Source organism: Paraburkholderia sp. SOS3, assembly GCF_001922345.1.
Classification (GTDB): Bacteria; Pseudomonadota; Gammaproteobacteria; order Burkholderiales; family Burkholderiaceae; genus Paraburkholderia.
On record NZ_CP018811.1, the window covers coordinates 916895 to 1032237 of the forward strand.

At 63.5% G+C, this 115343-nt stretch carries 103 protein-coding genes, 2 tRNA genes and 1 pseudogene (1 of these 106 cut by a window edge); 45 read left to right on the top strand and 61 right to left on the bottom strand.

The genetic code is table 11. The features are described 5' to 3' along the window. The 6 genes from ispH to BTO02_RS04185 all read left to right on the top strand — a co-directional run. Positions 1-781, top strand: the 3' portion of a protein-coding gene (ispH, locus tag BTO02_RS04160) for a 4-hydroxy-3-methylbut-2-enyl diphosphate reductase (RefSeq protein ID WP_075155962.1). Its footprint begins 179 nt before the window's first position; 781 of the gene's 960 nt are visible here — the last part of the coding sequence; its start codon lies off the left edge, out of view; the stop codon is at positions 779-781. Positions 782-1347: 566 nt separating this feature from the next. Then, entirely contained in the window at positions 1348-2586 is a 1239-nt protein-coding gene (locus BTO02_RS04165) for a branched-chain amino acid ABC transporter substrate-binding protein (protein WP_075158579.1), read from the top strand. 224 nt (positions 2587-2810) lie between these two features. Further along, a complete protein-coding gene (locus BTO02_RS04170) occupies positions 2811-3761 on the top strand; it encodes a branched-chain amino acid ABC transporter permease (RefSeq protein WP_075155963.1) in 951 nt (316 codons plus the stop codon). Between the two features lie 36 nt (positions 3762-3797). Beyond that, positions 3798-4967: an ABC transporter permease subunit gene (locus BTO02_RS04175; RefSeq protein WP_075155964.1), complete on the top strand. Its 1170-nt coding sequence runs from the start codon at positions 3798-3800 to the stop codon at positions 4965-4967. A gap of 16 nt (positions 4968-4983) precedes the next feature. Further along, the gene (locus BTO02_RS04180; RefSeq protein ID WP_075155965.1) at positions 4984-5760 is read left to right on the top strand and encodes an ABC transporter ATP-binding protein; all 777 of its coding nucleotides are present in this window, start codon (positions 4984-4986) and stop codon (positions 5758-5760) included. Further along, on the top strand, positions 5760-6476 hold the full coding sequence (locus BTO02_RS04185; RefSeq protein WP_075155966.1) for an ABC transporter ATP-binding protein: 717 nt from the start codon (positions 5760-5762) through the stop codon (positions 6474-6476). The genes BTO02_RS04180 and BTO02_RS04185 overlap by 1 nt, the downstream gene beginning before the upstream one ends. A 157-nt stretch (positions 6477-6633) precedes the next feature. On the opposite strand, the gene BTO02_RS04190 is transcribed toward BTO02_RS04185, so the two are convergent. The 3 genes from BTO02_RS04190 to BTO02_RS04200 all read right to left on the bottom strand — a co-directional run bounded on the left by BTO02_RS04190 (position 6634) and on the right by BTO02_RS04200 (position 9681). Continuing rightward, entirely contained in the window at positions 6634-7143 is a 510-nt protein-coding gene (locus BTO02_RS04190) for a GNAT family acetyltransferase (RefSeq protein ID WP_075155967.1), read from the bottom strand. A 19-nt stretch (positions 7144-7162) separates the two neighbouring features. Then, complete coding sequence (locus BTO02_RS04195; RefSeq protein WP_075155968.1) at positions 7163-8347, bottom strand: acetylornithine transaminase; 1185 nt, start codon at positions 8345-8347, stop codon at positions 7163-7165. 302 nt (positions 8348-8649) lie between these two features. Next, positions 8650-9681, bottom strand: a complete 1032-nt coding sequence (locus tag BTO02_RS04200; RefSeq protein ID WP_075155969.1) for a CDP-6-deoxy-delta-3,4-glucoseen reductase — start codon at positions 9679-9681, stop codon at positions 8650-8652. Between the two features lie 195 nt (positions 9682-9876). On the opposite strand from BTO02_RS04200, the gene BTO02_RS04205 reads away from it, so the two are divergent. Further along, on the top strand, positions 9877-10923 hold the full coding sequence (locus tag BTO02_RS04205) for an NAD-dependent epimerase/dehydratase family protein (RefSeq protein WP_075158580.1): 1047 nt from the start codon (positions 9877-9879) through the stop codon (positions 10921-10923). On the opposite strand, the gene BTO02_RS04210 is transcribed toward BTO02_RS04205, so the two are convergent. From BTO02_RS04210 to BTO02_RS04220, 3 genes are all read right to left on the bottom strand, one after another. Then, a complete protein-coding gene (locus BTO02_RS04210) occupies positions 10915-11103 on the bottom strand; it encodes a hypothetical protein (RefSeq protein WP_075155970.1) in 189 nt (62 codons plus the stop codon). The two genes, BTO02_RS04205 and BTO02_RS04210, sit on opposite strands and share 9 nt — an antisense overlap. A gap of 177 nt (positions 11104-11280) precedes the next feature. Continuing rightward, complete coding sequence (locus BTO02_RS04215; protein ID WP_075158581.1) at positions 11281-12003, bottom strand: pseudouridine synthase; 723 nt, start codon at positions 12001-12003, stop codon at positions 11281-11283. 159 nt (positions 12004-12162) lie between these two features. After that, on the bottom strand, positions 12163-12957 hold the full coding sequence (locus tag BTO02_RS04220; protein WP_075155971.1) for an alpha/beta fold hydrolase: 795 nt from the start codon (positions 12955-12957) through the stop codon (positions 12163-12165). Positions 12958-13208: 251 nt separating this feature from the next. Here BTO02_RS04220 and BTO02_RS04225 point away from each other — a divergent pair, with 251 nt between their 5' ends. Then, positions 13209-14573, top strand: coding sequence for an amino acid permease (locus tag BTO02_RS04225; protein WP_232243435.1), 1365 nt, complete (start codon positions 13209-13211; stop codon positions 14571-14573). A 75-nt stretch (positions 14574-14648) separates the two neighbouring features. On the opposite strand, the gene BTO02_RS04230 is transcribed toward BTO02_RS04225, so the two are convergent. Both BTO02_RS04230 and hemN read right to left on the bottom strand, forming a co-directional pair. Continuing rightward, positions 14649-14733 (bottom strand) — tRNA-Leu (locus BTO02_RS04230). 124 nt (positions 14734-14857) lie between these two features. Continuing rightward, positions 14858-16270, bottom strand: coding sequence for an oxygen-independent coproporphyrinogen III oxidase (hemN, locus tag BTO02_RS04235; RefSeq protein WP_075158582.1), 1413 nt, complete (start codon positions 16268-16270; stop codon positions 14858-14860). 165 nt (positions 16271-16435) lie between these two features. Between hemN and BTO02_RS33780 the strand changes: the two genes are divergently transcribed. The 3 genes from BTO02_RS33780 (at position 16436) to BTO02_RS04250 (ending at position 18314) form a co-directional block, all read left to right on the top strand. Continuing rightward, positions 16436-16801: a YkgJ family cysteine cluster protein gene (locus BTO02_RS33780; RefSeq protein WP_442953434.1), complete on the top strand. Its 366-nt coding sequence runs from the start codon at positions 16436-16438 to the stop codon at positions 16799-16801. Beyond that, positions 16798-17382, top strand: a complete 585-nt coding sequence (locus BTO02_RS04245; protein WP_075155974.1) for a DUF1439 domain-containing protein — start codon at positions 16798-16800, stop codon at positions 17380-17382. The genes BTO02_RS33780 and BTO02_RS04245 overlap by 4 nt, the downstream gene beginning before the upstream one ends. Positions 17383-17477: 95 nt before the next feature. Further along, complete coding sequence (locus BTO02_RS04250) at positions 17478-18314, top strand: undecaprenyl-diphosphate phosphatase (protein WP_075155975.1); 837 nt, start codon at positions 17478-17480, stop codon at positions 18312-18314. Between the two features lies 1 nt (position 18315). On the opposite strand, the gene trmB is transcribed toward BTO02_RS04250, so the two are convergent. From trmB to BTO02_RS04270, 4 genes are all read right to left on the bottom strand, one after another. Next, positions 18316-19173 (bottom strand): tRNA (guanosine(46)-N7)-methyltransferase TrmB, encoded by an 858-nt coding sequence (trmB, locus tag BTO02_RS04255; RefSeq protein WP_075155976.1) that lies wholly within the window; start codon positions 19171-19173, stop codon positions 18316-18318. Between the two features lie 259 nt (positions 19174-19432). Continuing rightward, positions 19433-19507: transfer RNA gene (locus BTO02_RS04260), tRNA-Gly, on the bottom strand. 130 nt (positions 19508-19637) lie between these two features. Continuing rightward, positions 19638-20201, bottom strand: coding sequence for a YggT family protein (locus BTO02_RS04265; RefSeq protein WP_075155977.1), 564 nt, complete (start codon positions 20199-20201; stop codon positions 19638-19640). Between the two features lie 236 nt (positions 20202-20437). Next, entirely contained in the window at positions 20438-20758 is a 321-nt protein-coding gene (locus BTO02_RS04270; protein WP_075155978.1) for an EthD family reductase, read from the bottom strand. A 1263-nt stretch (positions 20759-22021) separates the two neighbouring features. Here BTO02_RS04270 and BTO02_RS04280 point away from each other — a divergent pair. Both BTO02_RS04280 and BTO02_RS04285 read left to right on the top strand, forming a co-directional pair. After that, positions 22022-22321, top strand: coding sequence for a hypothetical protein (locus tag BTO02_RS04280; protein ID WP_075155980.1), 300 nt, complete (start codon positions 22022-22024; stop codon positions 22319-22321). Between the two features lie 231 nt (positions 22322-22552). Beyond that, a complete protein-coding gene (locus tag BTO02_RS04285) occupies positions 22553-23518 on the top strand; it encodes a threo-3-hydroxy-L-aspartate ammonia-lyase (protein ID WP_075158583.1) in 966 nt (321 codons plus the stop codon). Between the two features lie 24 nt (positions 23519-23542). Here the strand turns inward: BTO02_RS04285 and BTO02_RS04290 are convergent, their stop codons facing one another. Both BTO02_RS04290 and BTO02_RS04295 read right to left on the bottom strand, forming a co-directional pair. After that, positions 23543-24253, bottom strand: a complete 711-nt coding sequence (locus BTO02_RS04290) for a LysE family translocator (protein WP_075155981.1) — start codon at positions 24251-24253, stop codon at positions 23543-23545. Between the two features lie 79 nt (positions 24254-24332). Further along, the gene (locus tag BTO02_RS04295) at positions 24333-25910 is read right to left on the bottom strand and encodes a UbiD family decarboxylase (protein ID WP_075155982.1); all 1578 of its coding nucleotides are present in this window, start codon (positions 25908-25910) and stop codon (positions 24333-24335) included. A 674-nt stretch (positions 25911-26584) separates the two neighbouring features. Here BTO02_RS04295 and BTO02_RS04300 point away from each other — a divergent pair. Further along, entirely contained in the window at positions 26585-27793 is a 1209-nt protein-coding gene (locus BTO02_RS04300; protein ID WP_075155983.1) for a transglycosylase SLT domain-containing protein, read from the top strand. Between the two features lie 190 nt (positions 27794-27983). Here the strand turns inward: BTO02_RS04300 and BTO02_RS04305 are convergent, their stop codons facing one another. The 10 genes from BTO02_RS04305 to leuC form a co-directional block, all read right to left on the bottom strand. After that, on the bottom strand, positions 27984-29177 hold the full coding sequence (locus tag BTO02_RS04305) for a pyridoxal phosphate-dependent aminotransferase (protein ID WP_075155984.1): 1194 nt from the start codon (positions 29175-29177) through the stop codon (positions 27984-27986). Between the two features lie 96 nt (positions 29178-29273). Beyond that, positions 29274-29711, bottom strand: coding sequence for a transcription antitermination factor NusB (gene nusB, locus BTO02_RS04310; protein ID WP_075155985.1), 438 nt, complete (start codon positions 29709-29711; stop codon positions 29274-29276). Then, a complete protein-coding gene (gene ribH, locus BTO02_RS04315; RefSeq protein WP_075155986.1) occupies positions 29708-30232 on the bottom strand; it encodes a 6,7-dimethyl-8-ribityllumazine synthase in 525 nt (174 codons plus the stop codon). Before ribH ends, nusB begins: the two co-directional genes overlap by 4 nt. A gap of 85 nt (positions 30233-30317) precedes the next feature. Next, complete coding sequence (gene ribBA / locus BTO02_RS04320) at positions 30318-31451, bottom strand: bifunctional 3,4-dihydroxy-2-butanone-4-phosphate synthase/GTP cyclohydrolase II (RefSeq protein ID WP_075155987.1); 1134 nt, start codon at positions 31449-31451, stop codon at positions 30318-30320. Between the two features lie 136 nt (positions 31452-31587). Next, complete coding sequence (locus tag BTO02_RS04325; RefSeq protein WP_083614971.1) at positions 31588-32676, bottom strand: porin; 1089 nt, start codon at positions 32674-32676, stop codon at positions 31588-31590. Positions 32677-32930: 254 nt separating this feature from the next. Beyond that, positions 32931-34259, bottom strand: a complete 1329-nt coding sequence (locus BTO02_RS04330; RefSeq protein ID WP_083615205.1) for an MFS transporter — start codon at positions 34257-34259, stop codon at positions 32931-32933. 152 nt (positions 34260-34411) lie between these two features. Next, positions 34412-35299, bottom strand: a complete 888-nt coding sequence (locus tag BTO02_RS04335; protein ID WP_198039184.1) for an alpha/beta fold hydrolase — start codon at positions 35297-35299, stop codon at positions 34412-34414. A gap of 97 nt (positions 35300-35396) precedes the next feature. Then, on the bottom strand, positions 35397-36416 hold the full coding sequence (locus BTO02_RS04340) for a 4-hydroxythreonine-4-phosphate dehydrogenase PdxA (RefSeq protein ID WP_075155990.1): 1020 nt from the start codon (positions 36414-36416) through the stop codon (positions 35397-35399). A gap of 123 nt (positions 36417-36539) precedes the next feature. Further along, positions 36540-37199: a 3-isopropylmalate dehydratase small subunit gene (gene leuD, locus BTO02_RS04345; protein ID WP_075155991.1), complete on the bottom strand. Its 660-nt coding sequence runs from the start codon at positions 37197-37199 to the stop codon at positions 36540-36542. Then, positions 37192-38628 (bottom strand): 3-isopropylmalate dehydratase large subunit, encoded by a 1437-nt coding sequence (gene leuC, locus BTO02_RS04350; protein WP_075155992.1) that lies wholly within the window; start codon positions 38626-38628, stop codon positions 37192-37194. Before leuC ends, leuD begins: the two co-directional genes overlap by 8 nt. A gap of 156 nt (positions 38629-38784) precedes the next feature. On the opposite strand from leuC, the gene BTO02_RS04355 reads away from it, so the two are divergent. From BTO02_RS04355 to BTO02_RS04375, 5 genes are all read left to right on the top strand, one after another. After that, positions 38785-39720, top strand: coding sequence for a LysR family transcriptional regulator (locus BTO02_RS04355; protein WP_075155993.1), 936 nt, complete (start codon positions 38785-38787; stop codon positions 39718-39720). A gap of 235 nt (positions 39721-39955) precedes the next feature. Next, on the top strand, positions 39956-42340 hold the full coding sequence (locus BTO02_RS04360) for a tetratricopeptide repeat protein (RefSeq protein WP_075155994.1): 2385 nt from the start codon (positions 39956-39958) through the stop codon (positions 42338-42340). Positions 42341-42582: 242 nt separating this feature from the next. Beyond that, complete coding sequence (locus BTO02_RS04365) at positions 42583-44532, top strand: methyl-accepting chemotaxis protein (RefSeq protein ID WP_232243436.1); 1950 nt, start codon at positions 42583-42585, stop codon at positions 44530-44532. Between the two features lie 92 nt (positions 44533-44624). Beyond that, positions 44625-45125 (top strand): methylated-DNA--[protein]-cysteine S-methyltransferase, encoded by a 501-nt coding sequence (locus tag BTO02_RS04370; protein ID WP_075155996.1) that lies wholly within the window; start codon positions 44625-44627, stop codon positions 45123-45125. A gap of 40 nt (positions 45126-45165) precedes the next feature. Then, complete coding sequence (locus tag BTO02_RS04375) at positions 45166-45990, top strand: isocitrate lyase/PEP mutase family protein (protein WP_075155997.1); 825 nt, start codon at positions 45166-45168, stop codon at positions 45988-45990. A gap of 158 nt (positions 45991-46148) precedes the next feature. Here BTO02_RS04375 and BTO02_RS04380 read toward each other — a convergent pair whose 3' ends face one another. The 4 genes from BTO02_RS04380 to BTO02_RS04395 form a co-directional block, all read right to left on the bottom strand. After that, on the bottom strand, positions 46149-46937 hold the full coding sequence (locus tag BTO02_RS04380) for a class II aldolase/adducin family protein (RefSeq protein WP_075155998.1): 789 nt from the start codon (positions 46935-46937) through the stop codon (positions 46149-46151). An 85-nt stretch (positions 46938-47022) separates the two neighbouring features. Next, complete coding sequence (locus tag BTO02_RS04385; protein WP_083614972.1) at positions 47023-48360, bottom strand: MFS transporter; 1338 nt, start codon at positions 48358-48360, stop codon at positions 47023-47025. 96 nt (positions 48361-48456) lie between these two features. Continuing rightward, on the bottom strand, positions 48457-49827 hold the full coding sequence (locus BTO02_RS04390) for an MFS transporter (protein WP_075155999.1): 1371 nt from the start codon (positions 49825-49827) through the stop codon (positions 48457-48459). A gap of 100 nt (positions 49828-49927) precedes the next feature. Further along, the gene (locus tag BTO02_RS04395) at positions 49928-51040 is read right to left on the bottom strand and encodes a D-2-hydroxyacid dehydrogenase (protein WP_232243437.1); all 1113 of its coding nucleotides are present in this window, start codon (positions 51038-51040) and stop codon (positions 49928-49930) included. A gap of 327 nt (positions 51041-51367) precedes the next feature. Here BTO02_RS04395 and BTO02_RS04400 point away from each other — a divergent pair, with 327 nt between their 5' ends. Further along, positions 51368-52219, top strand: a complete 852-nt coding sequence (locus BTO02_RS04400) for an amidohydrolase family protein (protein WP_232243438.1) — start codon at positions 51368-51370, stop codon at positions 52217-52219. Positions 52220-52432: 213 nt separating this feature from the next. Beyond that, positions 52433-53323, top strand: a complete 891-nt coding sequence (locus tag BTO02_RS04405; RefSeq protein ID WP_075156002.1) for a LysR family transcriptional regulator — start codon at positions 52433-52435, stop codon at positions 53321-53323. 26 nt (positions 53324-53349) lie between these two features. Here the strand turns inward: BTO02_RS04405 and BTO02_RS04410 are convergent, their stop codons facing one another. The 3 genes from BTO02_RS04410 to BTO02_RS04420 are packed head-to-tail and all read right to left on the bottom strand — an operon-like array spanning position 53350 to position 54465. Continuing rightward, complete coding sequence (locus tag BTO02_RS04410; protein WP_075156003.1) at positions 53350-53550, bottom strand: hypothetical protein; 201 nt, start codon at positions 53548-53550, stop codon at positions 53350-53352. Then, complete coding sequence (locus BTO02_RS04415; RefSeq protein WP_156883742.1) at positions 53550-54119, bottom strand: hypothetical protein; 570 nt, start codon at positions 54117-54119, stop codon at positions 53550-53552. Before BTO02_RS04415 ends, BTO02_RS04410 begins: the two co-directional genes overlap by 1 nt. A 31-nt stretch (positions 54120-54150) precedes the next feature. Further along, complete coding sequence (locus BTO02_RS04420; RefSeq protein WP_075156005.1) at positions 54151-54465, bottom strand: hypothetical protein; 315 nt, start codon at positions 54463-54465, stop codon at positions 54151-54153. A gap of 592 nt (positions 54466-55057) precedes the next feature. On the opposite strand from BTO02_RS04420, the gene BTO02_RS04425 reads away from it, so the two are divergent. Then, complete coding sequence (locus tag BTO02_RS04425; protein WP_198039185.1) at positions 55058-56461, top strand: tetratricopeptide repeat protein; 1404 nt, start codon at positions 55058-55060, stop codon at positions 56459-56461. Positions 56462-56907: 446 nt separating this feature from the next. Here the strand turns inward: BTO02_RS04425 and BTO02_RS04430 are convergent, their stop codons facing one another. From BTO02_RS04430 to BTO02_RS04465, 9 genes are all read right to left on the bottom strand, one after another. Then, the gene (locus BTO02_RS04430; protein WP_075158586.1) at positions 56908-57429 is read right to left on the bottom strand and encodes a hypothetical protein; all 522 of its coding nucleotides are present in this window, start codon (positions 57427-57429) and stop codon (positions 56908-56910) included. A 168-nt stretch (positions 57430-57597) separates the two neighbouring features. Next, complete coding sequence (locus BTO02_RS04435; RefSeq protein WP_075156007.1) at positions 57598-59889, bottom strand: heavy metal translocating P-type ATPase; 2292 nt, start codon at positions 59887-59889, stop codon at positions 57598-57600. An 85-nt stretch (positions 59890-59974) separates the two neighbouring features. Then, positions 59975-61030: an AI-2E family transporter gene (locus tag BTO02_RS04440; RefSeq protein ID WP_075156008.1), complete on the bottom strand. Its 1056-nt coding sequence runs from the start codon at positions 61028-61030 to the stop codon at positions 59975-59977. Next, positions 61027-63720 (bottom strand): cation-translocating P-type ATPase, encoded by a 2694-nt coding sequence (locus BTO02_RS04445; RefSeq protein ID WP_075156009.1) that lies wholly within the window; start codon positions 63718-63720, stop codon positions 61027-61029. Before BTO02_RS04445 ends, BTO02_RS04440 begins: the two co-directional genes overlap by 4 nt. Before the next feature lie 23 nt (positions 63721-63743). Further along, positions 63744-64211, bottom strand: a complete 468-nt coding sequence (locus BTO02_RS04450; protein WP_075156010.1) for a hypothetical protein — start codon at positions 64209-64211, stop codon at positions 63744-63746. Between the two features lie 270 nt (positions 64212-64481). Further along, positions 64482-64979: a DUF805 domain-containing protein gene (locus BTO02_RS04455; RefSeq protein WP_075156011.1), complete on the bottom strand. Its 498-nt coding sequence runs from the start codon at positions 64977-64979 to the stop codon at positions 64482-64484. Positions 64980-65135: 156 nt separating this feature from the next. Beyond that, a complete protein-coding gene (locus BTO02_RS34105) occupies positions 65136-65258 on the bottom strand; it encodes a DUF3563 family protein (protein ID WP_156883743.1) in 123 nt (40 codons plus the stop codon). Positions 65259-65334: 76 nt separating this feature from the next. Further along, positions 65335-66258, bottom strand: a complete 924-nt coding sequence (locus tag BTO02_RS04460; RefSeq protein ID WP_075156012.1) for a hypothetical protein — start codon at positions 66256-66258, stop codon at positions 65335-65337. Further along, positions 66255-67643, bottom strand: a complete 1389-nt coding sequence (locus BTO02_RS04465) for an ATP-grasp domain-containing protein (protein WP_075156013.1) — start codon at positions 67641-67643, stop codon at positions 66255-66257. The genes BTO02_RS04460 and BTO02_RS04465 overlap by 4 nt, the downstream gene beginning before the upstream one ends. Before the next feature lie 214 nt (positions 67644-67857). Here BTO02_RS04465 and nhaR point away from each other — a divergent pair, with 214 nt between their 5' ends. Together nhaR and BTO02_RS04475 are read left to right on the top strand one after the other, a co-directional pair. Beyond that, positions 67858-68874, top strand: coding sequence for a transcriptional activator NhaR (gene nhaR / locus BTO02_RS04470; RefSeq protein WP_232243439.1), 1017 nt, complete (start codon positions 67858-67860; stop codon positions 68872-68874). Between the two features lie 56 nt (positions 68875-68930). After that, on the top strand, positions 68931-69575 hold the full coding sequence (locus BTO02_RS04475) for a glutathione S-transferase family protein (protein ID WP_075156014.1): 645 nt from the start codon (positions 68931-68933) through the stop codon (positions 69573-69575). A gap of 22 nt (positions 69576-69597) precedes the next feature. Here BTO02_RS04475 and BTO02_RS04480 read toward each other — a convergent pair whose 3' ends face one another. From BTO02_RS04480 to BTO02_RS04505, 6 genes are all read right to left on the bottom strand, one after another. After that, positions 69598-70290, bottom strand: coding sequence for a PepSY-associated TM helix domain-containing protein (locus tag BTO02_RS04480; protein WP_156883744.1), 693 nt, complete (start codon positions 70288-70290; stop codon positions 69598-69600). Positions 70291-70306: 16 nt separating this feature from the next. Then, positions 70307-72418, bottom strand: a complete 2112-nt coding sequence (locus tag BTO02_RS04485) for a TonB-dependent siderophore receptor (protein ID WP_232243440.1) — start codon at positions 72416-72418, stop codon at positions 70307-70309. A gap of 372 nt (positions 72419-72790) precedes the next feature. Continuing rightward, a complete protein-coding gene (locus BTO02_RS04490) occupies positions 72791-74350 on the bottom strand; it encodes a UbiD family decarboxylase (RefSeq protein ID WP_075156017.1) in 1560 nt (519 codons plus the stop codon). Beyond that, complete coding sequence (locus tag BTO02_RS04495) at positions 74347-75105, bottom strand: enoyl-CoA hydratase/isomerase family protein (RefSeq protein WP_075156018.1); 759 nt, start codon at positions 75103-75105, stop codon at positions 74347-74349. The genes BTO02_RS04490 and BTO02_RS04495 overlap by 4 nt, the downstream gene beginning before the upstream one ends. 13 nt (positions 75106-75118) lie before the next feature. After that, positions 75119-77512: a xanthine dehydrogenase family protein molybdopterin-binding subunit gene (locus BTO02_RS04500; RefSeq protein ID WP_083614976.1), complete on the bottom strand. Its 2394-nt coding sequence runs from the start codon at positions 77510-77512 to the stop codon at positions 75119-75121. Further along, complete coding sequence (locus tag BTO02_RS04505; protein WP_075156019.1) at positions 77509-78885, bottom strand: MFS transporter; 1377 nt, start codon at positions 78883-78885, stop codon at positions 77509-77511. The genes BTO02_RS04500 and BTO02_RS04505 overlap by 4 nt, the downstream gene beginning before the upstream one ends. Positions 78886-79288: 403 nt before the next feature. On the opposite strand from BTO02_RS04505, the gene BTO02_RS04515 reads away from it, so the two are divergent. Next, entirely contained in the window at positions 79289-80071 is a 783-nt protein-coding gene (locus BTO02_RS04515; RefSeq protein ID WP_075156021.1) for a class II aldolase/adducin family protein, read from the top strand. Between the two features lie 3 nt (positions 80072-80074). Next, complete coding sequence (locus BTO02_RS04520; protein WP_075156022.1) at positions 80075-80809, top strand: dienelactone hydrolase family protein; 735 nt, start codon at positions 80075-80077, stop codon at positions 80807-80809. A 53-nt stretch (positions 80810-80862) separates the two neighbouring features. On the opposite strand, the gene BTO02_RS04525 is transcribed toward BTO02_RS04520, so the two are convergent. Together BTO02_RS04525 and BTO02_RS04530 are read right to left on the bottom strand one after the other, a co-directional pair. Further along, positions 80863-81660: an FAD binding domain-containing protein gene (locus BTO02_RS04525; RefSeq protein ID WP_075156023.1), complete on the bottom strand. Its 798-nt coding sequence runs from the start codon at positions 81658-81660 to the stop codon at positions 80863-80865. Positions 81661-81672: 12 nt separating this feature from the next. Continuing rightward, the gene (locus BTO02_RS04530) at positions 81673-82167 is read right to left on the bottom strand and encodes a (2Fe-2S)-binding protein (protein WP_075156024.1); all 495 of its coding nucleotides are present in this window, start codon (positions 82165-82167) and stop codon (positions 81673-81675) included. A 449-nt stretch (positions 82168-82616) separates the two neighbouring features. Here BTO02_RS04530 and BTO02_RS04535 point away from each other — a divergent pair, with 449 nt between their 5' ends. Genes BTO02_RS04535 through BTO02_RS04545 form a run of 3 tightly spaced genes read left to right on the top strand, consistent with a single transcriptional unit; the run spans position 82617 to position 85531 of the window. After that, positions 82617-84248, top strand: coding sequence for an FAD-dependent oxidoreductase (locus BTO02_RS04535; protein WP_198039186.1), 1632 nt, complete (start codon positions 82617-82619; stop codon positions 84246-84248). Further along, positions 84245-85066, top strand: a complete 822-nt coding sequence (locus BTO02_RS04540) for a fumarylacetoacetate hydrolase family protein (protein ID WP_075156026.1) — start codon at positions 84245-84247, stop codon at positions 85064-85066. The genes BTO02_RS04535 and BTO02_RS04540 overlap by 4 nt, the downstream gene beginning before the upstream one ends. Positions 85067-85075: 9 nt before the next feature. Continuing rightward, on the top strand, positions 85076-85531 hold the full coding sequence (locus BTO02_RS04545; protein ID WP_075156027.1) for a CoxG family protein: 456 nt from the start codon (positions 85076-85078) through the stop codon (positions 85529-85531). Between the two features lie 75 nt (positions 85532-85606). On the opposite strand, the gene BTO02_RS04550 is transcribed toward BTO02_RS04545, so the two are convergent. Then, the gene (locus BTO02_RS04550; RefSeq protein WP_198039187.1) at positions 85607-86353 is read right to left on the bottom strand and encodes an IclR family transcriptional regulator; all 747 of its coding nucleotides are present in this window, start codon (positions 86351-86353) and stop codon (positions 85607-85609) included. Positions 86354-86378: 25 nt separating this feature from the next. Between BTO02_RS04550 and BTO02_RS34705 the strand changes: the two genes are divergently transcribed. The 4 genes from BTO02_RS34705 (at position 86379) to BTO02_RS04565 (ending at position 89827) form a co-directional block, all read left to right on the top strand. Then, positions 86379-86702: a hypothetical protein gene (locus BTO02_RS34705; protein ID WP_198039188.1), complete on the top strand. Its 324-nt coding sequence runs from the start codon at positions 86379-86381 to the stop codon at positions 86700-86702. A 321-nt stretch (positions 86703-87023) separates the two neighbouring features. After that, positions 87024-87998 carry a cupin domain-containing protein gene (locus BTO02_RS04555; RefSeq protein ID WP_075158590.1) on the top strand — a complete coding sequence of 325 codons (975 nt, stop codon included), beginning with the start codon at positions 87024-87026 and terminating at the stop codon, positions 87996-87998. Between the two features lie 155 nt (positions 87999-88153). Next, entirely contained in the window at positions 88154-89239 is a 1086-nt protein-coding gene (locus BTO02_RS04560; RefSeq protein ID WP_075156028.1) for a porin, read from the top strand. Positions 89240-89251: 12 nt separating this feature from the next. Beyond that, complete coding sequence (locus BTO02_RS04565) at positions 89252-89827, top strand: UbiX family flavin prenyltransferase (protein WP_075156029.1); 576 nt, start codon at positions 89252-89254, stop codon at positions 89825-89827. Positions 89828-89864: 37 nt separating this feature from the next. Here BTO02_RS04565 and BTO02_RS04570 read toward each other — a convergent pair whose 3' ends face one another. Further along, entirely contained in the window at positions 89865-90980 is a 1116-nt protein-coding gene (locus BTO02_RS04570; protein WP_075156030.1) for an NADH:flavin oxidoreductase, read from the bottom strand. A gap of 105 nt (positions 90981-91085) precedes the next feature. Between BTO02_RS04570 and BTO02_RS04575 the strand changes: the two genes are divergently transcribed. Both BTO02_RS04575 and BTO02_RS04580 read left to right on the top strand, forming a co-directional pair. Further along, complete coding sequence (locus BTO02_RS04575; RefSeq protein WP_075156031.1) at positions 91086-91982, top strand: LysR family transcriptional regulator; 897 nt, start codon at positions 91086-91088, stop codon at positions 91980-91982. A gap of 483 nt (positions 91983-92465) precedes the next feature. Then, a complete protein-coding gene (locus tag BTO02_RS04580) occupies positions 92466-93221 on the top strand; it encodes a FadR/GntR family transcriptional regulator (protein ID WP_075156032.1) in 756 nt (251 codons plus the stop codon). A 33-nt stretch (positions 93222-93254) separates the two neighbouring features. Here the strand turns inward: BTO02_RS04580 and BTO02_RS35600 are convergent, their stop codons facing one another. Next, entirely contained in the window at positions 93255-93755 is a 501-nt protein-coding gene (locus BTO02_RS35600; protein ID WP_442953453.1) for a FadR/GntR family transcriptional regulator, read from the bottom strand. Positions 93756-93824: 69 nt separating this feature from the next. Next, positions 93825-94121, bottom strand: a pseudogene (locus BTO02_RS35605) (FadR/GntR family transcriptional regulator); the annotation flags it as partial. 143 nt (positions 94122-94264) lie between these two features. On the opposite strand from BTO02_RS35605, the gene BTO02_RS04590 reads away from it, so the two are divergent. The 8 genes from BTO02_RS04590 (at position 94265) to pqqA (ending at position 99938) form a co-directional block, all read left to right on the top strand. Further along, on the top strand, positions 94265-95293 hold the full coding sequence (locus BTO02_RS04590; RefSeq protein WP_075156034.1) for a 2-keto-3-deoxygluconate permease: 1029 nt from the start codon (positions 94265-94267) through the stop codon (positions 95291-95293). Positions 95294-95306: 13 nt separating this feature from the next. Further along, the gene (locus tag BTO02_RS04595) at positions 95307-95735 is read left to right on the top strand and encodes a GlcG/HbpS family heme-binding protein (RefSeq protein ID WP_075156035.1); all 429 of its coding nucleotides are present in this window, start codon (positions 95307-95309) and stop codon (positions 95733-95735) included. A 23-nt stretch (positions 95736-95758) separates the two neighbouring features. Then, on the top strand, positions 95759-96736 hold the full coding sequence (locus BTO02_RS04600; protein ID WP_075156036.1) for a 2-hydroxyacid dehydrogenase: 978 nt from the start codon (positions 95759-95761) through the stop codon (positions 96734-96736). 9 nt (positions 96737-96745) lie between these two features. Then, positions 96746-97633 (top strand): 2-hydroxy-3-oxopropionate reductase, encoded by an 888-nt coding sequence (gene glxR / locus BTO02_RS04605; RefSeq protein ID WP_075156037.1) that lies wholly within the window; start codon positions 96746-96748, stop codon positions 97631-97633. A 255-nt stretch (positions 97634-97888) separates the two neighbouring features. Then, positions 97889-99091, top strand: a complete 1203-nt coding sequence (locus BTO02_RS04610) for a PQQ-dependent sugar dehydrogenase (RefSeq protein ID WP_075156038.1) — start codon at positions 97889-97891, stop codon at positions 99089-99091. Positions 99092-99100: 9 nt separating this feature from the next. Continuing rightward, the gene (locus tag BTO02_RS04615) at positions 99101-99409 is read left to right on the top strand and encodes a c-type cytochrome (RefSeq protein WP_232243441.1); all 309 of its coding nucleotides are present in this window, start codon (positions 99101-99103) and stop codon (positions 99407-99409) included. 19 nt (positions 99410-99428) lie between these two features. Continuing rightward, positions 99429-99824: a hypothetical protein gene (locus BTO02_RS04620; RefSeq protein ID WP_075156040.1), complete on the top strand. Its 396-nt coding sequence runs from the start codon at positions 99429-99431 to the stop codon at positions 99822-99824. Between the two features lie 39 nt (positions 99825-99863). After that, positions 99864-99938, top strand: coding sequence for a pyrroloquinoline quinone precursor peptide PqqA (gene pqqA, locus BTO02_RS04625; RefSeq protein ID WP_075158591.1), 75 nt, complete (start codon positions 99864-99866; stop codon positions 99936-99938). Positions 99939-100027: 89 nt separating this feature from the next. On the opposite strand, the gene BTO02_RS04630 is transcribed toward pqqA, so the two are convergent. From BTO02_RS04630 to BTO02_RS04660, 7 genes are all read right to left on the bottom strand, one after another. After that, positions 100028-100951, bottom strand: a complete 924-nt coding sequence (locus BTO02_RS04630; protein WP_156883745.1) for a hypothetical protein — start codon at positions 100949-100951, stop codon at positions 100028-100030. 233 nt (positions 100952-101184) lie between these two features. Continuing rightward, on the bottom strand, positions 101185-102606 hold the full coding sequence (locus tag BTO02_RS04635; RefSeq protein WP_075158592.1) for a UbiA family prenyltransferase: 1422 nt from the start codon (positions 102604-102606) through the stop codon (positions 101185-101187). A 197-nt stretch (positions 102607-102803) separates the two neighbouring features. Beyond that, positions 102804-103217, bottom strand: coding sequence for a GtrA family protein (locus tag BTO02_RS04640; protein WP_075156042.1), 414 nt, complete (start codon positions 103215-103217; stop codon positions 102804-102806). Continuing rightward, positions 103214-103954 carry an SDR family oxidoreductase gene (locus BTO02_RS04645; protein WP_075156043.1) on the bottom strand — a complete coding sequence of 247 codons (741 nt, stop codon included), beginning with the start codon at positions 103952-103954 and terminating at the stop codon, positions 103214-103216. Before BTO02_RS04645 ends, BTO02_RS04640 begins: the two co-directional genes overlap by 4 nt. Continuing rightward, positions 103951-105273, bottom strand: coding sequence for an FAD-binding oxidoreductase (locus BTO02_RS04650; RefSeq protein ID WP_075156044.1), 1323 nt, complete (start codon positions 105271-105273; stop codon positions 103951-103953). The genes BTO02_RS04645 and BTO02_RS04650 overlap by 4 nt, the downstream gene beginning before the upstream one ends. 220 nt (positions 105274-105493) lie before the next feature. Then, positions 105494-107182: a carboxylesterase/lipase family protein gene (locus tag BTO02_RS04655; RefSeq protein ID WP_075156045.1), complete on the bottom strand. Its 1689-nt coding sequence runs from the start codon at positions 107180-107182 to the stop codon at positions 105494-105496. Positions 107183-107240: 58 nt separating this feature from the next. Then, positions 107241-107963 (bottom strand): extensin-like domain-containing protein, encoded by a 723-nt coding sequence (locus BTO02_RS04660; protein WP_075156046.1) that lies wholly within the window; start codon positions 107961-107963, stop codon positions 107241-107243. Positions 107964-108182: 219 nt separating this feature from the next. Here BTO02_RS04660 and BTO02_RS04665 point away from each other — a divergent pair, with 219 nt between their 5' ends. Together BTO02_RS04665 and BTO02_RS04670 are read left to right on the top strand one after the other, a co-directional pair. Continuing rightward, complete coding sequence (locus BTO02_RS04665; RefSeq protein ID WP_075156047.1) at positions 108183-108566, top strand: hypothetical protein; 384 nt, start codon at positions 108183-108185, stop codon at positions 108564-108566. A gap of 665 nt (positions 108567-109231) precedes the next feature. Beyond that, the gene (locus BTO02_RS04670) at positions 109232-112894 is read left to right on the top strand and encodes a CheR family methyltransferase (RefSeq protein ID WP_075156048.1); all 3663 of its coding nucleotides are present in this window, start codon (positions 109232-109234) and stop codon (positions 112892-112894) included. Positions 112895-112935: 41 nt separating this feature from the next. Here the strand turns inward: BTO02_RS04670 and BTO02_RS04675 are convergent, their stop codons facing one another. Both BTO02_RS04675 and hpnI read right to left on the bottom strand, forming a co-directional pair. Beyond that, on the bottom strand, positions 112936-113958 hold the full coding sequence (locus tag BTO02_RS04675) for a lysylphosphatidylglycerol synthase domain-containing protein (RefSeq protein WP_075158594.1): 1023 nt from the start codon (positions 113956-113958) through the stop codon (positions 112936-112938). A 5-nt stretch (positions 113959-113963) separates the two neighbouring features. Beyond that, the gene (gene hpnI, locus BTO02_RS04680; protein WP_083614982.1) at positions 113964-115205 is read right to left on the bottom strand and encodes a bacteriohopanetetrol glucosamine biosynthesis glycosyltransferase HpnI; all 1242 of its coding nucleotides are present in this window, start codon (positions 115203-115205) and stop codon (positions 113964-113966) included. Positions 115206-115343: the final 138 nt, after the last annotated feature.

The window sequence follows — 115343 nt, forward strand, 5'->3', positions numbered from 1 at the left end:
CAAAAAGGGGGCGATCTTCATCGAACAGCTCGACGAAGTGCCGTCGGGCAGCACGGTCATCTTCAGCGCGCACGGCGTGTCGAAGGCGGTGCGCACCGAAGCGGAGTCGCGCGGGTTGCGCGTCTACGACGCTACCTGTCCGCTTGTCACGAAGGTGCATATCGAAGTGGCGAAGATGCGCGCGGAAGGGTTCGACATCGTGATGATCGGCCATAAAGGGCACCCCGAAGTCGAGGGCACGATGGGTCAGACCGAGCAGGGCATGTACCTCGTCGAAGATATCGAGGATGTGCAGGCGCTCGAACTCGCCGACCCCGACCGTATCGCGTATGTCACGCAGACCACGCTGTCGGTCGACGATGCCGCGGAAATCATCGCGGCATTGAAGGCCAAATATCCGCAGATCCGCGAGCCGAAGAAGCAGGACATCTGTTACGCGACGCAGAACCGTCAGGACGCCGTGAAATTCATGGCGCCGCAGTGCGACGTCGTCATCGTGGTCGGCAGCCCGAACAGTTCGAATTCGAACCGCTTGCGCGAACTCGCGGAGAAGCTCGGCGTGCCCGCGTATATGGTCGATTCGCCGGACCAGATCGACCCGAACTGGGTCGTGGAGAAGAAACGCATCGGCGTCACGGCGGGCGCCTCGGCGCCCGAAGCGCTGGCGCAGGCCGTGATCAGCCGCCTGCGCGAGATGGGCGTGCGCAACGTACGCGCGCTCGACGGTATCGAGGAGAACATCGCGTTCCCGTTACCGCGCGGACTCGGTCTACCAGCCTGAGGTCAAGGCGATCGGAGCGACCGGGTCCGGTCGCGTCGAAAAAGCGCGTCTCGACGGCGTCGACGACGCGCTTTTTTTAACCCCCACATTCGATAAATAAGTTCCACATCACACCCGAAAGCTATTTCAGGTGTGTCTGTGCGCACAGTTTTTGCCAAGTTTGCGGCGTAATTTGATCACAAACCACCAATCGTTCCCCTATTTAATCGATCGAAGAGGGGTCAATGCTGTCCGATTTCGCACCGAATTGGTGCTTGTGGCATGGCCCGATTTCTGTGCGCGGAGCGCGAGCAGCGTCATTCGAAAAATCGGTTCTGTCCTTTCGCCACAAGGCTCGCAAGCAACACACCGTGTTGTCTCAAATGGTGCAACTGCGGAGTGAAAATGCATTGCAACCCGGTTGCGCCAAATGCGCGCTACGGATCTCAAAATCCGGTTGCAATGCAGGAAAACCCTGCGCATTCAAGAATATTGCCCATCCCATAATTGGAGTTACAATGCGCGCGTTCTTAAGGCTTCAGGCGCTTCGGAACATTGGATTTAGCAAGGCGCAGGAGACCTATTTGATGCATTTCAAGTTTGCTTTCGCCGTGTCTATCGCGGCCGCGGTCGTGATGTCGGCCGGGTGCAGCAAGAAGAACGACGGTGAAGCGAGCACGGCGGCATCGGCAGCAGCGACGGCCGCGGCTGCGTCGGCAGTGCCGGCGGGCGCGAGCGGAGCAAACGGCGACTCGAATTCGGCGACTATCGTGAAAATCGGCCACGCGGCGCCGCTGACCGGCCCTATTGCGCATCTGGGCAAGGACAACGAAAACGGAGCGCGGCTCGCGGTTGAGGAAATCAATGCGCAGGGTCTCACGATCGACGGCCGCAAGATCCAGCTCGAACTCGATGCGCAAGACGATGCAGGCGATCCTAAAACCGGCACCCAGGTCGCGCAGCGGCTCGTCGACGATCACGTGGTCGCCGTGATCGGGCATCTGAATTCGGGCGTGTCGATTCCGGCGTCGAAAATCTATAGCGATGCGGGCATCGTGCAGATTTCGCCGTCGTCGACGAATCCCGCCTATACGCAGCAGGGGTTCAAGACCACCTACCGCGTGGTTGCCACCGACGCACAGCAGGGTCCCGCGCTCGCGAACTATGCAACGAAGGCGCTCAACGCGAAGCGGATCGCGGTGGTCGACGATGCGACCGCGTATGGCAAGGGTCTCGCCGACGAATTCGCGAAGACCGTGCAGGCGAGCGGCGCGACGATCGTTGCGCGCGAGGCGACGAATGACCGGGCAACCGACTTCCGGGCCATTCTCACGAGAATCAAAAGCGTTCAGCCGGACGTGATCATGTACGGCGGCATGGACGCAACGGGCGGACCGTTCACCAAACAGGCGGCGGCGCTCGGCATCAGGGCAAAAATCCTTGGCGGCGACGGCGTGTGCACCGACAAGGTAGAGGAACTGGCGGGTCAAGCCGTGCAGAACCTCGTATGTTCGGAAGCAGGACTGGCGCTTTCGAAAATGGAGCGTGGCGCGGACTTCGAGAAGAAGTACGACGCGCGCTTTCACACGCCGGTGCAGATTTACGCACCGTTCACGTACGACGCCGTATACGTGATCGTCGACGCAATGAAGCGCGCCAATTCGATCGACGCGCCCAAGGTGCTGGCTGCGATGCCGTCCACCGATTACAACGGGGTAATCGGTCACATCGCATTCGACGACAAGGGTGATCTGAAAGAAGGCGCCATTACGCTTTACGACTTCAAGGACGGCAAGAAAACCGTTCTCGACGTCGTGAAGATGTAATGACGGAATAAAGCGTGGCGGCACCGAACCATCCATCGGTGCCGTTTTTGCATCCGCATCGAACGCGGGCGTGGTTGCGACCCAGCCGCGCGCATGTTCGATACGAATAACCCTTACCGGTCTTTTATATCAGTACCGCAGTGCCGTTGCGATTCCGTAATGCACGACCGCCAACCCGGCCGGTCGTGAACGTGAATCCAGTCGCACGGGCCAAGGAGCATTAAATGGATATTTTCATCCAGCAGATCATCAACGGACTGGTGCTTGGTAGCGTCTACGCCATCATCGCACTGGGCTATACGATGGTGTACGGCATTCTGGGCATCATCAACTTCGCGCACGGCGATGTGTTGATGATCGGCGCGATGGTCGCCTTGTCGGCGATCGGCGTGTTGCAGAATCACTTCCCGGGCCTCGGCAACGTGCCGACGCTTTGTATTGCGCTGATCATCGCCGCCTGCGTGTGCGCGGTGGTCGGCTACACGATCGAGCGCGTCGCCTACCGGCCGTTGCGCCGCGCGCCGCGTCTCGCGCCGCTGATCACCGCCATCGGCGTGTCGATCCTGCTGCAGACGATCGCCATGATCATCTGGGGCCGCAATCCGCTCGCTTTCCCGCAGTTGCTGCCGACCGACCCGATCAACGTGATCAAGGCGACCGACACGAATCCCGGCGCCGTGATCTCGATGACCGAAATCGTCATCATCGTCGTGGCGTTCGTTGTGATGGCCGGCCTGCTGCTGCTCGTGCACAAGACGAAGCTCGGCCGCGCGATGCGCGCGATCGCCGAGAACCCGGCCAATGCATCGCTGATGGGCGTGAATCCGAACTTCGTCATTTCCGCGACCTTCATGATCGGTTCCGCGCTTGCCGCGCTGGCCGGCGTGATGATCGCGTCCGAGTACGGCAACGCGCACTTCTATATGGGCTTCATTCCGGGCCTGAAAGCGTTCACGGCGGCGGTGCTCGGCGGTATCGGCAACCTCGGCGGCGCGATGGTCGGCGGTGTGCTGCTCGGCCTGATCGAACAGCTCGGCGCCGGCTATATCGGCAACCTGACCGGCGGCGTCTTCGGCAGTAACTACCAGGACGTGTTTGCGTTCGTCGTGCTGATCGTCGTGCTGGTGTTCCGTCCGTCGGGCCTGCTCGGCGAACGTGTTGCGGATCGTGCCTGACCTCGGGCGATATCGGGCCAACAGGAGTAGATAACCATGACCTCAATTCAACCGATCGAGCCGTCCACGACGCTCATCCCCGAGAAGAACATTACGAAGACGCTGGTGGTGGGCATCATCACGGCGGTGTTCGTGATCGCCGCGCCGATGATCATCGGCGCCGCCGGCGGCAACTACTGGGTGCGCGTGCTCGACTTCGCGATGCTGTACGTGATGCTCGCGCTCGGCCTCAATGTGGTGGTCGGCTTCGCCGGCCTGCTCGATCTGGGCTACATCGCGTTCTACGCGATCGGCGCGTACACCGCGGCGCTGCTCACGTCGCCGCACCTCACGTCCCAGTTCGCGTGGATCGCCGCGCTGTTCCCGAACGGCCTGCACGCGCCGATCTGGATCGTCGTGCCGCTCGCGATGGCGCTCGCGGCGCTGTTCGGCGTGCTGCTCGGTTCGCCGACGCTGCGGCTGCGCGGCGACTACCTCGCGATCGTCACGTTGGGCTTCGGTGAAATCGTGCGGATCTTCATGAACAACCTCGACCGTCCCGTGAACATCACGAACGGGCCGAAGGGCATCACCGGCATCGACCCGGTGCACGTCGCCGGCTTCAACCTGTCGCAAACGCATACGCTGTTCGGGTTCACGTTCCCGTCGGTGTACATGTATTACTACCTGTTCGTGCTGTGCTCGCTGCTCGTGATCTGGACCTGTACGCGTCTGCAGCACTCGCGTATCGGCCGCGCGTGGGCCGCGATCCGCGAAGACGAGATCGCCGCGAAGGCGATGGGCATCAACACGCGCAACGTGAAGCTGCTCGCGTTCGCGATGGGCGCGTCGTTCGGCGGCCTGTCGGGCGCGATGTTCGCGGGCTTCCAGGGCTTCGTGTCGCCGGAGTCGTTCACGTTCTGGGAATCGGTCGTGGTGCTCGCCTGTGTGGTGCTGGGCGGCATGGGCCACATTCCGGGCGTCATTCTCGGTGCAGTGCTGCTCGCGGTGTTCCCCGAATTCCTGCGCTCGACGATGGGCCCGCTGCAGCATTTTCTGTTCGGCCATGAAATCGTCGATACCGAAGTGATCCGTCAGCTGCTGTACGGTCTCGCGATGGTGCTCATCATGCTGTACCGCTCGGAAGGCCTGTGGCCGTCGCCGAAGCACGAGGACAAGATTGCGAAGCTGGCCAAACGCAACGGCAAGAAGCCGGTGCGCGCATAAGGCCGGGGAGAAACACATGAGCGATAAAAACATTCGACTGTCCGTGAAGGGCGTGAACAAACGCTTCGGCGGCCTGCAGGCGCTGTCCGACGTCGGCCTGCAGATCGAGGAAGGTTCGATCTACGGACTGATCGGCCCGAACGGCGCCGGCAAGACCACGTTCTTCAACGTGATTACGGGCCTCTACACGCCGGATTCCGGCGAATTCAAGCTCGACGGCGAAAACTACACGCCGACGGCGGTGTATCAGGTGGCGAAAGCGGGCATCGCGCGTACGTTCCAGAACATCCGCCTGTTCGGCGGCATGACCGCGCTCGAGAACGTGATGGTCGGCCGTCACGTGCGCACGAAGCACGGCCTGTTCGGCGCGGTGTTCCAGACGCCGTCCGAGCGCCAGGAAGAGCGCGAGATCAAGGAGCGCGCGCTCGAACTGCTCGAATATGTCGGCGTGCTGCAATACGCGGACTACACGTCGCGCAATCTGTCGTATGGCCACCAGCGGCGCCTCGAAATCGCGCGCGCGCTCGCGACCGATCCGAAGCTGCTCGCGCTCGACGAGCCGGCGGCCGGCATGAACGCGACCGAAAAGGTCGAACTGACGAAGCTGCTCGACAAGATCCGCAGCGACGGCAAGACGATCCTGCTGATCGAACACGACGTGAAACTGGTGATGGGCCTGTGCAACCGCATGACAGTGCTCGATTACGGCAAGGTGATCGCCGAGGGTCTGCCGCAAGACGTGCAGAAGGACCCGAAGGTGATCGAGGCATATCTCGGCGCGGGGGTCCACTGATGGCTACGGCGATGTTGAAAATCAAGGGCCTGCAGGTCAACTACGGCGGCATCCAGGCGGTCAAGGGTGTCGACATGGAAGTCGCGCAGGGCGAGCTCGTCACGCTGATCGGCGCGAACGGCGCGGGCAAGACGACGACGATGAAGGCGATCACGGGTCTCAAGCCGTACTCGGCCGGCGATATCGAGTATATGGGCCAGTCGATCAAGGGCCTGCCCGCGCACGAGCTGTTGAAGCGCGGCCTCGCGATGGTGCCGGAAGGCCGCGGCATCTTCGCGCGCATGTCGATCCTCGAGAACATGCAGATGGGCGCCTATCTGCGCAAGGATAACGACGGCATCAAGAAGGACGTCGACCGCATGTTCGGCTTCTTTCCGCGCCTGAAGGAACGCGCGACGCAGCTGGCCGGCACGCTGTCGGGCGGCGAGCAGCAGATGCTCGCGATGGCGCGTGCGATCATCAGCAAGCCGAAGCTGCTGTTGCTCGACGAGCCGTCGATGGGGCTCTCGCCGATCATGGTCGAGAAGATCTTCGAAGTGGTGCGCGAGATTTCGAAGGAAGGCTTGACGGTGCTGCTCGTCGAACAGAATGCACGTCTCGCGTTGCAGGCTGCGAATCGCGGCTATGTGATGGACTCGGGCACGGTCACGATGTCGGGCGACGCGAAGCAGATGCTCGACGATCCCAAGGTGCGTGCGGCGTATTTGGGCGAGTGATCGGGTAAGCCGATGGCACTGCTTTGCCCGGCTTCAGGTAGCCGGGCGCCAGTGCGAATAGAAAGAGGGCTGTGTGCAGGCGATGCACGCAGCCCTTTGTTTTGTTTTTGGCTATTCGATCCGTTCTATTTGCGCTTTGTCACGCGCGCATGGCGAGTCATGCAGGTTGCGGCGACCCGGCGCGGTCGCTCGAAGCGAGATCGGACAGTTCGCCAAGCCGCTTGCCGAGACTGACTACGTCATCCATCCGGTAACCGAGCCGCTCGTAGAACGCGCGGATCTCGCCCTTCGCGCTCAACACCTGCAGATTCACTTTCGGGCAGCCGCGCGCCGCGAGCGCCGCTTCGGCGTACCGCACGAGCTGTGTGCCGATGCCGCGCCGGCGCCGCGCGCTGTCCACCGCGAGCGAATACATCCATCCACGGTGCCCGTCATAGCCAGCCATCACGGTGCCGACCACACGTTCATCGTCTATCGCGACGAAGAACAGTTCGGGCTGCGTTGTGAGCTTGTTCGCGATCGACAGCTGTGGATTGCGCTGCGGGCGCGTCGGATCGCGGTATTCGGGGAACGCGTCGCGCCACAATGCGATCACCTGTTCGGTGTCGCTCTCGGCGAAACAGCGGATCGAGATTCCGTTCGGGTTCGACGTCGCAGGCGTAGTCATAGGCACACTCTGTTATTGGTCAAAGCGAATCGAGCACGGTACGCAGCATCTTCATCATCTGGTCGATTTCGTCGTTCGTGACGTTGAGCGCCGGCATGAAGCGCAGCAGGTTCGGCCGCGCGGCGTTCAGCAGCAGTCCATCCGGCTGCATGAGGCGCGCTTTTTCGACGATCTGGGTGCCGATGTCCTTGCCGAGCAGCAGCGCCCGCAGCAGGCCTTCGCCGCGTTCGCCTTCGAAGCCGCGTTCTTTCGAAAGATCGAGTAGTTGCGCGCGCAGATAGTTGCCGCGTTCGCGAACGCCTTCGAGGAAGCCCGGCGCGCACAGTTGCGAGATGACCGAATAGCCGACCGCCGTCATCAGCGGATTGCCGTTGTACGTGCCGCCCTGATCGCCGGCCTCGAACACTTCGAATTCGTTTTTCGTGAGCAGCGCGGCGAGCGGCACGCCGCCGCCGATGCCCTTGCCGAGCGTCATCACATCGGGCTCGATGCCCGACAGCTCATAGGCGAAGAGCGTGCCTGCACGGCCGCAGCCGCTTTGCACTTCGTCGACGATCAGCAGCACGTCGTGCTTTTTCGTCAGCGCGCGCAGTTGCTGCATGAACTCGCGCGTTGCCGGAATCACGCCGCCTTCGCCCTGAATCGGCTCGAGCATCACGCCGACCGTCTTCTCGTTGATCAGCTTTTCGACCGAGGCGATATCGTTCAGATCGGCCTTCGGGAAGCCCGGCACTTGCGGCGCGTAGATCGTGTCCCAGCCGGCCTTGCCGCTTGCCGACATCGTCGCGAGCGTGCGGCCATGAAAGCTGTGATCGAACGTGATGATCTCGTACGCGCCGTTCTTGTGTTTCTTGCCCCACTTGCGCGCGAGCTTGATCGCGCCTTCGTTCGCTTCGGCGCCGCTATTGGCGAAGAACACCTTGTCGAAGCAGCTGTGCTGCGTGAGCAGCCCCGCGAGCTGCGCCATCGGTTCGTTGTAGAACGCGGGCGACGGGTTGATCAGCAGACGCGCCTGCTTGTCGAGCGCTTCGATCATGCCTTCGTTGCAGTGCCCGAGGCTGTTGACGGCCCAACCCTGAATGAAATCGAGGTAGCGCTTGCCGGTATTGTCGTAGAGCCATGAACCCTTGCCGTGCGTAAAGACGACTTCGGGCCGGTTCGTGATGTACATCAGCGACTCGATCGGGTACTCATTGAAATTCATGGCGACACTCCGGGCAGCAGGGAAAGAAGAACGCAAGAGAGCGGTAAGGGAATGCAATATGCAAACAAAAAAAGCCACACGCCAAACAAAAAAGCCACGGCATGCCGTGGCTTTCATGATCCGAATCGCGAGTGACGTGTGATGCACCGACGCGAATTCATAACGAAGCCACGCGCCCCTAAGGGAGCGGCGAGCGGCGACGTCGGAGTTCGGACTGGATGCGGTTCATGCGCGCAAGAATACGACAAGGCCGGCGGCGCTGTAAACCATAAATTTGCGGAAGTTGGCTGTGAGACAGCCGATCAGACCGGGTGCGCGAGATCGGCCGCGCTCGTGAACGAATCCGCGTAGAACTCCTCTTCGGGCAGGCGATGATGCTGCGTGAAATCGCGCTGCGCCGATTCGACCATCACCGGTGCGCCGCAGGCGTACACCTGATAGCCGGACAAGTCTGGCAGATCTTCGATGACCGCACGATGAACGAAGCCGGTGCGGCCCGTCCACGCGTCGGTCGCGTCCGGCTCGGACAGTACCGGCACGAACCTGAAGTTCGGAATCTCCTTCGCCCATTGCTCGGCGAGCTCGAGCATGTAGATGTCTTTCTTGCGGCGCGCGCCCCAGTAGAGCGTCATTGGCCGCTGCAGATTCTTGAACACCGCATGCTCGATGATCGCCTTGATCGGCGCAAAGCCCGTTCCCGACGCGAGCAGAACGATCGGCTTCGCCGAATCCTCGCGCAGGAAGAATGTGCCGAGCGGCGCTTCGAAGCGCAGGATGTCGCGTTCCTTCATCGCGCCGAAGACGTGATCGGTGAACGTGCCGCCGGGCATATGGCGGATATGCAGCTCGATCGGTCCTTCGTTGTGCGGCGGCGTGGCCATCGAATAGCTGCGGCGCTTGCCGTCCTTCAGGATGAATTCGAGGTACTGCCCGGCCAGATATTGCAGACGCTCGTTGGCCGGCAACTGCAGTTTCAGCACGACGACGTCGTCGGCTTTGCGCTCGATCGAGTTGATGCGGCACGGCAGCTTCTTCACCTGCATGTCGCCGACACCGCTGATCTCGCGCACGTCGACCTCGAGGTCCGAGGTCGCCGTCGCGCAGCAGAACAGCGCCATGCCACGGGTTTTTTCATCGTTGGACAGCGCTGACGAAGAATGCGGGCGCTGTTCGACCTGACCGGAGAGGACCGTGCCTTTGCACGAGCCGCACGCACCGTTCTTGCAACCGTACGGCAGGCCGATGCCCTGGCGCAGCGCGGCGGTCAGCACCGGTTCATCCGGTTCCACCTGAAACTGCCGGCCGCTTTGCCGGATCGTTACGTTAAAAGCCATAGATCAATCGAACTCGAAAAGTCAGTAATTCGTGAGAGCTTTCATCGCGCGGGCCGCGAACGGCGAGATCGCCAACCAGCCGGATCGCCGCGAGCCGCGACGCCCCTCACACGGCCGCGTATCGCTCGCGCCGCCGCGCCGGGCCTGCGTCGTGCGCCGATGCAAGCAGCCATTGACCGCTACAATGCGTGCACGATGAATGCGACACGAACCTTGCGCAGACCGCGCGTGCTGATCGTCGGATGCGGCGATGTCGGAACGCGCTGCGTACAGCAATTGCGGCAACTGCGGCACTCCACGCGCGTCTTCGCGCTGACGAGCCATGCCAGTCGTTGTGCCGAGCTGCGTGCGGCCGGCGCGATTCCGCTCGTTGGCGATCTCGACCTGCGCCGCAGCCTCGCACGCATTGCCGGTCTTGCGCCGACCGTGTTGCATCTCGCGCCGCCGCCGAAAACCGGCGACGACGACGCGCGCACGCGCGCGCTGCTCGCCACGCTTGCCGCGCGACGCATACGGACCACGCGCGCGACGCATGTGTCGCCTACGCCTGTCGGCAGACAACGGCGCTTGCGCGCCGCGTGGACGCCATACGCAACAGCCCAAACGCATATTGTACCCGACGGACCGCGGCGAGCCCGCCGCCCGCGCGTGCTGCCGCGCATCGTCTACGCGAGCACGAGCGGGGTGTATGGCGATTGCGGCGGCGCGCTGATCGACGAGACGCGCGCGGTGGCGCCGGAGAACGCACGCGCGAAGCGGCGCGTCTCGGCGGAGCGGCAGTTGCGTCGCGCGGCGGCACGCGGCGCCGTCAGCGCATGCATCGCCCGAATCCCGGGCATCTACGCGGCGAACCGTTTGCCGCTCGCGCGGCTCGAACGGCACACGCCTGCGCTTGCCGATGCCGACGACGTCTACACGAATCACATCCACGCGGACGATCTTGCCGCGATCCTGCTGCGGATGGCGACGCACGGCCGGCCCTCGCGCGTCGTTCACGCGTCTGACGACAGCACGCTAAAGATGGGCGAATACTTCGACCGCGTCGCGGACGCGTACCGACTGCCTCGCGCGCCGCGCGTGTCGCGTGCCGAAGCGGAGCAGCAGCTCGAGCCGATGATGTTGTCGTTCATGCGTGAGTCGCGACGTCTTGCGAACGAGCGGCTCAAGCGCGAGTTGAAGGTGCGCCTGCGCTATCCCGATGTCGACGGTTTTCTGCGCTCGATGCACGAGCAATCAGATTAGTCCCGGCAACGCCTCGAGCAGCAGAAAACACAAGAGGCCGCCGATCAGCGCACCGACGAGATTCGGGTCGTATTTGTGCCTGACATGCATCGCGACGACAACGCCGATCAACGTCAGTGCGGCGAGACAAACGAAACCCATCATCACGTAGGAAATCGCGAAATTGCCGTAGTGGATCATGGCGCCTCCCTCGTCTTTCTACTCTTTGTGAAATCAAGTATAGAAGGCGAGGCAGGCAACGGCATGCTGCGTCGCAGCGCTGCCGCGGTGTTTCGCGGCGGTTTCGTACGGAGTCCAACGTAGACGCGCGCGTGCGGTTCGCGCGGCGGTCGCTTCGGTTCCGCCTCAGTTGCCGCTTCAGTTGCCGCTGCCGCTTCGGTTACTGCGCAGCGCGGCGAGTTCGGTGTCGTCGAGCCATTGCCACGCACCCTCAGGCAAATCCGCAGGCAATGCAAAGCCACCGACGCGTTCGCGATGCAACGCTTCGACACGATTGCCCGCCGCCGCCACCATGCGCTTGACCTGATGGTATTTGCCCTCGAGCACGGTCAGTTCGAGCGTGTACGTGTCGCGCGCATGTGCCGCCACCGCGGCGACCGGTTGTGTCTCGCCATGCAGCAACACACCGCTGCGCAATGCGTCGAGTTGCGGGTCGTCGAGCGGATGGCGCGTCGTGGCGATGTAGACCTTCGGCACCTTTCGCTTCGGCGAGGTGAACGCGTGGACGAACTTGCCGTCGTCCGAGAGCAGCAGCAAACCGGTGGTGTCCTGATCGAGGCGGCCGACGCTTTGCACGCCGCGCACCGCGAACTGCGGCGGCAACAGACTGAACACACTCAGATGATGTTGCGGCTCGCGCGAACACTCATAGCCGGCCGGCTTGTTGAGAACCAGGTAGGCGAACTCGCGATAAGGCCACGCGATGTCGTCGACGGTGAACGTGAGACCGGCGACATCGAGGTCCGCGTCGGGATCGGTCAGCACGGCCTCTGCGATCGAGACGCGGCCGTCCGCGATCAGCGCGCGACATTGCCGGCGCGAGCCGAAGCCCTGCGAGAAAAGAATGCTTTCGAGATTCATGACGCGGTGATGGACGGTGTGCGGGACCGCACCGGCGCGCACGTTGCGCGACGAAAGCGTGCATTTTACCCATGCACGGCGCAGAGGCCCGCTTGCTGAATCTGCGATTGCAGGTTGTCTCGCGTTCGGCCGCGTAGTCAGACCGCGACCGCGCCGCTGCTACTGCTTGCTGAATTCGCGCGCAGCTTTGTCGATTGCATCCGCGGTCGCGCCGGCGTGCGCGACCGTGACGAGATGGCTTGATGGAATCTCGACGATCTTCGCACCGATGCGTTTCGCCATCGAGCGCTGAATATCGGACGACACCGCGCGGTCCTTTGTCGTGACGATGTACCACGATGGCCGCGTTTTCCAGGCGGCCTTGTCGACTTTCTCTTCGAACGCAGCGGACGCGATCGGCTGCTGCGCCGTGGCGAGGACACGCGTGAGATTGGGCGGCACGTCCGCTGCGATGCTCGCGCGATACTCGTCCCGATCGAGCCACAGAAAGCCGTTCGCGTCGCGAATGATGTTGTCGCTGGCCGGCATTTTCGGCCCGCGTTTCAGGATGTCCATCGGCGATTCGCCGATGTCGGGCGCAATCGCCGAGACGTAGACGAGGCCGACCACTTTCGGGTCGTCCGCGCCTGCTTCCGTGATGACCTCGCCGCCCCACGAATGGCCGACCAGCACGGTCGGGCCGTCCTGTTGCGCGAGCACGCGCTCGGTGGCGGCGACATCGTCGGCGAGCGACGTTAGCGGATTCTGCACGGCGCTGACGTGGTAGCCCTTCTTCTGCAGGCGCGCGATCACGCCGTTCCAGCTCGAGCCGTCGACGAACGCCCCGTGCACGAGCACGATATTACGCACCGGCCCGTCAGCCGACGACGCGGTTTGTGCATGGACGTTCTGCACGATCGCGGCGGCCGTCGACAGGCACAGAAAAACGGCACAAAGCAGACGTTTTGTCGACATGTTGCATCCTTTTCCGAGCCGGGATTACGGCAACATACCTAACCCGAGAATGCGTAGCAACCGCTAATGCGTCGCAGACGGTGCGGTTGGTCACGCGGCAGGCGACGAAGCGCATTGCCGTCCATGCACCGACCGCGCACGACGCGCGACCTAACATGTAGGAAACCGCACGAACGATACAATGGCGCCTTTTTTTCGGGCGAATCACAAGTTCGGCCGGAATCCGATTCCACACCATGGAGCGAGGCATCTTGCATAGTTCACCTCATCACGACGGTCTGAAACGCGGTCTGAAAAACCGCCATATCCAGCTGATCGCGCTGGGCGGCGCAATCGGCACGGGGCTTTTTCTCGGCTCGTCGAGCGTGTTGCAGGCAGCCGGGCCGTCGATGATTCTCGGCTATGCGATCGGCGGATTCATCGCGTTTCTGATCATGCGGCAGCTCGGCGAGATGGTCGCGCAGGAACCGGTGGCTGGCTCGTTCAGCCATTTTGCATACAAGTATTGGGGCGATTTTCCGGGCTTTCTGTCGGGCTGGAATTACTGGGTGCTGTATGTGCTCGTGAGCATGGCGGAACTGACCGCAGTCGGCCATTACGTGCATTTCTGGTGGCCCGACGTGCCCGCGTGGCTGTCCGCGCTCGTGTGCTTCGTCGTAGTCAATGCGATCAATCTCGCCAATGTGAAGGCCTATGGCGAAACCGAGTTCTGGTTCGCGATCGTTAAAGTGGCCGCGGTGATCGGCATGATCGTGTTCGGCGGCTATCTGCTGATCAGCGGCGAAGGCGGTCCGCAGGCATCGGTGACGAATCTGTGGCGCGACGGCGGCTTCTTCCCGCACGGTTTTCACGGACTCTTCATGACGCTTGCCGTCATCATGTTTTCGTTCGGCGGACTCGAACTGATCGGTATCACGGCAGCGGAAGCGGCGGAACCGCAAAAGAGCATCCCGAAGGCCGTCAACCAGGTGATCCATCGCATTCTGATTTTTTATATCTGCTCGCTTGCCGTGCTGCTTTCGCTGTATCCGTGGAGCCAGGTCGCCGCCGGCGGCAGTCCGTTCGTGATGATCTTTTCGCAGATTGGCTCGAGCGTGACCGCAAATGCGCTTAACGTCGTTGTGTTGACCGCGGCGCTTTCGGTTTACAACAGTTGTGTGTACGCGAACAGTCGCATGCTCTATGGGCTGGCGGAGCAGGGCAATGCGCCGCAGGCGCTGCTCAAGGTCAATGCACGCGGCGTGCCGTACAGGGCGATCGGCGTCTCGGCTGCTGCCGCGTTCTCGTGCGTGATCGTCAACTATCTGATTCCGGCGAAGGCGCTCGATGTGTTGATGGCGCTCGTGGTCGCCGCACTCGTGCTCAACTGGGCGTTGATCAGTCTCACGCATCTGAAAACGCGGAAGGCGATGCTCGAAGAAGGGCAGACGCTTGTGTTCAGGTCGTTGTGGTTTCCGTTCAGCAACTGGATTTGCCTCGCGTTCATGGCGATGGTGATCGTCATTCTTGCGATGACGCCTGGTTTGAACGTGTCGGTAGTGCTTGTGCCGATCTGGCTTCTTGTGATGTGGGTGGGTTATCGGATCAAGGAGCGGCGTGCGCCGGTAGCGGTTTGATTGTTGAGGCGCGAAGCCGGTGCAGCGGGGGCGTGACGGGGAGCGGCGGGGAGCGGAGAAGAGAAGTCGGATGACTGGTGCCCAGGGCCGGACTCGAACCGGCACGCCTTGCGGCGGGGGATTTTGAGTCCCCTGCGTCTACCTGTTTCACCACCTGGGCAGGCCGTGCGGCGCAAAGCATGTTTCGAATAGACGAAGCAGACGAAACCGCGCGCAGTGAAGTCGGTGATTATCGCTGAAAACACGACGGCCGGCAAGTTGGGCCTCCGCCAGGCGAGGCTGCGTCAAACGGTCCGCGAAAACTGCCGCAACGCGCTCCCGGCATGCTTGGCGTCGTGCTCGAGATACCGGTCGAACACCATCGCGATGTTGCGCACGAGCATCCGTCCGGCCACGTTCACTTCGAGCTTGCCGCCGCCTGCCGATACCACGGACACGAGCCCGTCGTCCTCGAATGCACGCAGCCGCTCGAGCTCCGGCGCAAACGCATCGGCAAAGCGGATGCCATACGCCGCTTCGAATTCGTCGAAGCGCAGTTCGAGGTTGCACATCAGTTCGACGATGATGTCGCGGCGCAGCCGGTCGTCGGCGGTGAGGCGCACGCCGCGCCGGATCGCAAGGCGGCCCGCGTCGATTGCCGCCGCGTAGGCGGGCAGGTCGGTCGCGTTCTGTGCGTACACGTCGCCGACCTTGCCGATCGACGATGCGCCAAAGCCGATCAGATCGCACGCGGCCCGCGTGCTGTAGCCCTGGAAATTGCGATGCAGCGTACGCTGCGCTTGCGCGCGCGCGAGTTCGTCGGTGGGCAGCGCGAAGTGGTCCATGCCGATATACACATAACCGGCCTCGGTCAGGCGCTGCACGACGCGCTGCAACAGCGCGACACGTTGCTCGGGCGAGGGCAGCGTCGCCGGGTCCATCTGCCGCTGCATCTTGAAGCGCTGCGGCATGTGTGCGTAACCGAACACCGATAGCCGGTCCGGCGCGAGCGCGATGATCGTGTCGAGCGTGCGCTCGAAGCTCGCGACGCTCTGATGCGGCAAGCCGTAAATCAGGTCGACGCTGATCGAGTGAAAGCCGCTGGCGCGCGCCGCGTCCATCACGGACTGCGTCAGTTCGAGCGGCTGGATGCGATTGATCGCGCGCTGCACGACCGGGTCGAAATCCTGCACGCCAAGGCTCAGCCGGTTGAAGCCGAGCGAGCGCAAGTGTGCGATCGTTTGCGGCGATGCTTCGCGCGGGTCGACTTCGATCGAGATTTCCGTGTCCGGCTCGGGACGCAGGCGGAAGTGCTCGCGCGTCGCAGCCATCAGTTCGGCCATTTCGTCGTCGGACAGAAAGGTCGGCGTGCCGCCGCCCCAGTGCAGTTGCGACACCGCGCGCGACGTGTCGAAGCACGCGGCCTGCAGCGCGAGTTCGCGCTTCAACCGGTCGAGATACGGTCGCGCACGCGCGCGATTTTTCGTCACGACCTTGTTGCAGCCGCAGTAGAAGCAGACGGTGTCGCAAAACGGAATATGGAAGTACAGCGACAGATCCGTGTGCCCGGCACCGGGATCGGCGGCCGCGCGCAGATAGTCCGCCGGGTCGAAGTCTTCGCGGAACTGCAGCGCGGTGGGGTAGGACGTATACCGTGGGCCGTTCGTGCTGTAGCGAGCCAGCAGATCCGGGCGGAACAGAGTGTCGGCAGTGTGCATCGTCGAGGTCCGGGGCGCCATGTGAACGGGGCGCATCGTTCTTGATCGACCCAGTGTAAGGTTGCGGCGCGCTTCGACATTGCGTGAAAAGGTCGCATGCGGCGCAATGGCACAATGCGGGGTCGGGCGTGTGCCGCGGTTGACCGCGAGCGCCCGCATCAGGTCATGACGTTTCAGGAAAATGCAGTGATGCTCGACGTTTCGCTGGAAGCAGCCGATGTTGCCGATCACGCGTGCCGCCCCGGCTGCGGCGCGTGCTGTATCGCGCCATCCATTTCGAGCCCGATACCGGGCATGCCCGACGGCAAGCCGGCCGGTGTGCGCTGCGCGCAACTCGGCGACGATCTGCGTTGCGCGATTTTCGGCAAGCCCGAGCGGCCGGCCTGTTGTTCGGGTTTGCAGCCGCAGGCGGAGATGTGCGGTGCGTCGCGTGCCGAGGCGCTCGTCTGGCTCGCGCGGCTCGAGCACGATACGCGGCCATTCATCGCGACCGCGACATCGGCCGCGACCACACGAGGAGAACAACAATGACTCGACCCGCTGCGCCGGCCAGGCGCCGCTTCCTGCTCGCGTCGGCTGCGACCGGAGCCGCCGTGCTGTCGCTGTCCGCGTGCGCGGCATCGATTTTTCCGTTCATTCCGGACCACTACACGTTCTCGCAACAGCAGGTGCAGGACGCGGTGCAGCGCAAATTTCCGTATCAACGGACTGTTTCGCAGGTGTTCGACGTCGCGCTGAGCAATCCCGTGGTGGGCCTTCTGCCGGACACCAATCGCGTCTCGGTGCGGCTCGATGCGCGATTCGCGAGCCCGTTTCTCGCGCAACCGGTGGACGGCGTGTTCACGCTGTCGAGCGCGCTCGAATACGACGCTGCCAGCCGTTCGGTCGTGCTGAGGCAGCCGAGCGTCGACAACGTCGCGGTGAGCGGCGACGCGCAGGCCTACGCGCAGCAGATCAGCGCGGCAGCCGGGTTGCTCGCGACACAGCTGCTCGCCAACTATCCGGTCTACACCTTCAAGCCCGAGCAGTTGCAATTCGCCGGTGTTTCGTACGAACCCGGTACAATCACGGTCCTTACAAACGGCATACGCGTGCAGATCATCGAAAGGTGACGCACTCGCGGCCGGACGGGCCGCATCTGCCGCATGTGCCAGTGCTCAGGCGACCCGTTGCGCTCAACGGAAATTAACCGCAATAAAGGTCGCCGATGGACTGGATACTCACCTGCAAGGCGCTGATTCTCGGCGTCGTCGAAGGCTTGACGGAGTTTTTGCCGGTGTCGAGCACCGGGCACCTCATCATCGCGGGGCATCTGCTCAAATTCAACGCGCCGCAGGCGAAAACCTTCGATGTCGTGATTCAGCTAGGCGCGATTCTCGCCGTGTGCTGGGAATTCCGGCAGCGCATCTTCAATGTCGTGGTGGGCCTGCCGGTGCGCGCCGACGCACGGCGCTTCGTATTGAACGTGATCATCGCGACGATTCCCGCCATCGTGCTCGGGCTGCTGTTCGAAAAGACGATCAAGGCGGTGCTGTTCGCGCCGGTGCCCGTTGCGCTCGCGCTGGCGATCGGCGGCGTCATTATTCTTTGGGTCGAATCGCGCCAGCGCAACGGCAATGGCGTGCAGACGTTCATTCATTCGATCGACGACCTGCGCCCGCTCGATGCGCTGAAGGTCGGCCTCGCGCAATGCTTCGCGCTGATTCCGGGCATGTCGCGCTCGGGTTCGACGATTATCGGCGGCATGCTGTTCGGGCTCGACCGGCGCGTCGCGACCGAATTCTCGTTCTTCCTCGCGATTCCGATCATGTTCGGCGCGACCTTCTACGAGGTCTACAAGGATTGGCACGCACTGTCGGCCGATGCGCTGGGGATGTTCGCGGTCGGCTTCGTCGCCGCGTTCATCAGTGCGTTTGGTTGCGTGCGCTGGCTGTTGCGCTATGTCGCGTCGCACGATTTCACCGCGTTCGCGTGGTACCGGATCGGCTTCGGGCTGCTGGTGCTCGTGGTCGGCTACAGCGGCGGGTTGAGCTGGGCCGACTGATTCAGCCTGCCGTCGCGCGGCGCCTGAAGATCAGATCCCACACGCCGTGGCCGAGCCGCAGGCCGCGGCGTTCGAATTTCGTGACCGGGCGATAGTCGGGACGCGGCGCGTAGGCCTCCGCCGTGTTTTCGAGCGCGGCCTCCGCGCCGAGTACTTCGAGCATCTGCTCGGCGTAGTTCTGCCAGTCGGTCGCGCAGTGCAGATAGGCGCCCGGTTTCAGACGCGACACGAGCAGCGCGACGAACTTTGGCTGGATCAGCCGGCGCTTGTGGTGACGCGCCTTGTGCCACGGGTCCGGAAAGAAGATGTGCACGCCATCGAGGCTCGCGGGCGCGATCATCTGTTCGAGCACTTCGACCGCGTCGTGCTGAACGATGCGAATGTTCGACAAGTTCTGTTCGTCGATCAGCTTCAGCAGCGCGCCGACGCCGGGCTCATGCACTTCGACGCCAAGAAAATCGTCTTGCGGACGGCGCGCCGCGATGTCGGCCGTTGTCGCACCCATGCCGAAGCCGATCTCGAGCACGCGCGGCGCGCGACGCGCGAATACGGCGTCCCAGTCGGGCTGCTGTTCCGCGTAGGGCAGCACGAAGCGCGGGCCGAGTTCGTCGAGCGCGCGGCGCTGGCCCGTGGATACGCGGCCCGCGCGTGTGACGAAGCTGCGGATGCGGCGCATATGCAGGGCTTCGGATGATGCCGCGTGCTGTTCGTCGGCCGTGGCGTGCGCACCTGCGGGCGTGCCAGCTGTGCCTCGCCCGGCTTCGTTGGCGTGGCTGTCGTTCGCGTCACTCCCGGATGGACGCGTGGAAGGGGCAGAAGGATCGTGCGGCAAGCCGGCTTCGTTCGGGTCGTGGATCATTTGTCGGTGGGTGCGAGGCGATCAGCGCGCAGCTTTAATCTTGAATTGGTATTGGGATCGGCACCGGTCGCGCCGTGGGTTTGCCGGTTTGCCGCTGCGGATTGAAGCACTGGATCGCCGCTCTGGGCCAAAATGGGCCGATTGGCTAGCTGCGAGGACTGCACGGCTGATTGAGCGGAAGCAAGCAGCGGAAGCAAGCAGCGAAACCAGTACGCGAAACCAGGCGACGGCGCTTTGTGCCACGCCACGAACGCGGCAGTGGAGCGGGCGATGGGAATCGAACCCACGTCTCTAGCTTGGGAAGCTAGGGTAATAGCCATTATACGACGCCCGCGGAGCGCGCCATTTTACGCGGATTCGAGTGATTTACGCAAACCGCGGGCGAACGGCAAGCAAACGGCGCCGCGCGCCGCGCGTTGCGTGTAAAACCCGCGGTGGCCGACAAAACCGAAGCCGACCGCCGATCAGATCCCGAACAATGTCAGCGACACCGCGGCGCGAGTCACCACCATCAGCAACACCTGCACAATCACGAACAGCAGGATCGGCGACAGATCGATGCCGCCGAGACGCGGGATGATCTTGCGCAGCGGGTCGAGAAATGGCGCGGTCAGCTGATAGAGAATCGGCATCGCCGGCGAGCGCGGGTTCAGCCACGACAGCAGCGCCATCAGGATGGTCAGCCAGATCAGCAGGTTGAGCGCCCATTTGACGACGGTGAGCACCGCGACGATCAGCAGCGACGGCATCAACGCGATCGGATCCACCCCGACGATCACCACCATCAGCACGACATAGACAATCGCCGTGATCAGCGTGGCAACAATGCTCGCCCAGTCGATCAGGCGCGCATTCGGCAAGATTTTGCGCAGCGGCAGCACAAGCCAGTTCGTGACCTGGAACACCGCGCTCGACACCGGGTTATACGGCTGCATCCGGACGAATAGCAGCCATGCGCGCAGCAGCAATGCCGCGCCGAAAAGCGTGAAGATCGTATTGAGCAGAAAACGGGCGATATCGCCGAACATCTTGTTGTCCTTTCCTTCAGTATGCGTCCGGCACAGCGCGGACTCGGCGCCAGTCCCGAATACGGGTTCCGGCGTGTGGTTGCGTCATATGATCCCATGAACCGCCGTTCGCGCCCCCGATGCGCCTGAACAGCAGCCGCGAAGTACAACGAAAAACGGCAGTAGAAAACGGCCGACAGCAAGCAGCGCGCGGTGTGCCGCGCCGTGCGCCCCGTACTGCCGCCGTCACTGCACGGTCACTTCGAAACCTTGACCTCGCTGATCATGACCTGCGGAGGGCCGCCATCGTAGTAATTCGGCACGTCGCCCAGCAGTTGATCGGCAACGGGCGTGAACGCCTGATAGAACGCTTCGGCCGTGTCGAACAGGAAATGGCCGACCGCGAAATACGGCGGCGCCGATCCGGGCTGCCCGCCGGTGACGCCGGCGTCGACCGACCAGCCCTTGAGTGCCGCGCCGAACAGCTTCGCGGCGAGCGGCATGTGCGAGCCGCAGTAGTAATCCATATCGAAACGGCCGTCTGGCCGATACGCGTAGAACAGATAGACGTTGATCATTGTGTGTTCTCTCGTCGGTTGGTTCCGGCCTCGCGTGCGGCGGATCGCACCGCACGCCGGTCGTCACATTATCACGGCTTACTGAACGCCTGCACTGTGCGGCGCCCCGCCCGGCACGTCTCCAGACACGATCTGCCGCATCGCGTGCTGTGCGTGCCACGTGGTGTGGCGATCTCTCATTTTCCGGCCGGCCAATGTCGTCGCAGAGCGCATTCAACATCCTAGTTGCTTTTCCGCCACGAGCGGCCGACGTGCCGAACAAACGTCGATGCCGCCACGGGCGCGGGCGACGCGCAGCGCCCGTCGATCTGCTCATTGCCTATCTATCAGGCATTTCCGGTGGTATCTGCCGATTTGCCGCCAAACAGGTAAAGTGATTCAAATGCCCCGTTAAATGCGCCGATTCCGACGGAAAGTGCGCATTAAAGCTGATGAATTGCAACAGTAGAGCAGTGCGGCGATGCTCGCAACGTCAGATAGCGAGCGCGGGATGAGCGGCGTGCGACGCGCTGTGTTCGCTGACGTACCGAAGCCTCGCATCGGCCCGGTTAAAAAGACGATTGCAGGAGGAATGGTGGCGCGAAAGATGCAGGCGCGAAATCTGCTTCACGTGCACCGGCAATGAACGGCAGTCCGTTGGCTTTTCCCTGGTTTGCAGTCAGATTCCGGAGGTCGCGATGAGCATCTTTTCTTACCGAAAGCACTTGCGGTTCTTGACCCATTCCCAGCGCCGTCGCTGGTGGGATCAGAGAAAGCGGCTAACGCCTCGTGTGAAGATCAGTGGCGCGTATGTGCCGCCGAGCGTCACGCGCGAATTCACCTATGTGAAAGTCGGCTGATCGCGAAGCGCGGCGACTCGCGCCGCGCTTCGCGGCACCGCAGTATCTGGACCATACCTATGCCCGGCTCGCGCCGGGCATTTTCGTTTCTGGCATCGACTGTGTGTCCGCCCATGCATGACTCGAGCCGACTGTGAGGCCTGCAGCGAATTTGTAATCAAAGATTACCGGCGCGCCGCGCCGCTTTGTTTGCAGACCGGTAAAGACGGCCAGGTTCGCCGTGCGACGCACGCAACCCCTTGATTTTCGAAGACCGGCGCCAACTTCGAATTTGTGTAGGGCGCGCTACATGAAACACTGCGCCGGCATCAATTGCAATTTGCAACAAATGCATACGACCGCTTGAGGCCTTTTTCGTTAGATTAGGTATCAAGGATGTCGTTATGCGGCACACGGGCATGATGTGCCGCTCTGGAGAAAACAAATGAAGAAGATCGCCCCGTTCGTTGTCGCCGCTGCGCTTGGAGTCGGCCTGACCACCGCAGCGCAGGCGCACGTTTCCGTCGGTATCGGCATCGGCGTGCCGGTGGCGCCTGCTTACCCCGTCTACGCTGCACCGGCGCCGGCCTACTATCCACCGCCGCCCGTTGTGTATGCGCCGCCGCCAGTCGTCTATGCGCCGCCCGTCGTAGTCGGCGGCTACTACGGCGGCTATCGCGGTTACTACCGCGGCGGCCCGTACTGGCGGCACGGCTACTATGGCCACGGTTACTATCGCCATTGATCGGGCATTGATTGAGGCCCGGTAATGAAATTGAAGCGCGAGCGGCCTCGGTGCTTCCCTGTGAAAACTGCGGGCGTCTTCTCCAATAGCAGGCCTTAACGCAGCGCAGCAAGCGCAGAGCAGCAAGCGAAAACGGCGCAACGCGGGTCGACCACCCGGTTGCGCCGTTTGTTTTTTGTGCGCGGAAGCTGGGAAAATAGGCGCTTTCCCATGCTCCGGAGTTTTTTGTCGATGTCATCGCTGCCTGCTCCCACCTACGAAGACGTCGTCGATGCCGCCCAGCGCATCGACGGCTTCGCCCACCGTACACCCGTCCTCACGTCGACGACCGCCAACGAGCGCAGCGGCGCATCGATCTTCTTCAAGTGCGAGAACTTTCAGCGCATGGGCGCATTCAAGTTTCGCGGCGCCTTCAACGCGATCTCGCATTTCGGCAGCGAGCAGCGTAAAGCGGGCGTGCTGACGTTTTCGTCAGGCAATCATGCGCAGGCGATTGCGCTGTCCGCACGGCTAGCCGGCATTCGCGCCACGATCATCATGCCGCACGACGCGCCGGCCGCGAAGGTCGCCGCGACCAAAGGCTACGGCGGCGAAGTCATCACCTATGACCGCTACAAGGAAAATCGCGAAGAGATCGGCGCGCGGCTCGCAAAGGAGCGCGGCATGACGTTGATCCCGCCTTACGATCATCCGCATGTGATCGCGGGGCAGGGCACGGCGGTCAAGGAACTGATCGAGGAGACCGGCCCGCTCGATCTGCTGTTCGTGTGCGTGGGCGGCGGCGGGCTGATCGGCGGCAGCGCATTGTCTGCAGCGGCATTGAGCCCCGAGTGCCGCGTGATCGGCGTCGAGCCGGAGGCCGGCAACGACGCGCAGCAGTCGCTCGCGCGCGGCGAGATCGTCACGATCGACGTGCCGCATACGATCGCGGACGGCGCGGCGCCGACGCACGTCGGCCACTACAACTTCCCGATCATCCAGCGCCACGTCGCGCAGATCGTGACGGTCAGCGACCCGCAACTGATCGACGCGATGCGGTTTTTCGCGCAGCGTATGAAGATGGTCGTCGAGCCGACCGGTTGCCTCGGCGCGGCGGCTGTGCTGAACGGCATCGTGCCGGTAGAGGGCAAGCGCGTCGGCGTCGTGATTAGCGGCGGTAACGTCGACCTCGCGCGGCTCGCGGAATTTCTCGCGTAACGCGCCTCGTTCGTCGTCGTTCGCTTAACCGGTTCGACCGGCCGCGTGCGCCGTCGGCACGATCAGGTCGTGATAGCCGTTCACGATCACGCTGTACGAAAAGTACGCGAAGAGCAGTGCCGACAGCACATGGCACGCGCGCAGCAGTCCGGTGCCCGCGCGCTTGCGCCCGTGGCTTGCGAGCGAACAGATAAATAGCGTCCATACGAGGCCGCCCGCGAAGAAGCCGCCGAGAAACACGGGTGCGGTGCGCGCGGAAGTCGCGCCGGCTTTGGCGATCAGCGCGCCGCCGACCGCCGCGAACCACAAAATCGCGCTCGGCGACGACACCGCGAGCAGCACGCCGCGCGCAAAACTGCGCCACGGACTCGAATGCGGCGCGGCCACGTTGGCTTCGCTACTGTCTATGCCCTCGGGTTTGCCTGCCACCGGCGGCGCCGACGCCGGAAACCACGCCTCGCGTGCCATCTTCCACGTCAGATAGAGCAGGATCGTTGCGCCGCCGATCCATACGACCCAGCGCACCGCATCGAATCGAAGCAGTGCGGCCATGCCTGCAAGCGCGAGCGCCGCATAGATGAGATCGCCGAAACACGAACCGAGGCCGAGCCAGAACCCGGGCCTGAAGCCATGCGACAGCGTCAGCGAAATGATCGCGACATTGACGAGGCCGATATCGAGGCACAACGACAGCGACAGAAAAAAACCGTCCGACAACAACGACAACGGATGCATCCGCGCAACTTCCCTGAATTCTTATAGTTGAAACACCGTGCGTACGCGTGGCGCGCATTCGATCAGGCGACGCTTGCGCTTAAAGACCGAGCGTTGTCCAGAGCTGATCGATGCGCGCTCTGACAGCGCTGTCCATCGCAATCGGCCTGCCCCATTCGCGGTCGGTCTCGCCGGGCCACTTATTGGTGGCGTCGAGCCCCATCTTCGAACCGAGCCCGGCGACCGGCGACGCGAAATCGAGGTAATCGATCGGCGTCCGGTCCACGAGCACCGTGTCGCGCGACGGATCGATGCGTGTCGTGATCGCCCAGATCACTTCCTTCCAGTCGCGGATGTTCACATCCTCGTCGACGACCACGATGAACTTCGTATACATGAATTGCCGCAAAAAGCTCCAGACGCCGAACATCACCCGCTTCGCGTGCCCCGGATAGCTCTTCTTCATCTGCACGATCGCCATCCGGTAGCTGCATCCTTCGGGCGGCAGATAGAAATCGGTGATCTCGGTGAATTGCTTCTGCAGGAGCGGCACGAATACTTCGTTGAGCGCGACGCCGAGCACGGCCGGCTCGTCAGGCGGCTTGCCTGTATACGTCGAGTGGTAGATCGCATCGCGGCGCATCGTGATGCGCTCGATCGTGAAGACCGGAAACCACTCCTGTTCGTTGTAGTAGCCGGTGTGGTCGCCGTACGGACCTTCGAGCGCGTGCTCGTACGCGGCGGACGGACCTTTCGACGGACGCGGCGGCGAGCCGGCCGGCGCCGCGTCCGGCTCGCCCTGCTGCGGGTAGATGAAACCCTCGAGCACGATCTCGGCGCGCGCGGGTACCTGCAGCGTGTCGAGGCCGGGCGTCAGGCATTTCGCCAGCTCGGTGCGGCTGCCGCGCAGAAGCCCCGCAAACTGATATTCGGACAGCGTGTCGGGCACCGGCGTCACGGCGCCGAGCGTCGTTGCAGGGTCCGCGCCGAGCACGACCGCGACCGGGTACGGCTGCCCCGGATTGCGCAGCGCGAACTCGCGGAAATCGAGCGCGCCTCCGCGATGCGCGAGCCAGCGCATGATCACCTTGTTGCGGCCGATGACCTGCTGCCGGTAAATGCCGAGGTTCTGGCGCGTCTTGTTCGGCCCGCGCGTGACGGTGAGCCCCCATGTGATCAGCGGCCCCGCGTCGCCGGGCCAGCAGGTCTGGACCGGCAGCTTTGTCAGGTCGACGTCGCTACCCTCCCAGACGATTTCCTGGCACGGCGGCGCGCCGACCGTCTTCGGCGCCATGTCCCAGACCGCCTTCGCGAGCGACAGCAGCTTGCCGGCGTCCTTGAGGCCCTTCGGCGGCTCCGGCTCCTTCAATGCGGACAGAAGCCGCCCGACGTCGCGCAGCGACTCCAGCGCCGCGCGTTCGCCGTCGGCTCCGTGCTGTTCCGCCGTGTCGATGCCCATGCCGAGCGCGACGCGGCGCGGCGTGCCGAACAGATTGCCGAGCACGGGAAACGCATGCGTCGCCTTCGATTCGAACAGCAAGGCCGGGCCGCCGGCGCGCAGTACGCGGTCGCATAGCTCGGTCATTTCAAGAACAGGGGAGACGGTTTGCGAAATGCGGCGCAGTTCGCCTAACGATTCGAGACGTCCGGCGAAGTCGCGCAGGTCTTTATATTTCATGGTCCGGTTGCGAAGGCCGTGGCAAGGCGACACGGCCGCGATCAGAGAGACATCGATCAGGAGACTTCCGTCGCCGGATGCACAAGGCTGACGGCGATGAAAGCAAACGGCAACAAAATGCAACAAATATGCTGGAACGCAGCGTCCTTTCGATTGTCGATTTTACATGCGTTACTTGGCGCACGCTGAGGTGTAGAAAGTCATATGGCCCGAAAGGCGCATCCTGCGCGGTTCTTGACCGACTGAACGCCGTTCATCATTACAATTGGTTATAACTTCGGAGTTTTATAGTGTTGACGATCTATAAAACGGTGCTCTAGAATCCGCTGCATTGGTTGCAGGGCTTGATAGTTTTTACCACCGTCCCCCGGTCCTTCAGACGCAACGCGTCGCTTTTGCCGCCCCTTGCACGGCATTGACGGTTTAGTTGTCTTCGCCAGCGCAATTCGCCGCTGGTTTTTTCGTGTGGGAGCCGCCGTGTGCATGCCTTACAGCATGCTGCCGGACTGTTTTCGAAATTTGGGCTCCCCGAACGGTATTTTTTGCCGTTCTGTGCTGTTTCCCGGCGTCGCGGCCGCCTTAACCAGAGCGCGCGGCGTCTTGATTCTGCGGACAGGTGTCCGAAGCCGGTTCATCGGCGGGGTGCGCGGAGTCATGCAACATGGGAGATCTGAATGAACGCCTGGTTAACGTGGCGTCCCGACGAACGAGCCGCACAAGCTGTACGCGCTGTTTTACGTCGCGGGACGCGTCTGAGTCATCATCTGTTTAGCGTCGTGGGCGGTATCGCCGTGGTGCTCGCGCTTGCGCTGTGGCTGATGCCGACGTGGCGCGGCACCCTTGCGGCGAAGCTGATGCCGGTGCTGTCGAAGGCCGTCGAGGCGGGCCCCGTGCGTCTGCTGCAGGGCAATCCGCTGCCGTCGTTCGCACCGCCCGGCGCGCGCAAGGCCTCGTCCGACAACACGCTGTCGAGCAACAACGGCGGCAGCGAGTCGCAAGCCGTCGCGCTGACGGGCGTCAACGGCTTCGACAACCCGCTCGATCTGGGCACCGGTCTGAACAACAGCGCGAACAGCGGTAGCGCCGCGTCTTCGTCGGCGCTCAATGGCCTCGATCCGCGCACGCTGCCGAGCGTCGCGTCGATCGCCAACATGATCCCGGCGCAACGCGTGAGCGCCGATGCGCGCGACGACCGCGTGCTGGTGTCATCGCGCGAGCAGGACCTCGTCGCGACGTTCCTCGCGCGCCGCTACCGCGTCGCGCAGGAGCCGGTCAGCGAACTCGTCAAGGCGGCGTTCGATACAGGCCACGAGGTCGGTCTCGATCCGTTGCTGCTGCTCGCCGTGATGGCGATCGAATCGGGCTTCAATCCGTATGCCGAAAGCGGTGTCGGGGCGAAGGGCCTGATGCAGGTGATGTCGACGGTCCACTCGGACAAATTCCGCTACTTCGGCGGTCAGAGCGCCGCGCTCGAGCCGCTCGCGAACATCAAGGTCGGCGCCCTCGTGCTGAAGGACTGCATCGCGCGTGGCGGTTCGCTGCCCGGCGGCCTGCGGCTGTACGTCGGTTCGTCGACGCAGGACGACGGCGGTTACGGTGCGAAGGTGATGGCGGAGCGCTCGCGTCTGCGCGACGTCGCGCGCGGCCGCAAGGTGCCGATCAACGCCCCGCAGGCGCCTGCGACGGTGACGGCGTCCACGTCTTCCTCGCAGCAGGCTGCGAACAGCAGCACCGGCAAGCGCGTGCAGGTGACGCTCGACGGCGGCCATGCGATCGCCGCGGCGAAATCGGCGACCAGTACGACGAGCGCCGTGCCCGCCCAGGATGACGCGAGTACCTCGCAAAAGCAGCACGTCGCAACGTCGGAGCAGTTGGGCGCCTGATCTTGCTGCCGGAAACGCGCTGGATACGCTGGATATAAGCAAAGCCCCTGTGGTCACCGACCAGCAGGGGCTTTTTCATGACATGTCAGATCAGGTCCGTATCAGCAGCGGTTGCGTGGCCACCATTCAAACCCGAGTCGCGAGTCGACGCAGCCTGACGCTGCGTCATGGCCCGCGCGAGGCCGGGCGGCTAGTGGCCGAACACGCCACGCAGCCGGTCTACCGCCTCTTCGAGCCTCGCATAGGCGGTCGCATACGACACGCGCACGTAGTGCTGCGCCGCGGCTGACCCGAAATCCATGCCGGGCACCATCACGACGCCCGCGTCGTGCAGCATCGCATTGGCCAGCGCGTTGCTGTCGCCGGCCGCGGCGTGCGGCACATTGCGGCAATCGGCGTAGACGTAGAACGCGCCGTCCGGCATCACCGGCACCGCGAAGCCGAGCGACTCGAGCGCCGGTACGAGATAGTCGCGGCGGCGCTTGAACTCGAGCCGCCGCATTTCGTAGATTGCGAGCGTTTCCGCTTCGAAACACGCCAGCGCCGCATGCTGTGCAAGCGCCGACGCGCAGATAAAGAGGTTCTGCGACAGCTTCTCGAACGCGCCGACGAGCGACGGCGGCACGACGAGCCAGCCGAGCCGCCAGCCCGTCATGTTGAAGTACTTCGAGAAGCTGTTGACGGTGATCACGTCCTCGCCGTACGACACCGCGGACACCGGCGGCGCGTCGTAGCTGAGCCCCTGGTAGATTTCGTCGACGACCGTGAAGCCGCCGCGCGCCCGCACGGCGGCGACGATGCGCTTCAACTCGTCCGGCGCGATCGACGTGCCGGTCGGATTCGACGGCGACGCGAGCAGCACGCCGCGCGTGCGCGCGGTCCACAGGCGTTCGACGTCGTCGGCGGTCAGCTGGAAACGTTCGGCCGGTCCGCTCGGCACGAGCACCGGCTTGCCCTCGGCCGCGGTCACGAAGTGGCGGTTACACGGATAGCAGGGGTCGGGCATCAGCACTTCGTCGTCGCGATCGATGAGCGCCGTGCACGCGAGCAGCAGCGCTGCCGATGCACCGGCCGTCACGACGATCCGTGCCGGATCGACATCGAGACCATACGCATGCCGATAATGGCCGGCGATCGCTTCACGCAGCGGCCGGATGCCGAGCGCGCTCGTGTAGTGCATGTCGCCGCGCTTGAGCGCATTCGCCGCCGCATCGAGCACGGACTGCGGCGCCGTGAAATCGGGTTGCCCGATGCTCATATGAATGATGTCGCGGCCGGCGTGCTCGAGCAGCGCGGCCTCCTTCATCATTTCCATTACATGAAACGGCTGGATCGCATCGACGCGCGCGGCCAGATGGATCAGCGGTTCGCTCACGCTGTTCATTCGACGAGTTCCGTTCAAGTCCTGCCTGAATCCGACTTCAAATCCTGCCTGGGTCGCGCCTGTCTGGCGCCTGGTTAGCGCCTGGTTAGCGCCTGGTTAGCGCCTGCGCCCCGCAGACTGCGTCTCGGCCTCGCGCAACTGCACGGCGAGCTTGTCGAGCACGCCGTTCACATACTTGTAGCCATCGGACCCGCCGAATGTCTTGGCGAGCTCGACCGCTTCGTTGATGACGACACGATACGGGATGTCGATGTGATGCTTGAACTCATACGCGGCGACGAGCAGCACCGATCGTTCGACCGGCGAAAGCTGATCGATCGGCCTGTCGAGACACGGCGTAATCGCGGCCGACAGATCGTCGGCTTCGCGAATCACGCCATGCAGCAGTGCATTCAGGTGGTCGTGATCGGCTTTGTCGAAACCCTGCGCGCCGCGCAGCTGCGCATCGATCTCGCCGGCGGGCGCACCCGACAGCAGCCACTGATAAAGCCCTTGCGTGGCCAGTTCGCGCGAACGTCGGCGTGCGCTCTTCATGCCCGATCCTCTTCGTCACCCTCGTCTTCTTCTTCGTCGTCTTCGTCTTCGTCGCCGTCGAGCTGTTCGAGCGCGACCGCGAGATTCGCCATTTCGACGGCCACGCGCGCCGCGTCGCGACCCTTTTCGGTCATGCGCGCGACGGCCTGTTCGTCGGTTTCGGTGGTGAGCACCGCGTTGGCAACCGGAATACCGAAATCGAGCGCGACGCGCGAGATGCCCGCGCCGTTCTCGTTCGACACGAGTTCGAAGTGGTACGTCTCGCCGCGGATCACGGCGCCGACCGCGATCAGCGCATCGAACTGGCCGCTTTCGGCGAGCTTTTGCAGCGCGAGCGGGATTTCGAGCGCGCCCGGCACCGTGACGAGCAGCACGTCTTCACCGGTGACGCCAAGGCGTTCGAGTTCCTCGATGCAGGCATCGGCGAGGCCGTTGCATACGGGTTCGTTGAAACGCGACTGCACGATGCCGATGCGCAGCCCGTCGCCGTCGAGATTCGGTTGGTATTGTCCGATTTCCATATCAGGTCCGTGAAGTGTAGGGTGGGCGCAGCATATTGACTGAACGCGGGTTATGCAGGTGCTAAAAATTCGAACACGGCGGCTGTCAGCACGGCTTTTCGGCCGCGACGCCCGGCATGGGTACGAAGCCGGTCACTTCGAGCCCATAGCCTGACATGCTGCCGAGCTTGCGCGGATTCGACAGCACCTGCATCTTGCCCACGCCCAGTTCGCGCAGAATCTGCGCGCCGATTCCGTAGGTCTTGAAGTCGACCGGGCGGCGCTTCAACGCATCCGCCTTGTCCCGCTGATCGAACGCCTTGAACAGGTCGACGAGGTGCTCCTTCGAATCGCCGCAGTTCAGCATGACGATAACGCCCAGGTCGCGCGACGCGATTTCCTGAATCGCCGCGTCGAGCGTCCACGAGTGCGTGCACGAGGAACCGACTTCGAGCAGATCGAGCACCGACAACGGCTCGTGCACGCGCACCGGCGTGTCGCGATCGGGCGTCGGCGTGCCGCGCACGAGCGCGATATGCGGCTGGCCGCTCGGCTGGTCCAGGTACATGACCGCGCGGAACGCGCCGTGCGCCGTTTGCATCGTGCGCTCCGCCACACGTTCGACGATCGATTCGGTGCGGCTGCGGTAGTGGATCAGATCGGCGATCGTGCCGATCTTGAGGCCGTGCTCGTGCGCGAACTCGATCAGGTCCGGCAGCCGCGCCATCGTGCCGTCGTCCTTGATGATTTCGCAGATCACCGCGGCGGGCGCAAGACCCGCGAGCGCGGTGAGGTCGCAGCCGGCTTCGGTGTGGCCGGCGCGCATCAGCACGCCGCCCGGCTGCGCCATGATCGGAAAGATATGGCCCGGCTGCACGATGTGCTCGGGGCGCGCGTCGCGCGCGACCGCGGCGGCGATCGTGCGCGCGCGGTCCGCGGCCGAGATGCCGGTGGTCACGCCTTCGGCCGCCTCGATGCTGACCGTAAACGCGGTGCCGTACTGCGTGCCGTTGCGATACGTCATGAGCGGCAGATTCAGCTGCTTGCAGCGTTCCTGCGTGAGCGTCAGGCAAATCAGGCCGCGGCCGTAGCGGGCCATGAAATTGATCGCTTCCGGCGTGATGAATTCCGCGGCGATCACGAGGTCGCCCTCGTTTTCGCGGTCTTCTTCGTCGACGAGGATCACCATCCGGCCGGCTTTCAGTTCGGCGATGATCTCGGGGGTGGAGGCGAGCGTCATGATGGCGAGCAGTTCGGGAAAGACGCGTATTTTACGCCACGCGGCCCGCCAAGTCGCCCGTCGGAATGGAACCATGCGGCGGCGGCGCTGCCGCAGCCCCCGGAACGAGGCCGGACGGGCAGCGCCGCGCGCTCGCCTAGAAGTAGTGGATCACGCCGAGCATCACGCCGGTCTGGTTGTGGCCGGCGACGATATCGCTGTCGTAGCCGTTCAGACCGAGATTCGAGCCGTTGCTGTTCTTTACGTAGCCGACTTCCGTATACAGCGTCGTGCTCTTCGACAACGCATATTTGGCGGTGGCGGCCAGATAGACCGGCCGCTGGCTCGCCGACGTGATGTCGGTCCAGAAAACCGCGCCGGCAATCGTGAGCGGCACGGACACGCGGTACTCGAGGCCGGTCCAGAACTCGTTCGCATGCCCCTGCGTGCTCGGATCGAGCGGCAGCGTGCTGCTGAGCCACCGGTAGCCGAGGTACGCCTTCGCCTTGCCGATTTTGTACGTCGCCGCAGCGGCCAGATGCTGCTCCTTGCCAGACTGCGTCGCGATCGACGTGCCGTTGCGCAGATCGTAGGTCACCATCGCCGAGAACGGGCCGCTCGCGTACTGAATGGCCGCACCGATTTCTCGCCCCACCCTGAAAGCGCCGGGCACCTGGCCGCCGTTCGGGATCGTCGCGTCGTAGCCGGTGCTGTAAAGCGCCTCGTAGCTGACCGGGCCGACGCTGCCGAAATACTTGACCGAGTTGTCGGCGCGGCCCGTGAACTGCCCGTCGGTTTGCTTGAGGCCATAGATGTTGTAGTCGAGCGGGTCGTAACGCACCGAGAAGTCGTACATCGGAACGCGCTGCCGGCCGAATGTGAGCGAGCCGTAGCGGCTGCTCAGGCCCACGTAGGCCTGGCGGCCGAACAGGCGTCCGTTCTGCAGCGACTTGCCGCGCGTGATGTCGACGCCGCCTTCGAGCTGGAAGATCGCCTTGAACCCGTCGCCGAGATCTTCGGCCCCCTTGAAGCCGATCCGGCTGCTCTTTACCCCGCCCGATTCCTCGCGCAGAAGATGCGACGCTTTGCCCTGCGAGTTGGGCGCGCCGGTCAGAAATTCCAGGCCGGCATCGGCGATGCCGTATAGCGTTACGCTCGACTGCGCATGAGCGCCCGCACTCAACGACGTCGCCAGCACGCCGAGCAGAAGCGGCCTGATCCGGGTTACTGTTCCTCCAATGCTCATCTCATTTCCTCATTTAGTCGACCGGAAGCATCTGACGGGATGGCCAGATCGCGCACCGATCATTAATTAGTCATGCTGAGTACGGACGTGAGAGCGCCACATCCGTTTCGATGATTTCAGTTCCGCATGCGCGGGTCGTTACGCATGCGGATACGCGCTTCAGGGTTGAATTCCCTCGAACGCGCCTGAACGTCTCCTGAACGCGTGAACGCAGTGCGAGGCAGCCGCCGCGCTCACGCTTTCCGGTTTTTGCGCTAGCGGGACGGGGCGTGCGCGACGTCGGGTCCGGCCGTCACTGCTTTCTCCCTCGATTTGCCGATCGGCGAGGGCGGGTCGTCGTCGATGCGGATCTTCAGCGTGAAGAGGGGGCCGAGCAGCAGCACGACGATCGATGCAACGAACGCGACTGCCCATCGGCCGTGCGACACATCGAGCAGCATGCCGACGACGACCGGCGACACGGCGCCCGCCAGCGCCATCCCGGTGAAGGTGCACGCGCTCGACGTAGCGGAGTGCTCGCGCGAGACTTCCGTGCCGACGACCCAGAGCGGCGAATCCGCGAGTTCCGAGCAGAAGAACGCCAGCCCGAGGCACGCCGAACTGATCGTGACGTCGCGCGTCAGCAGCAGCGGAATCAGGAAGACGATCGACGAAAGGAAGCCGACGATGATCACTTCGCGGCGCGCGCGCAGCCGGTTGCCGGTGCGTTTGAAGCGCCAGTCGGTCAGCATGCCGCCCGCGAACGTGCCGAGCGAGCCGCCGAGCAGCACGAGCGCGGAGAAGATCGCGTTGTGCGACAGCTTCATGCCATAGCGCTGCGAGAAAAACGACGGAATCCAGTTCAGGAAGAACCACAGTACCCAGCCGTGACAGAAGCACGCGGCAGTGGCGGGCCACACGCGGCGAATCATGTCGCGCCAGTCGAGCGGCTTGCGATGCGGCGCGGGCGCCGCCGCGGCCTGTGCCTGTGCATGAGCGGCATGGCTTTGCGCATCGTCGCTATGCTTTTTCGCCTCGTTCAGGCCCAGATACATCACGACCATATAAACGAGCGTGATGCCGCCCAGAATAATGAACGTGAAGCGCCACGAAAACGCGACGATCAGCCCCGTGACGATCAGCGGCGCGAGCGCATTGGCAATGCGGCCCGTTGCGTGCATCGCGCCTTGCGCGGAACCGCGGCGGTCTTCTGGAATCACACGCGCGATCATCCGCGCGGCGGTCGGATAGATCGGCGCTTCACCGACGCCGACGAAGAAGCGCGCCGCCACCAGCGCGACCAGACTGCCGACCATGCCCGTCGCGATCGTCGCGATGGCCCACAACGAGCCGTACAGCAACAGGCCCTTGCGGGAACCGATACGGTCGCTGTGCCAGCCGCCGGGAATCATGAAGCAGCTGTAGGCGATCGCGAAAGCGGAAAAGATAAAGCCGAGATGGGTGTTGTTAAACCCGAGTTCCTTGCTCATCACGGGCGCGGCGACCGAAATATTGGTACGGTCGACGTACATGATGAACGCCATGAGGCAGAGCAGGATGAACGTGATCCTTGCCCTGCTTCGCGTTGGCTGCGAAGGGGTCATGTCTTCCTCCATTTTGTTATAAGACTTAGGTGCTGCCATGCGCGGCGCTGCTTGACGAAGTGCAGCGGATGCAGCGCCGCGCGCGCTGCTGCGAGAAAGTTGCCGGGGGCTGCCGCGGGAACGGGTTCACCGGCGGCGGCGCCGGTTACGTATCAGCCGCGGAAGAAGCTCGACAGTGCTTCATAGGTTTCGTCGGGACACTCTTCCTGCAGATAGTGGCCCGATGGCACCGTGCCCGTCTTGACGATGTTCGTCGCGTAGCGGCTCCACACTTCGGCCGCGTTGTGATTGCGCCCGACACCGCCTTTCGCGCCCCACAAGATCAGCGAGGGCGTGGTGACGCGCTTGCCGGCATCGTAGTCGGCGGTGTCCATGTCGAGGTCGATGCCGAAGGTTGCGCGGTAGTCCTCGCACATTGCGTGAATCACGTCCGGATTCCTGATGCAGCGGATGTAATCCTGCAGCGCTTCAGGGCCGAAGAAGCTCGTGCCCTGATCGGTCTTCGACAGCTTGCGGCGGATAAAGAACTCCGGATCCGCGCCCATCATCGTTTCCGGCGTCGGGTAGTCCTGCACCATGAAGAACCAGTGCCACGAGAATTTGCCCCACTGACGCGTCACGTTGTTCAGCAGATGGTGCTGCGGCAGCATGTCCATGAAGCCCGCTTTCGTCACCTTGGCCGGATGATCGAGGCACATCCGGTGCAGCACGCGCGCGCCGCGATCGTGCCCGGCGGCGTAGAACTTCGTGAAGCCGAGCGTTTCCATCACTTCCACCTGGTCCTGCGCCATCGCACGGAACGAGTAGTTCGAGTGATCGCCGCCGCCGGGCGGCTTCGAGCTGTCGCCATAACCGCGCAGGTCGGTACAGACGACGGTGAATTCCTTTGCCAGCCGCGGGGCGATCTTGTGCCACGACAGATGGTTGAACGGGTTGCCGTGCATCAGCAGCAGCGGCGGGCCTTCGCCGCCTTTGACCGTCACGATGTCGGCACCGCTCGTCTTGATCGTGGTTTTTGTGAAATTCTCAAACATGGGCATGGCTGACTCCAGGCTAAAGCGTGTTTATGTTGATGCGTTTCGCCGCGCACGCCGTCTCCAGGCGGCGCAGCGGCATCGATGCGGGTGCTGATCTGCTTCAGTGCGCGAGCGCTTCGCGCGCGCGCTTGCGGGCGGCGGCGGTGCGGGTCGCGACGTCGAATGCGGCCGCGGTCGCGCCGACGTCCGCGCTGCCTTGACCGACGATGTCGTAAGCGACGCCATGCGCCGGCGTCGCATAGACGGTCTTCAGTCCGCCCGTCAGCGTCACGCCCTGCGAGAAGCCGAGCAGCTTCGTCGCGATCTGCCCCTGGTCGTGGTACATGATCACGACTGCGTCGAAGTCGCCGCGGCGCGCCTTGATAAATACGGTATCCGAAGGAAACGGGCCTTCGCTCGCCAGACCTTTCGCGCGCAGCGCTTCGAGCGTCGGGCGAATGATCTTGATCTCCTCGTCGCCGAACAGGCCGTTTTCGCCGCCGTGCGGATTGAGCGCCGCGACGCCGATGCGCGGCGCGCTCTTGCCGAATGCGCGCATCGTGTCGTGGGCGAGCGTCAGCGCGCCTTCGATGCGATCGGGCTTGACCATATCGACGGCCTGACGCAGCGCGACGTGCGAAGTCACGCGAAACGTCGAGAACTGCGGAATGATGTTGACTTCGCCGAAGTAGCCTTCGTGCTTCGTCCATGCGGCGAACATCTGGTGCTCGTCGTGGAAGTTCCAGCCGCCGCGATGCAGCGCGGCCTTGTTCAGCGGCGCGAAGCAGATGCCGTCGAGTTCGCCGGCCAGCGCGAGGTCGGTCATGAACTTCAGCGTTTCGCCGGTCAGGCGGCCCGATTCGGCGTTCAACTTGCCGCGCTCGTACAAGGCCGGGTCGACATTGTGCAGATCGATGAACGGCACCGCGGCTGCATCGTGTACCGCGTCCTTCACGTTCGCGATCTTCACGTACGCAATGCGCTGGCCTGCGTCCTTCATGCCGAGTTCGAGCACACGCTCGTCGCCGATGATTACGACGTTCGCCTTTTCGCGCGTCTCGGGCAGCGACAGCAGCTTGACGATCAGCTCGGGGCCGATCCCCGTGACGTCGCCGAGCATCAGGCCGATCAGAGGTTTCATGCGAGATTCTCCATACTGGTTCTAGTTGATTGAAACGGGCAGGCGCTCATGTTGCGGCTCGTGTCGCGATCCATAGCGCGACCCACCACAACGCGCGGCCCGCAACGCGACCGCCGAGGCGGCCTACGCGCGCGCTGCCGAAGCACTCGCGCCATCGCCGTCCGGCAGCGGCAGCACGACGGCCCACGGGTTTTCCGCGCGATGCCGCTTCTCGAATGCTTCGATTTGCGGCAGCATCTTCAGCGACGCGCCGAGCACGTCGAGCCCTTCGAGGAACATCTGGCGATGGCGCTCGTCCATTCTGAACGCGTACGTGCGGCCCGATGCGGTGCGCACGCGTTGCGCCGCGACGTCGATCTCAATCGAGCTGGTCGCCGCGTGCGACACTTCGGCCGTGATCTCGTCGATCTCTTCAGGCTTCAGCACGATGGCGAGCAGCCGGTTATTCGCCGCGTTGTAGTAGAAAATTTCACCGTAGCTCGGCGCGAGCACGGCTTCGATGCCGCTTTGCAGCAGGCCCCACACCGCATGCTCGCGGCTCGAGCCGCAACCGAAATTCGGGCCGCCGACCAGCACTTTGGCATCGGCATACGCAGGCGTATTGAGCACGAAGTCGGCGCGCTTGCGGCCATCCGGCGCGAAGCGCAGGTCATACAACAGGCCGGCGGCGAGGCCCGATTTGTCGGTGCCGAGCAGAAACTGCTTCGGCATGATCTGGTCGGTATCGAGGTTCGCGATCGGCAGCGGGGCTGCGACGCCTTCTATGCGCGAGTAATCAGGCACGGTAGTGCTCTCCCTGTTGCTCCCAATTGCGGATATCGGTAATGCGTCCCGCGATCGCCGCCGCGGCCGCCATCGCGGGGCTCATCAGATGCGTGCGGCTATCGCGGCCCTGGCGGCCTTCGAAATTGCGGTTCGTCGTCGATGCGCAGCGCTCGCCCGGACGCAACACGTCGTCGTTCATCGCGAGACACATCGAGCAGCCGGGCTGACGCCATTCGAAGCCGGCCTTGATGAAAATGTCCGACAGCCCTTCCTGTTCCGCTTGCTGACGTACCGCGCCCGAGCCCGGCACGATCATCGCGCGCACGGTAGGCGCGACGCGCATGCCGTCGCGCAGCATCGCGGCCACGGCGCGCAGATCTTCGATGCGGCCGTTCGTGCACGAGCCGATGAACACGCGGTCGATCGGTGTGCCTTCGATCTTCGAGCCGGCCGCGAGGCCGATGTAATCGAGCGCGCGCGCGGTCGCTGCGCTCGCGATGTGATCGGCGCCATCGGCCGGCGCCGGGATCACGCCGTCGACCGGAATCGCCTGGTCGGGGCTCGTGCCCCACGTCACGTACGGTGCGACCTCGGCGGCCGCGATCGTGACCGTGCTGTCGAACGTTGCGTGCGCATCGGAGCGCAGCGAGCGCCATGCGGCGATCGCGTCTTCCATCTGCGCTTCGCCGAGGTTGCCGCGATGCGCGCGCAGATAGTCGAAAGTCGTGTCGTCGGGTTCGACGAGCGAGGCGCGCGCACCGGCCTCGACGGTCATGTTGCACAACGTCATGCGCGCTTCGATCGACATCGCGCGAATCGCTTCGCCCGTATATTCGACTGCATAGCCGCGCGCGCCTTGCGCGCTGATCTTCGCGATCACCCGCAGCACGAGGTCTTTCGACGTGGTGCCGGCGGGCAAAGGACCGTCGATATGAATGCGCATCGTGCGCGCCACGCGATACGACAGCGTCTGCGTGGCGAGCACATGCTCGATCTCCGATGTGCCGATGCCGAAGCCGAGCGCGCCGAACGCGCCGTAGGTGGTGGTATGGCTATCGCCGCACAGCACGACCATGCCGGGGCGGATCAGGCCCGACTCGGGCGCGACGACGTGCTCGATGCCTTGCAGCGGATCGTTGACGTCGAACAGTTTGATGCCGTAGCGCGTGCAGTTGCGCGTGAAATTGGCAGCCTGGCGCGAGGCGGCGTCGATCGCGATCACGCGTTTGCCGACCGGATCGGGTTTCGTCGGAATCACGTGATCGACGACGCCCATCTGCTGTTGCGGCCGCAGTACGCCGATACCGCGTTCGACGAGCCCGTTGAACGCCTGCGGGCTCGTGTACTCGTTCATGATGTGCAGGTCCGCGTAAAGCAGGACGTGCTCCGCGTCGAGACGGGCCACGGTGTGCGACTCGACGAGCTTCTGATACAACGTGCGCGGCACATCTCCTCCAATGGTGTGGGGCCGGGAGTGGACAGTTTTTTTTGGCTAACGACGCTGACAGCTTCGTTACGGGGGATAGTCTATACAGATGGTCGGCGCATATAATGCATTCTTCTTTAATCTATTTTTAACTTGAATTTATAAGTGGGCCGGTAAGTGGATTCGATCTCCGATCTCGCGTTCTTTGTCCAGCTCGTCAAACACGGCAGCCTGTCGGCGCTGGCCCGCGAGCTCGGCGTGACGCCGCCTGCGGTCACCGCGCGCCTGGCACGCATGGAAACGCGCCTCGGCGTGCGGCTGCTGAATCGCACCACGCGGCGGATCAGCGTCACGCAGGAGGGCGAACTGTATCTGTCGCATGGCGCGCGGCTGCTGCTCGAGTTCGAGGAGCTCGACCGCATGGTGTCGAGTGCGCGCGCGGTGCCGAAGGGCCTGTTGCGCGTCAATGCGACGTTCGGCTTCGGGCGGCGTCATATCGCGCCCGCGGTGTCCGAGTTCGCGCGGCGTTATGCGGAAGTCGAAGTGCAACTGACGCTGACCGACCGCTCGATCCGGCTTGCCGACGAAGCGTACGACGTCGGCATCTGGTTCGGCGAAGTGCCCGACTCACGCCTCGTCGCGCGCAAGATCGCGCCGAACCGGCGCTTTCTATGTGCGTCGCCTGCTTATCTCGCACGCGCCGGCGTGCCGGCCACGCCGCGCGATCTGCACGGCCACCAATGCATCGTGCTGCGCGAAAACGACGCCGCATACGGCACCTGGCATTTGCGCCGCGGCCGCAAGCACGAAACGATCAAGGTGCGCGGCGCGCTCAGCAGCAACGACGGCGAGACCGCGCTGGTCTGGGCGCTCGACGGTCACGGCGTGCTGATGCGCTCCGAATGGGACGTGTACCCGCATCTGCGCTCTGGCGCGTTGCAGCTGGTGCTGCCCGAGTGGTCGTTGCCGGGTGCCGATGTGCATGCGGTGTATGGCGAGCGGCTCAATGTGTCGGCCAAGGTCGGTGCGTTCGTCGACTTCCTCGTGGAATGGTTCGGTCATACCGTGGACCAGATGGGCGAGACGCAAACGTGGATGGCGCACGGCGATTAGCTGCGGTGCCCGAGTCGTTGAAAACGCAGGCAGCAGCACGAGTCTTGCCATCGGCCGGTTCCGCTCGACGGCTATCCGTAAGCTGGCGTGAACGGCTGTAACCCCAGACCGCCGGCGCTGCGATATGATCCGCACGGTCGCACGGTCGCACGGCAACGCGGCGGTCGCACGGCAATAAAGTACGAACATCGTCACACACGCGCACATTTTTTCGCGCGACAGAACGGGGCGCAGCATGGAGGTCGATCGGATTCTCGCGGCGGCAAAGGAGCGGCATCTTGCGGGCGATTTCGCCGCGGCGCGCGACCTTTACCGGCGCGTGCTCGCTATCGGTCCAACCGACGCCGATGTGCTGCTGCGGCTCGGCGTGCTCGAACTGCAATGCGGCGCCTACGATGCCGCGCTTGCATGGCTCGACGAAGCGATCGTTCATGCGCCCGCCGTCGCGCGCCTTCACTTCGCGCGCGGCCAGGTGCTCGCGGCCGCGCAGCGATTCGCCGAAGCCGTGCGCGCCTACGAACGCGTCCTGTCGCTCGACGCGCCGTCTGCCGACCTGCTGTTCGCGATGGGCACGGCGCACGAAGCGCTCGCCGACTATCCGCGCGCCATCGACGCGTACGCACGCGCGGTCGAATTCGACGCGACGCATGTCGACGCGCTGAACAATCTCGGCAATGGCTATCGCCGGCAACATGCGCTCGACGATGCCGAACACGCGTATCGTCGGGCACTCGCGATTGCGCCGCATGATGCAAATGCACTGACGAACCTGGGCACGCTGCTGCAGGTGCGCGGCCGCATCGACGCCGCGATTGCCCTGCTCGAAGCGGCAGTCAAGGCCGCACCGGCTTCGCCGTACGCGTTGCTGAACCTTGGCGTCGCGCTGATGGCGCGCCGCGATCACGCGGGCGCCGCGACGCTTTTCGCGCGCGTGCTCGAGTTCGACGCGCACTTTGCCGAGGCTGCATACAACCTCGGTAACGCCCTGCACGCGCTCGGCCACTCACACGAAGCATCGTCGTTCTATCAACGCGAAATCGCACTGAACCCTGCGCATGCCGATGCATATAACAATCTCGGCAATGTCCTCAAGGAACTCGGCGACGCGACGCGCGCCGCCGAAGCATTCGATCGAGCCATCGCACTGCGTCCCAATCTGGTCGCCGCGCATAACAACGCGGGCACCCTGATGCGCACGCTCGGGCGCCTCGACGAAGCGCAAACGCGTTTGCGCCGTGCACTCGAAATCGATCCGCGGCACTCGGTCACGCACAACAATCTCGGCACGGTGTTGAAGGACGCAGGCCGTATCGAAGACGGCATCGCATGCTACCGCGAGGCATTGCGGTGCGACCCGGCCAATGTCATGGCACACAGCAATCTGGTGTATGCGTTGACGTTCAGCGCGGAAGACCCCGAAACCCCGCTCGAAGAATGCCGCCGCTGGTCCGCGCAGCATGAAGCACGCTACCGCGCGGCACGCGAGCCGCACGCGCGGCCAGACGGCGCGGACCGCACGCGACGCCTGCGCATCGGCTACGTATCGCCCGATTTCCGCAACCATTGCCAGGCGCTGTTCATGATGCCGCTGCTGTCGCATCACGATCATGCGGGCTACGAGGTTGTCTGCTATTCGAGCGTCGCGCGGCCTGACGATGTCACGGAGCAACTCAAGAGCCATGCCGACGTATGGCGCGACGTGCGCACGCTCGACGACGGGCAACTCGCGCAGCAGATTCGCGACGACCGCATCGATATCCTGCTCGATCTGACGATGCATATGTCGAACGCGCGTCCGTTGCTGTTCGCACGCAAGCCGGCGCCGGTGCAGATCGCATGGCTTGCCTACCCCGGCACGACCGGCATCGATGCGATCGATTACCGGCTGACCGATCCGTGGCTCGATCCGCCGGGCAGCGATCGCCATTACAGCGAGCAGTCGCTTCGTCTTGCAGATTCGTTCTGGTGCTACGACCCGCTGACGTCATCGACGAAGCCGGCCGACATGCCGGACGTCAACGCGCTGCCCGCATTCGACAGCGGCCTCGTGACGTTCGGATGCCTGAACAACCCGTGCAAGCTGACCGACCGCACGCTGCAGATGTGGCGCGACGTGCTGCACGAGATCGGCACCGCACGCTTGCTGCTGATGGCGCCGCAAGGCTCGGCACGCACGCGTCTGCTCGAACGGCTCGCGTCGCACGGCATCGGCAGCGAGCGAGTGCGCTTCGTGCCGTTCCAGTCGCGCGCCGACTATCTGCGCACCTATCACGAGATCGATATCGGCCTCGACACATTCCCCTACAACGGCCATACGACGAGCCTCGACGCAAGCTGGATGGGCGTGCCGGTCGTCACGCGCGTCGGCGCGACGGCGGTCGGACGCGCGGGCCTGAGCCAGTCGATGAACCTCGGCCTCGGCGAACTCGCCGCGCACAGCGATGAGCAGTTCGTCGAGATCGCCGCACGACTCGCGCGCGACTTGCCGCGTGTCGCGCAGCTGCGCGACCGCTTGCGTGCGCGCATTGCCGCTTCGCCGTTGATGGACGGCGCGCGTTTCGCGGCGCAAGTCGAAGCCGCCTATCGCGCCGCATGGGAACGCTGGTGCGACGCCGCGTGAACATGAACGTAAATTCACGCGCTGATGTCGCACCAGATCAGCGCCTTTTAACAGGTCTCTTGCGCGTGCGGCACCAACGCAATGCATAGTGCGCCCCGCGTTGGTGCCATACGAAAAAAACCGCTTCGCATCGTTTCAGTTCAGGGTTCGACCGCCGTAATAGCGATGTGACGGCGGCATGACGCATATATCGCGCGCACGCCGACGTCTGCAACCCGAACCCGAATGACAGGATGTACACGATGCGTTTGTTTGCTCCCGGAATGGCCTTGATGGGCCGCCTCAGAATGTCGCGCAAGCTCGCCGTGCTCGCGCTGCTGTTTTTGCTGCCGCTTGCGGTCTGCCTGTACGCGATCCTTCACGATGAAGTCAATTTCTATGTGTCGACGCGCGAGGAACTCGATGGCGTCCGATTGCTCGAGACGAGCCAGGCGCTGCTGAAAGCGGTGCAAAAACGCCGCGGCGCGAGCGCGTCGCTGATGGCTGGCAATCAGTCGATTCGGCCTGCGTTCGATGCGGCGAATGCCGACGCCGAGCGCCTCATGGCAACACTGCGCGCACAGGCGGCGCAAACGAAGTCGTTCGATCTCGCCACGCAAACGGACGCGTTGTCCGCGCAATATGCGCAGCTTGCGCAGATGCCGCTGACCGGCTCGGGCAAGGACGTGTTCGACGCACATACGGCGCTCGTGCGGGCCATCTTCGCGTTCACCGCCGATCTCGCCGACGCGTCGCAACTCGCGCTCGATCCCGAGGCCGCGACCTACTATCTGGCCAACCTGGTGGTGCTGTCGCTGCCCGACACGGCCGAAATGGCCGGCATTGCGCGCGGCAAGGGCGCGGCGGCGCTCGCGGCCGCCAAAAGCGAGGGTCGCCTGAGCGACGCGGACCGCGCCGCGCTCGGCGTTCACGTGGCCTTTCTGCGCGATCAGATCGACATCGTGCGGCATGACCTGAAGCGCGTGCAACGCGCGCTGGGTACGAGCGACGGCGCAACGATCGTGCAGGGACTGAGCCTCGACGACGCCGACGCCTTCGGCAAGATGATCGACGGCCTCGCATCGAACCCGAACGCGCCGATGCCCGAATCGAATGCGTATTTCGATTCCGGCACGCGCGCCGTCGATGCGGTCTATCGCGTGCATGGTCAATTGTCCGCATTGCTGAAATCGCTGCTCGACGCGCGGGCGCACGCGCAGGCCGTGCATATCGCCGTGCTCAGCGTGTTGAGCGCGGTGTCGGTGGGCGTCGCGCTGTATCTGTTCGTCGCGTTCGCGCGCCGAACCGGCGCCGATGTGAACGCGCTCGCCGGCAGCATGGAGCAGGCGGGCGCCGGCGATCTGCGCGGCCGGCTCGATGCAAGCGGCTACGACGAACTCGCGTCGATCAAGCTGCGCATGAACGAACTGCTCGCGGCGCTCAGCCGCACGATTACGACCACGAGGACAAGCGCCGAATCGGTGTTGACCGGCAGTCAGGAAATCGCGGCCGGCAACCTCGATCTATCGCGGCGCACCGAGGAACAGGCAGCGTCGCTCGAAGAGACCGCGGCCAGCATGGAGCAACTGACGGCCACCGTGCGCCATAACGCCGACAACGCAAAACAGGCCGGGCTGCTGAGCCGCGAAGCGTCGACGAAAGCCACGGCGAGCGGAGAGGTAATCACGCGTGCTGTCGACGTGATGAACGAAATCGGCCGGCGTTCGACGGAAATGGCTGCGATGATCTCGACGATCGAAGCCATTGCCTTTCAAACGAATATTCTTGCGCTCAATGCAGCCGTCGAAGCGGCGCGCGCGGGCGAGCAGGGCAAGGGCTTCGCGGTCGTGGCGGCCGAAGTGCGCACGCTTGCGCATCGCACCGCGAGCGCGGCGAAAGACGTGAAGGAGATGATCGAACGCTCGTCGGCGAGCGTCGCAGGCGGCACGCGGCTGTTCGCCGATGCGCATACGGCGATTCGCAGCGTGATCGAATCGGTGACGAACGTCGATGCGATCGTCAACGAGATTGCCGGCGCGTCGCTGCAGCAGGGCGAAGGGATCGAACAGGTCAATATCGCGATCACGCAACTCGACCGCACCACGCAGCAGAATGCGGCGCTCGTCGAACAGGCCGCTGCCGCAAGCACGTCGCTGAAAGAGCAGGCATTGATGATGGAGGAGGTCGTCGCGACATTTCAGATCGACGCGTAACGTCGCGGTGAGAATTGCGCTTATGCTACTGATTTAGGCGTTGATCGGGCCGGTGGCGCAAACGCCGCTCGGTCCGCGGCGAGGAGAGCGCAATGTCGTATGTCTACAGGTTTGTTGCGTCGCCGGTCGGTAAGCTGAAGCTCGTCGCGCGCGGCGAGCGCCTTGTGGCCATTCTGTGGGAAAACGACCGGCCGGGCCGCGTGAAGCTCGGCGAGATGCGCGAGGCGGTCGATCACCCGGTGCTGGTCGAAACCGCGCGCCAGCTCGACGAATACTTCGCCGGCACGCGCACGCGTTTCGACGTGGCCACGGAGTTCATCGGCACCGACTTCCAGAAGAAGGTGTGGAACGCGCTGCTGACCATTCCATTCGGCGAGACGCGCAGCTACCGCGAGATTGCCGTGCAGATCGGCGATGTGAACGCGACGCGCGCGGTCGGCGCGGCGAACGGCCGCAATCCGATTTCGATTATCGCGCCGTGCCATCGCGTGATCGGCGCGTCTGGCGATCTGACCGGCTTCGCCGGCGGCATACAAACCAAAGCCACATTGATTGCGCTCGAATCGGGCGCGGTGCAGCCGTCGCTGATTTGAGCGCGGTTGCGGTTGCGATTCCTTCCAAAGGAGACACTCGATGTCACGCACTACCGCAGAAAAGCGCGCTGCTTTCCGCGCATTGCACGCATCAGGCTGTTTTATCCTGCCGAACCCGTGGGATGCGGGCAGCGCCCGCTATTTGCAGTCGCTCGGCTTCAAGGCGCTTGCCACGACGAGCGCCGGCTTCGCATGGTCGAGCGGGCGCGAGGACAACAATCTGCCGCGCGAGGCGATCCTTGCGCATCTGCGCGAGATGGTCGAGGCGACCGATCTGCCGATCAACGCGGATTTCGAAAACGGCTTCGGCACCGATGCCGAAGGCGTGGCGCAAAGCGTTGCGCTTGCGGTCGAAGCGGGGGTCGCAGGGTTATCGATCGAAGATTCGACCGGGCGCGCCGATATGCCGCTTTTTCCAATCGATGTGGCAGTGGAGCGGCTGCGCGCCGCACGTCGCGCAATCGACCAGACTGGCGGCGACACGCTGCTTGTGGCGCGCGCGGAAAATTTCTTCGCCGGCGTACCCGATCTCGACGATACGCTCGCGCGCCTGAAGGCCTATGCGGCGGCCGGCGCCGATTGTCTGTACGCGCCCGGTATTCGCACGCGCGAGCAGATCGAAGCCGTGGTGGCCGCGGTCGCGCCGAAGCCGGTGAATCTGTTGATCGGCGGGAATTCGGCGTTCACGTTACGCGATATCGAGGCGCTGGGCGTGCGGCGTATCAGCACCGGCGGCGGGTTGGCGCGCGCCGCTTGGGGTGGATTGATGCGCGCGGCGCAGCCGCTTGCCGACGGGCGTTTCGAGGGCTTTCCCGATGCGCCGAGCGGTGGCGACATCAACCGGTTGTTCGACCCGGACGCTTGAACGCGGAGTTCAGACGCGGCCTGCGAAACACTACGCGTCGATCAGCTTACGACATGGGTGCAACGCGGGTAAGCGTCGGTGCGCGATCGAGCGACAAACCGGGGAGGCCGCGAGTTCGCCGCTCGGACTGCAGCGCCGCGTGCTGACTAACTCGCCTCTCAGTCGCGATACGAAGTATCGATCCGGTCGAGCTTGCGCAGCAGCGCAGGCCATTCCATGACGCCATAGGGACGGCGCGTCTGCGGCTGATAGTTCATATACGTTTCCTCGAGCACCTTCTTCGGTACCGAATTGAGCTCGACATTGCAGGCCATTGCCGCAAGCTGCGACCGGCACGACAGTTCGAGCCGGTGCATCGCGTTGAACGCTTCTGGAATCGTCTTGCCGACCGTCAGCAGCCCATGGTTGCGCAAAATCAGCGCATTGTTGTCGCCGAGGTCGTGCACAAGCGATTCGCGTTCCGATGTATCGAGGACGACACCGAAATAGTCGTGATAACCGATCTTGTAGAAGCGCATCGATGTTTGCGTCAGCGGCAGCAAGCCACACTTGAGCGACGACACCGCCATACCCGGCCAGCTATGCGTATGAATCACACAGTTGACGTCGGGCTTCGCTTCGTGAATCGCGCCGTGAATGACATAGCCCGCGCGGTTGATGCCATAGTCGGAGCCGACAAACGCGGGCTTGCTGATGATGTTGCCTTCATGATCGATCTTGATCAGGCTCGATGCAGTGATCTCTTCATAGAGCATCCCGTATGCGTTGATCAGGAACGCGTCGTTTTCGCCGGGCACGCGCGCGGAGATGTGATTGGCAATCATGTCCGACATGCCGTACAACTCGACGAGCCGGTAGCAGGCGGCCAGATCGACGCGCACTTGCCACTCGGCTTCGGAACAGTGTTCGCGCATGGACGGGATAGAAAATTCCGTTTGCTTCGTCATAAAAAGACTCCTGCTGATCGGTACAGCGAAACCGGCGGGCGAGGCGCCCGCGATGAGAAGAAAGCGTGTCGAAACGTGGCGGGGTTCATGGCTGCATCTGAACGTCGCTCTTGCGCAGGTTCAACGTGGCGATCAGCGTGCAGGCGATGCAGGCCGACGCATACAGGTAGAACCCGCTTTCGTGGCCGATGCTCTTGAACCAGAGCCCCGCGTACGAGGCCGTGCCGCCGAAGATTGCGGTCGCAACCGAATACGGCACGCCGACGCCGAGCGCACGCAGCCGCGCCGGAAAAATCTCCGCCTTCACGACCGAGCACACCGACGAGTAACCGGACACGATCATCAGCGCAAATGCGAGCAGAAAGAACGCGGTCATTTCGTCGCGCGTATGGGCGAGCGCCGTGAGCAGCGGGTAGGTGCCAAACGTGCCGGCAACGCCGAACCAGAGCAACAGTGCGCGACGGCCAATGCGATCGGACAACGCGCCGAACAGCGGCTGCACGACCATGAACAGCGCAAGCGTGGACAGCGAGACCCATGAGCTTTGCGTGGCGGTCAAGCCAACCGTGTTGACCAGGTAGTTGTGCATGTAGACCGTATAGGTGAAAAACGCGAGCGTGCCGCCCGTCGTGAGCCCGAAGACGAGCAGCACCGGCCGCCAGTGTTTGCGCAATTCGGCGAGGTGCAGCCCGCGTTTGGCTTTCTCGGACAGCGCGCGGAAGTCGGGTGTTTCATCGATATTGCGGCGCACCCACCACGCGACGAGCGCGAGCCCGGCGCCCGTCACGAACGGCACGCGCCAGCCCCACTCGACGAGTTGCGCATGCGTGAACACAAGGTCTTGCAGCACGACCTGCACCATGGTCGCGAGCAACTGGCCGAGAATCAGCGTCACGTAATGGAAACTGCTGTAGAAGCCGCGGTGCCCCGGCTTTGCGATCTCGCTCAGATACACCGAACTCGCGCCATACTCGCCGCCGAGAGAAAAGCCCTGCACGAGGCGCGCGAGCAGCAGCACCACGGGCGCGGCAAAGCCGATCTGCGGATAAGTCGGGCACAGGCCGATCGCGAGCGACCCCGCGCACATCAGCGCAACCGATAACGTGAGCCCTGCGCGGCGGCCACGACGATCGGCGTAAAGGCCGATCATCCAGCTGCCGACCGGGCGCAACAGGAAGCCGAGCGCGAAGATCGCCGCTGCGCTCAGCAACTGGATCGTGCGGTTCTCGCGCGGAAAGAACGATGCCGCGAAGTAGATGGAAAAGGTCGTGTAGACGTGAAAGTCGTACCACTCGATCAGATTGCCGATCGAGCCGCCGACAATCGACTTGACCGCAGTGCGCCGGCGTGCGGCGCGACCTTTGGCATCGTCGAGATCGTCGGCGGCAACAGCGGCCGTCGACGTACCGAAGGAATCGTGCATGTGTAGTCTCCGTTTACTCAATGTGTGTCTGCTGTCGATGCCGCCGCGATTCGCCCTGTTTCTTCATGTCGTTCCCCGGCGCTTCATGCCGTGACTTCATGCCGCACCCGATCGCAGGACGCGCGGTGGAAATGCGACGAGCAGCAGGGCCGCACCGCACGCGATGACGGCGCCGAGCACGACGAGCCCGATGCCGAAACCTTGCGGGCCCTTGCTCATCCAGCCGAGCGCCGCGGTGCTGAGCGCGCCGCCCAGCGAACCGATCACATTGACGAGCGCGATGCCCGCCGCGGCGGTTTCGCGAGGAAGATAAGTGGGCGGTATCGACCAGAACACCGCGAGGCACGAGTAATGTCCGGCCGATGCGACGGCGAGCAGCGCGAGCGCGACGGTCGTATCGCCGCGGAAATGCGGCAGCAGCGCAAGCGCGCCGGCCGCCGCGAATAGCGCGAGGGCCGCGTGCCAGCGGCGCTCGAGCGTGCGATCGGAATGGCGGCCGACGGCCAGCATCACGACGATACCGACGAGCGCCGGAATCGCCGCGAGCACACCGATGTTGGCAACCTGCGCGATGCCCGAATTGCGGATCACGACCGGCGCCCAGAACGCGAGCGTGTTGCCGAGCGAAAAGCTGCACGCGAATGTGAACCCCGCGCAGAACACGCGCGGATCGCGCGCGATCACTCGCAATGCCGAAGCTTTTGCCTGATGCGCGACGCGGCGTGTCTTCTGCGCATCGTCGGCGGCCAGTTGCGCGAGCACGAAGGCCTGTTCGCTTGCGTCGAGCCATGCCGCCTGCTGCGGCCGGTCGCTGAGCGCGAAATAGACGATCACGCCGAACAGCACCGAGGGCAGCCCTTCGAGCATGAAGAGCCACTGCCAGCCGCGCAGTCCAAGGTCGCCGCCGAACGCATGCATGATCCAGCCCGACAGTGGGGTACCCACGATCGCCGCGATCGGGATGCTCAGATAGAAAATCGACGTCATGCGCGCACGGCGCCGCGCGGGAAACCAGTAGCTCAGATACAGAAAGATGCCTGGAGTGAAGCCTGCTTCGGCGACGCCGATCAGAAAACGCACGATGTAAAACTGCATCGGTGTGCGCACGAACATCGTCATCGTCGAGAGCACCCCCCATGCGACCATGATGCGCAGAAAAGTCTTACGCACGCCGATGCGGTCGAGTAACAGATTGCTCGGGATTTCGAACAGCACGTAGCCGACGAACAGCAGCCCGGCGCCGAGCCCGTAAGCCGCATCGCTGAAGCCGAGGTCCGATTTGAACTGCAGTTGCGCGATGCCGATGTTGATGCGGTCGAGATAGTTGAGGATGTAGCAGAACACGAGCAGCGGCAGAATCCGCCATGCGATCTTGCGATAGATCGCGCGCTCGCGCCGTGCGTCGGCGGATGAGCCGGCAATGTCCGTGGAAGAAGGCACGGACGGCGATACGATGCGGGAGTTCATGTTGGCTTGTCTCCGTTGTTTGACTTTGGCGCTTACCGCGTGTGGCGTCGCGTTTGCGCGTGACCGTCTATGAGCGCGTCGGGGAGCGGGCAGTGGTCCGTCATCGGGTTGCGAGTTGCTGTGGTTCGCGCGAATGCGACCCGTGCGAATGCGCTTGCGCCTCATTGATGAGCGGCTCGCCGCGGCTGAAACGTGCAAGGTTGTCGAGCCAGATGCGGCCGACCGCCGCGTAATGGCTGTCCGCGTGTCCCGCCGTGTGCGGGGTGACCAGTACGTTCGGCAGATCCCATAGCGGCGAGGCCGCGTCGAGCGGCTCGTGCTCGAACACATCGAGATATGCGCCGGCGACAGTGCCCGCGCGCAGTGCCGCGATCAGATCGGCTTCGACGACCACTTCGCCGCGTGCGACGTTGATCAGATGCGCGCCAGGCCGTAGCAGCTGCAGGCGACGCGCGTCGATAAGCCGCGCAGTCAACGGCGAAAGCGGGCAGGCGAGGATCAGCCAGTCGGTCTCGGGCAACGCGCTGTCGATCTCGGCGAATACGATGCTGCGATAGGCCGTCGCTTCGTTTTCGGTCAGGCGGCCACTACTGCTTGCCGGGAGTTCGCGACGCACGACGCTCACGTTCATTTCGAGCGCATCGAGCAGCTTCGCGAGCCGCTGGCCGATCGCGCCATAGCCGACGATCAGTGCGTTCTGGCCCGCGAGATCGCGCGGTGTGTCGTCGTCGAGCAGCGGTTTCCATGCGTGCTCGCGTTGCGCGGCCTGCAGTCGCGGCAGACGCCGCGCGAGCGAGAGCAGGCCGGCGAGCGCCGAGTGCGCAACGGGGCGCGCATTCGCACCGGCCGACGTCGTGACGCGCACGCCGCGTCGCAGCAATTCCGGATAGATCGGCCGGTCGAGGCCGGCTGAATGCGCGTGTACCCAGCGCAAACCCGGCGAGGCAAGCAACGCGTCGTAGAAGTGCTGCGTGTCGGCGGTTACGACGGCTTTTGTCGAGCGGCCCGTCACGTCGCGGCTGATCAATGCGGCGATTGGCGCGACGGGGGCAACCGGTGTGGCTTTCGCACCATCGGGCGCGCCGTCTGCGCGCGCCGGACCCGCGCCTACGATGTCGTCGGGTGTAACGATCCGGTAGGGTGCCGCATGCAGCGTCTTTGCAATGGCATCGCCGAAATGCTGTGCGGCGTAGCGGGAAAGCAGAATGTCCAAGGGGCGCTTCGTCTCCATGATGTTCAAATGCTGTTTTGTCGTTATTGTTTTGCGTGGCCGACGCGTGCGGCTATCTCGTTAAGGAAAAGCGCAAGTGCGAACGGCTTATTCTGACGCCATCCAGCGCGCGTGCTGATCTCTTTGGTGAACGCACCGTTTCCATCTGGTTAACGCTCGCCGTGTCGTGCCGCCGTACCATGAGGTCGCGCGCCGCCCCGGTGGATACGGCTTTGAAACGTCGCGCTGCTCGCAGACACAACAGACACGACCGCCATGACGAAACCTTGCCTCGGACCCTTGCCGACGCCAGTTGCCCGGCCAATCCCGATGCCGCCGCATGCCTGCGATTGCCATGCGCACGTATTCGGCCCGTACGCGCGCTTTGCACTTGCCGACGAGCGCAGCTACACGCCGCCGGAAAACCCCGCGGACCGCTTTATCGCGCATCTCGACGGCCTCGGCTTCGAGCGCGGCGTGCTCGTGACAGCGAGCGTGTACGGGACGGACAACGCGTCGCTCGTCGATGCACTGCAGCGCTTTCCCGCGCGTTTGCGCGGCGTTGCGGTGCTTGGTGCGGATACGCCGGAAGCGGAACTCGACGTCCTGACCGAGCACGGCGTGCGCGCGGCGCGTTTCAATCTGTTTCGCCGCGACGGGCAGGCGGTTTACCGCAACGGCGCGGGACTCGACGCATTGCGCGCGTTGGCGCCAAAGCTTGCCGCGCGCGGCTGGCATGCGCAGATCTGGGTTCACGCGCCCGATCTGCCCGAGCTCGAACCGCTGTTACGCGCACTCTCGATCGGCCTTGTGATCGACCACATGGGGCGCATGAGCGTCGCGAACGGCACCGCCGACGCAGGCTTCCAGCGCCTTATCGCGATGCTCGCCGATGGCGTGGCCTGGACGAAGATGTCGGGCGCCGATCGCGTCAGCGCGCAGGGAGCGCCTTACGACGACGTCGCGCCGTTCTTCGATGCGATTCTCGCCGCGAACCCGCAGCAGGCCGTATGGGGCAGCGACTGGCCGCATGTCAACTACTTCGACGCGGCGCGGATGCCCGACGATGCCGTGCTGCTCGAGCGCTTCGCACGCGCGGTGCCGGACGAGTCGTTGCGGCGCGCGATTCTCGTCGACAACCCGGCGCGCCTGTACGGCTTTGCCAGTCGAGGCGACCGGTGAGGTCGTGCCGAGGCGGCTGCCTGGTGGCGCTGAGTGGGGCGCTGAGTGGGGCGCTGAGGTAGGCCCTCAGGCGGTCATGTCGCTTGTGGAGGCGTACCCTGAAGCGCGGCGCGTATCATCGCAAAAGCATCGCAAAAGCATCGCAAAAGCATCGCAAAAGCGACGGCGCGTCCCACGCGCGGCCACGTATTTTTACGACTGATAGCGCATCACATGAAAATGGATTTGTTGGGCTTGCAGATGCTCGTCTCGGCGATCGAATCGAAGAGCCTGTCGAAGGCGGCCGAGCGCGAGAATCTGGCGACGTCGGCGGCCAGCAAGCGCATTGCCGAACTCGAGCGGCGTCTGGGCGCCGTGCTGCTCTTGCGGCATGCACGCGGCGTCGAGCCGACCCCTGCCGGCGCTGCGCTTTATCACCGTGCGAAGGCGATTCTGCGCAGCGTCGAGCTAGCGCAGAACAACGTTGCCGAATTTGGTGCGGGCGGCATGCCGAAGATACGTCTGGCCGCGAACCGCTCGTCGATCATTCAATACCTGCCGCAAGTGCTGAGCCGCTATTTCGCGAGCGAACCGGGCGCGCAGATCGACTTGCAGGAACGGTATAGCTACGACATTCCGCGGCTCGTGACCGACGCCGAAGCGGACCTCGGCATTTACCATGCGCTGACGCCGGCGCCCGGCGTTCACTCGCTGCCATACCGGCAGGATCGCGTCGCGCTGGTCGTGCCGCTCGATCATCCGCTTGCGCGTCTCGACGAGACGACGCTTGAGTCGGCGAAGGACTACCCGTTCGTCGGTTACTTTCCGCGTCACTCGTACGAGGCGTTTTTATCGCTTGCCGAAGCGAGCTTGTCGCAGCCGTTGAATGTGCGCATCGAGGTGTCGGATTACGAAGCGCGTTGCCGGCTGATTCGCGAGCAGATCGGCATCGGTATCATGCCGGAGCTGATCGCCGCCACGTATCTTTCGCGCTATGGGTTAAAGGCGATTCGCCTGCTTGACGACTGGGCGTGCCGGCAGTTCTATATCTGCATGTCGGCGACTGAGCGCAGCGCGCTTCGGCCCGCCATTGCGGCGTTTGTCGATCAGTTGCTGGCGGCCTGAGCCGAGCGCATGGTCTGCGATTCTCGCTAGCTATGGCTATCGACCCATGCCTCGGCCCATTCGAGGCCGACGGTTTCCGCTTCTTCTTCGGTGTTGACATGCGCAAGAATGCCGGACGCTTCGACGACCTTCGCGCCGGATGTGATCGTGCCGCTTGCCGCATAACCATCCTGCTGGCGGATCGCATGACCCCAGATCGAATAGCCCTTGTAGTACCGCGCTTGCATTAGCGCGTGACCTGAGCCGTCGCGCCGCCGGTGCCGACGCGCAACACATTGCCTTCCGGCGTGACGATGCGCGGAATGTCCTCGAAGTGCGAGAGGTCGTGCTTTGGCGCCGGGACTTCGTTGTGCTTGAGACGGCTCGCATCGATGGCGGGTGTCGTTGCGTGATGCGTGCCTTCGTTTGCGGCCGGGTTTCGAGGCTGACTCGCCGCTTCGTGCGAGCCTTGCGGTGAACCCTGTTGCAAACTGCGCTGCGCAGTTTGATGTTGATGCGGCGCCGACGCACTGCGATGCGCGAGCACCTTCCGGCGATGCGGCGTCGCCGCGCTCTTGCCGATCAGATGCGCGCCTCGCCGCGCTTCCGGCGTATGTCCGGCAGGCAGCCGCGCTTCGGGCGGATTCCAGATTTCGATGATGCGTTCGCCGGCAAAAGCAGCGGGCGCGGCAGCGAGCAGCGACGCGGCGAGCAAGCCCGAAGCGAGCATGGCCGGCGAGGACGCCGGAAGGCGAACCGGAGCCAGAAGCAGAGCCCGAAGCACTCGAAGCACGGTGCTCATCGAAAGTCGCAGCATGTCAATCTCCATTCCGCCTACTCCTTTCCGCTCATCCCTTTTGCTGACGCTTCTTGTCAGACTGCTCATCGATCACTGCAACCGCGCATTGCCCATTCAAGCGGCAACTCCCGCTCCGGCCGACGCACGAGCCGTCAAAGCCTGCGCAAAAGTGTCGATCGCGCAACGTATGACCATCGACGCGCCATGAATTGTACGCGGCCGGCCCGGCGGTTCCGACCGACCGGCCGTTTTCGCGTGCATGAAACGTCGGCTCGCCGTCTTTGCCGCGCCGGATCGCACCGTCGACGACGGCGGTGCCGAACGCGGCCCTCAGGCGGGCGACGAGGGCGGCGATTTTGGGCATGGGATGCGGCGCGGGTTTCAAGGCGATGATCGAGCAGGCATCACGGTCAGGCTGCGCATAGAATACTGTATAAATATACAGGTGTCACGCGTTGTCGCGAGGTTGTCGCGAGCGCACGTTGTGCAGGGAAACGGAATTCGTGAGACTGGAGCGCAGTTCGTGAGACTGAAAAGACCGAATTGATGAGACTGCCGGGATTGTCCTCCCGGCCGATCTACGGCAGAGCAGCTGCAAATCAAGGGGCGCCGAGATGCTGTTCCACGACAGCCAGCGCAATGACGAACTCGCGAATGTATGTCGTCCGGTGCCTGAGAGACTCAAATCGACCCGAAGCGGCCTTTCGGGCTCCAGCGTCGAATGTCCGTTTGTGCGTCGAGAGAGTCTTCCGCTACGCCGACATACCAAAATCATTACTGACGTCAAATGCCATTCGTAGCAGTGTGTATGCGGACCGCACTATTCAGATTTCCTCAGCCGTGCCGATATACGCAATATCATCCACTCTTGCAAAATAATGCCATTTCAGCGCGTACGAATTCTGCTGACGTTGTTGATGCTCTTGCCGAGTGGTGTGCAAGCCAGCGCTCATCGTATGGCAGATGACCACGCTGACATCCAGTACGAGCGAAATGAGGTGGTGCCACTTCTGGGACACGATCCGCGCGACCCCTCACTTAGCCGGCAGGAGCGGGGGCGGCTATATCTTCGACTAGGCATTCTTGACTTGAGGTCCCAGCGCTACGCCGACGCTATCGACGATTTCGACCAAGTACTAAGCCGCACGCAGAGCCTCCCCGCGCTTATCGATCGGGCTATCGCGTACACGGCGTTAGGCAAGCTGGACCTGGCAATCGCGAGCTACTCGTCAGCAATTGCTCTCGATCCGCAAGCTGTCATTCCGCTCATTAATCGCGCCGATATTTATGCAAAACGAAAGCAATTCGAACTGGCTGTAGCGGACTATTCATCGGCACTGGCACTACAACCCGATAACGCGAGCGCATATTTTGAGCGCGCCACCGCGCGTCTCGAACTAAGCCTATATGCGCTCGCCGCGGACGACTACGTCGAAGCCGCCCGACAGAGGCCTACAGACGCACCACTGCGATTTCTTGCCGGAATTTCGTACCTTCGCGCCGGACTACTTGATGATGCGATTGCGTCGTTCACCGCCGCGATACAACTCGACCCGGCGTATGCGTCTAACTATACGCAGCGCGGAACAGCCTATATGCGTGCCGGACGTGACGGCGACGCGTTGGCCGACTTCTCAACGGCTATCCGACTGGATGCCAAAGAGGTCGACGCGCGCTTGCTGCGCGCGGAAGAATTCGAAAAATTTAATCAGTTAGGCCTGGCAATTGCCGATTACACGGCGACTCTTGCTCTAACATCGCATCCGGAACGCGTCTATATCTACCGTGCTGACGATTTGACCGAAATTGGTCAAGATGTCGCTGCTCAGCGTGACTATGACCGCGCGAGCCGAATTGCTCCGGATGATCTGCATCTACGCATTGGGAGAATGCGATTCTGGTTCTACCAAGGTGAGTATTGGAAGGCAATTCAGGACGCGAATCGTTGGCTGGAACTTGCGCATCTCAATAATAGCGGAGGCGATGAGCAAGAACCTTATGTGCTCGCTTGGCGGCACATGTCAACTGCGAGACTTAGGCTCAATGACAATCTTGCGGCGGCAGCGAATTACCTGGACAAGAGGGCTTGGCCCTACCCAGTCATCGCCTACTACCTAGGTGAAATCGATGCACAGCAACTACTGATCGAAGCGAACGTCGGTGATCAGGAGGGGCTTGCCGGGCGGCAGTGCGAGGCCTATTCCTATCTGGGTGAGTCATATATGGCGCGCCGTCAGAATGGTGATGCAAAACGAGCCTTCGAAGGAGCCATATCGATCTGCCCTACGACGTCTGTCGAACGTATTTTGGCTAAACGGGAATTGGCGAATTTCGCAAAATCCAAAAATATTAACCGTTAATCTTTCTGGCTTGATGCAGGCCGGAAATGTATTGTCCGCAATACGCACACAAAGAGACGCTCGCAGTTTCACGTGAACGCCTGCTTCTGGCCGCACCCGGCCTTTCAGCATCTGGCGCAACGCGGGCGCTGGGCGCTCTCACACTTCGGCACATCCAACGGATTCGCGTCACCAATCCGGTGAGTCCAGTTTATTCGCTCCCACGTCATCTGACGCGTGACCGCATTCGTTAGCAAGACCTTGATTTGTAATGAAGCCTGGTCCAACCAATACCGTTGCCCTGCAGTTGCGCGGGCGGCGGCTGTGCCGCGCGCCGTGTCAAGAGGTCATCGGCGAAAGCGGCGACGGAGAAGCCGGGCAGGCAGTCAAAGCCGGCAAGCACGGAATGCGCAGAGTGCGCGGCAAACGCGTGCGCGGATCAAATCGGCTGCTGGTTCGCACGTACCTCACTGGGCCGAAGCCGGCGGTCCCATCCGGTACTGTTGCTGCCACATCATGTTGTTCATCATTTCCTGCTGCATATGAAGATACTGGTCGGTCATGTATTGACGCTTGCGCAACTGTTCGGGCGTCATCTGCGAGTAGTAGCCGCCCATATGCCCCCAGCCGCCGCCGCAACAGCCGGGACCGGCGCCTCCCATCATGCCGGGACCCATCCGGCCGTAGCCCATCATTCCGGGGCCCCACATGCCGTGCATCGTGCGCATCGCACTCTGCATGGTTTCCCAGTGCTGCTGCAGAAGCTTCTGACGTTCCTGGGGATCCTGAGTGTTGCGGATCTTGTCCATCTGCGCCTGCATGACCTTCATCTGCTCCTGAAACTGAGCCAGATTCTTATCGAACGCGGCCGTATCCGGGCTTTGCTGGCTGGAACTGCCTTGAGAACCAGTCGCGTCCTTCGATGCAGCAAGCAGCACGGGCGAAGTCAGGGCGGTGAAAAGTGCGAGGATAAACACGAATTTTTTCATGTGGCCTCCTGATGCGTTGCGTGTGACGAGCGACGGGTTCGTCGCTGATTGCAGCTTATTCGCGGGCTCGAACTCTGGCTTGACATGCATCAAGCGGAGCAAACCGCGAATTCTGCTTCCCGGACGCCGCCGCCGATTCACGCGCACCAGGTACGAGAGTTCGGGCATTCATGTGCCCTCGCCGAGCGTGTGGAACAGTTCGTCCTCCTGCGCACAATGCAGACGGACGATGGCATCGAGTCCGTACAGCAGCCGCTGCAATTCGCGTACGGCAGCGGCATCGGGGCCTTCGGGGCGAATGTCCCCGGTCATGTGCCCAAGCAACCGCGCGATCCGGAATATCTCGCGATGCGTTGCGCTCATTGCGGCCATCGGATCGTCGCCGCCCACCAGACGCGCCAGGTCGGGATACACCTGCAGATCGTCGCGTCGTTCATGCGGCACGAGCCGAAGCTCGAGCAGTTCGTTCAAGCGCGCGAGTGCGCCCGCGACCGAGGTGGCGGGCAAGCGCGGCAACGCGTCCGCCAGTTCCCTGATTTGCTCCATCACGGGACCGAGCTCGACATGCTCGCGTTTCAAACGGTCTGCATCGCTACCGGAAAGGCGGGCCGCCTTATTGGCCGGTTGTATCCGCAAGGCGCGCAACGCATTCGCGATGACTGCCACGTCGATGACCTCCTGAATGATCGCTCCGAGGAGAGGAGGCAGAAACCCGAACGCCGCGACCCCCATCGCCGCACACGAGAGAACCATGCCTGCGATCACGCTCTGAAGCGCGATTCGTCTCGTTCGGCGGGCTACCCGCAAACCATCGACGAGCCGATCCAGCCGGTCGACGAGCAGCACCACGTCGGCTGCCTCCGACGATGCCGCCGCGCCGCGCGCGCCCATCGCGACGCCGACATCGGCAGCCGCGAGCGCGGGCGCGTCGTTCACGCCATCGCCGATCATGATGACCGTGCCGTCGCGCCGCGCCGCCCGGATCGCTTCGAGCTTGTCCGATGGCGTCTGTTCCGGCCGCACTTCGGTCAGGCCGAGCGTCGCGCCGATGGTCTCGGCCACGTCGCGTCTGTCGCCCGTCAGCATGATCAGGCGCCGGATGCCTTCGTGCCGTAACAGGCGCAGCGCGCGCGGCGTCTCGAGGCGGATCTGGTCGGCCATCTGCAGCGCACCCGCGATCGCGCCGTCCACGCCGACGAATACGGCGGAGGCACCCTCGTACGCCACGCGTTGAAGAAACGCCGCGCTCCATGAGGCAGGGGACGCGTGTGCCGATACATAGGCAAACGAACCCATTGCGACAGCATGGCCTTCGACCTCGCCGCGCACGCCTGCGCCCGGCTGCTCGTCGACGTGGGCCGGCGCCGACAGTGCGAGATTGCGCTCGCGTGCGGCCGTCACGACCGCTTCGGAAATGGCATGCGCGGACGCCTGCCCCAGAGACGCCGCGTAGCGCAACACGGTGCTTTGCGACACGTCCGGTCCGGTTTCGATCGAAACGAGCCGCGCGCGTCCGCTCGTCAGCGTTCCCGTCTTGTCGAAGAACAGCACCTCGGCGCGCGCCAGTCTTTCCAGCGCGCCGCCGCCCTTGATCAGCACCCCGCGTCGCGCGCAGCGCGACATGCCCGACACCACGGCGACAGGCACCGCAAGAATCAGCGGGCACGGCGTGGCCACCACGAGCACCGCGAGCGCGCGATTCACGTCGCCGGTGACGAGCCAGCTTCCTGCGGCCAGCACCAGCGCGGCCAGCACGAAAAACAGCGCGTAGCGGTCGGCAAGACGCACGGCGGGGCTGCGCTCCTGTTGCGCGGACCTCACCATGCGGACGATGGCGGCGAATGTGCTATCGGCGGCGCGCGCGGCGGCGATCATCTCGAACGCAGCACCGGCGTTGACGACGCCGCTCTTCACCGATTCGCCGGACGACCGGAGCTGAACGGCCGACTCGCCGGTCAGCGACGATTCGTCGAGTTGCGCGTGGCCCGCCAGCGAACCATCGACCGGCACGAACTCCCCGCTGCGCACCAGCAGACGGTCGCCGGGACGCACGACGTCCAGCGCGACCGTGCGCCACTCGCCGGCCTCGAAGCGGTTGGCATAACGCGGCGCGCGGTTCAGCAGCGCGGTCATCTCGCGACGCGCCCGCTCCTGGGCGTACCGTTCCAGCGTCCGGCCACTCGCAAGCATCAGCGAGATCACCGCCGCCGTCAGAAATTCGCCGAGGCCCAGTGCAAAACCAATGGCAAGCAGGGCGAGCACGTCGACGCCCGCTTCACGCCGGCGCAACGCTTGAACGATCGATATCGACAGCGCCAGCAGGACCGGCAATGCGCCGGCTGCCCATAGCAGATCGGCGATCGCGCGCTCGCCGAGCGTGGCCAACGCGAGTCCGATCAGCAGACTGCCTGCCGAGACGAGCAGCAACGCGAGATCGACCGAGGGTAAGCGACGTGCCATGAACCAGTTTACGAACCCGGCCCGCGCTATCGCTTGACGCGCATCAAACAGGCGGTGTTCCGGCGAAGTCGAGATGAAGCGGCGGTCACCCGTCGCCGGAAGCCGGCTGCGATTTGCCCTCGTGCGCGGCAAGCATGGCTTGCCATTCGCGCCAGACGACGATCAGCGTCGCCATCACGAGCGGGCCGACAAAAAGACCGATCAGACCGAACGCCGCGATGCCGCCGAAGATGCCGAAGATAACGAGCAGAAACGGCAGTTTCGAGGTGCTGCTGATCACGAGCGGCCGGATGATATTGTCGATCCAGCTCACCGCGAGCATGCCCCACAAAAGCAGCCCGATGCCCGCCCACAACTGCCCGTCGATGATCAGCGACACGCCGACCGGCACCCAGATGAACGGCGAGCCGAACGGCAGCAGCGCCGCCGCGGCGGTCAACATGGCGAGCAGCAGCGGCGCGCCGACGCCCGCGGCCCAGTATCCGACGCCGGCGAGCGCGCCCTGGGCACAGGCCGTCAGCACGGTCCCGAAGACAACCGAGCGGCACACCTCGCCGATCGCGGCGAGATAAGCGTCGAGCCGGGCGCCGAGATACGGTTTTAACGCGTGCCGCACCTGCCCGAGCATCGTCTCGCCATCGCGATAGGCGAAGAACAGCGTGAGCACTGCAAATCCGAGCTTCACGGCGTTTCGGCTGACACTGCCCGCGACCTGCACCGCCTCCTTGCTCCATAGCGCGAATTGCGCCTGCCAGCTGGAGGGGTCTTGCGCGAGGCTGTCCCGCAGAGCCTGCAAAGTCGGGCCGAACCACGGAATCGAAGCTAACGCGCGGTCGTTCTGCGCGAGCCATGCCGTGCACGCGCGATAAAACGCCGTGGCCTCGCGCATCAGCGGTACGGAAAGCAACAGCATGGGCACGAGCAGGCCGATCGCGAAGGTCGCCGTGACCAGCAAGGCCGCGCACGAGCGGCGGTTGCCCGCTGCGATTCTCACGCGCTCGTAGATCGGCCACGTCAGGTACGCGATGATGCAGGCCCACGCCACCGGAACCAGGAACGGACGCAGCACGATACCGCCGAGCACGACGAGGCCCCCGAAAAGCACCGCGAGCACGGCCTGCTTACCGATCGGTGTAGTCATGTGTTTTCCGTGCCGGCAGCACGCTTCGTGGTATGTCCGGCAGGGCGACGCTGCAAGCGGTAGATCAGATTGCGCCGCACGAGATACTTCTCGAATTCGACGAGCACGAATACGACCATCGACAAGGCCAGCGTGATGGCGAGTTCGGCGGGATCGAGCGCGGTCGTGTCGAGCAGCGCGCTGAGCGGCGGAACATAGATGGCTGCCATTTGCAGCGCGACCGTCAGCGCGACCGCGCCGAGCAGCGGAAGATTCGAGCGCAATCCTTGCGCGAACAACGATTCGCGCTCGGAACGGATCGCGAGCACGTGACCGAGCTGCGAGAAGGCAAGCACCGTGAACGTCATCGTCTGCCATTCGGCGAGGCCGGCGTCGAGGGCCCACGCTTGCGTTGCGAGCGTGAGCGCCGCCATCGCCAGACCGACCCACACGATGTGCTGCCACATGCCATGAGCGAATACGCCTTCGTCGGGCGGGCGCGGACGCCGCTGCATGATCGTCGGCTCGGCCGGCTCCGCGGCGAGCGTGAGGCCGGGCAAGCCATCGGTGAGCAGGTTGATCCACAGGATATGAATCGGCAGCAGCGGCACGGGCAAGCCGAACAGCGGGGACGCCGCGACCACGCAGATTTCGGCCGCGTTGCAGGTCAGCACGTAGCGCAGGAATTTCCGGATGTTGTCGAAGATTCGCCGGCCTTCCTGAACCGCGGCCACGATGGTCGTGAAGTCGTCATCGAGCAGCACGAGGCTCGCGGCCTCGCGCGCGACGTCGGTGCCGGTCTTGCCCATTGCCACGCCGATATCGGCGCGCGCGAGGGCGGGCGCATCGTTGACGCCGTCGCCGGTCATCGCAACGTAGTGGCCGCGCTTCTGGATCGCTTCGACGATGCGAATTTTCTGTGCCGGGTCGAGCCGCGCAAAAACCTTGACGTGCCCGATCCGCGCAGCGAGTTCGTCGTCCGTCAGTGCGGCGAGCTCGCGCCCCGTCATCGCCGTGTCCGCGCTGCCGAGCATGCCGAGCGAGCGTGCGATCGCTTCGGCCGTGACCGGATGATCGCCCGTGATCATGACCGGCGTGATGCCGGCCGACAGGCAGGTCGCGATCGCAGCGGCCGCGCCGGGCCGCAGTGGGTCGCGCATGCCGACGAAGCCGAGCAAGGTCAGGCCGCGTTCGACCTCGTCCGGCGCGCTGCCGGCCGCGGGCAGCGACGGCCATGCGCGCCGCGCGAGCGCGAGCACGCGCAGTCCGTTCGCGGCCATTGCGGCCGCCACGGCGAGCCACGCCGCGCGGTCGAACGGTGCGTCGGCGCCGGCGCTGGCCGCAACGTTGCCATCGTCGCTTGCGATCGACGTGCATCGCTCGACAATGGCCTCCGGCGCGCCCTTCGTATACGCGACGAAGCCGTTTTCCGCCGTGCGATGAATCGTCGTCATCCGCTTGCGCTCCGGGTCGAACGCGAACTCCATGCATCGAGGCGTCGATGCCTCGATGCTGCGCCGGTCGAAGCCCGCATCGGCGGCCGCGCGCCATAGCGCGACTTCGGTCGGATCGCCGGCAGGCGCGCCGCGCGCGTCGCCTTCGGCGTCGTTGCTGAGCGCGGCGGCTGCCAGCAGCGGCGCGGTCGTGGTGCTGCACGGGTGAAGCTCGACCACGCGCATCTCGTTGCACGTCAGCGTGCCCGTCTTGTCGGTGCAGATGTAGCTGACCGAACCCAGGGTTTCGACGGCAGGCAGTCTGCGCACGAGCGCGTTGCGCCGAGCCATGTTACGCGCCCCGAGCGCGAGCATGACCGTGACGACGGCCGGCAGCGCTTCGGGAATGGCGGCAACGGCAAGGCTCATCGCCGTCAGCAGCATCAGCAGCGTCGCTTCGCCGCGTAGCACGCCCGCGGCAAAGATTGCCGCGCACACCACGAGGATGCCGATCGCGAGCTGGCGCCCGAACCTCGCAAGACGCGTCTGCAGCGGCGTTGCGACGGCGGGCACCTGGGCGAGCAGCGCCGCGATATGCCCCAGTTGCGTATCCATGCCGGTCGCCACCACGATGGCACACGCGCGTCCATAGGTGACGATCGAGCCTTTGAAGGCCATATTCGTGTGATCGGCGAACGGCAGTCCCGCATCGTCGAGCGCCGCGACGTTCTTTTCCACCGGAATCGCTTCGCCGGTCAGCGCGGCTTCGCTGACTCTCAGTTGCGGCGCCTCGATCAGGCGCACGTCGGCCGGCACGGCGTTGCCGGCCTCGAGCAGGATCACGTCGCCCGGCACGACCGCTGCGGCGCGAACCGTCGAGCGCTTGCCGTCGCGGACGACGACCGCGTGCAGCGCGGCAAGGCGCTTGAGTTCGAGCATCGCGCGTTCGGCGCGAAAGTCCTGAACGAAGCCGATTGCCGCATTCAGCACCACGATCGCGACGATCACGATCGCGTCTTCGACGTCTCCGAGCAGGCCCGACAGAACCGCGACCGCGATGAGCACGAGAATCATGAAGTCGCGAAACTGGGCGGCGAACATGGCGACGAGGCTGCGCCGCTTCGCTTCGACGATCTGATTGGGCCCATACCGCTGCAGACGGCGCACCGCCTCCTCGTCGCTGATGCCGTTCGCTGCATCCGACTCGAAATGTCGTGCGACCGCCTCCGCGCTCTGCGTGTGCCAGGGTGTGCTGCTGAGGTTTCCGGTGGCGGACATCGCTGATACGTGTCGGCGCCCGCTTACTGCGGGCGCCGCGGGCAGTTGCTGCAAAGCCGGGTGATGCCCCGGCGAGCAGGATCGTCCCAATAGAAGCGGAGATCGACGCCGCCTGTGCGGGGCACGGCGACCTGTCTTGCTTCGGTAACCTGACGGTCGCGCGCGCTGACCCGGTAGCTGCCCGCGGGCAAGCGGACAAACAGGAACGGCCCATCGGTGCGGACCGCGAGAACCGTGCGTTCGCCGGACGAGATCCGGACATCGACGTCCGACAGATACTGCCCGGTCTTCGACGCAAAGGTGAGACGCAGGTTATACCTCGGCGCGGCCTGACGGAACGCATGCGCCTCGTCCTCGCCCACGCCGCCGGTGATGTAGGTGACGCCATTGCGTTCGACGGGCGCGAGCGGCGTCTGCGCGAACGCGGGAATCGCGGCGAGGAAGCAGCAAACAGCTAACAAGTGGAGGATGCGCATAGCAATGTTCGACATGGAACACTCCGGGCGAGCATTCACGGCCGCCACGGCTACCCGATTGACGGTTCAGCCTCGAAGCACGCGACTCGTGAGCGACACAGGCGCGAAGACCGTACTCGAAGGACGAGCCCGGAACCAGGACGTATCTCTGCTCAGGAAACGGTACATCGGTAGATGCAGGATGACCTGCCGGAGCGGTGACGACCTTGACATGCATCAAGTGCGATGCGGGTCAGCGAGCCGCATTGCGAGTCGTCGACCATGCGGGTCGGCCGCCGTCGCGGATCAGAACCCGCCGCTCACCAGCAGGTGGCGCGTATGCAGATAGGTGAGCAGCGCCCAGCGGCAAAGCGCAAGCGCCACGAGACACGAAACGAGCGCGAGCGCTGTTCTTGCGAAACCGGACGGCGCCGGCGCCGGGCCGAACTCGTTCGCCTCGCGCGGGCCGGACAGAAAGCAGAGGATCGGCAGCAAAAACACGCCGACGAGCGGGATCGACAGCGTCTTGACCGACCACGCGGGAAAACTCAGATCTCTGAGGCGGCGCGTGGACGCGCTGTAGAACAGCGCTGCGAGCGCGGCACCAAGCAGCGCCATGACGAGATTCAGGCCGGCAAGACCGATGCGGCCCGTGGCCGCGAACCGAAGGCAAACGAGGACGGTAAGCAGCGACGATGCGATCACGCCAAGCGACATCGCGATCAGGTAGCGGCCCGCGCCCAGACGGCGGTTCGCGATAACCGAGTCAGCATGGAACCTGCGCGCTGCGAGAATCTTCGACATCGCCGTTTTCCCCTGCCCGTATAGGTGAACGCTTCGCGATGATAAGCCGGATGTCGATGTTAACGGCGGGTTCTGCGACAAATTCAGGGATGCGCAGCGCATCGTTGCATCGAGGCGCTCCGCGCGTCCCATGGCGCGACGTCGAGTCGCGCCGCGTCAGCTCGTCCTTTCGAGATCGATCATGCGGCGTTCGATCTCGGCGAGATCCTTGGCCATCGCGACGTATTCTTCGCGGCGTTCCTTGTCGGCCTGTTCGATCCACTCAGTCAGTTTGGTCATAAGGTAGGCAACCATCGCAGTCTCCAACGTGTTGAGTCGGTAATGCAGATCGTACGGCGCAACAATGAGCGCAAAGTTAGGACGCGGAGACAGGCTCGGGCGTGGGCTTGCGCCGTCCCGCGAACACGTCGAAAAGCAGCGCGCCCGCGACAATCAGGGTTCCCGCCAGCGTGACCGGTTGCCACTGATACGCGGGCGACAGCATCGACAGCATGAACGACAGCACCGGCTGTAGCGCCATGCAGATCATCAGCGTCAATCCGTCGGTCTTTCGCACGGCGAACTGCAGCAGCAACAGCGGCAGCATCACGCCGATCGCGGCGACCGCGACGATCGTCAGCATGTCGGTGGGCGCGGGAAACGCAAGGCTGCCGGCACTGCCCGTGCCACCTTCGAACGACAGCCACACCAGCGCCACCGCAATCGTCAGATAGAACCGGTGCGCGAGGATCGATGCGGGCCGCCAGCCGCTCGCGGCGAGCTTGCGGAACGAGCCGATGATCAGCGTCGAAGCGGCGCCCGCAATTGCCGCGGCGACGAGCGCGAACACCGTGTGCCACGATGCGGCCGCGGCGCGCTCGAGTTCGACCGGCACGAGCAGCGCGCATCCGCCGACAATGCCCGCGCACACAACGAGCTTCGTCGCACCGGGCCGCCTGCCCGCTGGCCGCTTGCGCCTCTGCCATGCCGCGGCCGCGACCGCAACCAGCACCGCGATGCCAATCTCGATCGCACCGACCGCCGCCGGCGACAAATGCTTCAATGCATAGAAGAAGCAGATAAACGCAACGGCGGTCCACACATTGACCGACACGATCGCCGCGCGCGAGCCGGGCGGCAGCCGGCCGCGCGCGACCACGAGGAACACGCCCGCGACAACGCAAAAACTGATCAGCAGAAACTGCGCGGGCGCGATCGCCGCGAGAAAGGTGCCGTACATCACCTTGCCCGTCGATTGCAGCAACACGGCAAGGAACGACAGCGCATGGGCGGAGGTCATGGCGCACTATCCGATTCGGTTGCGAGCGCAACTTTCGGCTGCGGCTGGGGTTGCGTCTGCTTTGCGATTCGTTGCGCTGCCGGGTTGGATTCAGATGCGGGCGCGGCTTCGAGCACCGGTTCGGGCACGATCGCATACAGCGCATGAGCGGCTTCCCATGCGCGAAATTGCGCGATGTCCATGCGGATCTGCATCGGGTCGTCGTGGATCAGATAGACGACGCCGCCGCAAAACAACGAATCGGAACTGCGCCAGACACGCGCGCCGGGTTCGAGCGGCCGGTAGTGTGCATGAAACGACGGTAGTTTCGCGAGCCTGTGCAGTCCGTCCGTCGATGCGACATGGCCGCCTTCGCCGAACACGAAGAATACTTTTGCGAAGTGGCGCCGGCGCTCGTAAGTGTCGCGTGCGGCCGGCTCGTTGCGGTACCGCGCGACGAGCTGGTCCGCGAAGCAGCTGGCCTGCGTCGGCAGTTCCGCTACCGCGTACGACGGCGCATCCATCATGCCGCCCATCAGCCGCGCGCCCGTTTCGATCAGCGCAGGTCCTGCTTCGGTAAGGCGCAGTTCGCTGTGCGCGGGGCCGTTCTCGATGCCGAGCGCCGTGATCGCGCGCTTCGTATAGTCGAATAGCGCTGCGATTTTCGGCGCCCTGGGGTCGAGCAGCGTCATCGAGCACATCGCGTTCGACGCGCCGCGCACGTTGCGATAGTCGACGTGCCATGCATCGGTCACGCGATGCATGCCGTTTTCGCTGACCGTATTGACGATGTATTGCGGCCCTTCGAGATACGACTGGATCACGAGGCTATCGTTGAATCCGCCAAGCAGGTTGTCGCGGTACAGCGCCGCGTGCACCGCGCGGTCGATGTCCATATGGTCGTAGCAGATCACGACGCCGTCCGAGCCCGCGCTCAGCAGAGGCTTCACGACCACGGGCCACTTGCCGTGCTTTCTTGCCCATTCGTGCGCCTCGTGCGCCGACGTGATGCGCGCCTGCTGCGCGGCGTGCAGTCGATGCGCGCGCAACCGGTCGATCATGTCGAACTTGTTGCGCCGCGCGCTCAACGTGTCGGCGCGATTGGTCGGCAAGCCGAGCGCGAGTGCGAGCGATTCGGCGTACGTCACGCCCCATTCGGAGCCCGCGACGATCGCATCGAAGCGCACCGACGGCAGCCGCGCGAGCGCTTCGCGTACCGTGCCGAGATAGCCGAGATTGGCCGCATACGGCGTCGCATCGAAACATGGCGCCGCCAGCTTCGGGATTTGCTGCGTCGAGCGCAGATGAACGCAGATTGCGCCGCGCTGGTTCAGTTCGCGCACGAGTTCGCGCCCGGTCGAGTAACCGTCGACAATCAGGATCAGTTTGCCGCTTACGCTTGCCATGATGACGTCTCCTTGACGTTTCCTGCATGAGAACCGCGATAGGCGCGGTCATGGAGATAAGGTCGGTTCGCTCGCATCGCATTGAAGCGCTTGCCTGACTTCGGCGGGCCGGATGCGAGAGACGAAAGCCTGTGTCAACAATGTAAGAGGTGAAGCACTGGTTCGAATATTCGAAAAAACATGGCGAAGCGAAGAAAAAACGGGCGGGCGCGGCATGGGTAATCTTCCGCGGAAAGAGGCTGTAAGCGGCGTCGAACGCGCGCTCGCGATGCTCATTCGCAACTCATTCTTCGCCGATACGATGCGCAGCATCTACGCATCGGACCAAGGTCGGGTGGATCGTATGAACTACAAGCATCTTTATTACCTGTGGATGGCCGCGAAGCACGGAGGCATTGCGGGCGCTTCCGCGCGACTGCATCTGACGCCGCAGACCGTGAGCAGCCAGATCAAGCTGCTCGAAGATCGCGTCGGCTGCGCGCTGCTGCGGCGGCGCGGGCGGCTCGTCGAGCTGACCGATGCGGGGCGCGTCGCCGCCGGCTACGCGGCGAAGATCTTCGCGCTTGGCGCCGAGCTCGAACGCGAGTTGCGCACGCCCCGCCATGGCGCCGATGTGCTGCGCGTCGGTATCGCCGATTCGATTCACAAGACGATTGCATGCCGGCTGCTCGAGCCGGCCGTGTCGTCGCACGAGGGATTGCGCGTGGTGTGCCGCGAGGGTAACCAGACGGCGCTCGTCGGTGCGCTCGCCGAAGATCGGCTCGACGTCGTGCTCTGCGATGCGCCGTTGCATGACGAAGGGCCGTTGCGCGCGCGCAGCGACAGGCTCGGTTCGACCGGCATGTCGGTCTTCGCGACGTCTGCACTGGCGCAACCCCATCGTGAGTCCGCGTTTCCTGCATGCCTCGCGCATATGCCGATGCTGTTGCCCGGTGCGGACAGCGTGCTGAAGGCGCGGTTCGATGCGTGGCTCGATTCGAACGGGCTCGCGCCGCCGATCGTCGGCGAATTCGACGATGGCGCATTGATGGTGGCGTTTGCGGCAGAGGGCAAGGGTGCGATCGTTGCGCCGACGATGCTCGAAGCGTCGTTGCGCGCGCAATATTCGCTGCTGCCAGTCGGGCGCATCGATGATGTGCGCCACGATTTCTATGCGATTTCGCTGGACGGACGTGGCAAACATCCGGCTGTCGGCGAGATTACGCGTGCGGGACGGCCATTCGAGTTTTGAACCCGCACGCGTCTGCATGGATAATCGAAGGCCTCCCCTATGACGGAGCCTCAACGATGCAGGTTTACGGAAGACGCAGTTCGATCAACGTGCAGAAAGTGGTCTGGTGCCTTGCGGAACTGGGCCTTGTCGAAGGACGCGACTATCAGCGCATCGATGCAGGGCTCGAGTTCGGCGTCAACGACACGCCCGGCTATCTCGCGATGAACCCGACCGGCCTCGTGCCGACGCTCGTCGATGGCGAACGCGTGGTGTGGGAGTCCAATACGATCCTGCGCTATATCGCCGCGACGCGCGCGGGCGGCCATGCGTTGTATCCGGCCGATGCGGGCGAACGATCGGAGGTGGAGCGCTGGATGGACTGGCAACTCGGCACGTTGTGGGCGACGCTGCGTGTCGCGTTCCTCGGGCTCACGCGCACGCCCGAGCCGCAGCGCAACTATGACGCGATTCGCGGCGCGTTCGGGGACGCGGCGCGATTGCTGCGCGTGCTCGATGGTCACCTGGCGCAACGCGCGTTTATCGCGCTCGAGCGGTTCACGCTCGCGGATATCGGCGTCGCGCTGGCGGCGCATCGCTGGACGATGCTATCCGAGCGCTTCGCTGATGTGCTGGGTGCGCAGCCGGCGATGCCGTCGGTCATGCGTTGGCTCACGCAGGCAAAAGGCCGCGAAGGCTTTTCGATCGCCGTCCCCGCGTAACGACGCAGACGGCGAACGCCGGTCAAAGCGAATCGGCTGCCAGCACGATAATCGCGATCAGCGAAACGATGAGAATCGTCGCGCCGACCGTGCGCTTGCGATTCAACTCGGTCCACAGAATCACACCGGTCAGCGAAAGCAGGATCAAACTGCCCGCGATCGAATCGGCAAGCAGAATCCAGCCGACGTTCGCGCCCTGCGAGCGATGCATCGCTTCGAGCACGCCCACGAGACCCTGCTCGCGCCGTTCGACATGCACGAACGTGCCGCCTTTCCAGTAGTCGGCGTCGACCAGATAGCGCGGCGCGATGAAGCGCACGGTCCAGTGCTCGGGCTGCATGACCGACTGGTCGCCCCACGTAACGGGCTTCGCCGGTTCGCGCTGAACGCGCAACGCGGGCCGGTCGACCTTCAGCGCGTCGTGCGCCCACTTCGCAAAGTCGTGCGGCGAATGAAATGCATCGGCTGCGACCGGCAACTCGACAGACGATACCTCCGGTCCGCCGGCCTTGATCTTCATCACGGCGCGGTGATTTTGCAGAAAACCGGTGACGCCGAACAGCAGGCCGAGCGCCGCGCCCCACAGCCCGACCCATCCGTGGATCTTGCGCAGCCATTTCAGGAACTGGCTGCGTCGCGAGCGCGTCGAGTTGCCGGCACCGCGCGCAGCGTTGCGTTCGGAGTCCGTGACGACACGGGTGGTGGGCGTATTCATTGACGTTTCCATAGATTTAGAACTCGATCGTCGACTCCAGTTCGAGCGTGCGACCGAGGCCGACTCCGAGCTGGTTCGATCCCGCCGCGCTCCAGTAACGCCGGTTCGCTGCGTTTTCCAGATTCGCCTGGAACGACACGCGCTTGCCGTACACGCGGGTCGCGTAGCGCAGTCCCGCGGTGAGCAGCGTGTAGCCGCCGATGCTCGCCTGATCGGCGCTGTTCACGGGTCGCGGCCCGACGTAGTAAATGCCGCCGTTGACGGAGAACCCCGCGATCACCGGCACGCGATACTCGGCGAACAGGCTCGCCGTGACATGTGGCGTGTTTTCAGGCGTCTTGCCGATCAGCGTCGGATCGGACGAATCGATCTGCTTCGCGTCGAGATAGACGGCCGACGCGGTCAGCGATACGTCTCTCGTCACGTCGCCTTGCACCGAAAATTCGATGCCGCGATAACGTGCATTGCCGTCGAGCGCGAAGATGTTGTCCGCGTTGGTTTCGGCGGCGGGCTGGCGCAAGTTGAACAGCGCGAGCGAGACGAGCGTGCGATCGGCAAGCCGCGTGCGAATGCCGACTTCTTCCTGATGGCTGACGGCGGCCGGCAGGATCTGGTTCGCATTGGCCGCGGTGGCCGGCGCGCTGCCCGCCGATTCGAGCGCCTCGACGTAGCTCGCATAGACGCTCGTGTCGGGCAGGATCCGATAGCTGATGCTGCCCGACGGCGAGGTGCGGCTGATGTCCTGATTGGGCGTGCCCGCTTGCGACGAGATGTACTCCGAACGACGTACGCCCGCGACGATCTGCAGTCGCGAGGTCAGATCGATCTGATCGAACGCATACGCGCCGCCGTTGCGAACGTGCTGCGCGAAGAACTGTTTGGGCGTTCCGCCCGGCGTTAGCGTGGTCACCGGAACGGGGTTGTAGAGGTTCTGCGGCGCGGTGAAGAAGAACGTCGTGAAGTCGGGCTGGAACAGCCAGTTCTGCGTGAGGCCGACCGTCAGCGTATGGCCGATCGGGCCGGTATGAAACGCGCCGACTACTTCGAGCCGGACGTTCTTGTTCTCGTACATCTGGCCGTTCTGCTCGCTCGCCTGCACACTGCCGGCGCCCGTCACGACGTTGTATTTCTGGAATACCCATGCCCAGCGGTCGCGCCGCGTGATCGACTGACCGAGCGTGAAATTCGCGCTCCAGTTGTTCGAGATCGCATAGTCGGCGCGCACGAGCTGCGACGTGGCCGTTGCGTTGGTCGGATGGGCGTTGCTGACGAGCAGCTTCGACGGGTCGGGCAGGGCGGGCAGCGCAATGACGCCGTTTTTCCCCGCCGCGAGCGGTGCGATACCGGCCTGCTCGACGACGCGCGTTTCGATGTGCTCGAGGTCGTACTGCAGCTTGAGCTGCTTCGTGACCTGCCAGTCGAGCGCGGCACTGATGAACTTGCGATAGCCGCGGTCGCCGTCGATCGGCGTCTCGACGTGTTCGTCCATTGCGTTCACACGAATGCCGAACTGGTTGTCCGGTCCGAAGCGCCGCGCAATATCGACGGCCGCGCCGATCGAGCCGTTCGAATCGCCGAGCGCGGTGATGCTCGTCACGGGCTCGCTGCCCGCGCGTTTCATCACCATGTTGACGATGCCGGCCGGCACCGTGAAGCCGTAGTAAAGCGCGGATGCGCCTTTCAGCACTTCGACGCGCTCCTTGTCTTCCGTCGGCATCCAGATGTTGTTGTCGATCGGCAGCACGCCGTCGATCAGAAAGCTCGAGCGGTTGTCGAGCGCGATGCCGCGCACGGACAGGTTGTCGTACGCGAGGCCGTTCAATTGCTGGCGCACGACGCCGGGCACATTGCGCAACGCGTCGTAAAGGCCGGTGTCGCCTTGCGCGTCCAGCACGCCGCGCGTGACGACGTTGATGTTGGCCGGCACGTCGAGCGCATCCATGCCCTTATACGGTCCGGTTTCAACCGACGCGGGCGCGAAGCCGTTCGTCTTTTCGCCGACTACCTTGACGGGCGCGAGCTGTTTCGTGTCCTCCATGTCCTGCTTGCGGGTATCAGCCTCCGGTGCGGAAACTTCCGCGCCCTGCGCGATAGTGCCGATGAGGCTCGTCGCCAATACGACGCTCAACCATCGCGCTTTCGTCCGAGCCGGCATGCGCCCGCTCAGTCCGTATTCAATCATCCCTTTTCCCCGTGTTCTTCTCGTCACGCTCGCGGTGCGGCCGCGTGAGGCAACGAATGCCAACAGAAACCTTACGTTCTTATGGTCATGCAAGAGGCGTTATGGTAATGCGAATCGTTATTATTCGCATAGAAAATGGCACGGGGATGACATCGGCGGTCCGATCATGCAGTGCGAAACGTGGTCGGAGATGACGGCTCGCACCGTGTCGCGAAGGCTCGCGATCGGCAAGAACTTCACGAGCGCGCGTCAGCGCGGCTCGATTGCAACGCGAGCGCGGCGTCGCGATGCCGCCGCCCGCTCGCGTCACCGTTGCTGTTACTTCTTCTCGCTGCCTTCGAGCGCCCATTCGCCGTCGCGCAAGCGGCAAATCGCGCCTTGCTGACTCAGCGTATCGAGTTCGAGCGCGATTTCACGACCATCCGTGCTGCCGAGCGCCGTCATCAGTTCCATAAAGAACATCGGCCGCGACGCGAGCGCCTCGCGAACGCTGCCGAATGGCTTCGCCGATGCCGATGCGCCGGCAAAGCGCGGCGCGAATGCACGCCGCGTCTCGACTGTTTCGGGCTGGCCATACGGCGCGGTCAGATCGAAGCCGACCTTCGCGATGCTGCCGTGGTCGCCCGTCGTCGGGTCCATGTAGAACGGCGCGAAGCCTTCCAGCACGACGATGTCGCGATCGCTGCGAAAGCGTGTCGACATCGCCCATTCGACTTCTTCGTTCGAGAATACGTCGACGTCGTCATCGACGATATAGATGTACTTGAGCCGCGGAATCGACGCGAGCGCGGAGATCGCGAGCCGCGCCTGGCCCGGCGTGCCGCGCCTGAGCGCCACGCGCGCGCTTTGCCGCCCATTGGTGCCCGGCACCGCACACACCGCGGCGGGTTCGATGTTCGCGGCGCGCAGCAAGCGCCACATCTGCAGTTCGGAATTGAGGCCGCCGAGATTCGCCGATTCGGTCCAGCTCAGATAACGGCCGCTATGCCGCACGGTTTGATGCAGCATGTCCTTGCGCATCGTGATTGCGGTGACATGAAACACGGGGTCCATATGCACGGGGCCGTAGTAGCCGTAGAACTCGCCGTACGGGCCTTCCTTCTCGCGATAGCCGAGTTCGTCGAAGTAGCCTTCGACGATCATCTCGGCGTCGGCCGGAGCGAGCACGCCATTGGTCAAGCCGCGCACCATCGGCACCGGCTCGCCGCGCAACGTGCCGACAAGGCCGAATTCGTCGACTGGAATGCGCAACCCCGCTGCCAGATAGTCGAGCGGATGCGAGCCGATCGCGAAGCTCGCCGGCAGCTTTTCGCCGCGCTCGACGCAGGCGAGGTACACGCGCTTCAGGTCGGACGGCTGCGACAGGTTCGCGCGCATCGTGTTGCGGCTGCGAAACATCAGGCGGCGGCAGCCGACGTTGGTGCGGCCCGTCGCGGGGTCGACGCTATAGTCGATGCCCGACGAGATATAGGGCGCGCCGTCGTATTCGTGCTGCAGGTGGAACGGCAGCTTCATCAGGTCGATCTCGTCGCCGGTGATCACCACTTCGTGCACGGGCGCGCTTGCCGACGCCACTTCGACCACCTTCTGCGGATTGGCCATGCGGCGCGTGTATTCGTCGATCACCTTGCTTTCGTCGACGCCGAACGCCATCGCAAGCCGTTTGCGGCTTCCCGATACGGCGGCGATCATCTCGAACTGCTCGTCGCCGACCTGTTTGAAGAGCGACGCCTTCGGCGTTTCGTCGACGCGCGCGCTCAGGTCCGCGAGCGAAACGGGTTCTTCGTGAATCGCGACTTCGCCGGCCTCGATCAGCTTCTCGACGAAACGTCGCAGGCGGAATTTATCGAAGTCGAAGGGAGTATCGTGGTTGCTCATCGTTGGTCCTTGTTGGCTTGATCTTTCTGCTTGAGCATTTCGTTCGACGAATTGATCGTCGCGTGCAGGTTCTGCGCGTAATCCACCGCGCCGCGAATCGGCATGTCGGGCGCCGAACGCAGATATTCCTTCGTGCCGACGAGCGCGGCACGCGGCATGTTCAGCATCGATGCCGCGAGCGCGTCGCATGCCGCGTCGAGGCCCGCGTCGGGCACGACCTCGCTGACGAGGCCATACGCATGCGCGGCCGCCGCAGCGATCTCGCGCGTCGAATAGACGAGATAGGCGAGTTCCTTGGCCGGCACGCGGTCGATCAATGCCGACATCACCATGGTCGGCAAGATGTTGTGCGCCATTTCGGGAATCTGGAACGTCGCGCTGCTGGCCGCGAGCGTGATGTCGCAAAGGCCTGCGATCGCGCAGCCGAAGCCGTGTGCGCGGCCGCGAACGACGCCGATCACCGGCACGGGGGTTGCACGGAATGCGTCGTAGCAGCGGAAGATCACTTCGGTCTTGCGCCGCCGGTCGAGCGCCTGCGGCTGGACGCCGCTGCGCTTGCCCATCGACATCCGGCCGCTGCAGAAGTCCGCGCCGGCGCCGCGCAGCACGACGAGGTCCGCGTCGTGCGCCGCCGTGTCGAGCATATCGGCCAGCTCGCACGCCATGTCGTCGGACATCGCGTTGCCGTGCTGTTCGTTGTCGATCGTCAGTTCGAGGCAGCGTCCGCTAAGCTGCCGAATGATGTTGCCGCTCATTGATAGGCTCCCGCTAAGCCAGGGTCTTGCCGCTTGCGCGTGCATCCTGGATGGCCTGCCACACGCGTTCTGGTGTGGCAGGCATGTCGATATGGGTGACGCCGAATTCCGCGAGCGCATCGACGATCGCGTTGATCACGCAGCCGAGCGCCGGCGTCGTGCCGCCTTCGCCGCCCGCGCGCACGCCGAGCGGATTGGTCGGCGACGGCGTTTCGCTGATCTCGGTGATGAAGTCGGGCAGGTCGGACGCGCGCGGAATTGCATAGTCCATAAACGAGCCCGATAGCAGCTGGCCGCTGCCGTCTTCGTAATAGCAGCGCTCGTGCAGCGCCTGGCCGACGCCTTGCGCGATGCCGCCATGCGCCTGGCCGTGCAGAATCAGCGGATTGATCGCTTGCCCGACGTCGTCGACGGCGACGTAGTCGACGAGTTCGACCGTGCCCGTTTCGGCGTCGACCTCGACCTCGCAGACGTGGCTGCCGAACGGGTAGCCCGCGACCTGCACGGTTTCGTCCGAGACGGCGGCGAGCGGGCCGCGCAGATCGTCGGGCAGGGCGCTGTCAGGGTTCGCTGCCGCAGCGGCAATGTCGAAGATGTCGAAAGATTTCGATGTGCCGTCGCGGGTCGCCGCCGTGAAGCGGCCGTTTTCGAAGCGCACGGCTTCTTCTTCTTCGTGATCGCCGGGCTTCAGCAGATGCGCGGCGATCCGCTTCGACCTCGTGAGCAGCGCCTCGCTCGCCTTGCCGATCACGATGCCTGCAAGGCGCATCGAGCGTCCCGACTGCGAGCCGCCGCCGGCCGGCACGATATCCGTATCGCCAGTGATGATGCGCACCTGTTCGATCGGCACGTGGAACCATTCGGTGATCAGCTGCGCGAAGCTCGTTTCGTGTCCCTGGCCGCTCGACAGCGTGCCGATCACCACGTCGACCGTTCCGCCTGGCTGAATCGTCACCTCGGCGCGTTCGCGCGGCATGCCCGACGTGATTTCGACATAGTTGGCGACAGCGATGCCGCGGTGCTTGCCGCGCTGGCGCGCCGCGGCGCGGCGCTGCGCGAACGTCTGCCATTTGCCGAGCTCGAGCGCGCGCTCCATCGTTTTCGGATAAGCGCCACTGTCGTACGTGAGGCCGAGCGGATTCGCGTACGGGAAACGATCGGGCTGAATCAGATTGCGACGCCGCAATTCGACGCGATCGAAGCCATGCTCGCGCGCGGCCATGTCGATAAGCCGCTCCATGACGAACATCGCCTCGGGCCGGCCCGCACTGCGATATGAATTCGTCGACGGCGTGTTGCTGTTGACCGCGCGCCCGCGAAAGCTCGCGCTCGGGATGTCGTAGACGCTGCTCATGAGGCCGATGCCCTTCGTCAGCGGAACGAACGAAACCGTATGCGCGCCGACGTTGCTGAGGTTCGAGCCGCGCAACGCGAGAAACCGGCCGTCCTTGTCGAGCGCGATTTCCGCTTCGACGTAGAGGTCGCGCCCCTGGTAGTCGCTCAGAAACGCCTCCTGGCGCTCGCAATTCCAGTGCACCGGACGTCCGACGCGTCGCGACGCCCATGCGATAACGGCGAATTCGGGGTAGAACGCATTGCGCGTGCCGAAATTGCCGCCTACGTCGCGCGCGACCACGCGCACCATCGGTTCGTCGATGCCGAGGATATGCGCGAGTTCGCGTTTCTGCCGCACCACGTTGCCGCTGCCCGCGAACAGCGTATAGCGCTGCGTTTGCGCGTCATAGCTGGCGGCTGCGGCGCGTGGTTCCATCGGCACGCCGGTTAGCCGCTGAATCCAGGTTTTGATCGACGTGACATGCGCGGCGTGCGCGAAGGCTGCGCTCGTCGCTTCGGCATCGCCGAGTTGCGCATCGAGCGCAACATTCGCGTGTTCGTTCCATACGCGGGGCGCATCGGGCGCGGCGGCCGCGAGGGTGCCGGTAACGGACGGCAGCGCTTCGTATTCGACGTTGACAAGCTCGGCCGCATCTTTCGCGATCGCCACCGTCTCGGCGACGACGACGGCCACGGCCTCGCCGACAAAGCGCGCGCGATCGGGCGGCAGCGGCAGATGCGGCGAAATGAACTTCTCCGACCCGTCGGTGTTGGTGAGCTTGACGTCGGCGTGATGCCCGAGCACGGGACGGTGCGGCAGCGACTTGAGCCCATCGGCCTCGACATCTTTGCCCGTCAGCACCGCGATCACGCCTTCCAGCGCGAGCGCCGCCGACGCATCGATCGAGACGATCGTCGCATGCGCATGCGGCGATCGAATGAAATAGGCATGTGCCTCGCCGGACAGATGGAAGTCGTTGCTGAAGCAACCTTGACCCTGGATCAGACGCAGGTCTTCGCGGCGCGGCACCGGTTGTCCGATGCCGTTATGAACGGATGGCGACTTGCTCAAGACACACTCCGGCTGGTCTGGACATGCGCGTCCTGGCGCGTGCTCGGCGGTTGCCGGCTACGCATCATCAGCAGCACCGCGACCATCGCGAACAGCATCGGCGCGGCGGCGCAGTAGAAGATCGTTGCGAGCGGCCAGTGCCGGGCGATCATCAGGCCGCCGGCGAACGGGCCAACCACCGACAGCAGCCGCGCCACACCGAATGCCCAGCTCGAGCCGGTTGCACGGATACGCGTCGGATAAAGCGTGGCGGACAGTGCGCCGAGCGTCATCTGCGAGCCGATCACGGCGAAGCCGCCCATAAAAATCGTGACCATCAGGCCTGCTTGCGAGGTGCCCGCCTGGCTGATCGCCGCTATCCCGACGCAGCCCAACGCGAAGACGGCGGCAAGCACCTTGTAGTAGCCGAACCGGTCGGCGAACAGACCCATCAGCGCAATGCCGATAAAGCCGCCGAATTGCAGCATCGTGGCCGTGCGCAGCGCTTGCGGAACCGGCAAGCCGGTTTGTATGACGAGCGTGGGCAGCCAGTTGTTCATGAAGTTCAGCACGACGAGATTCATGAACAGACACGTCCACAGCAACAGCGTGATACGCGTGCGGTTCTCGGTGAAGAGTTCGCGCACATGCGAGAACGTGCCGTGCTTGCCGGTGTCGCGGCCCGTGGTCAGCATCATGAAACGAGCGTCGGCGGGGAAGCTCAGCGACGGTGCGATCTTGCGCAGGACTGCCGCGATACGCACGTTGTCGTGCCGCAAGGTGAGGAAGCGGATCGATTCGGGCATCCACAGCATCAGCGCCACGCCGAGCAGCAGCGGCAGCACGGCGCCGACGTAGAACACCGAGGTCCAGCCGTAGCGCGGCACGATATGAACGGACAGGAAGCCACCCGATGCCGCGCCGACGGCGTAGCCGCAGGTCATCATCGTGACCATCTTCGCGCGGTGCCTGAGCGGCGCGTATTCGTTGCACAGCACGACGACGAGCGGAATCACGGCGCCGAGCACGAGACCGATGAAAAAGCGCAATACGGTGAGCTCGGTGATCGACGTAGCCTGCGCGAGCAGCAGGGAAATCAGGGCGAAACACAGCACTGTGAAGAGCAAGGTTTTCACGCGGCCGAAGCGATCGCCGAACGGGCCGATCAGAATGCTGCCGAGGCCAACGCCGAATACGCCGGCGCTGAACACCGGGCCTAGCGCGCCGGCGCTCAAATGCCATGCCGATTTCAGCGCGGGCGCTACATAGCCAATCATCTGGTTGTCGAAGCCGTCGAGCATCAGCGTGATCGCGCCCAGTATCGCAACGCGTATTTGCAGCCAGCTGATTTTGTGACTATCGATTATTTCGACGACGTTGATCGGTTCAGCCATGCCGTGTCTCCTTGCGCTGCATCGTTGCATGCGCTTTTATCGGCTTGTTTTCCTATGCTGCGGATATCGGACGGCGAGCAAACTCGCCGTCGCGCTGCCGCGTCACCCATCGCGCTGCCGCGTCAGCACCGCAGTCTACCTTGCATCTGCAATTCGCTAAGCGAAATATGATGCGCATTGCGAATTTTAAGTTCGACGCGATGGAACTGTCAATGTGAAAAGCCCCTTGCGCAAGGGCAGACTGCGGTTCGCAGGCTGTTCTGGATGCGTTTTACAGGCCTTTTCAGCGCACGGACGGCATTCCGTTGACAGTACAACGGGCTGCGCCGTACTATTTGCTATGCGTTTTAGTATTTGCTGTGCAAATTACAAGTGGCGCTTTGCGAATTATTGGAGACGATCGATGAATGTGCTGGACGCGGCGATACAGGACCTGGTGATGGCGAATCACATCCTCGCCAATGAAAACATCGTGGATGCTTACGGTCATGTCAGTGTCCGTCATCCGGAGAACCCGCAGCGCTTCCTGCTGTCCTGTTCGCGCAGTCCGGAATTCGTCGCGGCCGACGACATTCTCGAATTCGGCTTCGACGGCGAACCGGTCGTACCCGGCGGAAAGAAGCCGTATCTCGAGCGCTTCATTCACGCGGGCGTCTATGCGGCGCGGCCCGATGTGAATGCGGTCATCCATAGCCATGCGGCGGACGTCCTGCCTTTCACGATCAGCACACGGCCGCTGCAGGCGGTGCTCAACACGGCGTCGGGCATCGGCGAGCACGTGCCGGTGTGGGATATTCGCGATCATTTCGGCGATACGAATATTCTCGTGGAGAGCATCGCGCAAGCGGACGACCTCGCACGCACACTGGCCGGCAACAGCGTCACGCTGATGCGCGGGCACGGCTTCACGGCTGTCGGGCGCACCTTGATCGAAGCGGTGAAGTCGGCAATCTATCTTCCGCTCAATGCGCGCGTGATGATGGCGGCGCTGAGCCTCGGCGGCGATATCAAACCGCTGTCGCCGGGCGAGATCGCGATTCGCCATAAGACGCCAATCGATTCGCCGGCCTATACGCGAGCGTGGGAATACTGGACCAATCGCGTCAAGCTGTCCCGCGTGGGCAACTGCAGTTGCTGCGGGGGCGAACAGGCGCAGCACGATGCGGACAACGCGCGAGGTAAATAAGCGATGCAGACGGAATGGATTGATCTGCCTGATGCCGATCATTTCGGCGCAGACAGCTTCGGCATGCAGGCGTACCGCATCGCTCCCGCGGGCGCTACCACCGCGCCGACGGTCATCGTGCTGCATGAAATTTTCGGCGTGAACGCTGCGATGCGCGACGTCGCCGGCATGCTCGCGCGCGAAGGCTTCGAGGTTCTGATGCCGGACCTGTTCTGGCGCGTCGAGCCGCGCATTTCGCTCGGCTATGCCGAGCCGGACCGCACGCGGGCGGGTGAACTCATGCGCGGCTACGACACCGATCTCGGACTTGCCGATATCGGCCGGCTTGTCGCGTGGGTCAAACAGCGTTCCGGCGAGCAGCATCGGATCGCGGCAATCGGGTTTTGCATCGGCGGCAAACTTGCGACGCTGCTTGGCGCAAGAGGCGAGATCGACGGCGGCGTGTCGTTTTACGGCGTGCAGTTGAGCGATTACGTCGATGAGATCGCGAAGGCGCAATCGCGTCTGCTGCTGCATTTCGGCGGGCAGGATGCGCAGATACCGGTAACGCTCGTCGAGCGGATCGAAGCGGCGTCGCGGCCGAATCCGCGCGTCGATGTTCGCCTTTATCCGGAGGCGAAACATGGTTTCTTCAATCCGTCGCGCACCGATAGACATCATGCGGATGCCGCCTCAGAAGCCGGCGCGCGCACTTTGGCGATGTTGCACGAAGTGCTGGGTTCGTCGGCAGCAAGCTGACTACCGGTTACGCGGCGCGGCATTGCACGGCGCCGCGCCGCGATGAAATTACCTCAGGCGTTGGCGATATCGACGGCACGCCGTGCGATCACGCCAACGAGATGCGCACGATACGCGGCACCGGCGTGAATGTCGCTGTTCATCAAGTCGACCGGCGTTTCGATGCCATCGAGTGCGGACGAGTTGAACGACCGCTCGAGCGCTTCCTCGAACGCCCGGTGGCGAAACACCCCATCCTGCGCGGCGCCGGTCACCGCCAGACGCACGCGCCCGGCCGTCTTTGCGACGAACACGCCGACCATCGCATAGCGTGACGCCGGGTTCGGAAATTTCACATACGCGGCGCGCTCGGCAACCGGCACCCTTACTTCCGTGATCAGTTCGCCCGGCTCGAGCGCCGTCGCGAACATCCCCTGAAAATAGTCGTCGGCGGCGATATCGCGCCGATCGGTTCTGAGCGTCGCGCCGAGCGCGAGCGCGGCCGACGGATAGCATGCGGACGGATCGTTATTGGCCAGCGATCCGCCGATCGTGCCGCGATACCGGACCTGACGGTCGCCGATATGGCCTGCGAGCCATGCAAGTGCCGGAATCGCCTCCCGCACGACTGGAGACGCCGCCACCGCACCATGCGGCGTCATGGCGCCGATCGCGAGCGTGTCGTCTTCACGGCGGATCGAGGCGAGACCCAAACCGCTCAGATCGACCACGACCGACGGCTGCCCGAAACGCTGCTTCAACACGGGGATATAGGTCATGCCGCCTGCGAGCGCTTTCGCGGCATCGTCGTTCGCCAGCGTGTTGACCGCATCTTCAATCGCGGTGGGCTTTACATATTCGAAGTCGTACATCCGGGCCTCCGGCTATTGCGCTGCAGGCGCGGTATCGGCCTGCATCAGCGGCCACGCCGCTTCGATCGCACGCACGATGTTGTGATAGCCGGTACAGCGGCACAGATTGCCCTCCATCGCATGGCGGATCTGCTCCGACGTGAGTCCTTCCGGGTGCGTTTCGACGAGGTTGATCGCGCTCATCATCATGCCCGGCGTGCAATAGCCGCACTGCAGCGCGTGATGCCGGCGAAACATGTCCTGCATCGGATGCAACGTGCCGTCGGGCGCGGTGAGCCCTTCGATGGTTCTGACTGTGGCGCCGTCGGCCTGAATGGCGAGGAACGTGCACGACTTGACCGATTGGCCGTCGACTTCCACGACGCAGCAGCCGCACTGGCTCGTATCGCATCCGACATGCGTGCCGGTCAGCCCCAGCTTGTCGCGCAGCAACTCGACCAGCAGAGTTCTGCCTTCTACCTCAGCCGACGATGGCTGCCCGTTCACCGTTAGCGTAATTCGACGCATGTGTGTGCTCCTCCAGAGTGCGACGCGATGTAGGCGAACCGCGGAACCGAGCCGCGCAGCGGAACTGCGGAGCCGGACTGCGGGGGCATGGCCCGCGATAGCCCCTCGCATCGCTTTAATTTGCAAAGCGGATAACAAAACGCATAGCAAATAGTAGTGGCTCGCGGACGCGACTGTCAATCGATACGCAGCAGCGAGCCCGCGCCTCGCCGGCGCCGCCTGCAACAAGTTGACAACGCAATGACTCGACCATAAACTGTCTGCGAATCGATATTCGCATTGCGAATAATCTCAGGGATGGACGGAGGCAGAGCGAGCGATCGGCGGTGCTCTCACCATGTTTTCATTTAGTAAGGATCGCCAGGTGCACGGGGCGTTTGCCTCTCGCGCAGGACGCGAAGCCGATGCATTGAGAAAATCAAATTCATATGACAGCCAAACCAGACTTGTTGGAATGCGAAATCCTCGTCGTCGGCGCCGGACCCGTCGGGTTGGCGCTGGCGGGAGACCTCGGCTGGCGGGGACGCCGATGTATCGTCGTCGATCGCGGCGACGGCTCGGTGTTCCAGCCGAAGATGGACCTCGTCGGCATCCGCACGATGGAGTTTTGCCGCCGCTGGGGCATTGTCGGCGACGTGGAGGCGAGTCCCTACGATCGCGACTATCCGCAGGACAACGTCTATCTGACGGCGTTGAACGGTTACGAACTGGGCCGCCAGGCAATGCCGTCGATGCGCGCCGAGCTGCCGCCGGCGGAGAGCCCGCAAAAGCGCGAGCGCTGCCCGCAAAACATGTTCGATCCGATTCTGCGTAAGTTCGCCGAATCGCAAGCGGGCGTACAGATGCTCTACGAGCACGAATACGTGTCGTTCGAAGAAGACGTGGACGGCGTGACCGCGAACGTCGTACGGGCTTCGGACAAACATGCGTTCAAGATCCGCGCGAAATACCTGGTCGGCTGCGACGGCGGACGCAGCCTCGTACGCGAGCAGCTCGGCATCGGCATGCAGGGCAAAGGCGTGCTGACGTACACGACCAACGTGATCTTCCGTTGCGCCGACTTCAACAGCCTGCACGACAAGGCGCCCGGTTACCGCTATATGTTCGTCGATCACACGGGCGTGTGGGCCACGATCGTTGCCATCAATGGCAAGGATTGCTGGCGCATGTCGATTGTCGGCAACGCTGACGAGCGCAAGCGCTATACGAATGACGAACTGAAGGCGTTCGCGTGCCGCGCGCTCGGCCGTCCGTTCGAGCCCGAGATTCTGAGCGTGCTGAACTGGACGCGCGAGGAACTCGTCGCCGATCAATACGGCCGCGGCCGCGTGTTTATCTGCGGCGACGCGTGCCATCTGACATCGCCGACCGGCGGCCTCGGCATGAACACCGGCATCGGCGATGCGGTCGACCTTTCATGGAAGCTCGATGCCGCGTTGCAGGGCTGGGGCGGCCCGGCGCTTTTCGATGCATACGAAATCGAGCGCAGGCCGATCGCCGAACGCATCACGCGCTTTTCGACCGGCAACCTCGAAACGATGAAGCAGGCGAGCAACAGCCACCGTCTCGACGAAGACAGCGAGGTCGGGGCGGCGGAACGTATCAAGGTCGGTCAAGCGCTCGGCGAAGGTTTGAAGCGCGAGTGGTTCTCGCTGAACATGCACCTCGGCAATCGCTACGTCGACTCGCCGGTCTGCGTCTATTCCGGGAATGAGGATCGCGAGCAGATCGTCGCCGAATACAACGACGGCGTGAACTACCGGCCCACCACGCGCACAGGCTGCCGCGCACCGCATGCGTGGCTTGCGGACGGCCGCTCGACGCTCGACCTGTTCGGACGCGGCTACGTGCTGCTGAGCTTCACGAAAGACGACAGCGCTCAGCGCCTTGCAGACGCCGCGCACGATGCGCGCGTGCCGCTGACGCTGCACGCGATCGATGAACCGGCCGTGGCCGCGCTCTACGAGAAGCGCCACGTGCTCGTGCGTCCCGACGGCCACGTCGCCTGGCGCGGCGACGCGCTGCCCGCCGATCCGATGGCGCTTTTCGCAACGATTTCTGGAAAGAAGGAACAACAATGAAACTGTTTCGCTTCGACGACGGCCGGATCGGCGTTCAATCCGGCAACGAGAGCTACGACATTACCGACGCGCTCGGCATCGACACGCAGATGTGGCCCCCCGTGCAGATGGTGCAGGTGATCCGCCGGTTGTGCGAATCGGCCCCGGCCATGCTCGATCATCCGAAGACGCGTCGCATCGATCTCGCATCCGTGCGTCTGCTGGTGCCGATCGAGTGGCCGAACAAGCTGCTCGCGTTGCCCGTCAACTATGTGGCGCACGGCGCCGAAATGAACTCGGCCAATCGCGCGGATCTGAACGGCTTCTTCCTGAAAGCGAACTCGTCGCTGTCGGGTCCGAACGATGCGGTCGTGTTGCCCGATCTGCCGGGCCGCGAGATTCACCACGAGTGCGAACTCGGCATCGTGATCGGCAAGGGCGGGCGCAACATCAGCCGCGCCGATGCGTACGAGCACATCTTCGGCTATGCCTGTCTGATTGACATGGTCGTGCGCGGCAAGGAAGAGCGCGTGATGCGCAAGTCGTACGACACGTTCTGCCCGTTTGGACCGTGGATCGTGACCGCCGACGAGGTGCCGGACCCGGCCAACCTGCAAACGCGTCTGTGGGTCAACGACGAGCTGCGGCAGGACTCGAACACGAAGGACCTGATTGTCGACATCCCCGGCATGATCGAGCTGATCTCGCGCGTGGCGACGCTGTATCCGGGCGACATCATCGCAGCGGGCACGCCGGCAGGCGTCGGACCGGTCCAGCGCGGCGATCGCATGCGCATTGCGATCGACCACGTCGGCGAAATGACGCTCGACGTCCGCTAGGAGACCGACATGGATTTCAAGGGATCGGAAACGATCAGGGCGCCGCGCAGCCTCGTGTGGAAATGCCTGAACGATCCGGAGGTTTTGAAGCACTGCGTGCCCGGATGTCAGTCTTTTACGGCGGCCGGCGAGGACGAGTTTCTCGCGACGGTGACAGTCGCGGTCGGTCCGGTCAAGGCTAGCTTCAAAGGCAATCTGAAGCTGTCCGATCGTGTCGAGCCGCAAGGCTATCGCATTGTCGGCCAGGGTGAAGGCGGTATCGCCGGATTCGGCAAGATGAACGCCGAAGTGGCGCTAAGCGACGACGGCGACGATACCGTGCTGTCGTATGCCGCGTATGCGGAAGTCGGCGGCAAGCTCGCGCAGATCGGCACGCGGCTGGTGTCGTCGGTGGCGAACAAGCTCGCGGCGACGTTCTTTCAGCGCTTCAACGAGAACGTGAGCGCGCTCGCCGCGCAGCAATGAAGCGATGCGGAAGCGGCGCGGCGGGCGGCAGGTCCCGCTAGTGCGGAACCTGCCGCCGCAATACGGCAGCGCCGCCTATCTCATCGTATCGAGCGCGGACGCAAATCGCGCGGCAAGCCGCTTCAGCTCGTTGCCGACCTTGACGAGCGTTTCGTCGTCGAACACGAGGCTGATGCCACCCGCGCTCAGCGACAACAGCGCCTTGCCGTCCGACGACATGACCGGCACCGCGACGGCATTGATCTGCGCATGCAGCGAGCCCTTGTTGATGATGAATCCCGTGCGCTTGTACTGCGCGATCGATTGCTTGATCTTCGGCAGCAGCGTGCTCCAGCGCTTTTTCTCGATCTCCTGCAGTTCCTTGAAGACCTGCTCGCGCTCGTCGTCGGGCAGTCCGGCGAGGTACGCCCAGCCGGTGGCCGACGACGACAGCGGCACGCGCGAGCCGACTTCGAGATCGCGCAGGATGATCTGCGAGCCCTGCATGCGCTGCATATAGACCATGTAGTGCCCGTCGCGCATGCCAAGCGAAACGGCGCATTGGTAGCGGCTCGCGAGCGCCTGCATGTCGTCGCGCGCGAGTTCGGCGATCGGCATGCTGGCGATCGCCGCCTGCCCGAGGCCGAGTACGGAAATACCGGGACGCAGCCGGCCGCCGCGGTCCGTCTGCACGAGATAGCCCTCCTGGATCAGCGTGTAGCAAAGCCGCCAGACGGTTGGCTGCGCGAGGCCGGTCATACGCGCGATGTCGGCCGTGCCGAGCGCCGGGGTCGCGCGCGTGAAGCAGCGCAATACGTCGAGTCCTCGGGCCAGCGCGGTCACGAACTGGCGGTCTTTCTCGGGAGCGATGTCGTCGTCGCTGCTGGCAGCTTTGGCAGTGGTTGTTTTTTTAGCTGGTTTTCGTTCTGTCAATTTGGCAATCCTGTTGTGCGCGAACTGGATGGAGCGCAGCGCGCTCATGGCAAATGCGGAATGCGGCGCGCAGGCCGCCCTCGGTGGCATCTCCCCGGCGCTTGTCGTGCCCGGGTGTTGCCTCTTTAACGTGCCGAATTATAAGCAGCGCGTGCATCGACGTCGCGCAGCGTCGATGAAGCGCGCCGCCGCCGTAATCCGTTGCCGCGAAAGCGGCGATGCGGATATTCACACAGAGGATAGCTTACTCGCAAGGTGAATTGGAGCTTCGCGGGCATTTCTCGTGTCGTTTCAGCGCAAAGACACGGCTGCATGCGCATACCGGGGCGATGCCCACTTTGTGCAATATGCGTAGCGAATTTGCCTAAACGAATTGACAGATCAACTGAACCCGATATAATTTGCTACACAGATTGAAATTCGCATTGCGAATAGAACGAAGCGAAGCAAAACAAAGCGAAACAGCAGTGTCAGGAGACCAGGGCGAAACAAGGGCGAAACGGTGCCGACAGGAAAATCCTGCGGCCGGAAAGCGTTGTGCCGCATCCGTTCTCCGCTTCCAACCCAGAGGATGATTCCGATGTCGCAAGCCGAGCATGCCGAAGTCGATTTCGATTCAGCGCAAGATCTGCCTGCATTGCACGCGTTGCTCGAGCACGTGCAGATGAAGAACGGCTGGGCCAAGCCCACGCCTTCGTTGTATCCGCAACCGAAGCAGACGTTCGTGCCCGCGCATTGGCGCTATCGCGATGCTCGCGCGGCGCTGCATGCGGCGGGACGTCTCGTCGGCACCGAATGGGCCGAGCGGCGCAACCTGATCATGGCCAACCCGATTCCGGGCAACGACTACGCCACGGTGCGCACGCTGGTCGGCGCGTATCAGATGATCAAGGGGCACGAATCGGCGCGCAGCCACCGGCACACGCCGAACGCCATGCGCGTCGTGCTCGAAGGCGCGCCGAACATGTACACGATCGTCGACGGCATGAAGATTCCAATGCTGGCCGGCGACATCCTGCTGACGCCGAACGGCTGTTACCACGGACACCTGAGCGAATCGGACCGGGAAGGCTACTGGATCGACTTCCTCGATGCGCCGCTCGTCCAGCATCTGAATCCGATGTTTTTCGAAGTTCATCCCGATGAGCTGGAAAAGAGTCATCGCGTCGACGCGCATTCGCCGATGCGGTTCGCCTATGCGGATTACCGTCCGCGGCTTCTCGACTCCGCCGAGATTGCGGCAGGCGTGCGCAGCCTCGAACTCGGGCCGCCGACGCTCGTCACGTTCGACCGTGTGGTGCTTCATCTCGCCGCCGGTACGCAATGGCCATGCGGGCGCACCACGGCAAATCGCATTTTCACGGTGGTCGAAGGCGAGGGCGTGACGCGGGTGGCCGGCCGCGAGTTTCGCTGGCAGGCAGGCGATATGTTCGCGATGCCGGGATGGAACGAATACAGCATCGAGGCTAGCAGCGACGCGTTGCTGTTGCGCGTGTCCGATGAACCGCTGCTGCGCATGCTCGACTGGTATCGCGTGGACGGGACTGCCTGGTAGGAAGCGAATAAATTCTGCGGATTCTGTATACCTATTAATTGGCATTGCAAAATTAAATGCCATCAGCGACGCAGTAAGCAGCAGAACGTGCGCCATCAGATCGCACGGCACCGTCAAGGTGTGAACAAATACAAAAATGGAGACAGCAATTGAAAATGAAATGGAGCTGGGCAGCCTGTGCGGCGGCGTTCGCGCTTGTGTCAACTCAGGCGAGCGCGCAAAGCAGCGTCACGATCTTCGGTTTGCTCGATGTGGGTTTGACTTATATCAGCAACATGAGCGGCCACTCGTCGCTGCAATTCAAGGACGGGCAAAACTCGCCCAACATATGGGGCTTTACCGGAACCGAAGATCTGGGCGGCGGATGGAAGACGTTCTTCATGTTGCGCGATCAGATCGTGGTCGGCACCGGATCGATTCTTAACGGGCAAAGCCTTTGGTCGAAGTCGGCTTATGTCGGCATGAAAAACGAGCGCTACGGCTCGATGTCGGCCGGCGAGCAGTACGACTTCATGCGCGACATGGTGAAAGATTCACCGGCTGAAATTTCCGGCCACCTTTATTCATATCCGGGCGGGATCTTTACGAAGCTCGCTATCCCGGGCAATCCGTCGGGCAGCTTCGACTGGAGCCGCTTGACCGGCACACCGGTTTCGAACTCGATCCGATATGAGTCGCCGAAGTTCGCCGGTTTGCATGTGGGCGCGATGTATGGCTTTGGCAATGTCGCCGGCTCGATCGGCGCGGGCAATGCATCGAGCTTTCTGGTCAGCTACGAGCAAGGCAAGTTCGGTGCCGATGCCGCGTACACGACCACCAAACACGTCGGCACGCTGGGCGCGCCGGACGTCACGATACGCAATGCGGCGGTGGGTTCGCGCTATACGTGGGGCCCGGTGTTTATGACCGCGCTGATCACGACGGTGCGCAACGTCGCGAACGGCGCTGCAGCAGCGTCGTATTCCGCGGGCGCGATGTACCACGTCACGCCGCTATGGTCGCTCGGTTTCAGCTACATGTACCAGAAGGGCAACGAAGAGTTGAGCAACCAGCACGCGAACGAGATCGCAGGGATCGTCGACTATGCGTTGTCGAAGCGGACGTCCGTCTATGCACTCGGTGCGTGGCAGCGCACGAATCATGGCTTTCGCGCCAATATCGACGGCTTGCTCGGTGCGACCGCGGCGGCGAGCGGGCCCAATCAGGAAGTGTTTCGCGTGGGCCTCCATACGCGCTTCTAAACCGGAAAATCAATGAGCAATACAGCAGCGCGACGTCTGGTCGTCGGTATCACGGGGGCATCGGGCATTGCGTACGGGATTCGGGCGCTCGAAGTGCTCAAGGAAGCGGGCGTCGAGACGCATCTGATCCTGAGCAAGGCCGCGGAACTGACCATGACGTACGAGACCGACCTCAAGTCCAACGATCTGCGCGCGCTGGCATCCGTGTGGTATTCGTCGGGCGATATCGGCGCGGCGGTTTCTTCAGGATCGTTCCGGACGATGGGCATGCTGATCGCGCCCTGCTCTGTCCGGACCATGAGCGAGATCGCGACGGGCGTGACGGCCACGCTGATGAGTCGTGCCGCCGATGTCGCCTTGAAGGAGCGGCGGCGGCTCGTGTTGGGTGTGCGCGAGACCCCGCTGCATAGCGGTCATCTGCGAACGATGCTGCAGTTGTCCGATATGGGCGCGGTGGTGGCGCCGCTCGTGCCTGCGTTCTATTCGCGGCCGCAGTCGCTCGAGGATATCGTCGACCATACCGTCGGGCGACTGCTCGATCTGTTCGATATCGAAACCGATATCGTGAAGCGCTGGAAAGAGGCGTAGGGGCACAGACCCCTACGCGGCGCTGCATTTCGAACATTCAGGCATCGGCCAGCATCGCGAGTTCGTCATCCTTGATGCTCGCGACCGGATGAAGAATCGTGCCATCGAATGTCTTCGGCTCGCGGTTGCCTGCGAGCACTTTCGGCAGGTCCGGGTTGGCCAGCGCGCCACGTCCTACCGTCACGATGTCCGCACCGGTCGAAAGCGCGTTCGAGATTCGTTCTGCCGTGTGCAGGCTGCCATTGGCGATGATCGTGACGTTCGGCGCGTAGCGGCGCGCCAATGTGACGAGACTGTCGCGCGTGCCTTCGAACGCGGGCTGCCATGCCTCATATTCCGTCACGTGGATGAAGTTCGCGCCGGCATCGGCGAGCGTGCCGAAGATGATTTCGGCGTCCGCTTCCGCGCCTTGCCACTTCGATACGTAGTCGTTGACCTTGCCTTGCGAAATCCGGATGCCGACCGGAACGGTATCGCCGACGCTGTACTTGACCGCATTGACGACATCGGCGAGCAATTGCACGCGCGCCCTCGTATCGCCGCCCCAACGATCGGTTCTGCGATTGGTCTCCTGCGTGAGGAACTGATCGAGCAGATAACCGTTGGCGCCGTGGATCTCCACGCCACTGAAGCCGGCGATATTGACCGCGCGCTGTGCGGCGTCCACGAATCCTTGAAGCGCCTCGTCGATTTCGGCATCGGTCATCGGCTTGGGTTCGTGGTACTGCCCCTCGCCGTAATAGAACTGCATCTGCTTGCCTTTCGGGCGAACCGCCGACGGCCCCACCGTGTGCGAGCGATAGATATTGCCTTGACTGAGCGCGCCCGCGTGCATCAGTTGTGCGAACACATGCGCGCCTTGCGCTTGCATATCGCGATTGAACGCTGCCCAGGCTGCTGCCTGCGCGTCATCTGATAAACCAGGTTGAAACCGGTATCCTTGCGAAAACGCCTTGTCCGTATAGATGCCCTCGGTCGTGACGAGACCGAAGCCACCCTTCGCGAAACGCCGGTAATAGTCGAACATGGTTTGCGTCGGGTGCCCGTCTTCGGTGGCCGTGATGCGCGTCATCGGAGCGACCGCAATCCGGTTACGTACCGCGATGCCATTGCCGTCGTACGGGGAAAGGATCAGAGAGGTGGTGTCGGTCATTTTGCAGCTCGTCTTGAAGAGAAAGTGTCCCTATCTTAGGAGTCGGGACGAGCAGGAAACAGACATCGGAATGTGAAGGCACCCTAACACTTCTGGATATAAACCATGCTTCTTCCGGACGTTCGAACCTTCCTCGCCGTCGCCTCGGCGGGAAGTCTGTCCGCCGCGGCGCGCCAGCTGGACGTGGTTCCGATGCAGGTATCGCGGCGCATCGCGGCGCTCGAAGAAGATCTTGGCGTGCGCCTTTTTCATCGGACCACGCGGTCGCTGACCCTGACCGCGGAAGGCGAGGCGTTTGTGCCTTACGCAAGAACGCTGGTTGATGCAGAAGCGACTGCGCGTGCCGAATTGAGTCCGTTGCCGAAAACGGCGTCAGGCGTGCTGCGGATGACGGCGCCGAGCGGCTTTGGGCAATCGGTGGTGCTGCCGATGCTTTCACGGGTGCTGGAAGAGAATCCTGAACTGCAGATCGATCTCGATCTTTCGGATCGTCAGGTGGATATCGTGGGGCAGGGGCTCGATCTCGCGTTGCGCATTGCGCCGCTGGAGGACTCGGAGCTGATCGCGAAGAAAATTGCCGCTAATCCGCGGCTTATTTGTGCGGCGCCGGAGTATCTGAAAAAGCACGGGGTTCCGCAGACCGTGGCCGAGCTCGACGGCCATCGATGCGTCAGGCTCTGCGCGGTCAGGCGATGGCCGCTGATTGTCGACGGTGCGATGACGCGCCGGCGCGTGGAAGCGTCGATCACCACCACCAGCGTCGAAGCGGCGCGCACTGCCACCGTGCAAGGCCTGGGACTTGCCATGCTGACGTACTGGGATGTGTTCAGGCAGTTAGCCGACAAGTCGCTCGTTCGCGTGCATCTGCAGGATGCTTCGATGGAGGACCTGTCGGTGTGGGCTGTGATTCCGAGCAGGCGTTACGTGCCCAATCGCGTCAATGTGTTCCTCGGCGCGCTCGAACGCGAGATCGCGGGGCTCGCGAAGAAATACGGCCGCTGACAACGGGCAACCCGACCCGCGTCGTTGCGGCCGTTCGGGCCGCGTGCCCGGTTCACCCGGTCATCCAGGCCTCACGCCGCATACATATGTCTGCGCGACGTCCAGGGAATCGCTGCCGCGCTCCTGCCTGCTTTCTGCGCAACGATCTGATAGATCGACACTTACCGCAAGGCTCAAGTGGGGAAGCTCGCCGCCTGGAAATACGCGTGCTCGCGGCAGCAGTTGGGCGGCGACCTAAAGAAAGCGTCGTGCCGCGCCGATATGATGTGTTTGGGGAAAGAGGCTTGACGAACGATGTCGCCTCCGGCGAAGGCCGCCGATAACGGCTAGTCGAACTCTGATTCGTTGCGGGGTTAGGCGGGCCTGCTGCTTCGTCTCGGGAAAACGCCTTGCGTGTCTGTCGCCGACTGGAAGATGCGCTCGAATTAAAGGAAAATGTAACCTGTCTCCCCTGCATAGGGCCACGGAACCCAATCGCACGCCATGTTTACCCGATCATCCGGCCCTTCCATTGCCAGACCCGTCACGCTGACGCAGCAGGTCGCCGAGCAGATCGCGGGCGAAATTCTGAGCGGGGTGTATCCGGTCGGCACACGGCTTCCATCGGGCAAGGATCTCGCGCAGCGCTTCGGCGTGAGCGCAGCGGTGATCCGGGAAGTCACCGAACGCCTGCGCGCGCAAGGTCTGATCGACAGCCGGCAAGGTTCCGGGTGCACGGTGCGCGCGCGTACGCAAAGCACGGGCTTCCAGGTGCCGGAAGGCCGCGACGCGAATCGTGCGGACCTCGTCAATGTGTTCGAGCTGCGCCTCGACCTCGAGGGCGCGGCGGCGGCGCTTGCGGCCGTGCGCCGGACCGAGGGAGACCTCGCCACCCTCGAAGCGATCCTGCTCGCGCTGGCCGAGCAACGCTACACGCCGAACCGCGCCATCGAACTCGATATTGCTTTTCACGTCGCCGTGGGCGACGCGACTCACAATCGCTATTTCAAGGATCTGCTGCAGTACCTGAACGTGCAGATTCGCGAGTCGGTGCAGGCAGGGCGCACGAATCCGATCGCTTATCCGGACCAGCCCGACGACGTGCATCGCGAACACGTCCAGCTGTTCGAGGCGATTCGCGCGGGCGATCCGGTTGCGGCGCGCGCCGCGGCGATGTCGCATCTTCACAATGCGGCCGCGCGTCTCGATCTCACCATACAAGGGCGCGACGCGCTCGGCGAAGTGTCCATACCGGGCTGATTGCGCCGGGCTCCGCTCGTCCTTCCGAAGGCCTCATTCGACGCGCGCCGCGGTATCGCGACGTGGTTCCTGCGCAACCGCGAGCAGCATGCCCGAATCGCGGTCGCGGCCGGGAATATCGAGCTCGAGGTGGCATGCCGCGCGTTGCAGATGCAGCATCACCGCCGCGCGCGCTTCGTTTGCGTTGCCGGTGCGAATCGCGTCGTACACGGCCAGATGCTCGCGCTGCACGGTTTGCGGCAACGGTTCGTTGACGAGTGCGTTATAGCGCGCCGCGTGCACGGCCTGACGCAACTGCAGGTTCAAATACTTGAGCAGTGCGCCGTAGTAGGGATTGTGCGTGGCGGCCGCGATCGCGACGTGAAAGGCAAGGTCCAGTTCGACGCCTGCATCGAGATCGTGAAGGTTCTCGCCGAGTTCGATCAGGATCCCTGATAGTTTCGCGAGATCCGCATCCGTGCGCCGTACAGCCGCCAATCCTGCCGCGGCGCCTTCGAGGTCGAGCCGCAATTCGAACACGCTCGACAGTTCCACCGGATCGGCAACCCGGGTTGTCAGAATCTGGAAGCCCTCGGCTTCGGCGCGCGCCTTGACGACACACCCCGAGCCTTGCCGGCTGTCGATCAGGCCTTTGGAGCGCAAGCGCTCCGTGACCTCGCGGATCACCGCCTGACTGACGCCATACATCTGACCCAGCGCTTTGCCCGACGGCAACTTGGTGCCGACCGGATAGACCCCCGAGTAAATGGCCTCCCGCAGCAGATCGGCCACTTGCGCGGTCAACGAGTTGAGTTTCGCCGCCATGTGTCTCCTCGTGCCTGTTAGCCTCGATGCGACGTAGCGTAAGCCCAGGATGCCCCAAAGCGTGCACTCGACTTGTCCAGGGTTTACCTGAGCCATGCTTCAGCAAACTTATCATATAACATGATTACACGCTAAGACGACAATCAGGCGCGCAGACCTGAATCGATGCGACCGAACGCCGTGAATCCACGCCAACAAAACGATGGTGTCCGCGAGGCGGACAGGTTCAGGAGACGACTTTGAAGATCTATCAGGCAATTAATCGCGTACCCGGCGGTTTGATGGTCATACCGCTGTTCATCGGCATGCTGGTCAACACGTTCGCGCCGAATGCGCTGAAAATCGGCGGCTTTACCGAAGCGCTGACAAACGCAGGCTATCCGACGATCCTCGCGATGTATCTGTTCACAGCGGGCACCAAGATGACCTTGCGAACCGCGCCGAAGATGTTGCGGCGCGGACTCGGCATTCTGGTGGCGAAGGTGGGCGTCGCGGTGATTCTGGCACTTGGCGTCGCGCATCTGTTTCACGGCAACTTTCTCGGCCTCTCCACGCTCGCGTTGCTCGCGGCGATGAACGACACCAACGGCGGCATGTTCCTCGCGCTGACGAGTGCATTCGGCACCAAGGAGGACGCGGGCACCTATGTCGTGCAGAGCATCGAGACGGGACCGTTCGTCACGATGCTCGTGCTGGTCGGCGCGGGCCTCGCGGTGATTCCGTGGCTGACAATGGCTTCCGTGATCGCCCCGATCGCCGCCGGTGCGATTCTTGGCAACCTCGACAAGGATCTGCGCGATTTCTTCGGCAGGCATGAGCCGATCATCGTGCCGTTCATGGCGTTCACGCTCGGCGAAGGCATCAATCTGAAGTCGGTCACGACGGCCGGGCTGCCGGGCATTCTGCTCGGCGTGGGCGTGTTCGTGATCACCGGCATCGTCTGCATTACCGCCGATCGCCTGCTGGGCGGCTCGGGCATCGCCGGGGCGGCCGCCTCGAGCACGGCAGGCAACGCGGCCGGCACGCCGCAGGCGGTGGCGCTCGCCGATCCGAGCTATGCTGCGATCGCGCCGCTCGCGACAGTGCAAGTGGCCGCCTCGGTCATCGTGACCGCGATCCTGACGCCCGTTCTTACCGCATTCATACACCGCCGCCTGAAGCGGGCCGAGCAACGCAAGCCACAGGCGGCCGCGCCGGCCGCCTCATCGTGGGACCCCGGCGAAGACGCCGGGGGAATCGATCACCCCCATCCCGCCATAAACCGATAGCCAAGAGGAACCGATGGCAGTTGCAGAACTCGATCTCGCACGCGCCCAGCATCTGGTCGACCATCTGATTGCGCAAGCGCGCGAGAAATTCGGCAAGCCCGTATGTGTCGCCGTATGCGATGCATACGGCTTTTTAATCGCATTCGCGCGTGCCGACGGCACGCCGGTGCGCAGCATTGCGCTCGCGCAGCAGAAGGCCTACACCTGCACGCGCATGGTCGGCACGACTCAAGCATTTCTCGAACGGCTGCGGCGCGAGGACCTCGCGATCGGCTACTTCTGCGACCCGTTGCTGACCGCGCTGCCGGGCGGCGCGCTGCTCGACGACGGCCACGGGCGCACGATCGGCGCGGTCGGCGTCAGCGGGCTCGCGCCCGCGGAAGACCAGCTGCTTGCGGATAGCGGCAGCGGCGTCCTTCAACACCGTTCGCAGCGCGACTAATTTACTTCAACAGGAAACAGGCAATGGCGAAGAAGAGCGTCTATGTCACCCGGGCGATTCCCGAGCAGACCATCGATACGCTGCGCGAGCGTTTCGACGTAACCGTCAACCCGCACGACCGCGCGCTGACACGCGATGAACTGCTGCAGGCCGTGCGCGGACGCGACGCGCTGGTGACGCTGCTGACCGACAAGATCGACGGCGAAATTCTCGATGCGGCCGGAACGCAATGCCGGATCGTCGCCAACTATGCGGTCGGCTTCAACAATTTCGATCTCGACGCGGCGACTGCGCGCGGCGTCATCATGACGAACACGCCGGGCGTGCTCGACGATGCTACCGCCACGCATGCGTGGGCGTTGCTGCTTGCCACGGCGCGCCGCGTGTCGGAGTCGGAGCGCTACGTGCGCGCCGGCAAATGGAAGGGCTGGGCGCCGATGGCGTTCATCGGCCAGGACGTCGATCACAAGACGCTTGGCATCGCCGGTCTCGGGCGCATCGGTTCGAAGTTCGCGCGCAAGGCCGCGGCGTTCGACATGAACATCATCTACACGGACGCGCAGCCAAACGAGGCGTTCGAGCGCGAGTATCGCGCACGCTTCGTCGACAAGGCGACGCTGCTGCGCGAATCGGACTACCTGTCGCTGCATCTGCCGCTGCTGCCGGATACGCATCACTACATCGGCGCGGCGGAACTGGCCGCGATGAAGCCGACCGCCGTGCTGATCAATGCGGCGCGCGGTCCGCTCGTCGACGAGAAAGCGCTGGTCGCCGCCTTGAAGGACAAGGTGATCTGGGGCGCGGGACTCGACGTGTTCGAGGACGAGCCCGCACTGGCCCCGGGGCTGGCCGATCTGGATAACGTCGTGATCGTCCCGCACATCGCGTCGGCGACCACGCAGACCCGGCTCGCGATGGGCAAGATCGTCACCGACAACGTGATCCGCGTGCTGAACGGCGAGTCGCCGCTCAACTGCATCAATCCGCAAGCGCTCAAGTAAAGGGACACCATGGCAAAGGTGGGATTCATCGGGCCCGGCATCATGGGCGCGCCGATGGCGGCGAATCTGCTGCGCGGCGGTCATCAGCTGTTCGTGAACGCGCGCCGCTCGGTGCCGGCCGCATTGCTCGAAGCCGGCGCACGGCCATGCGCCTCGCCGAAAGAAGCGGCACAGCAGGCGGACTTCGTGTTCCTGATGGTGCCGGACACGCCGGACGTCGAACAGGTGCTGTTCGGCGAGAACGGCGTGGCAAGCGGCCTCGGTCGCGGGCAGGTGGTGATCGACATGAGCTCGATTTCGCCGATCGCGACGCGGGAATTCGCCGCGAAGATCAATGCGCTCGGATCGAAGTATCTCGACGCGCCGGTGTCGGGCGGTGAAGTGGGCGCCAAGGCAGGCACGCTCACCATCATGGTGGGCGGCCCCGCTGAAACGTTCGAGGCGGTCAAGCCGCTGTTCGACCTGATGGGCAAGAACATCACGCTCGTCGGCGAAAACGGCGACGGTCAGACGACCAAGGTCGCCAACCAGATCATCGTGGCGCTGAACATCGAAGCGGTGGCGGAGGCCTTGCTGTTCGCGTCGAAGGCCGGCGCGGATCCGGCCAGGGTGCGGCAGGCCCTGATGGGCGGCTTCGCGGCGTCGAGAATTCTCGAGGTGCATGGCGAGCGGATGATCAAGCGCACCTTCGATCCCGGCTTCAGGATCGAGCTGCATCAAAAGGACCTGAATCTGGCGTTGCAAGGAGCGCGGGCGCTCGGCGTGGCATTGCCGCACACCGCATCGGCGCAGCAGCTGATGAACGCATGCGCGGCGCAGGGCCAGGGCAAGCTCGACCATTCCGCGCTGTGTCAGGCGCTGGAACTGATGTCGGACCACAAGATCGCCGACCAGTAAGTTAAAGGGGCTTTTATTGCGCAGGCGGTGTGCCGCCTGCGGTTTTTCCTGCAACAGCTTGCGCAAACGTTTCACCGCTTTAATTAGCATTACAGAAATTACGAAAACGAAATAAAAGCATGGATGCGGGTTGATGCAAGACGCTTTCGGGCGTGGTTGCATGAACCCGGCCGGCACGGCGATGCCGTGCGTTTCCGCGGAATCGATGCTGTTTCTCGAGTCCGCGTCATAACCTTCGAAAAAAAGAGGACGCACATGGACCGAAGCTTCAAGCGCACCCTTCTTGCGTTGGGCGTACTGGCTTACGCGGCGGCAGGCACAGCGCTCGCGCAAGACGCGCCGCAAACGTATCCGCAAGATCCGCAGGCGATGGCTGCCGTCAGGCAGAACCTGAAGAACATCAAGCTGCCTCCCGGCTTCAAGATCGAACTGTATGCGATGGTGCCGGGCGCGCGCGCCATCGCAGTCGATCCGACGACGGGTACCGCGTATATCGGCACGCGCAAGAACGCGGTATGGGTGCTGCACGACGACGGCAACGGCAAGGTGACGCAGGTTACCCAGTTTTCGCCGGCGAGCAATTTCAAGGATCCCAATGGCGTGTGCTTCTCGCCGGAGGGCAAGTTGTTCGTGATCGAACTGAACCGTATTCTGTCGTTCGCGAACCCAGGCAGCGCGACGCCGACCGAACAGATCATCGTGCCGCAGGGCCAGTTGATTCCGGTCGGCGACGAAGCCTACAACCACGGAGCGCGTGTCTGCCGGATCGGGCCGGACGGCAAGCTGTACGTGACGGTAGGCGAGCACTACAACGTGCTGCCGCCCGAGAAATACGACGCGTACTACAAGGCGGGCATGGGCGCGATCGTCCGTTACAACCAGGACGGCAGCGGCCGCGAGATCTACGCGCACGGCATTCGCAACTCGGTCGGGCTCGACTTCAATCCGAAAGACAAAACGCTGTGGTTTACCGATAACCAGACCGATACGCTCGGCGACGACCGTCCGCCGGGCGAGTTGAATCGCGCGACGAGAGCCGGCGAGGATTTCGGTTATCCGTTCTATGGCGGCGGCCATGACCGCACGGTCGAATACAAGGACAAGATGCCTCCGCCTGGCGTCGTGTTCCCGCAGGTCAACCTGCCGCCTCACGCGGCGGATCTCGGCATGTCCTTCTACGAGGGCTCGTCGTTTCCGAAAACGTATGACGGCGGCATCTTCGATGCCGAACACGGCTCGTGGGTCCGCAAGCATCCGCTGGGCGCGCGCATCATGTTCACGCGGCTGAAGGCCGACGGCACGGCGGTGGGGACGAAGGTGTTCGCCTCAGGCTGGCTCACCGACGATGGCCAGTACAAGGGACGCCCGGTCGACGTCGAGCCGATGAAGGACGGCTCGTTGCTCGTGTCGGACGATTTTGCCAGTGCGGTCTACCGCATTACTTACGTGGGTAAATGAGGGGGAAGTGTGCGAACGATTTTTCGCAACGTCATGGTGCCGGTGATGCTGGCAGCGATCGCGTCGTCGAGCATGGCAGCCGATATTGCAGCAGGCAAGTCGCGCTCGGCGCAATGCGCGGCCTGCCATGGGCCGGATGGGCATGCGGTTATGCCGCAGACGCCGAACCTCGCGGGTCAGGACGAGGATTATCTGGTCGCGCAATTGAAGGCCTTTCGTTCCGGCGAGCGGCAGAACGAAACGATGTCGGTGATCGCGAAGCCGCTCAGCGACGTCGAAATCGCGAATCTCGCCGCTTACTTTCACAGCTTGAAGTGACCGCGTCCGATACGAATGAATGGCGGCCGGACGCATGGCGCGAGGCCGAAACGATCAGGAGACGACAATGAAGATAAAAGCGACTACTGTGCTTGCATGCTGCTGGTCTGTTGCCGCGCTCGGGGCGGTGATGCCTGCTCACGCGGCTTCCGATCCGCATGTCTTCACGCAGACATGCCCGAACGGCGACAAGATCGCGGTGGATATGAACAAGAAGACCTTGGCGTTCACGCGCGGATCGCAAACCTACCATGCGACCTACGACGATGGTTATGCGATGACGTGGGCTGCCAACAATCCGCCGCTGCCTCCCGGTGTCAAGAACATGCCTACCGGCGGGCAGGTCGGAACCGATGGCGTTTTCTTCGGCGATGGTGACGTCGACAACAACGTCGTGTGTCCGCGCGACAAATGAGCGGACGTTTTTTTCTCTTAACCTTAAGGAGCCTTAGCCATGACCTGGACCCCTCCAGCCTATACCGACATGCGTTTCGGTTTTGAAATCACGATGTATATCGCCGTGCGTTGATCGCGGTCAGTCTTCACGCTCAAGGCGGTTTTCCGCCTTGAGCGTGAATGCCGGTGCAACGTCACCGGCTTTCTCGCCGCTCTGCGCATTCACGTTCGGATCCAGCCGCGCCGCGCCAGAAACGGGAGGTTCGCGGAGCACCATTTCCGGCCAGACCTCGTTTCGAAGAGCAGATAGATCGCGGTCAGCGCCAGCATGCCCGTGAAGGGCTGGTACAGGCGCACCTCTTCGAGAATGCCGAAGATGAAAATGCTCAGCGTATACAGCGTCATCGTGACGCCGATCGCGAGCAGATTCTTTTCCTTTTCGCGATATCCCACGTAGGTGCACGCAAGAAAAACCAGCATGATCGTGGCGTACACGAGGGATACCTTGCTTGCGGAGAGAAATACCGTCCCGTTGTGGAGGTAATGGAAATGATTCTCAAATTGCTCGTGTGCCGTATCTGCGCCTACGCCCGCCAGCATGGAAGCCTTGAAGAGCATTTTTCTTAGCGTCTCGGTGATGGCAACGCTCATGACAACGAGGCCTGCGCCCCACGTCAGTGCACGAACTGCGATCCGCTCACCGAATGCGATTGGCGAGACGCCTCTCAGGATCAGAAACAGTCCAACGAAAATGCAGGATTCGCGGCTAAGCACAAAAAAGATAAACAGGATAACGAATGGGAGAATGCGTTCGCTTCTGATCGCGAACAGAAAAAGCATGGTGAGCAACACCGATTCGATGAAGTCCCAAGGGTAGCTGAAGTAGTGTATGCAGGCCACCCATGCTACCGACGATGCGACAAGCGCGAGCACCGTGAGACTGACTCTTCGCGTCAACACATAGGCACACACGCACAAAGCGAAATTTTCCAGCATGAGGAGCACTTTCGCGAAATCGTTGAACGGATTCTGCGAGACATGCCTGAACAGGTCCAACAGATAGGGACCAAGAAGACGATTCTGAAACGCTCGCCAGTGAGGTGTCCCGCTCAGAACTCCGTCAGAGGCTGCGAGCAGCATATCCATGTTGGACACGTGCTTTCTCGCCCAGAACGCATACTCGATCCACGTGCAACCCGCGACACAAAAAAGCAGTGTCACAACGGCAAGCGGAAGCATTGCGCTTCTTGTTCGAGTCGTCGGAGTCATTTTTCCATGCCTGAGGGAAATTTAGTCAAAAGCCGCCCGGCGAGCGTAATTTCGGGTGATTCACAGAGGGTCTGCTCATTGCCGCACACTTCGTGCTGGCCGCCGTCTCATCAGATCGCGAGCACCATGAACACACCGCACAATCCGATCACCGCGCAACTCACGCGGTCCTTGAACGTGAAGACGATCGGGTCGTCGTGCATCTGTCCGCGAAACGCGAGCATCCAGATGCGGCTGACCCAGTAAAGCGTCAGCGCGAACACGGGCCACAGCAACTTCGGATGCTGATAGAGCAGCTTGAACTCGGGCGAGTTCAGGTAGAGCGCGAGCACGAGTACGGCGAGATAGCCCGCCGCAGTGCCATACGAGCGCAGGATCGACATGTCCTGCGTAATGTATCCACGACCGGCCGCCTCGGTCTTGCCTTGCTGAAACATGGCTTCGAGTTCGACATAGCGCTTGAGCATGGCGAGACTCAGGAAGATCGGCACGCTAAAAAGAATCAGCCAGTAAGACAGTGAAATGTTGTTGCATTCGCCGCCTGCGATCACGCGTACCGTGTAGAGGCTCGCTAAGGTGAAGACATCGATTAGCGCAATGCGCTTGAGTACAAACGAATAGGCTACGGTGGCGATCATGTATGCGACGAGCACCACGCCGAAGCGCCAGGGCAGCAAAGCAGCGAGCCCGAAGCCGGCGCCGAGCAGCAAGATCGTGAGTACGATGCCGAGCGAGAGCGGCAGTGTGCCCGATGCAAACGGGCGGCTATGCTTGCGAGGATGGCGGCGGTCGGCGTCGAGATCGAGCATGTCGTTCAGCAGATAGACCGACGACGCGGTCAGGCTGAACGAGGCAAATGCGAGACAGGCCGCGAGTACCGCGCCGAGGTCGTTGAAACGATGCCCCGAAAGTAGCGGTACGAAGATCAGAGAATTTTTGACCCACTGGTGCACGCGCATTTCTTTGAGCACGAGCGGAATCAGACGACGTTTTTCTTCGAAAAAGACAATCTCGGCATTTGCCTTGCGCGCGATCCGGGCGATCTGCCGGTTGCCGACAACGATTGCGCGGCGTGCGCGACGCCATACAGGCACATCTGCACGCGCGTCGCCACAGTAGTCGAAGCCGTGTTCGCCGAACTGTTTGACGAGGGCCGCAGCCTTGTTCTTCCCGAGCAGGTTCATGCTCGCATTGCTTGCGAGCACGCCGCTGAACAGGCCGAAGTGCGCCGCTACCTGGCTTGCGAATCGCTGGTTCGACGCGGTGCATAAGTAGAGCGGCCGGCCGGCCTCGCGCGCTTCGCGCAAATAGTCGACCAACCGACCGTTATAGGGCAGCACACCTACATCGAGCGTCACACGCAGTGCGATCTGTTCCTTCAGATAGGCCTTGCCCCGCAGTAGCCAGAACACGCAAAGAAATATCGCCAGCGGCTGCCGTTTGAGCAGCACGAAGAAGCTTTCGAACAGGAAATCAGCGCGCGTGAGCGTTCCGTCCAGGTCCACACAGAGTGGAATTGCGGGATCTGACATATCGATATCCTCCCGTGCTTCTTCGGCGGGCATGGCGGCATGCGCCGCGCTATGCCGGACTTACCGGATAACCGTAGAGCATGACTAAGCATGGGTCTGTACGCCAACGTACGAGGCTGCGTAGAAACACATGGATTGAGGTGAGCGAACAGATGCGAAATGGCCCACGTAGCAGGCGATCGAGGGCAACGATGCGGTCAGGCGAATACGAAGCGCTTGTCGAGCTGGTACTTTGCGATATAGCCGAGCGTAAGGCCGAGCGCCCCGCCGGCAAGGCGTGCTGTTTCCGAATGAAAGAGCACTTGAGCGGTGAATTCCATGGCCCAGAAGATGGCGGTGGTGGCAAGACCCATGACGACGTAGCGCATGAAGGTCTCGATACCGTGAGCCACGCTGCGGTGCTCGTAGCGGAAGATCCACGCCTTGTCGAGCGCGTACTTGACGATAAGTCCCACGCCCGTGCCGATGCATACGGCAAGCGGGATCGAAAATGGCCCGTCGTAGAAGTGCCATGCGATCTTCTGGCTGACGAGATTGGCCACCATCGAAATGAGCGCGAATAACGCGTACCACGTCACGAGAGCGGTGCGGCTCGCGGCGGCCGTGTTCACAGCGAAACCCGCTTGAGCACGAAGCGCGGCAGAGAGCGGATGACAAGCATGATCGCGCTCCAGAACCATGGCGTGTAGAGCAGGTCTTTGCCTTGGGCAATCGCGCGTACGATATCTGCGCCTACCTTTTCGGGCGTAGCGACGAGAGGCCGCGGCAGGGCAAGGCCTGCCGTCATTGGCGTATCGACGAAGCCGGGCTTGATCGTGAGCACATGCACGCCCGATTTGAAGAGGCGTGCGCGCAATCCTTCGCAGAACGTCGTGACGGCGGCCTTTGCCGCGCCGTAGACGTAGTTCGAGGCACGCCCGCGGTCGCCTGCCACTGACGAGATTACCGCGATGGTGCCGCTGCGCTGCGTCTCGAACAGGCTGGCGAGCCGTGTGAGTAGCGCAATGGTGGACAGCGCGTTGGTCGAGAATTCGTGCAGCGCTGCATCCACGTCGCGCTCGCACAGCGCCTGGTCGGCGAGCGTGCCGTGTGCGATGAGCACGATGTCGATCGAACCTAGCGCCGCGCGGCAAGCATCGAGCATGGCAGCATGCTGCGTGTGATCGTTCAGATCGATCACGTGTGTATAGACGTCTTGTACTCCGCGCACGCGCAAATCCTGCGCGATGGTGTCGAGCCGCGCCGCATGGCGGCCAGCGAGGAACAGGCGCGCGCCGGCCGCGGCCCAGTGCCGCGCGCACGCGGCAGCGATCGCAGAAGAGCCGCCGATGATCAGGATGTTTTTCATGATTGAGTCGTCCGTTTCCAGAAACGCGACATTAGCGCGGGGTCGCGGTGCCGCTCGAGCTCCTGCCATGCGGGGTAAGCCGCGCGGAAATGCTTCGCGCTCATGTGTGCATCTTTCGCGGGATATTGACGGCCGCCTGCTTCGGCCACGATCGAGTCGAGCCGAGCGAAGAGGTCGGTGTTGCGTCGTTCGTTCTGCGGGAAGTCGAGGGCAAGTGACACCCCTTCCATAGGAAACGAGAGCAGGCCAGGTGAGGGCAGTGGGCCGCAACGCTTGAGTACCGCAAGAAAAGAACCGCTACCGTTCGTGGCGATCGTGCGCAGGATCGCATGCAATGCGTCGCGCGCGTTCGCCATCGGCACGACGCATTGATGTTGCTGGAAGCCCTGCCGCCCATAGATGCGGTTCCAGTTGTGAATGTTATCGAGCGGGTAGAAGAAACGGGTCGCGGCTTCGCGCGCGAGTTCGACACCGGGTTTCTGGCGTCGATAATAGAGTGCGTTGAACGCGCGCACCGTCGTACGGCTAACCGGTGAAAACGGCGGAACGAACGGCACGCTGCACGCGCGTTTTGCCGGAACGGAGAAGTCGCCGTCGTCCGTGTGATCGCCGCTCGTGTAGATGCCGCGCCCGAGCGCCGCGCCGCGCGCGAGGCAGTCCACCCACGCCACTCCGTACTCGTGGATCGCTTCGCGCTCTTGCGCGAGGGCGAGGAATTCGTCGAGGTTGGCATAGCGGGTGCGTGAAACGGCGATGTGGCTCGAGCGTACCGGCATCAGCTGGATCTCTACCCATTCGATCACACCGGTAAGTCCGAGCCCGCCGATCGTCGCGCGAAACAGCGCGGCTTGCTCGTCGCGCGAACATTCGATTGCCGGACGGTCGGAGCGCAGCAGCGAAAAGCGACGCACGTGGCGTCCGAACGTCCCGCGCACATGATGGTTCTTGCCATGCACGTCGTTGGCCACTGCACCGCCGAGCGTGGCGAACTGCGTGCCAGGCGTGACCGGCAGCATCCAGCCACGCGGCAAGGACACCGCGAGCAGTTCGCCGAGCGTCATGCCTGCTTCGGCGCGCACGACGCCGTTCGTCCAGTCGGCGCCGATGAAGCGCGCGAGGCACTTCATCGGCAGCACCTGACCGGTGTCCGCAAGGCAACTGTCACCATAGCTGCGGCCGTTGCCGAATGCGAGCGTCGTACCGAGGCGCGCGTGAGCGTCGGCCAGGCGCACCTCGATGGCATCACGCCACGCAAGCGGTTCACCCGACTGGTGACCATAGGGGTATCGTCCCCACGATTGCAGCTTTGAGGCGTTCATGTGTGACGACACTGTTCCGAATGTCCGGCAATTTGCCAGAATGTCGGACCGCCGACAGTGGGCCAGACCACAGTCCAGGCGCAGGGGCGAAGAGTCCGATCTGCTTCAGTGCTTGACGACCATCCTTAGACGCACTGAGCATCCGCACCCCATAGCGCGCAATTATGTCGAGTCTGCTGAAAACGCTTGCCGCGTGTGAGGAGGGCGCAAAGACTCGCCGCTAAGCCCGCGATGGCCGCACCACGCTGTTGCGATCCATGCTGTACTCGTAGGGCGGCAATCCATCGAGTGCGTGTCGCGCGACGCCGCCCGGATCGCTCTCGGTGTGGCTTTCGCTATCGATCACCATTGTCGTGCGGCGCGTCGTATCGTATGGCGCCCACGCGGGCATTGCATCGGTGTTCGGGTTACCGGTGCGCGCGAAAGCCGTCCACGCGCCCATCACCTCGCCGGATAGACGCGGAATTTCGGGCCCATTGCCGAGCAGCCCGCGTGCCGCGTCGAACGTGCCGAACACGAACGGCACTTCGGATGTATGCGGCGAGTGCAGATTTCCGTTCATCACCGGCGTCTTCCAGTTGAAGACGTAATCGTAGACAGGCGCTTGCGCCGACTGCAGCGCGGCGATGCGCGTCGTATTGCGTCGAAACACGTAATCGGTGCTCAGCGCGGCAAGCAGTTCGCTTGGCGAAGCGTCTGGCTGCGCGGCGCGGTACGCATCGATCATGCGCGCGGCCGATACCGTGTTTTGCTGCAGCAGCAACGCCGTGCGCCTCGTCACTTCGGCCAGGTCGAGCGAGAAATTGCGCGGATCGGCCGCCATATAAAGCGTCATTTCCGTGGCCGCGTTGCCGATCAGCACAGGCATGCCTGCCGATTGTGCGGGGGCGCCCGGGTCGAACGGATGTCGCGTAAAGCCGCGACCATCGACGACCGGCCGGAATGGATCGCGCACCGGCTTCATCGCGGCGATCAGTTGTTCCATCGGCACGGCCTGGAGCTTGATCGGGTCGAGATCCGCAATGCCGAGGTGTGCTCCCAACTGATACGCCTGCTTCGCGGCTTCGTCGCGGCTCTCGAGATGAATGCCGCCCGAGCAGCTTTCGATCACGGCCTTGTGAAAGAGACCGCGCGCAGCGGGAAAATCCATCATCGCCGCTACTTTCGCGGCGCCGCCCGATTGACCGAACAGCGTGACATTGCCGGGATCGCCGCCGAATGCGGCGATGTTGTCGCGCACCCACTGAAGGCTTGCGGCGACGTCGAAGAGGCCTGCGTTCGCCGAATCGGCGAAACGTGCGTCCTTGTCGCCGAGATAGAGATAACCGAAAACGTTGAGCCGATGATTGACCGTTACGACCACGACATCGCCGTTGCGTGCGAGGTTCGTGCCGTCGAAGCCGGGGGCCGTGCCGGCGCAATTCGACCATGCCCCGCCGTGCAACCACATCATCACCGGGCGTTTTGCCAAAGCGCGGTCGCCCGACGGCGCGAATACATTCAGAAACAGGCAATCTTCGCTCTGCGGCTGCAATGCCGAATACCAGCTGCTTAGCGCGCTCGGCGTTTCAGGCGATTGCGGTGCGGACGCGCCGAACGCGGTTGCATCCTTTACGCCTGCCCAGGCCGACACCGGCTGCGGTGGCAAAAACCGGTTACTCCCTGCAGGGCTATCGGCATAGCGAATGCCCTTGAATACGTCGACGCCTGCGATACGCGTTCCGCGCAGCTTGCCGGCGTGCGTTTCGGCGATTGGGTTCGCGGCCACGGAAGTGGACGCCGACGCGCACGAGTACAGCATGGGAAGCGTTGCGGTGGCGGCGAGCGCCGCGACGCTTTTCAACACGGTCCGCCGTTCAGGGCTGGCGACACCTGCTATTTTTACGATTTCGTCGTTCTCAACTTTCATTCCGCTGTCTCCTTACTTATTGATTTGATTAAGTTTTTAAGAGTCTAGCGAAAAATCCTCAGCGGCAGAGACGAAACCTTCCCATGTCGAAATGAAAATGCGCGCGATGCAGCGCATTGAAGTCGGGGCCGAGCACGACATGAAACGTATCGCATGCGCGGTCGCGCGCTGCCTGAAGAAACTGCGATGCGCGCGTGCCTTTGGACCAGTTTCGCTGGACTGAAATGCGCGTGCCGTCTTGCAGTACGAACGCTTCGATGTCGAGCGCGTTGGCCGATGCGTGTTCGCTCGGCGGGCCCGACGCTGCATGGTTGACGTTGCGGCATGCATAGCTGCCGACATGATCGATTCGCTGCACATTCTGCCCGTAGACGCGCTGCGCCGCGTTCTGCAACGGGTCGTGCACGTAGACGGCGAGGCCGAGTGCGAGCGGGCACGATGCCATGAAGCTGCTGCTTACGCTAACGCTGCCGAGCTGTTCGATGCGCACTGCGTTTTCGAGTGGGCATCCGGGCGAAGCCTCGTTGGCGCGAACCGGGCGATAGGTGATGTTCGAGGTAGCGAGTGCATGTGCGCACTGCCGGTCATCGTGCGTCGCGCGCCAGAACTTCCATGCGCTCAGCGGTCCATGCGGCGCTTGCACGTCGAAAGGGGTGAACGGATTCCAGCGGCTGTTCCAGTCGGCGGGTAGCTCGATGCGGCCGTGCGCGGCGAACCACGCTATCGCGAGGTAGACGACTGTAGATAAGACGACCAGCAGCGCGAGGACGCGGGCGAACATATCGTGGAGGGTGCGCGGTCACGCAGCATGGTGGTGCTGCGTCTGGAGCAACGTATGTTCCTGGTATGCACCTGCGTCCGGTAAATAGCCCTCTACCGCGGCCCAGCGACACGAGCGCGCGCGACAATTCCAAGGAGCGGGTCTCGCGCATTCAGCTTCTTGAAAAACAGGGTGCTGCCCATACAGTCCGCGCACAAGACTCTGTAGGGGAGAAACACCGTGGAATTCGACACCGACTGGAAAACGCTGGGCAAACACCGGATCAGGCTGCGTTCGACGAAAGGCTTTCCGACCGAGGTGCTGCGGCAACTGGCCGACGTAGCTCGCCTTGCTGTCGACAACAATATGAGCGCGCGGGCGCGCATCGTCGAAATCGTGTTCCGGCAGGAAAAAACCTACGACATCACGATCGGCACGACCCTGGCCGAAGATCGCCTGTGCTCGCCTCAGCTGGAGAGCGCCATTGCGACCGTCATGGGACTGCTGCCGCAGCAGGTCAACGTCTTCGTGCAGGTGGTCACGCAGGAGGAAGTAGACCTGAGCTTCGGCGTTTACGAACGCACGCTCGCTGAGAAAGCGGGCGTCATTGCGCCGCTGCAATAGGCAACGTACTGAACCGGCTTAGGACCCGCCGCGCGACGCGCATGGAGCGTGCGTCAGCGACGCTCATGGTCGGCGCTCTCGAGGGCAAGCAGGTTGCCGCATCGTCGAGCCCGTCCGTATCTCCCGCGATACGGACGGGTTCGTCGATCAGATTGCCTACGATTCGACCGTTCCAGGCAGGGAGCGGCGCGCTCCCGAACGGTGGAATATCCGTTTTCAGCGTGCGATAGACACGCAGCGACGGCTTGCATGGCGCGATAGCCGTCGCGCATGCGCTCGATCTGCTGATCGGCCGGTGTGGCTCCATGGCTGCGCCGGCCACTCGCATACGGTGTATGCTGCACGGATTACACCGCAGCCAGCTTCGCCCCTGCCTCGTGTCCTTCACGGGCGAACCCACTTCAGTTTCCCGACCAGGTTCGCTGCCATCTGCAATAGGCTCGAACCGAGCCAATCCCAAAGAGATCGCTTGATGCCGCCTTGAAGTAGCCGACCGCACACTGCAATCACACACTTGACCCGCGACTTAGCCTCGCAGACCGCGCGCGTCGCGCGGACTCCTTCCACGCACCGCATGGGCACAAGGATTGCTGCGCCACACGCGCGAGATGCGGCGGGGCCCGCGACTGTCGATGCATCAACTAGAACAAGCAGGAGTACGGCCGATGGGGTCGACGCTTTCAGATTTGTTGCGGGTAGCCGTACTTGGCGGCTCGGCGGGCAGCCTCGAGGGGCTGCGCGCTATCGTCGCCGCGCTGCCTGCTGATCCGGGCTTCGCCACTCTGGTTATCACGCACCTCGACCCCGATGAAGAAAGCCGGCTTGCCGACATCCTTCAGGCGGACTGCCGCATACCCGTGGAAAAACTGGTCCACTTGCGCAAGATCGAGCACGACCGCGTTTATGTGCTGCCCGAGAATGCCGGCGTGATTGCGCTGGACGGGCACTTTCGGCTCACGCGCCGCCTGTCCGGTCCCAATCTCGTGATCGACGCTTGCCTCGCCTCGCTCGCGCAGGACCCGGACGTGAACGGCGCTGCCGTGATCCTTTCCGGAACCGGCGAGGACGGCGCACATGGCCTCGTGGACCTCAAGGCCTCCGGTGGCTTCGCCATCGCCCAGAAGCCGCAGACGGCCAGTCACCAGGGCATGCCTGCCGCGGCGATCGACACCGGGCTCGTCGACGAGGTGCTGGCGCCCGAAGAGATCGCCGGATGTCTGGTCCGGCGCTTTGGCGACCCGGCGCGCCAGGACGATGCAACCGACGCGCAGAGCGCGGACACCGACGAGCTCGGTCTCGCGCTGTCGATCGTGCAGCAGAAGACCGGCATCAACCTCGGCTACGTCAAGGACGTCAACCTGCGCCGACGCTTCCTGCGCCGCGTGCTCCTGCAGAAGAACCGCGATATTGGCGCGTACCTGCAACTGCTGCGTGGCGATGCGCGCGAAGCGGCTGCGCTGCGCGACGACATCCTGATCGGCGTGACCGCCTTCTTTCGCGATGCCGAATTCGTCAATGTGCTGCGTCAGTCGGTGATTCCGCGCCTGCTCGAACTGAAGGACGATCCGATCCGTGTCTGGGTGCCGGCCTGCTCGACGGGCGAGGAGGTCTATACCATCGCGACGCTGCTGAAAGATGCGCTTGACCGCGCGGCGCTGCACCGCCGCGTGCAGATTTTCGGCACCGACATCAACGAGGCGTCGATTGAGTTCGCGCGTGCCGGCCGCTATAGCTCGGGTTCGATCGACGACGTGCCGGAGGCGTTTCGCGAGAGTACTTTCGCTGCCACTTCGGGCGGCTATGTCGTACGCAAGTCGATTCGGGACATGTGTGTGTTCGCGCGGCACAACGTGCTGACCCACGCGCCTTTCTCGGGCATGGGCCTGATCAGTTGCCGCAATCTGCTGATCTACCTGCGCAAGGAAGCACAGCAGCATGTGCTCGAAGCGTTGCACTACGCCTGCCGGGCGGACGGTTTCGTGGTGCTCGGCCGCGCCGAGGCGGCGTCGGGCGCGGACGGCTTCGAGCACGCGGGGGCGCCGCACCTCTATCGCAAAGTGGCGGCGGCGAGGCGCCAGCAGGCGATGTTTCCGATTGACGCATTGCGGCCGTGGGCAAGCGAAGGCGGTTCGCCGCCGGTTCGCCGCTCGCAGCCAGTCGATCCGGTGATCGAGGCCGCAACCCGGGCCGCGCTGGAGCGCTATGCACCGCCTGGCTTCGTCGTGGACGAGAAGGCGGACGTGGTGCAGTTTCGCGGCGACGTCTCGGACTTCGTGGCGCCGGCCAGCGGGGAAGCGTCGCTGGCCCTGCCGCGCCTGCTGCGGCCTGAGTTGAACGTAACGGTGCGCACCGCGCTGATCGAAGCGCGGCGCACGGGCCAGCCCGTGCGGCGTGAACGCGTGGCGCTCGGCGACAGACGTTTTACGCTCGAAGTGCTGCCGCTCGGCGGCGAGAATCTGGTGCCGCATTTCATGGTCACCCTGCAGCGATTGCAACAGGAGACGCCCGCAGTGCCCGGCACCGGCCAGGACGCGCGCTCGACGGGCAGCCAGCTTCAGGAACTCGAGCGCACGGTTGCCACGCTGTCCGACGAACTCGAGGCGACCCAGGCGCAGCTGAAAGCGGTGGTAGCCGAGTTTGAATCGGCTAACGAGGAGCTGCGTACTGCCAACGAAGAGATGCTCAGCACCAACGAGGAACTGCAAAGCGCGAACGAAGAGTTGCTGCTGGCCAAGCAGGAACTCGAATCGGCTAACCAGGAACTGGGTTCGCTGAACGACGAGCTCAGATCGCGCAACCAGCAGCTCGACCGGGCAAACGATGACCTGAGCAATCTCGTCGAAGGCATCCCGCTGCCGGTCGTGCTGCTGGACAGGCAACTGCGCCTGCGCCATTTTTCGCCACAGGCGCAGATGCTGTTCGGCTTCTCCGAAGACAGCGTCGGGCAGCCAATGGCGCAACTGAATCGCCTGTTCTCGGCGGCCGACCTGGAGCGCATGGTGCAGTCCGCCGTACAGGGGCTCGCGGAGGTCGAGCGCGAGTATCGGGATAGCGAAGGCCGATGGTGGCTCGTCAATGTGCGCGCCTACCGGACCGCCGACGATCGCATCGATGGCGCCGTGCTCGCCGTACAGGACATCGACGAACTCAAGCGTGCCGTCGATGTGGCACGGACCGCCCAGCGCGACGCTGAGCGGGCCAATACCGCCAAGGACAATTTTCTCGGTCTCGTCTCGCATGAGCTGCGCGCACCGCTGAACGTGATCGCGGGCTGGGCGGCCGTTCTCAAGGCGGCCAGCGAACGCAGTCTGAACACCGACGGGGCTTCGCGCGAGCGCGCGGTGGCGGCGATACTGCAACACTGCCAGTCGCAGGCAGCGCTGATCGATGACCTGCTCGATGTTTCGCGCATCACCTCGGGCCGCTTCGCGCTCGACTCCCAACTGGTTGACTTCGCGGCCGCCGTGCGCACGGTGGTGGAAGGTCATCGGCCGGCAGCGGCGGCGAAGGAGATGACGTTGCTCAGCTCGGGCCTGCACGACCAGGCCGTCGTCAGCGGCGATGCTCGCCGCTTGCAGCAGGTGGTGTCCAACCTGCTCGGCAACGCGCTCAAATTCACGCCACGCGGCGGTCGCGTCGAGGTCGCACTCACCCATCTGGGCACGCTCGTCGAACTGTCGGTGGTCGACAACGGCATTGGCGTCAAGCCCGAACTGCTGCCGCAGCTGTTCGACCGCTTCATGCAGTCGGATACGAGTCGTACGCGCGAATACGGCGGGCTTGGATTGGGGCTGTCGATCGTCAGGCACCTGGTCGCGGCACACGGCGGCACGGTGACGGCCACTAGCGAAGGCGAGGGTCGCGGTACGCGGTTGACCGTGCGCCTGCCTCTGGTGCAAAGCAAAGTGATCGGCGAGGAAGCCGTCACGTTAGCGCCGAATCGCCGGCCGGACCTGAACGGCCTTTCGCTGTTGCTCGTCGATGATGACGTGCAGGCACAGGAAGCGCTCGTGCATCTGCTGCATGGCCTTGGTGCGCAGGTGCAAACGGCCACGGGCGCCAACGAAGCACTCTCGTGCCTCGCAGCCGGTTCCTTCGACATACTGGTGAGCGATCTCGCGATGCCAGGCGCCGACGGCTACGCGCTGATGCAGGCTGTGCGGAAGCGCGAAGGCGGCCAGCGGCGCATTTACGCGCTCGCGCTCAGCGGTCTCGCGTCGCTACAGGACAGGGACGCCGCGATCGCCGCGGGCTTCGACGATCATCTTCCCAAGCCTCTGAACGCCGAAGTGCTGCTCGAGAAATTACTGCTTAGACGGGGCCGCTGATCGGCACGCACGCATTTCATGCCTTGTTCAAGCCTCGACGCTTACCGGGACGAACGTGCACGGGCGAAGCGGTCCGCTCGAACGCCAGTTTGGCGACTCGAAGCGGGCCAATGCTCGGCGACCTGCCAGGCCAGCAGCCCTGGCAGGTAAATCAGCAAATCGCGTATCCGTCTTGCGCCCGCCAGCGCGAGACAGGTCTCCGGAGTCAAACCGAGCAAGCCGCCGATCACCACGAATCCGCCTTCCTGCACACCGAGCCCCGCCGGCACCAGAAAGGCCGCGCTGCTCAGCATCTGGATCAAAGCCTCGAGCACGAACGCTTGCGCGAAACTGACATCGGTACCGAGGAAATGAAGCGCAAGCCATAGCTCGAATGCGAAGCCCACGCATTGCAGCGTCTGCCAGATACACAGATAACGCACGACCACGCCGCGCTGCCGCCAGATCAGCTTCACCGACTGATCGATGCGTGCGGACCGGCCGACCAGGGCAACGAGCTTGCCGCTCGTCATCTGGTTGAGGACGCGCGCTGCCCGCTCGAACGGGCGCGCGTGCTGAACGAGCGCGAACAGCACTAGCACCGGCACGGCCACGGCGGCGACACCGGCCAGCCGCTCCATCACGGCGGCCGCTTGCGGCGACCCGTGATAAAGCACGTAGCAGGCAGCGGCAAGCGCAAAAACCACCTGGCTGATCAGCGTGAGCTGCATATCGACAACGAGGCTCGCCACCGCCGTGGCGGGCCGCACGCCAACCCGTCCGAGCAGACGGAACGAAACGATTTCTCCGCCGATACGGGCGACGGGCAGCAGGCCGTTCACCGATTCGCGAATCCACACGAGCTTCAGCATGGCCGACAGCCGCGGGCGCTGTGCCGCGCGAATCAGCGAGCGCCAGTCCCATGCATTTGCCAGCATCGGCAGCACATGAACGAGCGCGGCCAGCACGAGCCCGGCGCCCGCGTCTTTCAGCAGTCGCAATACGGTGGCCGGATGTTCGCGCCACACGAGCCAGGCCGCGGCGGTAACACCGATCAGGGCCAACGCCCGTCCGGGATATTTCATCGATCTCATTTTTTATGCGCTGGCGACAGAAGGCCTTCGTCGTCGACGTCGAAGCTGAATCCGCGCCACTCGACACGCGACGAGAAAAAACTCGCAACAAAGATGACGAACGATAGCGCATCCCACATCGGCAGCAGCCAGATTCCGCGATGGGTCTGCTGCACCGCGTTGTCGGAGCGCCACTTGAGCGCGAGTCGCGCGGCGAGCGCGATGCTGGCGAGCACCCATGTCCACAGCGCGCCTCCCGACGCCAGTACCGCCAGGATGGCGAACGGAACCGGATGCATCAGCGCGGAGCCCAGATGCCCGAGCCGATCGACGGCCCGGATCGTCCGGCTCCAGCGCAACTCGTGCGCGACGAACTTCGTGAAGCTCGTCTCGACGCACGCATGCCGTACTGTGAACGGCGGGATGGCGACCGTCGCGCCGGTGCGCCGCACCGCGTCGCCGATCGCATGATCCTCGGCCAGATGATGAGCGAACTGTGTCAGGCCGCCGATGCGCTCGAGCATCGCACGCTCCATTGCGATGGTCTGGCCAAAACAGGGGCGCGCCCTGCCGATCGCGAGGCCCGTTACGACGCCGGGCAGAAAATGATAGTTCGTCGCCGCTGCGGAAAAGCGCGGCCACCAGCCCGGCGCGCACAATCCGCGATACACGCAGGTCACGAGTCCGACGCCGGGGCTCTGCAACGTGCCGACGACGTGGCGCAGATAACTGCGTTCCACGGTCACGTCGCTGTCGGCAAAGCAGAGCACATCGTGCTGCGCATGCTCGAGCATATTGACGAGATTGCCGATCTTCCGGTTCGGCCCGTAGAGCCGCGAGTCGATCACCACGCTGACCTGCGCATGCGGATACTGCGCGCGCAGCCTGTCGACGGTCGCGAGCGCGACATCTGCGGGGTCGTGCACACCGAATACGAACTGCACCGGCCCCGGGTAATCCTGCTCGAAAAAACTGACGAGATTGTGCTCGAGATTCCATTCGTCGCCGCACAACGGCTTGACGAGCGTCACGCCGGGAAAGCTCGACGGCTGCGCACATGAGCGCGCAAAGAAGCGGCGCACGAACTCGCCGGCGAGCCACGTGTAGCCGATTCCCGGCACCGCGAGCGCCGCACAGACGCGGGCCAGCGACACGCTCAGCACATGGGCGACATGCCACGCGGCGAAGACATTCGATGCAGCTACGCGCGCGAGCCCAACAGGTATGCATAGGAACAGGATGACGCGCAGCGCGCGCATGGTCCCGTTCGAGCGTCCCCGGCTTGTGCTCGATTCATCGCGGCGCGCGTTCATCGCATCCCTTGTATGAGCGTTGACCTGAGGGACTCCGTCGCTTGGCGATGAACGCAAGGAAGGCACAGGAGGTCACCGCGTCGG

Bases quoted from the DNA above. Each gene is read 5' to 3' on its own strand.
- BTO02_RS04525 (WP_075156023.1), bottom strand. From the start codon at position 81,660: ATGTACGACTTCGAATATGTAAAGCCCACCGCGATTGAAGATGCGGTC.
- BTO02_RS04365 (WP_232243436.1), top strand. From the start codon at position 42,583: ATGCGTTTGTTTGCTCCCGGAATGGCCTTGATGGGCCGCCTCAGAATG.
- BTO02_RS04475 (WP_075156014.1), top strand. From the start codon at position 68,931: ATGCAGGTTTACGGAAGACGCAGTTCGATCAACGTGCAGAAAGTGGTC.
- BTO02_RS04455 (WP_075156011.1), bottom strand. From the start codon at position 64,979: ATGTCGAAGATTCTCGCAGCGCGCAGGTTCCATGCTGACTCGGTTATC.
- BTO02_RS04465 (WP_075156013.1), bottom strand. From the start codon at position 67,643: ATGGCAAGCGTAAGCGGCAAACTGATCCTGATTGTCGACGGTTACTCG.
- BTO02_RS04380 (WP_075155998.1), bottom strand. From the start codon at position 46,937: ATGACGAAGCAAACGGAATTTTCTATCCCGTCCATGCGCGAACACTGT.
- BTO02_RS04440 (WP_075156008.1), bottom strand. From the start codon at position 61,030: ATGACTACACCGATCGGTAAGCAGGCCGTGCTCGCGGTGCTTTTCGGG.
- trmB (WP_075155976.1), bottom strand. From the start codon at position 19,173: ATGATCCACGACCCGAACGAAGCCGGCTTGCCGCACGATCCTTCTGCC.
- BTO02_RS04175 (WP_075155964.1), top strand. From the start codon at position 3,798: ATGACCTCAATTCAACCGATCGAGCCGTCCACGACGCTCATCCCCGAG.
- BTO02_RS04385 (WP_083614972.1), bottom strand. From the start codon at position 48,360: ATGCACGATTCCTTCGGTACGTCGACGGCCGCTGTTGCCGCCGACGAT.
- BTO02_RS34705 (WP_198039188.1), top strand. From the start codon at position 86,379: ATGTCGTCGTCGCTGCTGGCAGCTTTGGCAGTGGTTGTTTTTTTAGCT.
- BTO02_RS04305 (WP_075155984.1), bottom strand. From the start codon at position 29,177: ATGAACAGCGTGAGCGAACCGCTGATCCATCTGGCCGCGCGCGTCGAT.
- BTO02_RS04480 (WP_156883744.1), bottom strand. From the start codon at position 70,290: ATGAATACGCCCACCACCCGTGTCGTCACGGACTCCGAACGCAACGCT.
- BTO02_RS04635 (WP_075158592.1), bottom strand. From the start codon at position 102,606: ATGTCAGATCCCGCAATTCCACTCTGTGTGGACCTGGACGGAACGCTC.
- BTO02_RS04460 (WP_075156012.1), bottom strand. From the start codon at position 66,258: ATGACCTCCGCCCATGCGCTGTCGTTCCTTGCCGTGTTGCTGCAATCG.
- ribBA (WP_075155987.1), bottom strand. From the start codon at position 31,451: ATGACGCTCGCCTCCACCCCCGAGATCATCGCCGAACTGAAAGCCGGC.
- BTO02_RS04400 (WP_232243438.1), top strand. From the start codon at position 51,368: ATGCCGCCGCATGCCTGCGATTGCCATGCGCACGTATTCGGCCCGTAC.
- BTO02_RS33780 (WP_442953434.1), top strand. From the start codon at position 16,436: ATGACGTTTCAGGAAAATGCAGTGATGCTCGACGTTTCGCTGGAAGCA.
- ribH (WP_075155986.1), bottom strand. From the start codon at position 30,232: ATGGAAATCGGACAATACCAACCGAATCTCGACGGCGACGGGCTGCGC.
- BTO02_RS04220 (WP_075155971.1), bottom strand. From the start codon at position 12,957: ATGTCGACAAAACGTCTGCTTTGTGCCGTTTTTCTGTGCCTGTCGACG.
- BTO02_RS04300 (WP_075155983.1), top strand. From the start codon at position 26,585: ATGAACGCCTGGTTAACGTGGCGTCCCGACGAACGAGCCGCACAAGCT.
- BTO02_RS04290 (WP_075155981.1), bottom strand. From the start codon at position 24,253: ATGCATCCGTTGTCGTTGTTGTCGGACGGTTTTTTTCTGTCGCTGTCG.
- BTO02_RS04325 (WP_083614971.1), bottom strand. From the start codon at position 32,676: ATGAGCATTGGAGGAACAGTAACCCGGATCAGGCCGCTTCTGCTCGGC.
- BTO02_RS04415 (WP_156883742.1), bottom strand. From the start codon at position 54,119: ATGCTGCGACTTTCGATGAGCACCGTGCTTCGAGTGCTTCGGGCTCTG.
- BTO02_RS04340 (WP_075155990.1), bottom strand. From the start codon at position 36,416: ATGAAACCTCTGATCGGCCTGATGCTCGGCGACGTCACGGGGATCGGC.
- BTO02_RS04195 (WP_075155968.1), bottom strand. From the start codon at position 8,347: ATGAATTTCAATGAGTACCCGATCGAGTCGCTGATGTACATCACGAAC.
- BTO02_RS04520 (WP_075156022.1), top strand. From the start codon at position 80,075: ATGCAGACGGAATGGATTGATCTGCCTGATGCCGATCATTTCGGCGCA.
- BTO02_RS04630 (WP_156883745.1), bottom strand. From the start codon at position 100,951: ATGGATATGCTGCTCGCAGCCTCTGACGGAGTTCTGAGCGGGACACCT.
- BTO02_RS04335 (WP_198039184.1), bottom strand. From the start codon at position 35,299: ATGCCCATGTTTGAGAATTTCACAAAAACCACGATCAAGACGAGCGGT.
- BTO02_RS04410 (WP_075156003.1), bottom strand. From the start codon at position 53,550: ATGCAAGCGCGGTACTACAAGGGCTATTCGATCTGGGGTCATGCGATC.
- BTO02_RS04495 (WP_075156018.1), bottom strand. From the start codon at position 75,105: ATGAGCGGCAACATCATTCGGCAGCTTAGCGGACGCTGCCTCGAACTG.
- nhaR (WP_232243439.1), top strand. From the start codon at position 67,858: ATGGGTAATCTTCCGCGGAAAGAGGCTGTAAGCGGCGTCGAACGCGCG.
- BTO02_RS04565 (WP_075156029.1), top strand. From the start codon at position 89,252: ATGAGCAATACAGCAGCGCGACGTCTGGTCGTCGGTATCACGGGGGCA.
- BTO02_RS04660 (WP_075156046.1), bottom strand. From the start codon at position 107,963: ATGTTCGCCCGCGTCCTCGCGCTGCTGGTCGTCTTATCTACAGTCGTC.
- BTO02_RS04185 (WP_075155966.1), top strand. From the start codon at position 5,760: ATGGCTACGGCGATGTTGAAAATCAAGGGCCTGCAGGTCAACTACGGC.
- BTO02_RS04610 (WP_075156038.1), top strand. From the start codon at position 97,889: ATGGACCGAAGCTTCAAGCGCACCCTTCTTGCGTTGGGCGTACTGGCT.
- BTO02_RS04375 (WP_075155997.1), top strand. From the start codon at position 45,166: ATGTCACGCACTACCGCAGAAAAGCGCGCTGCTTTCCGCGCATTGCAC.
- BTO02_RS04245 (WP_075155974.1), top strand. From the start codon at position 16,798: ATGACTCGACCCGCTGCGCCGGCCAGGCGCCGCTTCCTGCTCGCGTCG.
- BTO02_RS04170 (WP_075155963.1), top strand. From the start codon at position 2,811: ATGGATATTTTCATCCAGCAGATCATCAACGGACTGGTGCTTGGTAGC.
- BTO02_RS04645 (WP_075156043.1), bottom strand. From the start codon at position 103,954: ATGAAAAACATCCTGATCATCGGCGGCTCTTCTGCGATCGCTGCCGCG.
- BTO02_RS04210 (WP_075155970.1), bottom strand. From the start codon at position 11,103: ATGATCCACTACGGCAATTTCGCGATTTCCTACGTGATGATGGGTTTC.
- BTO02_RS04435 (WP_075156007.1), bottom strand. From the start codon at position 59,889: ATGGCACGTCGCTTACCCTCGGTCGATCTCGCGTTGCTGCTCGTCTCG.
- BTO02_RS04670 (WP_075156048.1), top strand. From the start codon at position 109,232: ATGGGGTCGACGCTTTCAGATTTGTTGCGGGTAGCCGTACTTGGCGGC.
- BTO02_RS04575 (WP_075156031.1), top strand. From the start codon at position 91,086: ATGCTTCTTCCGGACGTTCGAACCTTCCTCGCCGTCGCCTCGGCGGGA.
- BTO02_RS04450 (WP_075156010.1), bottom strand. From the start codon at position 64,211: ATGTCGAACATTGCTATGCGCATCCTCCACTTGTTAGCTGTTTGCTGC.
- BTO02_RS04370 (WP_075155996.1), top strand. From the start codon at position 44,625: ATGTCGTATGTCTACAGGTTTGTTGCGTCGCCGGTCGGTAAGCTGAAG.
- nusB (WP_075155985.1), bottom strand. From the start codon at position 29,711: ATGAAGAGCGCACGCCGACGTTCGCGCGAACTGGCCACGCAAGGGCTT.
- BTO02_RS04215 (WP_075158581.1), bottom strand. From the start codon at position 12,003: ATGAATCTCGAAAGCATTCTTTTCTCGCAGGGCTTCGGCTCGCGCCGG.
- BTO02_RS04420 (WP_075156005.1), bottom strand. From the start codon at position 54,465: ATGCCCAAAATCGCCGCCCTCGTCGCCCGCCTGAGGGCCGCGTTCGGC.
- glxR (WP_075156037.1), top strand. From the start codon at position 96,746: ATGGCAAAGGTGGGATTCATCGGGCCCGGCATCATGGGCGCGCCGATG.
- BTO02_RS04360 (WP_075155994.1), top strand. From the start codon at position 39,956: ATGGAGGTCGATCGGATTCTCGCGGCGGCAAAGGAGCGGCATCTTGCG.
- BTO02_RS04390 (WP_075155999.1), bottom strand. From the start codon at position 49,827: ATGAACTCCCGCATCGTATCGCCGTCCGTGCCTTCTTCCACGGACATT.
- BTO02_RS04180 (WP_075155965.1), top strand. From the start codon at position 4,984: ATGAGCGATAAAAACATTCGACTGTCCGTGAAGGGCGTGAACAAACGC.
- BTO02_RS04425 (WP_198039185.1), top strand. From the start codon at position 55,058: ATGGCAGATGACCACGCTGACATCCAGTACGAGCGAAATGAGGTGGTG.
- hemN (WP_075158582.1), bottom strand. From the start codon at position 16,270: ATGCACACTGCCGACACTCTGTTCCGCCCGGATCTGCTGGCTCGCTAC.
- BTO02_RS04445 (WP_075156009.1), bottom strand. From the start codon at position 63,720: ATGTCCGCCACCGGAAACCTCAGCAGCACACCCTGGCACACGCAGAGC.
- BTO02_RS04490 (WP_075156017.1), bottom strand. From the start codon at position 74,350: ATGAGCAACCACGATACTCCCTTCGACTTCGATAAATTCCGCCTGCGA.
- BTO02_RS04515 (WP_075156021.1), top strand. From the start codon at position 79,289: ATGAATGTGCTGGACGCGGCGATACAGGACCTGGTGATGGCGAATCAC.
- BTO02_RS04595 (WP_075156035.1), top strand. From the start codon at position 95,307: ATGGCAGTTGCAGAACTCGATCTCGCACGCGCCCAGCATCTGGTCGAC.
- BTO02_RS04545 (WP_075156027.1), top strand. From the start codon at position 85,076: ATGGATTTCAAGGGATCGGAAACGATCAGGGCGCCGCGCAGCCTCGTG.
- BTO02_RS34105 (WP_156883743.1), bottom strand. From the start codon at position 65,258: ATGACCAAACTGACTGAGTGGATCGAACAGGCCGACAAGGAACGCCGC.
- BTO02_RS04600 (WP_075156036.1), top strand. From the start codon at position 95,759: ATGGCGAAGAAGAGCGTCTATGTCACCCGGGCGATTCCCGAGCAGACC.
- BTO02_RS04190 (WP_075155967.1), bottom strand. From the start codon at position 7,143: ATGACTACGCCTGCGACGTCGAACCCGAACGGAATCTCGATCCGCTGT.
- BTO02_RS04620 (WP_075156040.1), top strand. From the start codon at position 99,429: ATGGCGGCCGGACGCATGGCGCGAGGCCGAAACGATCAGGAGACGACA.
- BTO02_RS04570 (WP_075156030.1), bottom strand. From the start codon at position 90,980: ATGACCGACACCACCTCTCTGATCCTTTCCCCGTACGACGGCAATGGC.
- BTO02_RS04540 (WP_075156026.1), top strand. From the start codon at position 84,245: ATGAAACTGTTTCGCTTCGACGACGGCCGGATCGGCGTTCAATCCGGC.
- BTO02_RS04280 (WP_075155980.1), top strand. From the start codon at position 22,022: ATGAAGAAGATCGCCCCGTTCGTTGTCGCCGCTGCGCTTGGAGTCGGC.
- BTO02_RS04430 (WP_075158586.1), bottom strand. From the start codon at position 57,429: ATGAAAAAATTCGTGTTTATCCTCGCACTTTTCACCGCCCTGACTTCG.
- BTO02_RS04655 (WP_075156045.1), bottom strand. From the start codon at position 107,182: ATGAAAGTTGAGAACGACGAAATCGTAAAAATAGCAGGTGTCGCCAGC.
- BTO02_RS04285 (WP_075158583.1), top strand. From the start codon at position 22,553: ATGTCATCGCTGCCTGCTCCCACCTACGAAGACGTCGTCGATGCCGCC.
- hpnI (WP_083614982.1), bottom strand. From the start codon at position 115,205: ATGCGCGCGCTGCGCGTCATCCTGTTCCTATGCATACCTGTTGGGCTC.
- BTO02_RS04555 (WP_075158590.1), top strand. From the start codon at position 87,024: ATGTCGCAAGCCGAGCATGCCGAAGTCGATTTCGATTCAGCGCAAGAT.
- BTO02_RS04265 (WP_075155977.1), bottom strand. From the start codon at position 20,201: ATGTTCGGCGATATCGCCCGTTTTCTGCTCAATACGATCTTCACGCTT.
- BTO02_RS04580 (WP_075156032.1), top strand. From the start codon at position 92,466: ATGTTTACCCGATCATCCGGCCCTTCCATTGCCAGACCCGTCACGCTG.
- BTO02_RS04405 (WP_075156002.1), top strand. From the start codon at position 52,433: ATGAAAATGGATTTGTTGGGCTTGCAGATGCTCGTCTCGGCGATCGAA.
- BTO02_RS04165 (WP_075158579.1), top strand. From the start codon at position 1,348: ATGCATTTCAAGTTTGCTTTCGCCGTGTCTATCGCGGCCGCGGTCGTG.
- BTO02_RS04330 (WP_083615205.1), bottom strand. From the start codon at position 34,259: ATGACCCCTTCGCAGCCAACGCGAAGCAGGGCAAGGATCACGTTCATC.
- BTO02_RS04270 (WP_075155978.1), bottom strand. From the start codon at position 20,758: ATGATCAACGTCTATCTGTTCTACGCGTATCGGCCAGACGGCCGTTTC.
- BTO02_RS04560 (WP_075156028.1), top strand. From the start codon at position 88,154: ATGAAATGGAGCTGGGCAGCCTGTGCGGCGGCGTTCGCGCTTGTGTCA.
- BTO02_RS04675 (WP_075158594.1), bottom strand. From the start codon at position 113,958: ATGAAATATCCCGGACGGGCGTTGGCCCTGATCGGTGTTACCGCCGCG.
- BTO02_RS04505 (WP_075156019.1), bottom strand. From the start codon at position 78,885: ATGGCTGAACCGATCAACGTCGTCGAAATAATCGATAGTCACAAAATC.
- BTO02_RS04295 (WP_075155982.1), bottom strand. From the start codon at position 25,910: ATGAAATATAAAGACCTGCGCGACTTCGCCGGACGTCTCGAATCGTTA.
- BTO02_RS04250 (WP_075155975.1), top strand. From the start codon at position 17,478: ATGGACTGGATACTCACCTGCAAGGCGCTGATTCTCGGCGTCGTCGAA.
- BTO02_RS04530 (WP_075156024.1), bottom strand. From the start codon at position 82,167: ATGCGTCGAATTACGCTAACGGTGAACGGGCAGCCATCGTCGGCTGAG.
- BTO02_RS04200 (WP_075155969.1), bottom strand. From the start codon at position 9,681: ATGGCTTTTAACGTAACGATCCGGCAAAGCGGCCGGCAGTTTCAGGTG.
- BTO02_RS04205 (WP_075158580.1), top strand. From the start codon at position 9,877: ATGAATGCGACACGAACCTTGCGCAGACCGCGCGTGCTGATCGTCGGA.
- BTO02_RS04650 (WP_075156044.1), bottom strand. From the start codon at position 105,273: ATGAACGCCTCAAAGCTGCAATCGTGGGGACGATACCCCTATGGTCAC.